Here is a 115,343-nt window from a genome sequence, read left to right on the forward strand (position 1 = left end):
TATTCTGGTATCCTCATTCAGCATTCTTTATGAGCAAATTGCTTTCAATAACTACAAAGATAAAAAAGACCTCAACAGGTTGATATGGACCATTATCATCGAACCGTTTACCATCCATCCGAAGGTGGTCTGGTGGGGACTCAAAGGTCACTGGGACTTTATCAAAGGAAAAGGGGGCTGGGGTTCGATGATTCGAACAGGATTCAAAACTGCAGAAGACAAGAAAGCACTCCAATCCTCGACCACATCATGAAAATCCAAGAAGGACAGATTCCTCAAACCATGCCCTTTAGGGCACGACCAAATCCCTTGGGCTATATCCTTCAAATTTTAGAGAACGCATGATTTACATAAAAAACCGGCTCTTTCTTCTCCTACTCTTTGGCATGGTCTACCCAGCCAGAGCCCAACAGTCCCAAGATCCAGATGAACTCCTAGTCCAATCCCGGAAATTGATTCTTGAAGGCAAGTATCAAGAGGGAAGAATGATTGCTTTTCGGGCTTTGGAGATTTCTCCTAGGTATGCGGATATTTTGATTTTGGTAGGGAGAAGTTATGCATGGGAAGGAAAAAATGATTCGGCCAATATCTATCTTGAAAGGTCTATTCAAGTATCTCCCGCCTACGCAGATGGGTATTCAGCCTATCTGGACAATCTGATGTGGGCAGATCAACTGGATAATGCAGAATCAATCCTCCAAAGAGCCAAATCCAATTTCAACCCTTTACCGGATGAATTAGCCTACCGGGAATCCCGAATAGCCTATTTCCGGGAAGATTATGACCTAGCCTATGATTTGGTAGACCCGCTTTTCAAAAAAGGATATAAGCAGGAAGGAATGCTGGGATATGTACAAAATCTTCAGCGGCTCCGAAGGACCAACGCTGTGGGGGCTACCTACGACTACGATACCTTCTTTGGTGATATTTCTCCATGGCATACTTGGTCAGTCTATGGCCGCAGCCGAACCCAACTCACCGGGGCCTTGATCGCAAGAGTCACCCAATCTCATCGTTTTGACGGATTTGGCACCCTGTATGAATTGGATGCTTATCCTTCTATCGGAAAAAATGGCTATGCCTATCTCAATATCGGTGGCTCCGGAGCCACTTTTTTTCCAAAACTTAGGTTGGGGGCTTCCTACTACCACAATCTGCCCAAGGCCTGGGAAGTCGAAGGGGGCTACAGATACTTGGGATTTACCGAGGTGACACACATGATTACCGGTTCGGTAGGAAAGTATGTGGGAAATTGGTGGATCAATTTCCGATTTAATGTGATTCCGGACGAAGCGGGTACAGGTACTTCGGGACAGTTGCAAGCTCGATATTACTTCAAGACCGCAGAGGACTTCTTCAGCCTTCAGCTGGGTACAGGTGTGTCTCCTGATGAAGAAACCCGCGATCAAAGCCAATTGCTCAATTCTTACCGAATTCGTCTGGGGTATCAGCAGCTGATTTCACCCAGATGGATGATCTTTGGATTTACGGGCTGGAGTAGAGATGAATTGGGAGAAAATAATGTCCGGAATAACTTCAACCTTTCCCTTGGTACAGAATACAGGTTTTAGGATTTGCCCACGCCCATGAGAGAAGAAGTAAAAGTATACTTTCGCAGACTGACTCCCTTGCTTATTCTGTTTGTGGGCTTTCCGTTGCTCAGTTTATTGATCTGGAGATTTTCTCCTGAAAAAAACCTACAGGTAATCTTGGTAGATAAAACGGTTCCCAATCGGGAATTTAGAGAACATACCGGAGTGGTTTGGGCGCTAAATCACGGTAAATTCAAGAAGGCTAACGGAGAAGAGTACTTGGTGGACCAGGATTACTTTGGTTTTTTTCCCGATGAAAACAAGGAAAAAAAAGGGCAGATACTAGATCTTGAAGGCAAATCAACAGATGAAATCAGAGAGAAGGTTTCCGAATCTGATTTGGTTTTTATAGCTGACACCTATGGTGTCTACGAAAGTGATTTTTCCCCCGTTCAGCAGGAAAGAAAAATCTATGGAGGGATGGGCAAACCGGAGATTGAACTCATTCGTCAAGCCAAGGATCAGGGAAAATACCTGATAGCCGAATTTAACTCGATGGCATCTCCCACCCCTAAATCCATCCGGTCTGAGTTTGAAAATCTGATGGGGGTAAAATGGACAGGGTGGATTGCAAGGTATTTTGATGAGCTCAACCCAGAAGTCAATCCGGAGATCCCTCTGTGGCTGGTGGAAATGTATTCATTTCAGGAAAAAAAATGGACTTTTTCTGGTTCAGGTATGGTATTTATCCGGGATTCCGGAGAGGTGGAAGTCTTTGTCCATGGGCTTGATTATCAAAATAAAGTGCCCTTAGTCCGCACGCAAAAAATCAACAAACACGGGTATAAATTGCCTCAGGTGATTCCCTATCCCGATTGGATGGATATCGTGCTGGTAGAGCGGGATTATCAGGTTATTTCCTATTTTGATATCGACCCCAGTACGCTGGGATACGAGCGTCTTAAAAAAATGGGTTTGCCCCGGTTTTTTCCCTCGGCAGTTTTCAGGGAAATCAGCGGGGGAAGGCAATACTATTTTGCAGGTGATTTTTCGGATATGGATCCCGACTTGGGCTATCACACCTTTGCCGGGCTGCCTACACTTTGGAGAGGTTTCTACGTGACGGCTGACCATACCAACAGGCATAGTTTCTACTGGAACTATTTCCAACCCCTGTTGGATCAGATTTTTGATGAAGCTGCAAAGAAAAAGAAGCCCTGATTCGTTTACAGCTGAGGAGGAAGTAGTTTTCTGGTTTGCACGGTGTAGGCATTTTTATTTTTGAAATCCTCAAACTCTCCATTCAGCTGATTGAGCATGTTGCTGTCTTCAATCTGATCAATATTGAGTCGGTCACTGATTAAAAAAAGCTGTCCGTCGGAAAGGAAAAACTCCCCGCTAAGATAGTCCACCAGTTGATTCTTGTTTCTCATCAAAGGCATGGCAATCTGAGAGCGGAAAACTCGCGAAGTATCCAGCACCTGTCCCTGCCAGATGAATTCCTGAGGGAGATCGATACCCGCATTTTTTTCCAAAAAAGAAAGAATGCTCGGAGTGACTTCGAAATGACTGCTGATCCCTTTAAAAACCTCCGCAGATTTAATCAAAGGAGAATAGATCAACAAAGGGACATGAAACCGGTCAAGCCTTGAAGACATGGGGATTTCCGGGAGGCGATGATCACCGGTGATGATGAAAATGGTATTGGAAAATTCAGGTCTTTTCTTGTATTCCTCAAAAAACATCCGAATGGCATCATCAGCATAAAGTACAGTCATGTAGATGTTTTTGTAGGCCTCATATTCAGGGATTCTGTCAGGGCTGATCTGAAGGTAATTTCTCAAATGGGAAGAGAATTTCTGCTCATAAAAGGCCCTTTCGGGCACAATATAGGGGTCATGGGAAGTCTGGGTTTGGAAAATTCGGATTTCAGGACCTGATTTTTCAGCAGGTAATTTTTGTAATCCGTTTTTAAACAACTCCTTGTCAGAAAAACCCCAAGAGAAACCATTGGTAGAAGGGGCTTTTTCAAATCCGGGAAGAAAAGTCGATTCATCTTCGAGCTGATCCACTTGCTGGTATTCCAAAAAATCACCCTCATGGTCAAACTTCCGGTCCGCCCCGATGAAAAACCGGGCTTTATAGCCATTGTCTCTCAATATACTGATCAAAGTCTGATGGTAGGGGAATTCGTCGTAGAGCTCAAGAAAACCCTTTTCCCCAAAGGGCAGTCCAGCAAATATTCCGGGTAGGATACCGAAGGTTCTTCCCGTGGAAGAAATGGCATTGGTCCAGGTCAAGCTGTGATTTTCGAGGGAATCCAGAAAAGGAGTAAAACTGCCCAGATAGGCACCTTTTCCGGAATAGGCCTTTCCAAAGCTTTCTGCCAAAATAAAGACCAAGTCGGGAGGAGAGGAAAGCGAGTCGAAAAAAGGACTCAACACATCAGGATAGGCTGCCTGATGCGCAAATGGAAACTCATCCCTATTGAAGGTTTTCTTTACTGCAAGGTCCTCATTTCCGCTTCTCAGATAAAAATCAAAGTAGTACTCTCCGCCATAAACCAAGTAGTCAAAGGTCTCTTCTGCCAAAAACTTGGATTTATTCAGTTGGATGTTCTTTCGGATTTCATTTCCCTCATCCAACTCAAACCCGGGAGAAAATCGAAACAAAAGGATAAAGATTAGTAATCCCCCAGTGATGAGAAAATAGGTCTTTAGGGACAATCGAGTCAATATCACTCCCAAATGAAGCAAACTCAAGACAAACCCAAAAAACACCACTCCCAGTCCCAGATTCAATGCATTGAGCTGACCTGAGGCTTTGACAGTCAATAGCATGTCATTTAGATTGTAGGCAAAAAGATCTTTTCCAAGGGGTAGGAGGGTCTTGGAAAAATAAAATACCAAACCAATATGGATAAGGAGTACCAGCGTCAAGATAGTTTGGACCAGGATCTTGGATAGGGTCACCGAGAAAAGACTCCACAGGAGATGGATAATCAACAAAAGTCCAAGAAAATAAAAGACCCAACCCAAGTCTTGAAAGAAGCTGACCACCAACAGGGAGGTAGGGTCAAATTCCAGGACATGAGATTGGAACACTACCTTGAGTTCGGCAACCCGGAGAATGAGCATCAACAAGAGATAAACCCAAGCCATTCCCCAAAAAGTCCTCATGATTTTTTCTAGCTTCGCAGGGAGTACAGAGTGAATTTGAGCCTTTTGGGCCATGATATTTTTTGGGTGAGTGAATCTATGTCGGAAAAGTAAAACAAATTCAGGTATCTTCGAAGGTCATTAGTCCATTATGAGTAAAAGAGATTTATTGTTGGAATTGTATTCCAATTTGGGAACAACGGGAGCGGTAACTTTTAGCTCCAAATCCCTTGTAAAAAAAATGCTTTCTTTCACCGATCTCAGCGAGGCAGAGGTGATAGTAGAATTGGGAGGAGGGGATGGAAGCATCACCGAAGGCATCGTCAGCCGAATGCCATCTTCCGCTCATTTGTTGGTCTTTGAGATCAATGAATCCTTTTGCAAAGCGATGAGAAAGCAATTTCCGGGAGAAAACATTCAGATTATCAATGATTCAGCCGAAAACATCCATCTCTATCTGATGGGCAGGAAGGCAGATGCGATTTTCTCCAGTCTTCCATTCAGCCTGATTAGCAAAGAGGCAACTGACGCCATTCTGACCCATTCCAAAAATTCCCTGACTCCAAAAGGTAAATTTGTCCAGATTTGTTATTCTTATCTGCTGAAAAACCTTTTTTCCAAGTATTTCACGGAGGTTCAGGCCCGTTTTACCTTAAAAAACTTTCCTCCGGCCTTCGTGATGACCTGTCACTGATGTCTGCCCATGGATATTTTAAAATCGGCTATTTTGGATTTTTGCAGGAGGAGAAAGACCTCCTCATTTTGTCCTTCTGAGGTAGTCCGATCCATGTACCCGGAGGATTGGCGGCTGTTTATGCCGGATATCCGACAGGCTATGCTCGAACTATACCGGGAGGGACATATAGTGGTGACCCAAAGGGGAATTCCGGTTTCCCTTCATGAACCTCCCCAAGGACCTGTCAGAATTTCAAAAGTTCAAAAACCTAAGTGAGGAATTAGGTGTTTGTTTTTAAAGAAAAGGTCCCTATGGAAAATGATAAACAAATTCCCACAACTCCGGCCGCTACAATTCCCGGATTGGAAAGTATTATTTTGGGAGGTGGCTGTTTTTGGTGCACCGAGGCTGTTTTTCAGCGCCTCGAAGGAGTAGAAAAAGTCCTCTCAGGCTATGCAGGCGGAATCACCGAAAACCCAACCTACAGACAGATTTGTACCGGCACTACGGGGCATGCTGAAGTGATTCAGGTCTTTTTTAATCTGCAGAAAATCAGTCTGGAACAACTACTGGAAGTGTTTTGGGCCACCCATGACCCTACCACACTCAACCGGCAGGGAGCCGATGTAGGACCTCAGTATCGATCTGCCGTTTTTTACCTGAATGAAAAGCAAAAGGAAACCGCAGAACGGATAAAAAAAGAGCTCAATGAAGCTCAGGTCTTTGACTCTTCGATCGTGACTGAAATTAGCGCCTTTACCAATTTTTACCCTGCTGAAAACTATCATCAGGATTATTACAATCTGAATGGGATGCAGCCGTATTGCCAATTTGTGGTAAGACCCAAAGTGGAAAAGCTGAAGAAGTACTTTGCCGATCGGATGAAAAAAGCTTGAGGAATCTGCCTTTATCAAAATCTTAATCTTGCGTGAATTTTGGGTTTTCGGCACCCAAATTGGCTGAAAATGCCTAAATTCGCCGAATTTTAAGTGTTTTATTCCAAGGTTGAATAAGCTCAACCGTCCTGTTTTTCAAAACCTCCTGATCGATCCAGAAAGAGAATCTGATATGAAAAGAACGAGAGCACAAGAATCCAGAGCCGCCATCGAGCGATTGTACATCACCATGAGACACCTTTTCAACCGGGGCAGCTATAAACCCATGGGCGTATCCGGAGAGGGATTGGTGCAAGCCTTGATGGTTTTGAGCCCGGAGATCTATGGTTCTCTTTCCGATCAGGAAAAGGTGGAGCTGGATGGCTTGCTTTACGTGATGGAGCGATTGCCCAAAGGAATCGAGGAGTGTCGCTACGTTCGACTGATCAGCAGGGAAGGCTACGAGACTTCCCATTTGACTCCTTTGGTACCTCCCAAGCGTAAGCGGAATTGCTATCGTCTCGATGAGGAAATCATGTATGTGGAAATGACCCGGGGTAGGTCGGATATTTACGACATTCTGACCCATTTGACTTTTCTCTACATCGAATCAAGAAAAATCGCCCGCAACAGTACGGATCCAAAAGGAAGAATCTCTCCCAACTGGAAAATGCTGGAGGATTTTGTGAAAAAAGAAAAAGCTGGAGAAGAATTGGATGCGGAATGTGCTTCATCCTACCTAAGCCATATTATCGGGAGAACCTTTGAGGAGACCCTGCTTGCGGTGCGCAAGTTTTCCAAAAGCTCCAATTCCAATAGCCTATTTTCCATCGTCTATCACTTGGGCAAGCTCGCGATGGAGGAGACCACCCATGGGATGGATCGGGAGATCAGCTTCTCAGCGACTTTGAGAGAGCGCATCGGACACCATGTCTATGGGGAAATGTGGGCTAATCGAATCAAGGCTACTCTGTTGGGTAAAGGACTGATTCAGCGGCCTATTCATATCATCTCAGCGAATCTCCACAGTGTACTCAACACCGTTTATTCCCATCAACTATTGGGTTCGGATAGCTTTGAAGCAATCGAGGAGGTGGCTACTTCAATTTCAATCGGAGCAAAAAACCATCCCGGGAAGAAAATCCAAGATTACGCAGAGAAGCATGGATTCATAGACCTGCCTGATGAGTCCGGAACCAACATCGGAGTTCAGATTATCGATACCGCACATCTGGAAAAAGACACGCTTCTCCCGGGAGTAAAATTACCTTCAGAACCCAGCAAAAGGCCTGTTTTTGTGGTGATGGACTATGCCTTTGGTGAGCAGGCCTATGAATGCTTTGATGAGCTCTTGAAACCCTATTCAGAAGGGAAGAAGAAATATCCGCTCAATGTGGTTTCGACCTCCATCATGGGGAAAGCCGGAATTCTCCACGGGGGAAAGGGCGATTTGATGGTGCCGGATTCCCATGTTTTTGAGGGGACAGCGGACAATTATCCTTTCAGAAATGAACTGAAAAAGGGGGATTTTGAAGGGTATGGGCTGGGAGTTTATTCTGGAAGTATGATCACTGTTTTGGGGACCTCCCTTCAGAACCGGGATATCCTGACCTATTTTATGGAGTCTTCCTGGAAGGCGGTTGGGCTGGAAATGGAAGGAGCCCATTACCAAAAAGCCATTCAATCCGCCTCCAAAATCAGAGGTAGCATCAAGTCCAACGTGAAGGTACTCTATGCCTACTATGCTTCGGATAATCCTCTGGAAACCGGAAGCACCTTGGCCTCAGGCGCTTTGGGCATGGATGGGGTGAAGCCGACGTATCTGATTACGTATAAGATTTTGGAAAAACTTTTTCAATGATCAATGATCAATGATCAATGATCAATGATCAATGGCCAATGATCAATTTTCCAATTTTCGAATCTTTCAATTTGGTTTTATAGAAGTTCGTCAGTATTCTATTCAGAAGTTTAATTGAACAAGGAAAGCCGATTCTTGGACTTCTTCTGTCTTCCGTCTCCGGTCTCCCAGCCCAAAAACAGAGGAATATTCGTCTATTGGAATAATTGTGTACAATCAGATTTATCAATCTTAAATCTCAACCCGGGTGGAATGCAGCATATCCAGTCTCCAGCCTTCCGGAGTACGTACTGCAGTGGCGCTTTCCAGCCAATATAATTCCCGGATGACCTCTCCGTCTCTTGAGATGGTCGCATAGTTGTGGTAGGCAATCCAGGCACGGTCTCCTTCGATCACGGTTTTGATATAGTCAAACCGATTGGTGCGGACGGAGGGATTGGGGTTGCTTTTTGCCCGGCTGAGGTAGCTGCGGACCATGTCCATATCCCAGACTTCTCCCTGCTCGAGTAGTAAAAAGTCTTCGGTATAGAAGGATGTCAGTTTTCCTTCGTCGAATTCGGAGAAAATAGCATCGAAAGAGTTTTGGATCAAAGCCTCAAGCTGGGCTTGGTCTTCAGGCTGAGTTTGGGCTAAAACCGATAGAGAGAAAAGGAGGGAAAAGGAGAGGAGTAGGGATTTGAGCATATTTTGAAAGGAGTAGGATTTGATACGCCTCAAGTCACCGGAATTGAATTGATCTTGGAAATTAAATTCAAGTCCACCGTAAATTCCGGTTTTTTTGGGTTCTTCCATTTATAATCTGCCGTAAAAAGCTTTCTCAGCGGTTTGAATTCCTCATCCTGCTTAATTTTTGTTTCGAAAATTCTTAACAGAAGAAGTTCAATGATATATTCGACCCGCTGCACAGGCGTGCCTGCCGGCCGCAATTTATTGTGCAGCTTCTTGAGCGCGTTATTCGTTTTATTATCTGCGTAATGTACTGTTGACCTTCCCATTAATTCTGTTTTCCTCGGTTTAATTCAGATATTTTATACCAGTAGAAAAATGCCTCTGGATTTGATTTTTTAAGCCTATTAAGCCTTAGCCAAAAAGGTTCCCCAATGACCCAATCTTTCATGATTTTGGGATCACCGTATTTTTCAATAGCTCCTTCTTTCGCTTTTATTACTGTTGCTATGTATGCGGCTTTTGATGCAGCAATTATTGCTTTGTCGATGTGAAAAGTTTCTGAGAAAATAAACCTTGAAACTCGTTGGATTCCCGTTTGCAATTGTTCAAAATCACCATTGCCGGCAGCACCTCTGCTTACAATGCATAATGATGTCTGGTAGATATCTTCTAGAACATCTTCTACTGTTTTTCCTGATTGATCTCTGTAGACAAGTTCCGTTGATGCGAATGACTCAAAAGTACTTTTGACCAAATCAACGTCCTCTGAAATATCAATCAAGTTTCCCACGTCATAGAGTTGTTTAAGTATTTCCATACTAATGCTAGTTTTACCTTTGAAGTATGGAATACCCATGGTATTTGGTGCGAAGGCGGTTAGCTTATCTCCAAGAATATCCTCTTTTGAAGGTACTTTGACAGAGATTGGCTCACCTTCTGATATGATGAATTTTGAATCGACTGGGATTTGATTGATTTTTTGATATCCAATTTTTTCAAAAAGTATATCTAATAAAATACTTTCCTCTTCGGCTTGTGTTTGATGAATGGGTTTGTAAAAGAATTTATAATGAGCTTTCTGGATATTGGTTGCAGCTTTTCTTTCCTGAAGTTCAAACCTTGTAAATCCTTGTGATTCTAGTAAGTCATTAAAGATTTTCTCCAAATCAGTCGGTTCTTTTTCTATAATTATATCAATGTCTATGGATAGTCTTTTTGAAGAATCCAGTATCAGCATCAAAGCTGTTCCTCCTTTGAAAACAAAATCCAATTTCTGCTTTGCTAATCCTTCAAGGAGAAGTAGTGCTCGAATTACCTTTTCAATCAATATCTTATCAGCCTTTCTGTTGGCTGTAGACACTTTAGTTATCCAATCTATGTGTAGCGAATCTTTGCTTATCATTACCTCAAATTATTGGCAGCAAATTCTTTTTGCTGCCGATATTTAGAAATTTCATTTAAATAGTTATCCAGTTCTGGTTTCTTTCTTCTTCTACTGGCATATCTGAGCATCTTACTTTCACTGATTGCGTATTTCTCGAATGATTCTTTAAAAATTTGATCCATTTCAGACCCTTGTTGTGCACTAAATATTATTGGGTCACAAAAAATGTCAACCAGCATTTTTTCAATTGTTATAGTTGAGATCCCATTGAGTTCTTGTGTTGGTGCTTCAGAAACAAGAGGTTTTACAATCCAAGGTTCCTTTTCATCAATTAGGTATCTTCTGATTAATTCAGGTGAGGGATCCAAATAAACAGACATATTTCTGTCTTTTAGGAAATAGAATAAACTTTCCATTCCATCCTTTTCCACTTCTATAAGTTGGTAGAATCTACCGGGTTGATGAAGCATGAACTCGTTTATTACTGAAGTGCTCCAAATGCAGATTGAAATAAAAGGGAACTCTGCGTTGAGTTTTTTGAATAGTGAAACTTGCTTGGTTGTTAATTCCGGATAGTAAGTCCTTCCAGTGCCAAGACTGAATTTTCCACGTCCAATTCTGGTAAGAATTCCATCTTGAACAAGATGATAGATTCTCCAATTAATAGTAGTTTTCTTTACATCTGGTTCTTTTGAACGGTAGAACTCAGTTAATTCACTGGTAGAGAACCTTGTATGCTCACGGAATTGATTCCTCAGATCGTCAATATGTAGTTTATCCTGTGCGATTTCTAAGAGTTTTAGTCCAAATATATAAAACTATATTTCGGCATCAAAGTTTATTTGCTGCCGATAATTAGATTTTGTATGTGGAAGGGAAATTTTAGCTCTTTTGGGTTTTTAGGGTTGGGGTGGCGGTGGTAAAAACTAAATGTGCTAAAATTTGCGGTGGCTTCTTCAGCATGACATACAACCTTTGTGTTTGCGAAACTAGTTTCGCAAGGCACGCTTATTTGGATGCCTTACGCAGTAAGTTGCGGGTATTTCCGAATTAACCTCAGTATCCTGCATTCAAAGGCGGAGGACCGTCAGGGATAATTCCCTTGTACACATAGTCCCCTTTTTTCTCTTTGAATTCCGCTTTGATTTCGGTCCTTAGGCTTTCATTCTGATACAAATCCACCATAGTCATGGCCAAAGCTTTGGCTGCATAGGCCATCCCTTTGTGCCCGATGGACATTCCCCCTGAGGCCACTACCGCCCAGGAATGCCAAGGAGTACCATTGGGAGCGGTGGTCGCACTCATGCGGATAGTCGGTACCACCCAGCTGACATCGCCCACATCCGTACTTCCTCCCATACTGTGCTCCAAGGTTTCTTTCATGGGTTTGATTTCTGAGACCAGCCCGATTTGGGGTTTGCCGGTGGCTTCTTGGATCTTTTTGGCAAAGTCCTGTTCCTCTTCCGAGTAGGAGATAGGACCCAAAGCCTCCAGGTTGGCCTGCATTACTGCAGAACCGGTTCGGTTGACCAGGATCTCATGTACTCCGGAGACCAGCGTGACTTTATGGGTTACGTTGGCCATAATGGCCGCTCCTTCGGACATTTTTTCCACTTGCTTCCATACCGGCATCAGTCCTTCCCGAGAAGTGTCCCGAACCCTAACCCATAGTCTGCTGTAATCAGGAACCACATTGACGACTTGGCCGCCATCCTGAATATGGTAGTGGATCCGTACCGTTGGCTTGATATGCTCCCGATAGTAATTGATTCCTGCGGTGTAGAGCTCCAAGGCATCTGAGGCAGAGCGACCGTTCCAAGGATCTCCGGAAGCATGGGCTGCCTGCCCATTAAACTCCACGATGAAATCCACCAAGGCCAAGCCTTTTTGAACATCCGTTTCCGTCTCATCACCGGGATGCCAATCCATCATGATATCTACATCATCCATGATTCCGGATCGGATCATCCAGAGTTTGCCGAAGTATTTTTCTTCGGCCGGTGTCCCGTAAAAGCGAATCGTGCCCTTAAGCTTACCTTCGGCAATCATATCCTTGATCACCCCCGCAGCGCTGAGAGAGGCGACACCAAACAAATTATGCCCACATCCATGACCCGGAGCCCCTTCGTTGAGCGGACTTTTGAAAGGAACCTTGTTTTGGGACAATCCGGGAAGGGCATCAAATTCTCCCATGATGCCGATGATCGGTGAGCCCGAACCGTATTCTGCCATAAAAGCCGTGGGAATTTCTCCTACTCCCCGGGTGACTTTGAAGCCCAACTCCTCTGCATAGGCCGAAAGGGCCGCTGCGGATTGGGTTTCATGGAAAGCAGTCTCCTCGAAAGCCCAGATTTTGTCACTGAGTTCGGTCATTTCAGCAAATCTCGATTCGATGGTTTGCTGGACTTCCTGTTTGAGCGGATTGGGTTTGGGGTTTGCTTTTTGGGCAAAAGAGGGAGAAATTAAAAGACAAAGCGCGGTGGCAATTCCAAGGCTAATGGTTTTCATGTATATGTCGGTGGTTTTTTCACCGAAAAGATAAGGAATGATTTTAAATTTTATGACTCGGGATGAAGTCTTGAAGCTATTTTTGAAGATGAGGTTGGCCTTTTAGAAAAAGCATAGAAAATATTTCCTTTACTTGCTACAAAAAGTACCCCGATGAATTTTCACTATTTCCCGGATTTTAAATCCATGAGCCAGAAAGGCTTTGAACTGGTCAAAAAAGAAATCGATCAGAAGCCTAATCTTCTTTTTTGCGTAGCGAGTGGGGGCTCACCCTCGGGACTTTATGCCGAAATGGTGGCTGAAAGGGCTATAAACCCTGGTTTTTGCAAAGAACTTCGCGTGATCAAGTTGGATGAATGGGGTGGCTTGGAAGAGGGCTCTACCTTCACTTCCGAGCTCGATGTGCAGACCAAGTTTGTCCAACCCATGGGTATAGCTCCTGATCGATATTGGACTGTAAATCCCTTTACTTTGGATCCTCATGGGGATTGTGAGCAAATGGAAAATGTCCTCCAAAATGAAGGTCCTTTGGATATCTGTATTTTGGGAATTGGGGTCAATGGTCATATCGCGCTCAATGAACCGGGAGATCAGTTGACACCTCACTTTCACGTATGCCGATTGGCAGAAAGTACACTGAACAATGGCATGATTAAGACACTCAAGCAGCCTCCGACTTTTGGGATGACTATGGGACTGGGCAATATTCTTCAGTCCAAAAAGATTATTTTGTTTATCTCCGGTTCAGGAAAAAAGGAGGCATTTGAGCACTTGAAGGTTCCGGAGATCAGTACACAATTTCCTGCTTCATTCCTTTGGATGCACGGGAATGTAGAGGTTTTGGTGGATAGTAGTGTGGTCTAGGGTGGCGGAACCAAAGAAATTATTTCTTTGAAAAAGAATGAGATAATCGAATCGGAATAAAAAAATCGAATTTGGTTCTTGCTGTTCATTTTCATTTTTCTACCTTTGCACCACTTCAAAAGCGAAGGGAAAACGGAGTGGTAGTTCAGCTGGTTAGAATGCCTGCCTGTCACGCAGGAGGTCGCGGGTTCGAGTCCCGTCCATTCCGCAAGAAATTAAAAAAAGTTAAACCATTAGGAGTGGTAGTTCAGCTGGTTAGAATGCCTGCCTGTCACGCAGGAGGTCGCGGGTTCGAGTCCCGTCCATTCCGCACAAAGCCTTAGAGAGATCTAAGGCTTTTTTGTTTTTTGAAGGATTTGAATTCAATTTCAAGCCCAATTCCAAGGCTGCGTTTTGCAGTCGATAAACAGATTCCCTTATCTTTGCTTTTCTCAAAAACCAATCAAATGGTATTAGAATTCGAAAAACCCATTGCTGATTTAGAGCAAAAACTACAGGAGATGAAAGAGTTGGCCAAGGGCCGAAATATCGATTTGAGTTCCGATATTGAGTCTTTGGAAGAAAAAATCCTTGCATTGAAAAAAGAGACTTTTGACAATTTGACCCGATGGCAGCGTGTTCAGCTATCCCGTCATGCAGACAGGCCCTATGCCCTCGACTATATCTACGAGATCACGAATGACTTTATCGAGCTGCACGGTGACCGTACCGTAAAAGATGACAAAGCGATGATCGGTGGACTTGGAGATATCGATGGCCGTACGGTCATGTTTATCGGACAGCAAAAAGGCCGCAATACCAAGCAGCGTCAGGAGCGGAACTTTGGGATGGCCAATCCGGAAGGATACAGAAAGGCCCTCAGACTGATGAAAATGGCTGAGAAATTCGGAAAGCCCATCGTGACTCTGATTGATACTCCGGGTGCTTTTCCGGGATTGGAAGCGGAGGAAAGAGGACAGGGAGAAGCCATTGCTAGAAACCTCAAAGAGATGTTTATGCTGAAGGTTCCCGTCATCTGTATCATTATCGGAGAGGGTGCTTCCGGTGGTGCTTTGGGTATCGCAGTGGGAGATCGCGTATTTATGTTGGAAAATACCTGGTATTCCGTCATCTCTCCTGAATCCTGTTCGTCCATTCTTTGGAGATCCTGGGATTACAAAGAGCAGGCAGCCGAAGCTTTGAAGCTTACCGCTAAGGATATGAAAGCCAACGGTTTGGTGGATGATATTATCCCGGAGCCACTTGGAGGAGCGCACAAAGACCTGAAATGGATGGCCAAAACCATTAAAGAGGCCATAATTCAGTCCCTTAAAGAGCTGGATAAAATCAAACCTGAGAAGCGAATTGAGCAAAGAATCGAGAAGTTTTGCTCCATGGGCGTGGTCGAGGAGTAAGGTCTTACACCGTAGATTGAAAGCTTAAAATCGCTAAGCTGTTAAGAAAAAGATAAAACCAAAAAGCAATCTGTCCTCCCTGGAAAAGGTTGCTTTTTGGCTTTTTAGCCCGTTCACTAACCAAGAATAACCCAAATGGAATTATATACAATCAATACCGGATTTTTCAAGTTGGATGGAGGAGCGATGTTTGGGGTCGTTCCCAAGACACTCTGGTCCCGGACCAACGCTGCCGACGAAAAAAATCTTTGCACTTGGGCCATGCGCTGTCTGCTGGCAGTAGAAGGCAACCGGGTCGTTTTAATCGACAATGGAATCGGGGACAAGCAGGATGCCAAGTTTTTTTCTCATTACTACCTGCATGGGGAAGATTCCCTGGACAAAAGCCTAAAGCAACTGGGAGTTCTCCCAACCGATATAACGGATATGTTTCTGACCCACCTGCATTTCGATCATTGTGGGGGAGGGGTTCGCTATGGCTCTCATGGGCAAGACGAATTGACCTTTCCTAGGGCTACCTATTGGTCCAATTCGGATCATTGGCATTGGGCGACCCAACCCAATCCCAGGGAAAAAGCCTCTTTCTTAGCTGAAAACATCCTTCCAATGCAGGATCATGGGGTGTTGAAGTTTATCGATTTGGAGAAAAAGTCACTTTTCGAGGGATTTGATGTGATCACAGCAGACGGACACACCGATAAGCAAATGCTTCCAAAAATGAAGTACAAAGGTCACACGGTAGTATTTATGGCGGATTTGCTTCCTTCTGTGGGACATATTCCTCTGTCCTACGTGATGGGATACGATACCCGGCCGCTTCTTACACTTTCTGAAAAGCAGGTATTTTTGGAGGAAGCAGCAAGGGAAAAGTATGTGCTGTTTTTGGAGCATGATCCGGTAAATGAATGCTGCACCGTGAAAATGACTGAAAAAGGAGTACGTTTGGATCAAACTTTCCGACTTGATGAGCTCTAATCTACGCATAGGTCTTGCCCTTTCCGGAGGCGGTGTCCGGGGTATTTCTCATTTGGGTGTACTTAAAGCACTCAATGAGGTAGGGATTTTTCCCACAAAAATCACCGGAAGCTCGGCCGGGGCGATAGCCGGAGCGATGTACTGTCAGGGCTATCGGCCTGAGGAAGTTTTGAAGATCATTGTGGAGACCAATTACTTCAAGTTTATGCGTCCTGCCATTTCTTGGAAAGGAATCCTGAAAATGGAGTCCGTGGGTAATCTTTTCAAGATTTATTTGCCTCATGACGATTTTTCTCAGCTAAAAACCCCTTTGGCAGTAGCAGCTACTGATATCCGAAAAGGAAAAGTGGTCTATTTCGATGAAGGGGAATTGATCAAGCCAATCATGGCTTCTGCCTGCATCCCGGGCATGTTTGAACCGATCCAGATTGGGAACAAATACCTCGTGGATGGGGGAGTACTGAACAATCTTCCTGTTGAGCCTTTGGACGGAACCTGTGATTTTGTAATCGGGGTCAACTGCAATCATCTTCCTGAGGAGAGCAATATCAAAAACATGAAAAATCTCATCGAACGCTCTGTGATCATGACGATGAACTACAATGTCTACAGCCGAAAGGCCAAATGTGACTATTTTATAGAAGCTCCCGGCTTGGGAAAATATGGGGTGTTTGATATCAAAAAAGCTCCTGAACTCTTTCAGGCGGGTTACGACATTGCCATGAAACTGGTTGAGGAAAACCCGGGTATTTTGGAATTGGCCAATTTTCCGAAATCTCAAAAAGAAAAAGCGCTATGATGAAGTTATTTTCCAGATTTATCTTTTGGATATCAGGCTGGAGTCTGAATGCCAATTGGCCAAAAGGTTTGAAAAAAGCGGTTTTGATTGCTATACCCCATACTTCCAACTGGGATATCCTCTACGCCAGAGCTGCTTTTTATTTGATGGATATTCCGGTCCGATTTACCATCAAGAAGGAAGTCATGGTGGGGCCTTTAGGTTGGATTCTTTCCGGTTTGGGAGCTATTCCCATAGACCGAAAAAGAATACCCGGAGGAAGAAAGCAAACCTACACAGAGGCGATGACTCAAATGCTTAAGGAGGGAGATGAGCTGGTAATCATGGTCACTCCTGAAGGCACGAGAAAAGCGGTAAAGAAATGGAAAACAGGGTTTTACCATACCGCTCTTGGAGCAAATGTTCCCATTGTCGTAGGTTATTTGGATTACAAAAAAAAGGAGGCAGGCATCGGTCCTGTGATCTACCCCAACGGAGAAATGGATGCCCAAATCGAGGAAATGAAAGATTTTGGTAGGACGGTGACCGGCAAGCATCCCGAGAAAGGGATTATTTAAAAAGCGAAGAGGCTGTCGCATAAATTGTATCGTTGTCAGCCTGAGCGGAGTCGAAGGCAATTTCAAGCTTTCCGGACGACCTTTCGATTTCGGGACTCTCGTCTCTCAAATACTCAATTTGACAAACTTCACTTTTTAGACAACCTTTTGATTTTCAATGAAACTTTTTCACCTCAGGTGCCGCCGCTGAGGTTGAAAATTCCCGGGCAAAACGGTCTGCATAGCTATCTAAGAGCTGCATGACTCTATCTTGTTTGGGAGATTTGACGATGAGTCCAGCATGGTAATCCAGGGGTACTCGGAAGCATACCTCAGGATCATCAAATCCGCTCAAATCAGGGTGTTCAAAAGGGGATAAAGTAAGGATGATTCCCGCATATCCTTTTTTGACTTTGGGAAGCTGGTATTTCTGCCCTTTGGCTACTGCATCTTCAATTTTGGCCCACTCTGCCCAAAGATTGACATCCGTGGCTGCTTCTACCATTTCGGCCAAGTGCGCACCTCCCACTCGTGAGGCTGTTTCAAGAAAATAGATCTCCCCATCTTCGCGACATTTGATGAATTCGGTATGGGAAGCTCCATTTTTCAAGCCAAAGGCTTTCATGATTTGATCATTTACTTTGCGGATAGCCTTATCGTCCTCAGAACCATACTTAATATTGGCTGAGCGGAAAATACCTCCTCCCTGAGAGATTTCCATAGGAGTGGCCAGGTATCTTGAAACTGTGAGAAATAAGTTTTTGCCGTCCACTTGCAGTCCATCCGCATGATAGACATCTCCAGGCTTGAACTGCTCCACGAGGTAATAAACCCGGTTTTCGCCCAATTCATCGATTTTTTGCCAAAGGGTATCCTTGTCGTGAACTTTGATAATCCCATGAGCGGAAGCCTCAGATCGGGGTTTCAGAACCCAAGGAGCAGGCACCGTGTCGGCAAAATGGTTGATGTCTTCATTGTTGAAAAGGGAGGAAAAGGCAGGGACCCGGATTCCCGCATCTTTGGCACGCATCCGCATGGCCAACTTGTCCCGGAAATACCTTCCTGTGGTCTGACCCATGCCGGGAATTCTCAGATTTTCTCTCAGGAAGGCGGCTTTTTCCACATCGTAGTCATCCAAGGCAATGATCGCTTCGATCTTGTGATCTTTCATCAATCCGCCCACTCCTTTGAGCAAAAGATCCATATCCCAGTCCAAATCCTGTCCGGGCATGTAAAATACCTCATCAATGTATTCAAAAGCCCAAGGTTTGTCCCTGAGTTGTTCTGTAGTGACCAAAAAGACACGATTGCCTTGTTTTTTGAGGGCTGTCAGAAATGCATTTCCCTTGAAGTAATTGGAAATGCAGAGAAAAGTCTTGGAAGTATCCATGTTCTTAAAGCTGCTTTTGGATAAACTTAAGCAATAAATTCACACCAAATGCAGACCCCGTTTTGGTTTTTGCAAATTCAGTATCGGTAAAGGAAACGCCCGCAATATCCAAATGAGCCCATGAGGGATGCTCATGAGTGAAGGCCTGGAGGAATTTGGCGGCGGTAATGGCTCCGGCAAAGGGTTTTCCATGGTAATTTCGAATATCCGCAATTTCCGAATCCATTTCCCTTGCATAGACCTCCCAAAGCGGTAGAGGCCAGGACTTTTCTCCGATTTCTTCTCCTGCCTCTTGAAGTCCATGGGAAAGTCCTCCATCATTGGAGAATAGAGCGGCACTTTCGTAGCCAAAGGTACCGATACTGCTCCCTGTCAGTGTGGCCAAATCGATCAGATGGTCAGGTTTGTAATTTTTGACCAGATAGGAAAGTCCGTCTGCCAAAATCAAACGACCCTCTGCATCGGTATCCACCACCTCTATGCTTAATCCTGCATGGCTCCCAATCACTTCGGAAGGCAAGTAGGCATCCTTATCAATGGCGTTTTCCACCGCAGGTACTATGGTTGTAAGCTGGATAGGTAGTCGAAGCTCTGCGACAAGCTGTGTAGTGGCTAGCACAGCTGCTGCACCACCCATGTCGGATTTCATGTGGTGCATTCCCTGGGTCTTGATATTCAGACCGCCGGTATCAAAAGTGACTCCCTTGCCCACCAGTCCGAGGTGAAACTTAGCCTTGGGGTGCCGGTATTCCAATATGATGAATTTGGGCTCTTTGGCTGATCCTCTGCCTACTGCCAGGAAAGCTTCCAATCCCTCGGATTTAGCTCTTTTCGGATCAAAAATCTTTACTCCCAAGTTGAGTCTTTTCGCTAGGTTTTTTGCCCAATCCGCAAGATTGGGAGGAGTAATTTTGTTGGGAGGAAGATCGACGAGGCGAAATGCTTCCATTTTGGCTTCGGCTATTTTTTGGGCTGAGAAAGCAAGGTCTTTTGCAGAAGTAGAGGAGGTCCGGATTCCAACTTTATGCTTTTTGAAGTCCTTGGGCTCCTCTTTTTTAAAAAAACCAAGGGAATAAGTGCCCAATTGTAACCCTACCAAAGCGGCTTCTATAAGGTCTTCTGAAATACCATTTGGAAAGTCGACGTAGGTTTCTTTAGTTATCAGAGAAGCATGTTTGGAAAATACTCTTCGAAAGGTGTTTTCAGCCTGTTTGTAATCTGGAGTTTTACCCAACCCAAGAAGAAGAACAAGCTGATTTTCTTGGTTTAAAGTGAAATGCGTGTCTTTTTTGCCGGAGAAAAGAGCGCTGGGAATGACTACACCCGGAAGTTTTTCTTCTAAGGTTTGCTCAAGTTCATTTTCTAAAAAAGGAATCACCCTCAGGCCGGATTCGGTGAAGGTTTTGGGGTTGAGTTTGAATTGCATGCGAAAATTAGTTTGGAGCTTACTCCGGTTTATCACTGTAAAATAGCCATTCGATGGCTTTGGGAAACTCATCACTCCAGTAGGATTCGTTGTGTTTTCCCTGTTCATTGATCGAAAGGCGGACTTTCATCTTGCCTTTGAGACTTTCCCTTTTGAGAAGACGCTTGCGGAACTTTAAGACATGGTCTACCATGGTTTCGCTTTCGTCCCCTCCTGCATAGAGATAGATTCGGGTATCCTGGGGTTCGAAAATATCTAAAAAACCCAGTTTGATTTTAGGAATTACCCAAAGGGAAGGAGAGAAAATCATCAGCTTTCCGAAAACCTCCGGATACATCAATCCGGAAAAGATACTGACCAAGCCTCCCATAGAACTCCCTCCGATTCCGGTGAATTCGCGTTCGGGTTGGGTTCTGTAGGTTTTGTCCACAAAAGGCTTGAGCGTGTCCACTACAAAGCGAATATATTGCTTGCCGCTGCCGTGCCCCAGAAGGGTTTTGCCTACATTGTATTCTTGAACCCGCTCAGATTCTCCATGCTCCACAGCTATGATGATGATCTTTCCAATGCCATAATCGGACATGACGGCGAGTTTTTTGTCTATCTGCCAGTTACCGAATTCTGCATTTTCATTGAAGAGGTTTTGAGCATCCTGAAGGTAAAGTACAGGATAATGCTCATCACTGCTGTCGTAATCATGCGGCAAAAGGGCCCAAACTTTCCTTTTGGTGTTGAGTTGGGGGATTTCAAATTCCTCGGACATGAGATGAATCTGAGGAAGCTGTGAAGGGCGATAGGGAAGCCAGTTTTTTCTCCATTTGGCCACTTTTTCCACTTTCACTTTGGATTGGTCTTTCCAATGCCGATTTGGGGTCCGGTTGCCATATCGGTCGATTTCTACCTCCGACCAATCCCCCTTGGTAAACTTGTAAATCAACTCCTCCGGAAGGTCCAAATGATCGGGAAAGGAAAACTCATATTTACCTTTTTCCACCTTATGCATTTTGAACCGGAAGTCCTGCGTTGCCCAATTGTTAAAATTACCGGAAAGGTAGACAGGCCTATCGTCATCCTCCGGTGTATGGAGAATTATTTTTTTGGTGGTGAGGGTAGAAGAGGGTGAAGAAGTTTCGGTAAGCATGGGTCGTGGTGATTCTTTGAAGAACCCGTAATCCCAAAAGTAAGTTTTGCCGAGGTAAGAATGAAATAAACTTGAGTTATTGCCCTTTTCCTGCAATTATTTTTCCACCAAGGAGATCTAATCCCGCTCTTGTGGCCGAAAACGGATTTCTTCAGGATAGGGAAAGGCATGAATCAGCTCACCCTGTGCGATCCTTTCTTTGAGTGAATTCCAGTATGCAGGGTCAAAAAGTTGGGGATGATAGTCTAGAAAATGAGGACGAAGATCTTCTCTTCCAATCATCCATCGCTTAAAATCCTCAGGGAAAACGTCGTTTTTATGGATTTCATACCAAGGTTCTGCCGCATAGATTTGCTCGTAGGTTTCTGCTTTGGGCTTTTCCCTGAAATTCATGTCTTCCAGAAATTCAATCTCATCGTAATCGTAGAAAATCACCCTTTTCTGCCGGGTGAGGCCAAAGTTTTTGGTCATCATGTCCCCTGGGAAAATATTGGCTTGAGCCAACTGCAAAATCGCTCTTCCATAATCTTCTACTGCTTTTTTCCCAGCCTCTGTGCTGCAGGCCTCCAGATAAATATTGAGAGGAATCAATCTCCTTTCCGTATACAGGTGTTTGATAATCAGGTAGTCATCTGAAATCTTTAAAAGAGAATTGGTCGTATTTCTCAATTCCTGCATCAATTCTTTGCTGACTCGGGAAAGAGGAATTTTGAAATGCTCAAATTCGTGGGTATCGGCCATTCGGCCCACTCGATCATGAAGAGAGACGAGCTTGTATTTTTCCCGGACTTCCTGCCGGGTCATGTTTTTTGGCGGCTCAAAATGGTCCTTGATTAGTTTGAAAACGATGTTTAATGAGGGTAAGGTGAAAACTGTCATTACCATTCCTTTGATTCCTGGAGCGATTTCAAACTGATCTTCTGTTTTTCCAAGATGATTCAAAAAGTCCCTGTAAAAGAGGGTTTTCCCATGCTTGTTGAACCCGATTGCATTATATAATTCATGGATGTGTTTGTGAGGAATCACTGAAATCAAAAATCCGATCACCTGAGAAGGAATCTCCACATTGACCATGAAATAGGACCGGGTAAAGCTGAACAAGTGGCTCATTAAATGCGGGTCAAAAATCAGGGTATCTACAAAAATTCCCTTTGGCCCATGTAGAAAAGGAATGATAAAGGGCATCCATTTGCCTCCGACATAAGTTCTGCCAATCAGGTAGGCAGCTTTGTTGCGATAAAAGACTGACTTGAGAATTTGTGTCTTTGCGTCAGCAGCTACCTGATATCGACTGAGGATGACATCTTTGACCGCCTGAATCAAAAACTGAATGTCTTGCTCTTTGTCCAAAAAAGGAGCTCCCAAATGGTAATCCTCCAAAATCTGCCGAATAATGGGCTCTAATCCCATTTTGGCGGGGTAGGTATTGAGCAGTGGCGAGTTTTCTTGGAAATCATAGGAGATTTCCGGCGCCTGCACATACATCAACTCCTCGTCCAAAAAATTGTCAGGGAAGGTTTTTCGAAAAACAGAATTGAAGAAGGTCTCCGCCAGTTCAGAATCGGGTCTGTCTTGAATCATGAGTTGATATTCTGCTCGAATCAAAGACCAGATTTCTCGATTGGTACTGTCCGGACCAAGCATCTCCTGAAATATTGTGATCAGATGGGAAAGGAGGTCTTTGTATAAGCGCAGTCGCTGTCGGTGATTGAGCTGCATAGCCGTCCAGTTTCTTTGAGCGAAGTAAAGTGGAGCCAGTCGGGTGTAGGTATTGAAAGTTTCTATGTAGGTGCAGTAACCTTCATGGATTTTTTTGGCAAGGGGTAGGGCGCGTTGGGGCATAGAAAATTTGGCAATCCTGTGGAATTTGAGATTTTTTAGGGGAAAGGAAAATTTTTTTTCAGGAAAAAAACTTGATTATCTGTGATTTAGGTTGAAAAATACAACACCGAATAAAATTTTGAATATTTTTCGCAATCGATTGTTTGGACAGAATAAAAACATTTTATACTTTTCGCAGGTATTCATGAATTGAATATCTACAATAGGTTTAATAGGTTTGAGAGCAGGAAAAGGCCGAAGTCATATTTCGGCCTTTTTTATTTGTCTGTCTGAATTTTTTGTGGAAAATCCAATTCTGTTCAGACAGCGGTCCCGGATACTGAAGGAAATTTTCATTTCAAATCACAAAGATCTTTTTTCACTTAATCTGAATAAAAGGAGAATTTTTGGTCCTTGATGCCATCTAGGCTTATTTTTGAAAAAGAAAAATGGCTTTATTTTCAACAAATGGCCTTGTGAGTGAGGTTTTTAGGAGTTGATCATTTTCTGAAGTTTGTTTTTTCCCAATCCTAGCTTAGTTTCATATTTCAACTGGAACCCATGAAAGGATCTTTCAAGTATTTTGGAGCGCTACTAATCGGTATTTTTTCGATGGCCTGTGAACGGGGGGAGACCACTGCTGAAGGTTCAGTAGTAGGAGAAAATAGGGAAGAAGACTTGAGCAGCCTGCTGGACAAAATTGATACGGTATTGATGGCCAAAACCGCTTGGACTTCACATTGGGCGGGTATCCTTGGACAGATGAGTGGGGAGGACTTTGATCTGATTTTGTCCGACTCTATTGATCCGATGGAAATGCCCGAAGCCAACCCGATCAAGCAGGGAGATCCCCTGTTTCCTTATCAGTTTATTCATCCCGACGGAAAGGGTACCATCGATATCTATCAATACAAGGTAGAGGCGCAGGAGATTTTGGACCAACCCTTTCTCAATCCTGACTCCGAAGTGATTTGGTATCGGGCGGATGGCATGAAGGAAAGGTTGCTATTTATGGGACCTTCGGGAATGTTTGAGGACGGATATTGGCTCAATGACGATGAATTTGTGGTGTTGGGGTATTTTGAGGAGGAACAGGGCTTCCGTCCGATGGTATGGTTACTGGATGTGAAAGATCATCGATTGAGGCAGTTTAGGCTCAATAAAGGGACAGCTGACTACCTTCCGGAATCGTATCTGGACCAGAAGTTAAAAGCCGTGGATTTGACTTCAAATGGAATTTGAGAAACTGATTTTACTCCTGGAGAATCGGCTCAGATTACCTCTACCCGGAAAAGAAGCCCATCTTCAGATGGCACCTCATCCGATAAATTTGAAAAGGTTTGACCCTAACCTTCCTTCCAATCACCGGAAAAGCGGCGTGTTGCTTTTATTCTATCCTATTGAGGGATTGGCTTATTTCCCCCTGATTAAAAGACCTCAATATCCGGGAGTCCACGGAGGGCAAGTGGCCCTGCCCGGGGGAAAGATGGATCCGGAAGATTTGAATGTCATTCAAACAGCCCTTCGCGAAGCTGAGGAGGAGATTGGTGTTTCTAGAAGTACCATCGAGGTGCTGGGACAAATGAGTGATTTGTATATCCCGGCCAGTAATTTTCTGGTCAGTCCTACGGTCGGATTTGTTTCTTCAGTTCCGGATTTTGTCCCTGAGGTGAAAGAAGTCGACAGGATCATTTCTTTTTCTTTATCGGGCTTTATGGATGAGAATATCCGAAAACAGACCCTGCTCGACCTTGGTTCGGGAATTCGTTTGGATACCCCATACTTTGCTATCGACGGAGAAATAGTTTGGGGGGCTACGGCCATGATATTGAATGAGCTCAGCCGAATTTTGGAAGATCATCCGCTTTGATTTGGGGAAATCAGGGTTTTTTGGGTATTGTTGCAAACCGCGAAGCAATTAAATTATGGAGGAATCAGAGCCTTTATTCAGCAATGATGCAGTCGTTTTTGGACTGTTGGCAGTGACATTGGCATTTGTCTTTGCCACTTCAGCAAGCAAGCATCCATTCTGGCAAAAATTTTATAAATACGTTCCCACCGTTCTGCTTTGCTACTTTATTCCGGCTGTATTCAATTCTTTAGGGATAATTTCAGGCGAAAAGTCTCAGCTTTACTTTGTGGCCTCCCGGTATTTGCTTCCTGCATCTTTGGTCTTATTTACCATCAGTATTGACTTGAAGGGCATTTTGAAGTTGGGACCCAAGGCTTTGACCATGTTTTTGGCTGGTTCTTTGGGAATCATGCTGGGAGGACCCTTAGCTTTACTGACGGTAGGGGTGATGTTTCCGGATATTTATGCCGGCAGCGGTCCGGATGAGTTATGGAGAGGGTTATCCACCATCGCGGGGAGTTGGATTGGTGGGGGTGCCAATCAGACCGCGATGCTGGAAGTTTTCGGAGCTAGTCCTGCTTTGTTTGGTCAGATGATTGCCGTGGATGTCTTGGTTGCCAATTTTTGGATGGCATTTTTGTTGTATTGGGCAGCCAAGCCTGAAAAATTGGACAGGCTCCTGAAATCAGACAATTCTGCCATTTACGAGCTAAGGGATCGGATTACCAAATTCCGGGAAGGAATCATGCGGATCCCAAGTTTGGGCGATACCATGAAAATTATAGGAGTGGGTTTTGGAGTCACAGGGATTTCCCACTTGTGTGCGGATTTTCTGGGGCCTTGGTTTGGAGAAAATTACCCTGAATTGGATCAGTATTCCTTGAATTCCACCTTTTTCTGGATTGTTGTCGTGGCCACCACGCTTGGATTGATTCTTTCGTTTACTCGGGCGAGAAATTTGGAAGGGGCAGGAGCTTCCCGAATGGGCTCGGTGCTTTTGTATGTTTTGGTAGCAACGATAGGAGCTCAGATGGACCTGGGAGCTGTTTTGGACAATCCCGTGTTCTTTTTGGTGGGGATATTTTGGATGATTTTTCATATCCTGATTATGGGGTTTGTGGCTTGGCTGATCAGGGCCCCTTTCTTCTATGTGGCGGTGGGGTCTCAGGCCAATGTGGGAGGAGCAGCTTCCGCACCGATAGTAGCAGGAGCATTTGATGCCTCTCTGGCACCGGTCGGAGTTCTCTTGGCTGTTTTGGGCTATGCTGTGGGTACTTATGGCGCCTACCTGAGTGGATTGATGATGCAAGCCGTATCGAGTTGGTAATGAAATACAATCGAAAACTTGTGTTGGTCTGCACCGGGAAAGACTGCAAAAGTGAAGGTGCAAAAAGACTCCAAAAGGAGCTATCTCATGACCCAGCTTTGAAAGGCAAATGCAAATGGATAAAAACCAAATGCTTGGATCACTGCAAGTCAGCCCCGGTAGTGGTGGTAGGTGACTTTTTTTGCAAAAAAGCAACCGTCCAGAAAGTGTCAGAGTTAATTAAAAAGTCCTGATCTACAGGACTTTTTGTTTATTTCTTTAGAACCTTGACTGCAGTGCCACTGACAGTCACCATGAGCATTCCCTCCCGGATGGTCTCATAGTCCAAGTCAATGCCCACTACGGCATTGGCGCCAAAAGCTCTCGCTTGCATTTCCATTTCCGCCATGGCCGTTCCTTTGGCCTCCCGGAGTACTTTTTCGTAAGCGGATGATCGGCCGCCGACGATGTCGGTAATACTGGCAAAAAAATCCTTGAAGATGTTGGCACCGATGATGGTCTCTCCGGTGACTACCCCCAAGTATTGCTCGATTTGATATCCTTCTAGATTTGGTGTGGTTGAAATAATCATAAAACTGGATTTTAAGAGTGAATTAGTGCATTAGCTGGTTCAATTCTCTAAAAATAGGGCTTATGGTCCGGAAATTCATGAAATAAATCATTCTTTATCTTTGGAAATTATTGACAAAAACGTGTTAGTTTTCAATCTTTTCTCTTTAGACTAGGAGTTGAAAAAATGAAAATAATTCAGGAAAGGTGCCGATATAAACTATGATTTCATTCCAGCAATTTGATATTTCTCATTTTCTCAATGAACTGGACGAGCCCATCCTTCTTTTGGATGCTGAGGAAATTTTATATTTCAACGCTTATTATCTAAATCATTTTCAGCCGTTAGATGAAAACTGGAGGGAATATTTTGATTCTCCAGCAACGATTGAGGCCTTATCGACCTTTTTTGCCACCGGGAAAAGCTCCTTAGTCAAGCAAATCTCCATGATCAAGAATAAAGCGGGAGAGAGTCAGCCTGTGGAATGGTCATTTTATCCCTTGCCTTCTTCCTACACCTCCCACTTTCTAATTGCCAAAGGCATTCCTCTCCGGAAGGATTCCGAAAGGCTGCATGAAATCAATCGCAAATCTTCCCAAAGGGAAGAATTTATGCAAAGTATCCTGAATAACAGCTATGATTTGATAGCTATTTTGGATGAAGAAGGGCGATACAAATTCATCAGTGATTCGGTTTCTGAGAAATTGGGCTTTCCTCCGGAAAGTATTCTTGGCAAAAGCTACTTGGACTGGATAGCCAAAGGGTCTATTGAAATGGTCAAGGGCAACTTTGAGGACGTTTTGAAATCCAAGGATAAAGAAGTACCCATCGACTTTTGGGTAAAATTGCCCAGCGGAAAACGGGTATATCTGGAAAGTTTTGCAAAAAACTTATTGGACCACCCGGATATTCAGGGGATCATGTTTAGCTCAAGAGACATCACCGAGTTTATCGAAACGGAGCGGTCTTTGACCCGAAGATTTGATATCGAAAACCTGATCAATCAAGTGTCCTCCCAAATGATCAGCTCTAATTTGGCAGATCTTGAAGAACAACTTGATATAGCCTTGGAGAAGTTTGGGCAGTTTTTCAACGCACAGGAGGCTGAAGTAGTCATAATCAATAAAGAAACCAAAGAGCTGGAAATCATCAGTTCATGGACAGCCGGTGAAGAAACGACACCCATAGCTGAAGGTCCCCGATATTTTTCCCTGCTCAATTCGGTGAAAAATGATTTGGAAAAAGGAAAGGTGAAGCTTTCTTCTTTTCCCTCAAAATCACCAACACGAGAGGGTGATAATCAATTTGAAATCATATTTATTCCTCTGCTATCAGAAGAAAAGTTATTGGGTCTTGTCCAGTTTGAAATTGAGCAATTCTCTTTTCCTATTATTGAAAAGGAAATCCAGGTACTCCGTCAGTTGGGTGATATTATTGCCGGGGCTTACCTGGGCAATTTGATTTTGAGGAAGCTGGAGCGAAATGAAAATCTCCTTGCATCCACAGAAGTATTGTCCAAATCGGGTTCTTGGCGGTACAGTGCATTTAAAGACAAGTTTTATTTTTCGGCTGGGTTTTCTCAGCTTTTGGAGATTGGGGACAAGTCCCAATACGTGGATGCTGCATTTCTCCTTTATAAAATTGACAAACCCTTTCGGGAGGGGTTTATTCAGGACCTTAAAAAAGCCTCCACCGAACTCACTCAATGCTCCGGAGAATTTACCATTACCAAAGAAGGAAGTCCACCGAGATATTTTCATTATGAAATAGTCGGGAAAAAAGAGTACCTCTCTCAAGGGTTGGAGGTATATGGGTTTTGTAGTGATATCACCCAAAAGAGAATTTCAGACACTAATCTCAGGCTCCAATCCCAAATTCTGGCACAGGTAGTCGACCCGATTTTGGTAGTCAATGAAGACATGGAGGTCATTTACCTCAATGAAGCCGCTGTCCAACTCTGCTGCCCGGATACGGCCAGAGGATTTAAAGGAAAAATTGAGGATTTGATTGATTTTGGATGGAAATCCGGGGAGAAACTGATCCACTTTATCCAGAATTTGAACGTTGGAGAGGTCTGGAAAACAGAACGCCATTTGGCCACGGTGCATACTTCCTCCTCTCCCTTTGAAGTTTCGGCAAGAGCCATTCATGCGGAGAGCGAAGAAAAAATCGGGTATTCTCTTATTCTCAGAAACCTAGAAGAAAAGTTTAAATCTGAGCAGATCGCACAAAGAGCACGCTTGATCGTGGAGAATAGTCCGGCGGTATTGTTCCGGGTGAATCCGTCAAAAAATTATAAAATCAAGTATATCTCCCAGAATATCAGTCGATTTGGGTATGATGCGGAAGAGTTGGTGGAAAATGGAGTTTCCTTTCTGGACCTGATTTACCCCCAGGATTTGGATCAATTACTGAAGAAGGCCAAAGTATCCCAAGATGAGATGGGGGGACTTGCTTTTTCCGGTGAATACCGAATCGTCAAACCAGACGGTACCCTGGTGTGGGTTGAAGACCGCACCTCCGAGGTATATGATGAATTGGGGGAAGTCTACCTTCATGAGGGGCTATTCCAGGATATTTCAGACAGGAAGAATTTTGAAATGATCCAGGAAAGAAGGGATAGACAGTATCGAATATTGGCTTCCAACATTCCCGATACCAATATTTTTCTTTTGGACAAGGACAGAAGATACATCCTTGCCGAAGGAACAAATTTTGAAAAATGGGGACTAAAAAAGGAAGATTTTGAAGGAAAATATCTCAAAGATTTCCAACTGACTCAATACGAGCAGGTCAATGAAATATTGAACAGAGTCTACGAAAATCAGGAAATCGTTGAGTCTGAATTCTTCTTGAAGGACAGGTATTATCAGCGGATTATCAGACCTATTGTGGAGAACGGAAAAGTGGAGTTTGCCCTTTCCATCGTCCGGGATATTCATTCGGAATACCAAGCCAAAATCAATCTCAAACAATCAGAGGAAAAATACAGAAGACTGGTGGAGGAATCTACGGAAATCATATTTTCCCTTTCTGAAGCATATCTCCTTCATTATGTTTCTCCAAACGTAAACCAGTTTTTGGGCTACGATTCGGAGGAAGTGATAGGAAGAAGCATTTTCGAATTCATTCATTTGGATGACTTGGATGTGTTTCAGAAAATGATTAGTGAGACTAAGGATTTTCTGGCGAAAAATCAGTTTTTGGAATTCAGACTCCGGCACAAAAACGGTGAGTACCGGGTGTTTAATTCCAACGGCAAACTCATTGAAGACAAGCAGGGAATTCATCGATACTATACCGGGGTGGCTCGGGACATTTCCAAACTGAAAGAAGCGCAGAAAGAACTCTTCATCGCCAAAGAAAAAGCAGAACTTGCCTCTCAGGCAAAATCCCAATTCCTTTCGGTCATGAGTCATGAAATCCGGACTCCGATGAATGCAGTAATCGGTTTGGCCCATTTTCTAATGGAGGAAGACCCCCGTCCGGATCAATTGGAGAATCTGAAAACACTCCAATTCTCCGCAGAGAACCTGATGGCACTGATCAACGATATTCTGGATTACAATAAGATTGATTCCGGTAAAGTCGAATTGGAAAAGGCTCCTTTTGAAATCCGAAACATGGTACACCGGATCGTCCATTCTCATAGCTTTTTAGCTAATGAAAAGGGGCTGAAAATTTCCTGTGAAGTGGATGAATCTATTCCTCAGGTGATTTACGGAGATGCGCTCCGCTTGGGTCAGGTGATGAACAATCTAGTTTCTAATGCAATCAAGTTTACTGAAAAAGGGTTTGTCAGAATCCAAATTTCAAGAGAGTTTGTCCAAGACAACATCACAGAGATCAAATTCTCATTTGAGGACACGGGAATTGGAATACCCAAAGACAAAGTCAAAACGATCTTTGAGGCATTTACTCAAGCCTCATCGAGTACCAGCCGAAAATATGGAGGTACAGGGCTGGGTTTAGCCATTGTAAAGCGCCTGGTTGAACTGTTTGGAGGCGAGATTAAAGTCCATTCCCGGTCGGGTGGAGGAAGTGTCTTTGAATTTACCATTCCGTTTGAATTTGACGACGAAAGGGCCAAGGCTTTGGAGAAGACCTTGATTCAGAATCAACGATCGCTTCAACATGCCTCTATTTTGGTCGCTGAGGACAATTCGGTCAATCAGATTTTGATTCGGAAATTCTTGACCAAATGGAATACGGGAAGCTGGATCATTGCGGCAGATGGAAAAGAAGCGCTTCAAGCCTTCGAAAACGGGGATTTTGATTTGGTTTTGTTGGATTTGCAGATGCCTGAATTGGACGGGTTTGAAGTCGCTAGAATAATTAGGGGCCTTGCCCACGAAAGAAAATCCAAAGTTCCCATTTTGGCATTGACGGCAGCATCCATCAATGAAATCAAAGATGAGTTGGCTGTAGCCGGATTCAACGACTATATTCCCAAACCTTTTTCACCTGAAGGGCTCTATGAAAAAATTTTCAAGTATCTCAATACAAAAGAAAACCTCGAATGAAGGGTTTAGCATAAATTTTGCCATCCTGCTGGCTGATTTAAATCTTGACCTTTCTGTTTCATGTCTACCTTAGTTAGGATTTTTCTTACTACCCTGTTTGTTGGTTGTCTTGGAAGTTCTTTCTCCCAAGAATTGATCAATAAGCGACCCACATTTTATGCTTACTCGGGCTTTTCGGGAGCTAATCTTACCCAGTTTAATCAAATGCTGAATGAAAGAGGTCTGTCCTCTTTGAGAAATAGGTATTCCAGTATCGGATTGGGGTACCAGACCAGAATCAATGATTTTGTGCTGGGGTTTGATCTGGGACAGCATACAGGGAAAGCAAGTCAGCTGGACGATATGCGGATTAGGTACCGGACTACCCGGGCTCTTCTGAATATAGGCTATTCGATGACGGAAGAGGGCAGGTTTCAATTGATCCACTACTTGGGCTTGGGTTTTGGTTTCATGAACTTTCAGATGCTCCCAGAGGAGCAGGATCGAAATCTTGAGCTATTTCTTCTTGATTCCCAGCAGGGATTTATCCTTCGGAAAAACGATATCCATCAGGGAACTTCTCAATTTGGCAACTTCCTGACCGAAATCGGCTTTCAGCTGAGTTATGACTTTCCTATTCCGGGAAGAAAAGAAGCACTTCAGGTTATGGCGAGGGGAGGTTATTCTTTCAGCCCGATCGAAAACTCCTGGAATATGAATGGGATAGCTTTTGACAATGCCCAGTCAGGTGCTTTTATCCGGGTCGGGGCCGGGATTTCACTTCCTGAACGCAATTTCTTTTATAAAGATGCTACTATAGGAATTTCTTTGGTGCGGGGGGTTCACAATACCAAGCCTGACGCACTGAACGGCTACCTTGAATCCTTTGGCTATCAGCCCTTGGAAGGAAAACCCTCCAATTGGGGGTTGAGAATCCTGGGTGATACCGAAGGATTGCTCTACGGAGTGGACGTATTTAATCTTGCGATGAGTGGACAAGCGAGCAATTTTCAAGAACATAGCCTGAATAGTGTTCGGGTCTACGCCAATGGAGGCTTTAAACTGATTCAATTTGAGAATTTTGCATTGGGGGCATTGGGAGGTCTGGGTTACGGCAATCTTCGATATACACTAAGCGATGTAAACAAACCGGATTTTCCAGAACTTTTGGAAGATCGATATTTTGACGGATATCTCCGAAGCTCAGGAGTCATGATCAAGCCCGAAGTTTTTTTGGAGTATGGATTGCCTCTTACCAAAAGAAAGCTTTTTGACTTGGTGTTTTCAGCTTCCGCCGGATATGAGTTGGCTTTTCCGGGATATAGTCTTGGAGAGATCTCTATGAATCAATACATGTCAGGAAGCTACCTGCTTTTTGGAATAGGGGTTCGGCCTTAGTTGAGATAAAGTTGAATTCTGTTTTTATCCAAGTTTTACTTCCTTCAGTTGATTGGAATTCCCTTTTTGCTGTTATTTTTGTCCAGCTTATCGAGAAAGACCGAGGGAAGGGCCCTACGACGTCTTAGCAACCTGATAACAAGGTGCTAACTCCCATTCCGGATATGCCGGAAGAAGATGAGCGGAAAAGAATACCTCTCCGTACTTTTCTCCGTGTTTTGCTCGATTTGCTTTTTGATTTGAAGAAACTATTACCATGCAAAACCGAACCGAAGTCCTACTCCAAGCGATTGAAAAGCGAATCCTAATATTGGATGGTGCGATGGGCACAATGATTCAGCGCTATACCCTGGATGAAAATGATTTCAGAACTTCTCAACTGGCCGATCATCCCAAACCTTTGAAAGGGAACAATGATCTCCTTTCATTAAGCAGACCTGATATCATCAAAGCCATCCATAGGGAATACCTGGAAGCTGGTGCTGATATCATTGAAACCAATACTTTTTCCGGTACTACCATCGCTCAGGAAGACTATGCGCTTCCGCATTTGGCCTATGCGATCAACTTTGAATCAGCCAAAATCGCAAGGGAAGTAGCTGATGAATTTACAGCACTGGATTCCTCCAAACCCCGATTTGTAGCCGGAGCCATGGGGCCTACCAATAGGACAGCTTCCATTTCTCCAGATGTCAACGACCCCGGGTATCGGGCGATTACTTTTGACCAACTTGCGGAAGCTTATTCAGAGCAGGTCCGAGGACTGTTGGATGGTGGGGCAGATATCATTTTGATCGAGACTATATTTGATACGCTCAATGCAAAAGCAGCGCTTTATGCCGTGCAGGAAGTGTATGAAGAAAGGAACATCCCGCTAGACCCTAGAGAAGGGGGGATTCCGATTATGATTTCAGGGACCATCACGGATGCTTCCGGAAGAACGCTCTCTGGACAGACCACAGAGGCCTTTTTGATTTCTGTTTCCCATGTTCCCTTGCTTTCGGTAGGCTTAAATTGCGCGCTGGGAGCAAAGGAATTAAGACCTTATTTGAAAGTGCTTTCGCAAAAAGCACCTTTCTATGTTTCTGCCTATCCGAATGCTGGCTTGCCAAATGAATTTGGCGCATACGATCAGGGAGCGAATGAAATGGCCGATCAAGTCAGGGATTTTTTGAAAGAAGGAATGCTGAATATTTTGGGAGGATGCTGTGGAACCACCCCGGATCATATTCGTGCTTTGGCAAAAATGGCAGCCGAATTTCAGCCTAGAAAAAAAGAATTAGAATTGGAAGAGGAGGAAAGCAATGCCTAAGCAAGACTACATGAAATTATCGGGACTGGAGCCTCTGGTTTTCACCCCAAACATCAATTTTGTCAATATCGGCGAGCGGACCAATATCACCGGCTCGAAGAAGTTTGCCCGGCTCATTCTGAATGGTAAATACGATGAAGCCCTGGATATCGCTTTGGATCAAGTCAGAGGCGGAGCTCAGGTCTTGGACGTATGCATGGATGAGGGCATGCTGGACGGAGAATATGCCATGACCCGCTTCCTCAACCTGATCGCTTCGGAGCCGGAAATCAGCCGAATTCCCATCATGATCGATAGCTCCAAGTGGAGTATCATCTTAGCAGGACTGAAGTGTGTGCAGGGAAAAGGGATTGTCAATTCGATTTCCCTCAAAAACGGGGAGGAAGAATTTATCCTACAAGCCAAGACCATCAAGAAGTTTGGAGCTGCGGTGGTAGTCATGGCTTTTGACGAAAAAGGACAGGCAGATACATACAATCGCCGAATTGAGATATGCCAGCGTAGTTATCGGGTTTTGGTGGATCAGGTCAAATTCAATCCTCAGGATATCATTTTCGACCCGAATATTTTCCCGGTTGCCACAGGAATGGAAGAGCATCGACGCAATGCACTGGACTTCTTTTTGGCTACAAAATGGATCAAGGAAAATCTTCCCGGTGCCAAAGTGAGTGGGGGTGTGTCCAATGTTTCTTTTTCCTTCAGAGGAAATGATCGGGTTCGTGAAGCTATGCATGCCGCTTTTCTCTACCATGCTATACATCATGGTATGGATATGGGAATCGTCAATCCAACCATGCTTGAAGTCTACGATGACATTCCAAAGGATTTGCTCGAAAGGGTAGAGGATGTTCTATTTGACCGAAGGTCAGACGCGACAGAGCGTTTGCTGGATTTTGCCGAAACGGTCAAAGCAGCAGATAAAAAGGAAGTTGTCAACGAAGCATGGAGATCTGATCCTGTAGCCAAAAGGATTGAGCATGCCTTGGTCAAAGGAATTCTGGACTTCATCGTCGAGGACACCGAGGCCGCCAGGCAGGAATTGGTCAATCCTCTAAAAGTAATCGAAGGCCCGCTCATGGATGGGATGAATGTTGTGGGAGATTTGTTTGGAGAGGGGAAAATGTTTCTTCCTCAGGTGGTCAAATCCGCCCGGGTGATGAAAAAAGCAGTAGCATATCTGGAGCCATTTATGCCATTGCCCGAAGAAGGGCAGGAAGCATCTTCGTTGAAGAAGATTCTCCTAGCTACAGTGAAGGGCGATGTCCACGATATAGGGAAAAACATCGTTGGGGTCGTCTTGGCATGTAACAGCTACCAAATTATTGATTTGGGGGTGATGGTAGATGCTCAGAAAATAATCGATGAAGCAGTCAAAAACAAAGTAGACATCATCGGACTGAGTGGATTGATCACACCATCCTTGGATGAGATGGTCAATGTGGCCTCCGAAATGGAGCGTCAGGGTTTACAGATTCCGCTTTTGATCGGTGGAGCCACTACCTCCCGAATTCACACGGCTGTCAAAATTGATCCAGTGTATTCGGGGACTGTGGTTCATGTGACTGATGCCAGCAAATCTGTGCCTATTGCTGGAGAGGCTATTTCCGAGGAAACCCGAGAAGCTTACCGATTCCAGATCAAAGAGACCTATCGGCAGCTGAGAGAAGATCACGAAGCCAAACAGTCCGTCAAACAAATGGTTAGCTACGAACAGGCGAAGGCTAATCCGGTGGAGCTAGACTGGAGTACCTACGAGCCGGTAAGGCCAAAAGTCATGGGAAAAATGATATTGGAGGAGTTGGATTTGGATGTGCTGAGAAAATATATCGACTGGACGCCCTTTTTCAGTACTTGGATGCTGAGTGGGAAATTCCCAAAAATCTTGGAAGACCCCATTGTGGGTGGAGAAGCCAAAAAACTTTATGAGGATGCTCAAGCCATGCTGGATAGGATCATTTCTGAAAAGTGGTTGCATGCCAAAGCAGTTTTCGGTCTTTTCCCGGTAAAGCGTCAGGACGATGATGCAATTGTATTCGAACCAAACGATGAAAATTTGAAGCTGGGTCAATTCCACTTTTTGCGACAGCAGGGCAAAAAAGGAAAAGGAGTTCCCAACCGATCGCTCGCAGACTATCTCCATCCCGAAAAAACAGATTATCTGGGATGCTTCGCAGTTACTGCTGGCTTGGGTATGGAGGCCAAATTAACTGAATTCCAAGCTGCAGGGGACGATTACAATGATATCCTTTTTAAGGCTTTGGCGGACCGATTAGCAGAAGCTTCTGCTGAATATGTTCACGAACTGGTTAGAAAAGAATACTGGGGGTATTCCAAGGAAGAGGTCTTGGACAACGATTCCCTGATTCGGGAAGAATATCCGGGAATTCGTCCTGCGCCTGGATATCCTGCCTGTCCGGAGCATTCTGAGAAGGAAACGATTGCCCGTCTTTTGGATTTGGAAAAATCAATCGGTATCACCTTGACTTCCAGCTATGCCATGTATCCTACCAGCTCGGTCTCAGGATTTTATTTTGGCCATCCCGAGTCAAAGTATTTTGGCTTGGGAAAAATCGCCGAAGACCAAGTCGCCAGCTATGCAATGCGAAAAGGAATTTCCCTGGAACAAGCCGAGCGCCTTCTTTCACCCAATTTGGCCTATACGCCATCCACTATACTTGCGAATCAAACCTTATGAAGATCACTGAGCATCTAAAAAACGCAAAAAGCACTTTATTTTCCTTCGAAATTCTTCCTCCTCTCAAAGGACAAAGCCTTAAAGAACTTCTGGAGGGGATCGAACCCTTGATGGAGTTCAAGCCTCCCTTTGTGGATGTAACATATCATCGGGAAGAATTTATATACAAAAAGCATCCCAATGGACTATTGGAAAAAGTCAGCACAAAAAAGCGTCCCGGTACTGTGGGGATTTGTGCAGCAATCATGAGCCGTTTTCAAGTGGATGCGGTTCCGCATTTACTTTGTGGAGGCTTTACCAAGGAGGAAACAGAAAATGCCCTGATTGACCTGAATTTTATCGGGGTGGAAAATGTATTGGCGCTGAGAGGAGATGCGCCCAAAGGGGAAAAGTTTGCACCCGAAGCTGAAGGGCATACCTATGCCAGTGAGTTGGTGGAGCAGATTATGAGGATGAACCAGGGGAGATACCTGCACGAGGAGACCGAAAACAACTTTCACACGGATTTTTGTGTGGGCGTGGCTGGCTATCCCGAAAAGCATTTTGAAGCTCCAAGTCTCAGATTTGATCTTAAGCAATTGAAGGAAAAAGTGGATAAGGGAGCCGAGTATATCGTCACTCAGATGTTTTTTGACAATAAGAAATACTTTGATTTTGTGGACAAAGTAAGGGAAGCAGGAATTGTGGTTCCTATCATCCCTGGGATAAAACCGATCACTACATTGGGTCAGATTACCATGCTGCCGAGAACTTTTTTCCTGGATCTACCTGATGCTCTGATGGACGAATTGGAAAAATGCAAAACCAACGGAGAGGTGAAAGAAGTGGGCATCGAGTGGGCGATTCAGCAATCCCGGGAGTTGATCAATGCAGGTGTGCCCAGTCTTCATTTCTACACGATGAGTAAGGCGGATGCCACTTACAAGATTGCCAAGGAGGTATTTTAAATCCTTTGAGGTTTTTTTTAGGCCTCAAAGGATTTTCTTTTTAAATGACATTCGAAATTTTTGACATCTTTAGTTCTTCGACCATTCCTCCAATTTTTGTCTTCAATTCCTTAGTACTGGCTATCTTTAGGCATGATTAAACTCGTCGAATGTCCCCGGGATGCCATGCAGGGAATCCCTGATTTTATAGACACAGCTATCAAAGCTGCCTATATCAATCAGCTTCTTGAAGTAGGTTTTGATACGATTGATTTCGGGAGTTTTGTCAGTCCCAAAGCCATTCCTCAGATGCGCGACACGGCTGAAGTCTTGGAAATGCTGGATTTGCACAAAGCCCAATCCAAGCTTTTGGCTATTGTGGCCAATGTCAGAGGTGCTGAGGATGCGCTCTATTTTCAGGAAATAGACTTTTTGGGATTTCCCTTATCCGTTTCAGAAACCTTCCAGCAGCGAAATACCAATGCAAGTATTGCTGATGCATTACGGACAGTCGAAGCAATTCAAAACCTTTGCGAAGTCAAAGGGAAAAAACAGGTGGTTTATCTGAGTATGGGATTTGGGAATCCTTACGGGGATCCCTATTCCCCTGAATTGATTGCTGAGTTCGTGGAAAAACTGTCTCAGCTTCAAATAGAAACTGTTTCCCTTTCGGATACTATCGGAGTAGCGACTCCTGAATTGATCACCCAGCTTTTTGAGGTGCAAACTCAGGCTTTTCCTCAGATCGAATTTGGGGCCCACCTCCACAGTAGGCCAGAGTCGGTAGGAGAAAAAGTATGGGCTGGAATTAAAGGAGGTTGTAGACGATTTGACGGAGCTTTGATGGGTTTTGGAGGATGTCCCATGGCCAAAGATGATTTGGTGGGTAATATGGCTACCGAACTGATGATTCCTGCCCTAGAGCAAGAAGGATATGATTTGGGATTGAATAAATCCGAACTTCAAGAGGCCATGAAATTGGCCAAGTTTGTATTCAATTCTTGATCTATGAGTGATGCTACTATCCAATCCAAAGTCAAAGCACTCCGTTGGTATCGCCGAGTTCACAAATGGATCGGGATACCCTTGCTGCTGTTTTTTCTGCTCATTGGGATTACTTCTATTCTTTTGGCTTGGAAAAAGAAAGCCGAACTACTTCCTCCCACTTTAAGTACCAAAGTGGAGCAGGGAACCTGGATTTTGCCTTCGGAAATGGTGAAAATCGGAGAGGAGGAAATGAAAAAGCTGGGAAGAGACTCTGAGGTAGACCGAATCGATATCCGACCCGATAAAGGGACGGCCAAAGTCACCTTCAAAACTCATTTTACTGAGGTTCAGGTAGATGGATTTTCAGGGGAGGTTTTATCCATTGGAACCCGCCACTCGGATTGGATTGAAAAAGTGCATGATGGAAGTATCATCGACTATTATACTACTGGAGATGAGGGTGCGAAGCTGACCTATTCTACTTTGATATCCATTGGCTTGATTTTTTTAGCAATCAGCGGATTTTATATGTGGTATTATCCTAAAGCTGTTAGAAAACTGAAGACAAAATCTTAGATCAATAGCTTAAACTTTTTTCCTGGAAGAGACTTCACAATTCCCTCAAATTCAAGAGAAAGCAGCTTTGAGGAAAGAATTCCCAAAGGGATTTCTGTAGTAAAGGAAATCAGATCTATCTCGGATTCTCCCTTTTCTTGGAGCAGAGTTAGGATCTTCTTTTCTTCTTCATCACGTTCACTCAAATCAAGAGTCGGTTTTTTCACTTGTTCCTCACCGGGTTTACTCCAAAACAACGCCTCGGCTATATCTCCAGGCCCGGTATAAATGCTTGCTTTCATTTTTTTGATCAAGTGATTGCAGCCTTCGGAAAAAGTAGACTGAAGGTTCCCCGGCACAGCAAAAACTTCTTTATCATAGCTATAGGCAATCTCTGCTGTAATGAGTGCTCCGCCTTTTTCAGCCGCTTCGACTACAATCAGTGCATCAGAAAGTCCGGCAATGATCCGGTTTCGTGCAGGAAAATTCCCAGGCATCATTTTGCTTCCGGGAGCATATTCACTGAGCAAATTGCCGGTTTCCTGCAGTTGAAGGGCTGTGTTTTTATGGGCAGCGGGATAGATTTGATTGAGTGGACTTCCCATGATTGCAATAGTCGGAAGGCCAATCTGCAGTGCTGCACGGTGGGCTTCTATGTCAATTCCATAAGCTAACCCGGAAATGATAACAGGCTGATAGGGAAGTAGATCCTCTACGATCTTTCGAGTGATGGATTTGCCATAGGTAGTAGCACTTCGGGTTCCTACTATACCTACACTTCTTTCAAAATTCAGACTTCCTTTTCCTTGGGAAAAAAGAATTACCGGACTATCCTCGATGGATTTTAACCGATGCGGGAATTTCGCTGAGGTGGAAATGAAAATGTCGTATCCTTTTTTGGTGCAGGAAGCAATGACCTCATCGGCATTTCGGAGTAAGTGGTCGGATTGTTTTTGCAGTTCCAGCAATTTTTCTCCTACTCGTGGGATTTTTGAAGCCTTTCCTTTGGCTAGTTGGAAAAAGTCCTTTGCTGATCCACTGTAGGCCAATATGGCTTTAAACACACTAGGCCCCACTTTTGGAGCCAATGCCAAAGCCAAGTGATACCTCAGCTTCTCATGATCCTTTTCTGGATTGGAGTTCATGCTTCAGATTGATTAAAAAGTCCCGTATTTCCTGAAGTTTCTGAACAGCCGAGACCTTATCAAACCCCTGATCTCTTCCGGAGGCGATGACTTCCTGTGCTCCCTGAAGTGTAAAGCCCTTCTCTTTGACCAGATGATAGACATATCTAATTTTTTGAATATCGTCCTTGGTATACCTGCGATTGCCTTTTTTATCCTTTTTGGGGCGGATGATATCAAATTCTCCTTCCCAATAGCGAATCAGGGAGGGAGCTACTTTGAATTGGTCTGCCACCTCTCCAATGGAATAGTATTTTTTCTCGATTTCTCGCTCTTTGTACGGCACAGTGTTGAAAATTTTTGACTTAAACTATCAGAAAAGTTCTTGAATACTCTAAAGTAAGAAAATCTGGGTTTACTTCAAGTTAGACTTCAAGTAAGCATGGGAAAAAACGTTTGTGTTTAGCGGTTTAGTATTTGAAGCATTTGTACGGCAGCCAACCCAGCGGTCTCAGTTCTTAAGCGGCTTTTGCCCAAAGAAACGGGCTGAAATCCTAGCTTAATGGCCTCATGGATTTCTGTGGGATCAAAATCACCTTCAGGGCCAATCAATATCAGGTACTTTCCTCCTGATTTGGCCAGGTCCAATAAATGGTGCTGATGCTCTTGGTCCACAAAGGCAATGAATTTTTGATACCCTGAGAAAGAGGAACTGGAGATCAATTCGCCAAACTTGGTGATGGAGTGCAGCGAGGGGGTGTGAAATTTTATGCTTTGCTTGCAGGCGGAAATTACCTTTTTGTGTAGCCGATCAGTTTTGAGATAGCTTCTTTCCGTATTCATCGTTTCCAAAAGTGTCAATTCATGAAATCCAATTTCCGTGATTTTTTCTATCATCCATTCCATCCGGTCCGGACTTTTGGTCGGGGCAATCCCCAAATGAATGTAGAACGGATCGGGAGCTATTGTTTTGGAATTCAATATTCTAAGGTTGGTTTTCTTCGGGTTGGCCTGATTGATTACCGCTTCGAATATTTTCCCGTTTCCGTCTGTGAGCATGATGGAATCTCCCTGTTTTTTGCGGAGAACTTTGATCAAATGCTTGGACTCATCCTCCGACAGGTAGGTGATGGGTTCGGTAATGATTTCCTGAAAAAACAATTGCATGGTCTTCTGAATAAGCTTACAAAAAAAGCACATTCTCTCAGAGAATGTGCTTTAAACCAAATTAACCTATAACCTTATTAACCTTTTGAGATTTCCATGTTTACTGTTTTTCCTTTGATGGTGTTGTTCTTCATCACTCGGATTACGTGATCTGCATCTTTTTGAGGGACATCCACAAAGGAGAAATTATCGAAGATGTCGATTCCGCCAATGCTTTTGCCCGGAACTCCAGTTTCACCTGCAATAGCACCTACGATATCGTTTGGACGGATTCTGTCTTTTTTTCCTAGGTTCAAGAAAAGACGGGCCATATTGGCATCACGAGTTCTTTCTGTTCTGGGAGCAAAGTCTCTTCCTCCTTCTTTTCGGTCACTGAATCTGTTTCCTCTTTCAAATCTCTCGCCTCGCTCACCTCTTCCGCCTCTTTCAAATCGGTCCCCGCTTCGGCCGAATCGCTCAGACCCACGCTCACCACGGGAAAATCTGCCTTCTCTGCCTCCTTCGCGACGGTCATCGCGTCTGCGGTCATTGTAGGCCGTTTCGATACCGAAATCCTGATCTTTCAATTCTTTAACAGCATCTCCCATGACCATTTTCAATAGTCCTAAAGCAATTTGTTCGGCTGTAAGTCCTTCGGTCAACATTTGTCCGATGGTAGCTTCAAAGATTTGATTGTCTTCTTCTTTGCTCAGGATTCTGTATACATCCTTCACCAATTGTGCTTTTTTCAACTCAACCAGCTCTGTTACGGAAGGAGGAGTCATTTTGGTGATGGTCGCTTTGGTATAGCGCTCCAAGTCCCTGAGCTTCATGAATTCTCGACGACCGGTGATGAATGTGATGGCAGTTCCTGACTTACCCGCACGACCTGTACGTCCGATTCGGTGTACATAGTATTCTTCATCCAAAGGAATGTCAAAGTTGAAAACGGCTTCTACGTTATCCACGTCGATTCCCCTAGCAGCGACATCAGTAGCTACCAAAACGGTACAAAGCCCTTTTCTGAATTTGTTCATCACTTTGTCACGTTGTGCCTGAGATAGGTCACCGTGCAGCGCTTCTGCCAAAATACCTCTGCTTCCTAAAGCTTCGGTTACTTCATCTGTCATTCGCTTGGTATTGCAAAAGACTACGCTGAGTGCATAATTGTTAATGGTCATCAATCGGGCCATCAGTTCCATTTTCAAAGAAGGCTTTACTTCGTAGTAAACCTGCTCGATTTTGGAAACGGTCAGCTCGTTTTTGGCGACTTTGATGATTTCCGGCTCGGTTTGATATTTTCTGGTCAAGTCCATGATCGGCTTGGCCATGGTAGCAGAGAAAAAGACGGTCTGTCTTTCTTCCGGCATTTCCTGAAGGATGGCTTCGATATCGTCTCTGAAGCCCATATCCAACATTTCATCTGCCTCATCCAAAACGATGATTCCTGCATCTTCCAGTTTCAAAGTTCCTCTGTTGATGTGGTCCTGAACCCGGCCCGGAGTACCCACTACGATTTGAACCCCTTTTTTAAGTGTTCGAATCTGCTTGTCTATGGATTCTCCTCCGTAAATCGCCACTGAGGAAATTTTCTTGTGGTATTTGGCAAGCTTGTGAATTTCTCCTTCTACCTGCACCGCTAATTCACGGGTAGGACAGAGAATGATAGCTTGAGGTTTGTTGAATTCCGGATCGACCAAGTCAATAATCGGAATAGCAAAAGCTGCAGTTTTCCCTGTTCCGGTCTGTGCCTGTCCGATGACATCGCGACCTTCCAAAACGAATGGAATAGCTTGTGATTGAATGGGGGAAGGTTGGGTATAACCCATTTCTTCCACTGCCCGCAAGATTTCTTCTGAAATCCCCAGGTCTGAGAATTTGATTGTGTTTTCCATGAATGTTGTCCTTACTTTTCTTGCCATGTTTCCTAAATCCCAGACAAGCGACAGTAAGGATTCACGGCTCAGAAAAATGCTCTGTCAAAATTGACGATGCAAAAGTAAACAAAGATTTTTTGGAAACCAAGTCGGTTTCCAAAGTTTTTAGAATATTCTTTAAAAATTTGGAAGAAAAAGAGAAAATAATTTGGAGAGTTGATTCAAAACCACCCTTTTTTCCTAATTCCTCTTTATTGAAATCCCGAATAAAATTTTACAACAGCCCATTCTTTACTAATCAATTTTTGTAGCTGAGGGAATGAACTGGGAGGGAATTATCCTTACTCCAGACCAAAATCTCTCCCCAATCAGGACTCGATCTCGGGAATTTTGGTAAAGAACATTGAACTTCTCACACACCGGATATCGGTCATCCGGTATCGGAATCCATTCATTTTTGCAAGCTTTCCAAAATCAATCGAATCAGTTCTGCTTTGTCTCCGTTTGGAATCCATCTTGCCACAACGACCAAGTCATTTTCTTGGTCCACATAGATCATATTGGTGCCAGCCCCGATGTGTAGGAAGGCGGATTTGGGAGCGGCAGGAACCTGCTTTTGATCATAATTCAGGAAATAATTCATAAATCCGTAGTCTGGCTGGGCTGGAGTAGGGGTACGGGATTTTTCAATCCAGGAAGTAGAAATCAGCTGCTTCCCATTCCAGTTTCCATTTCTTAAAGTCAAATACCCAAATCGGGCCTGGTCCCAAGCAGAGAGCATCATTCCGCCTCCCCAGTGGGAACCCCCACTGACGGATTGAATGATCTGCCCATCCAGGATGACAAAGGAATTTTCGTATCCGGTCCATCTCCAGGTATCACTTGCCCCGATTGGATCCATGATTTTTTCCTTTAAAACGGCAGGCAAAGGTTTTCTCCAAATATTTAAAAGTGCCAAAGCAAGGACATTGACCCGAGTGTCATTGTATTCATATTGGCTTCCCGGTTCGTTTTGGGCTCTGGCTCTTTTCTGTGCGACTCCTTCTGCCGGTCGGTCTGCCCAGTCTGGCTTCCCCCAAAGAGTTCCTTCCCAATCGGAAGTTTGTCTCAGCAGGTCATCCCAGCGGATTTTCCGGTTATGTTCGGTATCAAAAAGTTCAAAAACATCCTCTTCCTCCAAATGGTCGGCTTTGTTCATCATTGCTTTGACTGGGTCAAAGGGATAGATAGGAGCCATATAGGGATAGACCAAATCCATTTCGCTTTGAATCAACCCTTCTTCCACAGCCAATCCGGCCGTGGTGGACAGAAAACTTTTTGCCACACTAAAGGTCAAATCCACCCGGGATGGATCGCCCCATTGCCCTACTACATATCCTTTGTAAATGATTAATCCTGTCGCAGAACCTCGGGTTTTCATCGGTCCGACAGGATAACCGAAGGGCTCTCTTCCGAATGCACTTTCGTAATGAGCGATTTTCAGGTTGGGATTTGCCGTGCTTTCATGTGCTTCTGCAAAAGCAATGGCTTCTTTGATTTTGGCCCCATCCAATCCCAATTCTTCCGGGGATTTGGTTTCCCATTGATTTTTATCAGGGAAATATACCTGAGAAAAGAGGGGAGAAAGTAATCCGATGAGGGTTAAGGTTAGAGTAAGTTTTTTCATGGGTGGTGGACTAGCTTGCGATTTTACTGATTCCAAAATTGAATTCAGCACCACTGATCAATTTGTGCAGGATTTCCTGGATTTAAAAACCCTTTTGAATCAGGGAAGTTAATGGATCAACCACTATTTATTTTTCTATAGAAAAGAAGCTTTTATATTTTAGCCATCAGAAACTTGACCCATGGAAGATCAGAAAATATATATAGTAGGAGCGGGAATTGCGGGCCTTATAGCAGCGCTTGAACTGGAAAAGGCCGGATTTTGTCCTATCATTCTTGAAGCAACGGAAAAAGAAGGAGGCAGAATGAAAACGGATGCGCAAGAAGGATTTTTGATGGACCATGGTTTTCAGGTTTTGAATACGGCCTATCCTGAGGCAAAAAAATACCTTGATTTTCAGGCTTTGAACCTTAAGACCTTTGATCCTGGAGCGGTGATATTTGACGGGAAAGACTCTTTTATAATCACTGATCCCATGAGAAATCCCCTGAAAGTGGTCAGCATGGCCTTCTCCAAGGTGGGAACTTTTTTGGATAAGGTAAAAATGTTTACGCTGACTCAAGAACTGAAAAAGAAGAGCAATGAGGAGATTTTTAATTCTCCTTCTATTCCCACACATCAGTATTTGAAGAATTTTGGTTTTTCAGACCTGATTATTGATAATTTCTTCAAGCCTTTTTTCAGAGGAATTTTCCTCGAAAAACACCTGAATACTTCCTCAAGGATGTTTGAGTTTGTATTTAAGATGTTTGCCTTGGGCCATGCGGCGATACCCGAAAAGGGGATGGGAGAAATCCCAAAAATGATCCGTAGGCAACTAAGCAAAACGCAGATTTACTTCAATTCTCCAGTCAGGGAAATTCAGGGAAATGTCATCGAATTGGAGAATGGGGACAAACTCGAAGCGGATCGGATAATTATTGCAGTCCAGCCCGATCGAGTAATGAAACAACTTCAAGGGCAATTTGCTTCACCAAGACAGGTCATCAATCTGTATTTTTCTCTTCAGAAATCCTTATTGGCCCGCCCAATGATCGGATTATTAACCGGGGATCGTTTGGTGAATAATATTGTTTTTATGGATGATGTGTCCAAAGCTTACGCTGAGAATGGACGATCCCTTCTTTCAGTGACTGTTTTGGAAAGCAAACTTGGGGAAAAAGAGCTAATTAAGGCTGTTCAGGACGAGTTGGAAGAAATCTCAGGGGTAAAATCTGAGTATTTTAAATTCGTCAAAGCTTTCCCAATCGCCTATGCTTTGCCTCATGTGGATGATTTGAAATATGCTATTCCATTTACGGAATGTAAAATCACCGATCAGGTCTATCTGGCTGGAGATTACTTGCTCAATGCTTCCATCAATGCGGGGATGACTTCAGGAAGAATTGCAGCTGAGGCGGTAATTCATAGCTATATGCCAACCCACTAATTCTTTTTCCAATAAGGAAATAAAAGAAATGCCATAATCGGAGCGCTAAAGGCAAAACTTATTTCTTTCCTAATTTAATTTAGTAGCGTTGAGCAGTAGGTTTTCGTTTTTGAAATATGGTAGGTAAAAAAGAATTCCTCAATACACTTGGTAAGGTTTTCATCCTTTTTGCAATTCTCATTTCGGGATGTCAATCCGAAATTGAACCTGCTGATTGCTACAAGATTGAGGTAATTGGACCCGATCGATGTGGGGGTGGTTTGTTAGTTTCTGTCAAAAATTCTAGAACTCTTGGGGAATCTATTACCTATTATGACGGAAATTCATACCCAAACGTGATTCGGCTCTTTACACTGGTCTCAGTTCCAGAATCAAGAATTGGATTTGTTAGAATCAGAGACTTTGATCCAACTGAGGATGAAAACTTTTCAGTAATCTGTCAAGGGCTTTATGCTCCTTATCCTGTCCCCACCAAAGTAGCAACATTTTGGAGTGAGGATCCTTGTTAAAATAAACAGCTCACAGATTTCTCAGATTGGCACAGATTATTTTAATAGCTATGCTCGTCTTACTCATCAATGAGCCAAAGATCATCAGATTATGGGAATAAATTCAATTCTCCCATTGTACGTTCTCCGTTTTCCTCTGCGGACTCTTTGGTTAATTATTTTTTAAGGGAGTTTCATCACATGTCACATCTCCTGCCACATATTGCATTCCATCAAGGATGAATTGAAGCAATTGGGGATTATCGTAACTCTGCGCATTGTGGGAGGGAGAGGCATACATGACTTTTCCTTTGCCTTCTGGTCTGATCCAAGCTACATAGGTTTTGCCTTCGGTTTTTTCTGATCCTTTTCTCTGATTTTTTATTTCTGAATTATTGAAATAAAGCAGGGGCGTGAAGTCTCCCTCTTCATAGGCATTTTTGTAAAAATAGGGTTCGTCTACGTGATTGAATCCTTCAGGTGAAAAAGCCTGAACCAAAGGGTGATTGGGATTCTCCAATCGCACCTGAAAAGCCTGCTGAGGAGGATGATAATCAAAACTGCCTCCGAGGAGCCGACTGAAATCCAAGGAGTTATTCAGGATTGTATTTCCCCCGTGAAGAACCAGTAATCCTCCGCCTCCAGCTACGTACTTTCGGATATTTTCCTCCAGTTCCAGCGCTTTTTTCATGGTGGCAGCAGAGTCACCATAAGATTGTATTTTCAACTCATCCCAAAAAAGATTGCGCTTATCGGGTTTGGAATTGGTATTGTTCAACACAAGTACATCAAACTTTTTAAGATTTTTCAATTCCATATAGTTGATATCCCTGCTGCCGATGACTTCAAATGCTCCGCTTTTTTCTCCGAGGATTTTAACCACTTCTTCAGTGTGAGGTCTTACCCAATGATTGAAGCCAGTATGCAGAGAAAAGACCAAAACCTTCTTCTTCTTTGAAGTTGGAAATGTTGATTTTTCTGGAGCCAAATCCTTGATTTTCTGCTTCCAAGACTCATCCAAAGTTACCTCAGGTAGGCTTTGTGCACTGACAAACTGAAACGAAAACAGGAAAACGATTCCGTAGATAATGGCTCTGATCATGGGTTTATTGGTTTGAAAGTTGGATGGTTTTTAGGGGATTTTAATAACTTCAAAATCACAAGTCCAATAACCTTAAATTTCCATGTCTTTCAAAAGAATTTTGACCTCTTCGTTCTTTTTTGCCCTTTTTTCTACGGGATCGTTTGCGCAAGATGTCGAGCTCAGAGACTCCGAAAAGGGAGTTGATTTCTACTTCGGCGGAAAGAAAGTTTTGACCTATCAGACAGTCAAAGAACCTGTGCCTCGGGGAGTCAAAGAGGCATTCAGCAAATCGGGATTTATACATCCGATCAGTTCTCCAAGCGGTCAAGTGCTCAGTAGGATACAGCCAAAGGATCATTACCATCACTACGGTGTTTGGGGACCCTGGACCCGGGCTACAATAAATGGCCGGGAAGTGGATTTTTGGAATTTGGGTGACGAAAAGGGCAGAGTGGATTTTTCCCACATCCTATCAAAAAAGGTAGCTGGAGGTGCTGCAGAACTGAACGTGCGGCAGAATCATATGGATCTAAAGGCCCCAGAGTCAGAAAAGTTGGCTATCGAGGAGGATTTGAGAATCAAGTTGAAGCCGGCAGACAATGGCCGATATATGGTAGATTATACGACTACCATTTCAACCAAAATTCCCGGAGGAATCCTTTTGGATGATTACCGATATGGAGGAGGGATTGGTTTCCGTGCCACCGAGGTTTGGGGAGATGACAATAGTACCATTTTGACTTCAGAGGGCCACGATCGCAAAACTGCAGATGGAACGGAAGCCAAATGGATCATTGTCAAAGGAAAAACTGATTCTCCCGAAGGTCAAAGCGGGATTCTTTTTCTCAGCCATAATACCAACAAAGCCCATCCGGAACCTTTGCGGGTTTGGCCTGTCGGTCAATACAATGGAAAGGGGAATGTGTTCATTGAGTTTTGCCCCATCCGTCACGAATCCTGGGAACTACAACCAGAAAAGCGCTACTCCCTCAAGTACCGGATGATCGTATTTGACGGTGACCTCAGTTCCGAGGAAGCTGAGGCTTATTGGAGAGCTTTTGTGAAATAAATAGCAAGCAACAAACCATTAACGATATGCAAAGAAGAGATTTTATGAAAAAAACGGCCCTTGCAGGAGCTGCTTTTGGCTTCCCTACCATTGTTCCAGCTTCTGTTTTTGGAAAAAACGCACCGAGTAACAAAATCAATATCGGGCAAATCGGTTGTGGAAGAATTGCCCGTGATCATGATCTACCAGGCACTTGGAGACATGATGTTGCTCGAATTGTAGCGGTATCCGATGTGGATAGCAAGCGAATGGCAGATGGGAAAAAACTGGTCGAAGACTACTACACCAAAAAGCTGGGCGAAAAATACATGGATGTGAAGCAGTATGGGGACTATCGGGAAATGTTGCTCAACAAGGATATCGATGCGGTGATCATTTCCACTCCGGACCATTGGCATTCGCAGCCTGCCATGGAGGCAGCCTTGGCTGGAAAGCATATTTATGTGCAGAAACCCACCTCTCTGACCATCAAGGAAGGGCGGCAATTAGTCGAAGTGGTCAATAAAACCGGTGTTGTTCTTCAGTTGGGAACGCAGCAGCGCTCGAGTGAGCAATTTAGAATTGCTGCTGAATTGGTTCGAAATGGCCGAATAGGAAAACTTCATACGGTCCGAATTGGTCTTCCGGGAGATCCTGCCGGACCGGATGCCCCGCCCATGCCTGTTCCCTCCAATTTGAATTTTGACATGTGGCTCGGTTCGACTCCAGAAATCCCTTATTCAGAAATTGGCGTGCATCCACAAAACGATTACAGCCGTCCGGGCTGGTTGAGACACGAAAATTATGGAGCTGGTATGATTACCGGCTGGGGTCAGCATCATTTTGACTCAGCGGCATGGGGAATGGATACCGAATTGACCGGACCCAGATATATTGAAGCCGTAGCTGAATTCCCTCGGGCTGGTTTTTGGAACGTTCACGGTGACTTTATGGTCAAAGCCGAATACGACAATGGAATCGTCATGCTGACTTCCGGTGGCTATCCCAACGGGATTCGATACGAAGGTACTGAAGGATGGATTTGGGTTTCCCGAGGAAATTATCAGGCCTCTTCCTCGGATCCGGTAGCGCAAAACAACAATGCCAAAGCTCTGGACGCTTCAAATCCCAAAATCCTGACTTCTCAGATAGGAGAAAATGAAATCCGATTGACCCGAAGTGATGAGCATCACGGCAATTGGCTGGATGCGATACAGGGCAAAACTGAGTTGCTTTCTCCTGTAGAAATCGGACATAGGGCCTGTTCAGTGTGTTTGATTAGCCATATCGCCATGAAAATGGGCAGAAAACTGGCTTGGGATCCAGTGAAAGAAGAGTTTATCAATGACCCGGAAGCTAATTCGCATCTCAGTAGGCCTCAGCGAAGACCCTGGGGAACGGATTATGTGAAGGTCTGAAGCAAAAAGTCTGAAGTCTGAATTTAGAAAGCTGAAGAAGTAAGTCATCAAACCTTTGTTAAAACTTCAAAAGCATGTAATGAGAAGGTTTTCCCAACTCACAGAAAAATGGAAATGAATCTGAGAAATTATACATTAGGGGCCTTTGCGGCCCTTTTGTTCGGGGCTTGTAGCTCGACAGAACCTGAAAGCAATATGAGTGAATCCACCATCCAAAATGTAACCATTATGACTTTGGATCCCGGTCATTTTCATGCCGGCTTGATCCATAAGACCATGTATCCGCAAGTGGATTCAACTGTTTACATTTTTGCACCTCCAGGAGATGAATTGAAGGATCATCTGAAACGATTGGAGTCTTACAATACCCGTTCAGAAAATCCAACCGCTTGGAATTTGGAGATCTACTCAGGAAATGATTACCTGAAGAAGATGATTTCCCAAAAACCCGGCAATGTGATGATGGTGGCCGGAAAGAATGACAAAAAAATAGATTATATCCTTGAGGCTGTCCAAAATGGGATTCATGTATACGCAGATAAGCCCTTGGTTATCAATCGCGGAGGATTTCAAAAGCTGAAGAAGGCCTTTGAGATAGCTAAAGAGAAAAATTTGCTGGTCTATGATATCATGACGGAGCGGTTCGAGATTACCACTTTACTTCAAAAAGAGCTCTCCAGAATTTCTTCTGTTTTTGGTGAATTGGAAAAAGGAAGCCCGGATAATCCCGCAATTACCAAAGAATCCGTGCATCACTTTTTCAAATATGTTTCTGGAGTTCCTTTGGTAAGACCAGATTGGTTCTTTGATGTAGATATCGAAGGAGAGGGAATTGTGGATGTGACCACCCACTTGGTGGACTTGATTCAATGGGAAGCCTTTCCGGATCAAATCTTGGATACCACTGACGTGACCATGCTCTCTGCCAGAAGATGGGCTACACCGTTAAGTTTGGAACAATTCCAGCAGGTGACCGGAAAGTCTGATTTTTCAGATTTTCTCCAAAAAGATGTTAAAAAAGGTTCATTGGAAGTCTATTCCAATGGTGAGATGAATTACACCCTGAAAGGTATTCATGCCAAAGTCAGTGTAATCTGGAATTTTCAGGCACCAGAGGGGGCAGGGGATACTCACTACAGCTTGATGAGAGGGACCAAAGCCAATCTGGTAATTCGTCAGGGAAAAGAACAAAACTACCGCCCGGAGCTATACGTGGAGCTTTTGGGAGACCAGGATGAAGCTTTGGAAGAGGCTGTAAAAGAGACCCTTCAAAGTACCTATCCCGGAATCGATTTGGAAAAAACCACCACTGGCGAATATCGGGTGGTTATTCCTGACCGATACCACAATGGGCATGAAGCACATTTTGCCCAAGTGACGGAGCGTTTTTTGGACTATTTCCAGAATGGAAATCTTCCGCTTTGGGAGGTACCCAATATGATTACCAAATATCACACAACCACTCTGGGGAGGGAATTTGCCCGAAAATAAAATACCAAGCCTGCTGAACAGACTGGAATTGAATTAGTTTATCTTTCAGTTCCAGTTTTTTTATGTCTATATCCAGCTCTTCCACATCCAGGCCTTTGACTGTTGCCATAGCAGGGGCTGGAGGCTATATCGGAAGTTGGTTTATTGAAAAGTTCAAGTCTAAGTATAACCTCATCGGCCTCAGCCGGAGAAAAGTCAAATCCAACCCTTATCCGGAATTGGAATGGAGGCAGGTGGAACTCTATTCGATTTCCTCTACCATCGAGGCTTTAAAAGGGGTAGATGTAGCCATCTATTTGGTCCATTCCATGAATGCATCCACCCGGTTGAATCAGGGAAGTTTCGAAGATACTGATTTGCTTTTGGCAGATAATTTCAGCCGGGCAGCCGAAATGAACGGAATCAGACAGATAATTTATCTGGGTGGATTGATTCCCGATGAGCCGGAAGAAAAACTATCTCGGCATCTGAAAAGCCGCTTAGAAGTGGAAAAAACACTGGGATCAAGGGGCTCCAAATTGACTGCGTTACGGGCTTCGATCATCGTAGGTCCAGGAGGTTCAAGTTTTGACATGATCAAAAATTTGGTCAGAAAACTTCCTGTTTTGATGTGTCCACAATGGACCGAATCTTTGACACAGCCCATTTCTTTACGGGATACCCTGGATATAATTGATACCTGCATTGGCAATTGCTCAGTCTATGGTCAAGTCATAGAAATAGGCAGCAACGAGGTGATGTCCTACCGTCGCATGCTGGAAAAAACAGCAGCATCCATGGGTAAAAAACGCCTGGTTTTTTCTATTCCGGTATTTTCTCTGGGGCTAAGCAAATTCTGGGTTGGCCTTTTTGGAGAAAGTCCCCCTCAGCTGGTATCTCCTTTGGTGGAAAGTCTCAAACATACCTTGATCATTTCTGACCGATTGGCATTTAAGGAGAAGCAAATCAGGTACCTCACTTACGAGGAATCTGTTCAGGTTGCTCTCACGACTAAGGAGTTACCCAATTTGCCTGACTTTTATAGAAACAAGGGAGTCAAAAATACGGTTCGCTCCATTCAGCGAATTCCCAACAAAGGCAGGAACTCTGCACTTTGGGTAGCGAATCGCTATTATTTGTGGTTGCCCAAGTTCTTTCGGTTTTTGGTCAATGGTAAAGTATCCAATCAGGGAGAAATCGGATTTCATCTCCTTTGGGGGAAAAAGCCGATGCTTCAATTGACGTTGATTCCTGACCGCAGTGATGAACAGAGACAGCTTTTCTACATCACCGGAGGCTGGCTGGTCAAGCGGTTTGATTACGGATGGATGGAGTTTAGAGAAGTGCTGGACAGCCGATATATCGTTTCTGCCATTCATGAATTTGTTCCCCGCCTTCCATGGATTATTTACATCAATACGCAGGCTAAGTTGCATCTTTGGGTGATGAACCGCTTCAAGCGATACTTGGAAAAAAAGTCGGAATGAAAACCCAAATCCACCATCTTTAATGCTCTAGAGATCGTAAATACTTTATAAATCAATCCAGTCGAAGTCTTTCGATAGATCCATAAAATCAACAAAACAGATGAAAACCCTTTCTTTTAAAAACGGAGATACCCTGCCAGCCCTAGGCTTAGGTACATGGAAAAGTAAACCTGGGGAAGTAAGAAAAGCAGTCTATTGGGCGATACAGGCAGGATATAGGCATATCGATTGCGCAGCTATCTATCAAAACGAAAAAGAGGTAGGACAAGGGATTTCCGATGCTTTTTCGGATGGATTGGTCAAGCGGAGTGATCTTTTTGTGACCTCCAAGCTTTGGAATGATTGCCACCGACATGAAGATGTGAAGCCGGCTTTGGAAAAGTCTTTGGAAAATCTTCGCTTGGATTATCTGGATTTATATCTCGTTCACTGGCCAATCTCTTTCAAACATGGGGTGACGTTCGCATCTCATCGGGAAGAATTTTACACCTATCAGGATGTGCCCCTAACTCAAACCTGGGAGGCCATGCAGGAACAAAAAGCATCTGGAATGGCAAAACATATCGGGGTATCCAATTTCAACCAAACCAAACTGAGGGAAATCCTCGCCATGAAAGGAGAATCCCCTGAAATGAATCAGGTGGAGATGCATCCCTTTTTGCCTCAGCTTCCTCTGGTCAATTTTTGTAAGGAAAATGGCATCTTAATGACTGCTTATTCACCTTTGGGCTCTCCAGATTCCAGGGCTGAGAAGCATAAAAATGACCCTGTTCTACTCACTAATCCTATGGTGGAAGAAATAGCCAAAAAGTATGGAGTAAACCCGGGTGTGATTTTGATCGCTTGGTCCTTGCACAGAGATATAGCTGTCATCCCCAAGTCTGTCAACCATGACCGGATCTTCTCCAATTTTGAAGCCTCAAAAATCCAGCTCAGAGATGAAGACATGTTGGAGCTTAGGGATTTGGGAATCGCTCATCGATTCATTGATGGCAGCTTCTTTACAGGAGCACATAGCCCGTACAAGCAGAGTGACCTTTGGGATTGATACTACAAAGCCCGGACTGAACGTAAAAAGGTCCGGGTTTTTTGTTGCTAGTCTTCGATTTCCAAAGCTTCGAGGATATCCGCCATTTGGTCAAAATCCCTCAGCCCGGCTTTGATCTCTGTTCCTCCCTTAAGGGAGATTCCATACACCGGTAGGGTTCCTATTACTTCCAAAACATCATTCGGATGAAATCCATCGGCCAAAATCACTGGAAACTTATCCGAAAGCACTTGGATTTCTTTTTGTTTCTGAAATGCTGATTCAATATTTGTCAAGTGAAGGTAAAGGGATCGCTGACCTAGTTTTTCCTCCAATTCCAAGTCCAAGTGATTGATTTCGTCCAGATCGCATTGGTAGATCAATGGAAGCCCCAAATCATTTAAAGACAAAAGTGTGTCCAGACGATCATGCTCCACCCAAGAAAGTCCCGGATATTTGTCTAGCAGAATCCGGATTTCCTCTTCCGGAATCCCTGCTGTCTCCCCTACAAATTCTACTCCAGAGAGCCAACCCGTAATCTCTTGGAATTCTTCGGGACTCACAAAATTGGGATCTTCTGAGTTGAGACAAAAACCCAAGAGATTGACCGTCATCCCCGCACAATACCGAGCATCGGTGAGGTTGTTGATGTGATTGATTTTTACAAAAGTTTTTAAAGCCATTTTTGGATCATGTAATTGGACAAAATTACTCCACAATATTTGCCCATAAAAGAAAACAGGGCAGAAGTAAAACGGCTACTTCTGAAAATCTAGAAACAAAATCTGCTATTTTTACTTCTCTGATTAGTTATGCGGAAGATTTATCTGATTTTTTTTATTTCCCTGACAGGCTTGATTTTCTCTTGCGAGGAGGAAACAGAGCCCGCTTTTTTTGATCCACAATTTGATTTTCAGCCTTTGGAGATAGGCAGGTTTTGGATTTACGAAGTGGAGCAGACTATATATTTTGGAGAAAATGATGCTGAAGATTTCTCTTTTTTCATTCGGGACAGGGTAAGGACATCCTACCTCAATGCAGAGAGAAGTTTAGTTTTTGTGGTGGAAAGAAGTCGCTCTGCGGATGGGATATTTTGGTCTAAAGAACTGGAATATACCCTTCAACTTCGAGATTTATCCTTGCTGAGAACAATCAATAATCAAACTTTGGTTGTACTCAATTTTCCTCCTGAGTTAGGCAAGGTCTGGAATGGATTGGCCTATCAGGCCGAAGGTTTGGACGAATTTGAGATAGAGGCAATCGATGTCGAACAGGTCAGAGTAAAGCAAGAGGAAGTGGACGATGAAGTGACAGTGAGGGATGTTCGGTATGAGGTGTTTCAAAAAGGAGTAGGATTGGTGGAAAAATATTCAGAAGTGCTAACTTATTGCTCGAGAAATGACTGTTTGGGACAGCAATTGATTAATGGAGGAGAGAAAATTCACCTGAGACTGAGCGACTATGGGAAAAATTAAATCGGTTTTGTTTGCCTTGGCTTTTTTGGCTTTTATCTCTTTTTCAGAAGCCCAAAATCGCTTTGCAGTTTATTACAAATACAAACCTCAATCTGGATTTACTCTATCCAACCCTGGGGAGTATCTCAGTGCCAAAGCCCTCCAAAGGAGACAGCGAGAAGGGCTTTCTGCAGATAGTTTGGATCTGCCCGTTGCAAAAAAATACGAAGAGGTGGTTAGCAGTCAGGCTACCTATTTGCTCTACAGCAGCAAGTGGTTGAATGCCTCGGTGGTCATTGCCGAGGAATCCCAAGCCAAAGTTCTGGAAGCCTTACCCTTTGTGGACCGGGTTGAGTTGGTGGCAAGAGGATCTATTCCTCCGCCTTCCGGAAGGGTAAAAAATTACCTCAGAGTGAGCGCGAGCAGTTCGGTAAATTGTGAGGATCCCAAATTAAACTCAAGGATTACAGAAGTGGGAGCTAATCAGTCCTACCAGTTTCAAAATGAAATTCTCGGAATCGATGTGATGCATGAAGAGGGATTTACGGGCAAGGGGATTACTATCGCGGTATTTGATGCCGGATTTCCGGGTGTGAATCAAGCCAAAGGTTTTCAAAATCTGATGGCAAATGGACAGATTATTGGGCAAAAAGACCTTATTCGTCCTTGGAATCCTTCCGTATTTACAGACCATCCTCATGGAACCAATGTGCTTTCTTTGATCGGTGCCAATGATCCCGGAGTTTTGGTGGCAGGGGCTTATGAATCGGAGTTTGTTTTGGTCATCACTGAAGAAGTCGCCACCGAATACAGAATCGAAGAATTGAATTGGGTGAGAGGTGCCGAATATGCTGATAGTCTAGGGGTAGATATCATCAGCAGTTCGGTAGGCTATTGGGATTTTGACGATCCCTCAATGGATTACACAGTTTCAGATTTGGATGGGAATACTGCCACGATTACAAAAGGTGCCTCTATCGCTGCAAACAAAGGAATTTTGGTCGTAAACAGTGTGGGAAATTATGGGGCCAGGGGCACTTCCTCCTTGGTGGCACCGGCAGATGCCATAGGTATTTTGGCAATCGGTTCGGTCAATTCCTCGCTCGATGTCTCTGGATTTAGTTCGCGGGGTCCAACAGGAGATGGAAGACTCAAACCGGATTTGGTAGCCTACGGAGAGAGTCCGATTTTATTGAGGGCCAATGGGACTTCCGGTGCTGCAAGTGGTACTTCCTTTTCCGCTCCACAGGTGACCGCATTAGCTGCCGGACTTTGGCAGGCAAGGCCTGAGTGGAAAAAAGCTGAATTGATCCAAAGGCTTTTGGAGAGTGCGAGTAAATTTGAAAACCCCGACAATAACTTTGGATACGGTATTCCCAACTTTTATCAGGCCTATTTTGGTGAGATTCTTTCGGCTGAAACAGAGGAAGAAGTAGAATGGAAAGTCTTTCCTAATCCTTTGGTTGGAGAAGAGTTGAAGATCTATTTTGGCACGGGTTTAGAAAGTCAATTTGAATTGATTGATCTTACCGGCAAAGTTTTGATTCAAACCAAGCTGATTCGGTCAGAAGCCAAATCCCCATATGTTGTTCAGCTTTCGGGAGTAAAGCCCGGTTTGTATTTGGTGCAAATGACCGATGGTCTTCTCGTCAATCAAGCCAAGCTCCTTAAGCAGTAGCAATGAACCACTTTCTAAATAAGCATTCAATCAGCCTATGAACCCTCTCATCGCTCCTTCCATTCTTGCTTCTGATTTCGCCAATTTGCAGCAGGAGGTGGAGATGCTGAACCAATCAGAAGCAGATTTTATCCATGTAGATATTATGGATGGGGTCTTTGTACCCAATATTTCTTTTGGGATTCCGGTCACAGAATCTATACACAAGCATGCAAAAAAACCTTTGGACGTTCATCTGATGATTGTTCATCCGGAAAACTATCTGGAAGCTTTCCGAAATGCTGGGGCAGAAATCCTTTCTGTTCATATTGAAGCTTGTCCCCACCTACACCGAACGCTTCAGGCGATCAAGCAGCTTGGAGCCAAAGCCGGTGTGGCAGTCAATCCGCATACTTCAATAAGCATGTTGTCCGAAATAATCGAAGAGGTGGATTTAGTTTGTATAATGTCGGTTAATCCTGGATTTGGAGGCCAAAAATTCATTGAAAATACCTATTCCAAAGTTTCCAGATTAAAGGATTTGATTCTTTCAAAGGGGTCAAAAACGTTGATAGAGGTAGACGGGGGGGTCAATTTAGACAATACACCCCGTCTTTTGGACGCTGGGGCCGATATCTTGGTTGCAGGGAGTTTTGTGTTCAATTCTCCGGATCCGACTCAGCTTATTTCCCGAATGAAAGAGTCGGTTTGAGACCCCAACCGCTTATCATAAAAATTCTTAAATCGTCAAATTTGAACTTGTAATTCCTTTCCAAGGTTGGTTTATTGTAAGTTGTATTCATTTAAACCAAGATAGTTATGAGAAAAATTTGGATGTTTTTGGCTCTTTTTATGGGGTATAGTTTGTTTAGTGTAGCTCAGGAGGCAGATGAAAAAGTGACAGACGAGGATTTGGCAAAGTTTGCTAAAGTAGAGGTAATGACGTCACAATATGTAGAAGACAAAACCGAGGAGTTGAAAAACATGATCATCAATAACGAGGTGATCGATGGAGGAGCGAGATACAACGAAATCAAGGCCGCTTGGGGTGATCCTGAAAAGGAAACAGAAATTGAATTGACAGATGAGGAAAGGGCAGCCTATCAAGCCATCAAAGAATTTCAGGACTCCTTGCAGCAATCCGTGGTGGACTACAAGACCGAATTGATTAAAGACGACGAGATTCTTGGTGTATCCATTTACAACAAAGTAAATGGTGCAATTAAAGAAGATCCTGCTCTTAAGGAAAAGTTGGATCAAATGATTGAGGAAATGAAGACAAATGGGGGTTCCTAATCGGAGTTAGGCGAGATAATGGCAATAAATTTGAAGAAGTCTCTAAAAAAGAGGCTTCTTTTTTTATAGGTTTATGCTATTGAGCGTTTTCCATACCCATGCAGACATTGAAATCAATTTTACTACTTATTCCCACCCTGTTTTTGGGGAGTTTGGCCCTAGCGCAGGATGAAGATATTTTCGGAATTAGTACCAAAGCAAAAAACCCGAAGAGTGAATCAGGGGTTGGTAATGCGTTTAGAAACGTGATCGAGCAGTTTGCTTTTGAGCTTTCTACCGGAGCAGCCTATCATCAGATGGGAATGAGTTTTTATTCCGAAAACCCGAGCCTGTATCCCTTGACTCAATACCGGAATTTTGAAACACCATTGGATATCAGTCCGGAGAATCCACTGGAAATGAGTTCAGGAGATTGGACTTTTCCTTTGTTCAACGGGGGGGTGAGAATTAACCTTTTTAATCTCCTGACCATTGGAGGTGGGTATGGGATGGAGTGGGGAAATCTCTCACCCATGCAGGGAGGAGATTTTGAATTTCCCTTTGAAGGGGCTTCCTATCAAATTTCAAAAACCTATGGTACAGTTGGCTTGGTGCTTTATGACGCCAAGAGGAGGCAGGGATTTTTGAAAATGAGGTATAGAAAGTTCAGCTCCAATAATTTATACATGCAGTCTGAACTCAGGCAAAGAGCTCGGCAGATTTATCCCTGGAGATTTATCCTGGAAGGAGAGTTTGGGCAGCTCAAATTGAAAAATGCCTATGACCCAGCATTGGATCAACCCAATCAGCCCTATGAACCCCGATTAGCCGTTTCAGAGGACCCTTATTTTGGATTGGGATTGAGGATAGAACGTGATTTTTCTGAATATACCAAACTATTCATCAAAGGGGGAGGGGAGTTTCGCTCATTTACTTACGCCTCCTCGGATTTTTCTGAATTTCAGGAAATCAATCAGTCCCTCTACTCCATGCAAGTAGGACTTGCCATCCGAATACCCGGTACCAAACGTTGCAAAGTGCAGGGATGCGGTGTAGTGATGAAGCATATGCACAATGGAATTGAATACAGGGGAAGTTCTGTCTTCAATCTACAAAACCGAAAAGTCGGTCAGTGGTATTGATGGAATAATATCGGGCTTACTTTGAATGTGAGGTTTTAAAAGCCTTCTCTTTTTGCTATCTTGCGGCTTAATTTGACCCGCGAAAAAGCATTTTATGGCCCAAGGAGAAAACGAGAACATCATACCGATTAATATTGAAGAGGAAATGCGTGGTGCCTACATCGATTATTCGATGTCGGTCATTGTTTCTAGAGCACTTCCTGATGTCCGTGACGGACTCAAACCAGTTCATCGAAGAATTCTTTTCGGAATGCAGGAGCTGGGAGTTTTACACAACAAGCCGTATAAAAAATCAGCCAGAATAGTAGGGGAAGTACTGGGTAAATACCACCCGCACGGAGACTCTGCCGTCTACGACACCATGGTCCGAATGGCCCAAGAATGGTCCCTCAGGTATCCCATGGTAGATGGTCAGGGTAATTTTGGTTCCATTGATGGAGACAATCCCGCAGCCATGCGATATACCGAGGCAAGACTGAGAAGAATAGCTGAGGAAATGCTTGTGGACATCAACAAAGACACGGTTGATTTTCAGTTTAATTTTGACGATTCCCTAAAAGAACCCACCGTATTGCCTGCTAAAGTCCCTGCTTTGCTGCTTAATGGAGCATCGGGAATAGCAGTAGGTATGGCTACCAATATGGCTCCCCATAATTTGGGTGAGGTTATAGACGGGATTGTAGCCTATATAGACAACCGGGATATCACCGTATCGGAACTGATGCAGCATGTAATAGCTCCGGATTTCCCTACCGGGGGGATTATCTATGGTTATAATGGCGTCAAGGCTGCCTTTGAAACCGGTCGTGGCAGAATTGTAGTAAGGGGCAAGGCCAATGTAGAGACAAAAGAGGGTGGAAATCGGGAGATGATAGTCATTACCGAAATTCCATACATGGTCAATAAGGCCAATATGGTCGAAAAAACCGCCCAGCTAATCAATGAAAAGAAGATTGACGGGATTTCTGCCATCCGTGATGAATCCGATCGATCCGGAATGCGGATTGTATATGAGCTCAAAAGAGATGCGGTGCCGAGTGTGGTACTGAACAATCTTTATAAGCAGACTCAGCTTCAAACTTCATTCTCTGTCAATAATGTTGCCTTGGTTAAAGGCAGACCTCTGACCTTGAATTTGAAGGACCTGATTACCCACTATGTGAGCCATAGACATGAAGTGGTAGTCAGAAGGACAGAATATGAATTAAAGGAAGCCGAGAAACGCGCGCATATTCTGGAAGGTTACCTGATTGCTTTGGATCATTTGGACGAGGTGATTTCCCTCATCCGAAACTCAGCAGACCCGGAGACCGCCAGAAATGGATTGATGGAGCGCTTCGAGCTGAGTGAGATCCAAGCAAGAGCCATTTTGGATATGCGCTTGCAGCGGCTTACAGGAATGGAGCGGGACAAAATCGTTCAGGAGTATAAAGAAATCATGGCCTTGATCGAAGAATTGAAAGAAATCCTGGCTAATGAAGATAAGCGGATGGAAATCATCAAGGGAGAACTCCAAGAGATGAAAAGCCGCTATGCAGATGATCGAAGAACTGAAATCGAACATAATGCCGAAGATTTCAGCTATGAGGATATGATTCCCAACGAGGAGGTGATCATTACGGTCTCTCATCAGGGCTATGTGAAGCGAACTGCCCTCACCGAATACCGTACCCAAGGCCGGGGAGGAGTAGGATCAAGAGGGGTAAGCACCAAAGACGATGACTGGACGGAATATCTCTTCACTGCCTCTACCCACAATTACCTTCTGATATTTACTGATAAAGGAAAATTGTTCTGGCTCAAAACCTATGCGATTCCGGAAGGATCCAAAACGTCAAAAGGACGGCCGATACAAAACCTGATCAACATTGAGTCGGGAGACAAAATCAGATCCATTATTCAGGTGGATGACCTGAATGATCAGGATTACATCAACAATCATTTTTTGATCATGGTGACCAAGCAGGGAATCATCAAAAAAACCACCTTGGAGCAATATTCCAGACCAAGATCCAATGGAATTATTGCGCTCAATATTCGTGAGGATGACCAATTGGTCAATGTGGACATGACCAATGGTGCTCAGCACATTGTCATCGCAGCCAAGTCCGGCAGAGCAATTCATTTCCACGAATCGGCTGTAAGACCCATGGGCAGAACGGCCACGGGAGTCAAAGCCATCACGTTAAATGATGCCAATGACTTTGTCATTGGCATGGTTTGTGCCTCCGAAGAACACGCCACCTTGCTCGTAGTCTCCGAAAAGGGATATGGAAAAAGATCCATGCTCGAAGAATACAGAATCACCAACCGGGGAGGTAAAGGAGTGAAAGCAATGAACGTGACCGAAAAAACAGGCGCACTTGTTGCAATCAAAGAGGTGGTGGATTCGGACGATCTCATGATCATCAATAAATCGGGAATTATCATCCGCATCTCGATGGAACAATTGAGAATCATGGGAAGAGCAACACAAGGTGTACGGCTGATCAAAGTAGGCGAAGGGGACGAAATCTCCTCCGTAGAAAAAATTTCCAAAGTGGAAGACGAAAATGAAGAATCTTCCGATCTTGCAAACGAATCTTCCGAATCCAAAGAAGATATAACCGAATAATCAAACAAAAGAAAACAATACGAATGAAAAAGCTAATTTTATCTTTAGCACTTGTAGCTTCTACCACTTTTGTATTTGGACAAAAGAAAATGGTAAGAGAAGCTGAAAAAGGTTTCAAATCAGGCAACTTCACCGAGGCACTTACTGCTATTGATGCTGCTATTGCCAATCCTGAGACAGGAGGAGATCCAACTACCTATCTGGTAAAAGCCCAAATTCAAACTAAAATGTTTGGTTCTGATTCTTCCAATACCATGAGTACACTGGAAGTTGGAAATGCTGCCCTGAATACCTTCATGGAGGCTTTTGAAAAAGCCGGAAGTGATAAAAACTCCGATGCAGGCAAGGCTATCTACAAGGAAGATCTTGCTGGAGTTCCGGACAACCTACGTCCTTATTCTATCAATACCCTGAAGAACGTTTCTTTTGACAAAGCTTTGGAGCGATTTGAAAGTGAGGACGTCGAAATGGCTTACGAATTCTTCAATTTGGCGGGTAAAGTAGATGAAAAGGATTCCACGATCCACTATAACGCAGGCTTTATTGCCAATGATCTAGGTCGTTTTGAAGATGCAAAAAGACACTTCGGCTACCTTCTTGAAATCCCTGAATACAATAAAATCAATGCCTATTATTTCATGGTTCAGATTTTGAGCTCTGAAGACAAAGACCCGGAAGCTGCTTTTGCTTTGGTAGAAAAGGCGAGAGAGGAATATCCTGACGACAAAGTCTTGGCAGAATATGAAATCCAGCTTTTGCTTCAGTTGAATAAAATGGATCAGGCCATGGCTCAGATCAAGGATGCTTTGGCGAATGACCCTAACAACGCTGGACTTTGGTTGAGATCTGGCTATTTGAAAGAGCAGGCAGGTGATTTGGAAGGTGGATTGGCCGACTACAAGAAAGCAACTGAGGTAGATCCTGAGTTTTATCAAGGCAACTACTACACGGGAGCTTTGTTGCTGGAGATGTCAACCAAGATGCTCAACGAGTTGAATAACCTTTCTGACGAAGAGTGGGAAAAACAATCTCCTATCGTAGGCGCTAAAGCTGACGAAAACTACAAAGAAGCTGCGAAATACTTCGAAAAAGCTTCTCAAATCCAGCCGGATAACAATGATGTATTGATCATCCTTTATCAAGTACATACCCGATTGAAAAACACGGCAGAAGCAGAAAAAATCAATCAGAAATTGACTGAAAGATTGGGTGCAAACTGGATGGATAATTAATTTTCTTTCACTTTAGAAAACCCAAAAGAGGCTGTTTCATTTCCTGAGACAGCCTCTTTTCTGTTATTTTTTCTGATTCCAAGTCCTGAGGAAAAAAATGCATGGAATTGAACATCAGTATTTTCTTTAGATTTAGTTTATTTGAACCGGATTTGATCCGCTGAAAATGAGAAAAGCTATTCTTCTTCCTTTAGTCTGCCTGCTTTTTACCATTTCCATACTTGCACAGACCAAAAGTCAAAAATTTCTTAATATTTCCTATGAGTCTGGCCCCATGCTTAGCAATGGTACAGAATGGGGGGACAATATCAAAGACCTTGTCAATTACAAGGCATTGGATCTTCAGATGGGATGGAGAAGTCAGTCCAATACGCATTTTGACTATTTGTATCGATACCCGGTATTTGGGATAGGATTCAATTCTACCTTGACTTATACATCTGAGGTAGGTAGGCCCATGGCTGTCTATGGATGGATGGATATTCCTTTTTCTCTCCCTCGGGTGGACAGAAAATTGAGCTTCGGTTACTACACTCAAATGGGAATAGGATTCAATCTCACCCCCTACGATCCGGATATCAACCCTGAAAATCAATACATAGGCTCAAATATCAATGCTTATGTCAATCTTGGTTTTTATTCCAAATACCAAATCAATGAACGCATAGGTTTGAGGGCGGGATTGGGTTTGAAGCATTATTCCAACGGGGCCACAAAAAAGCCCAATGCAGGGATCAATCTTTTCCCTTTGAATGTGGCAGTCAATGTCGGTTTGGGTGGATTGAGTTCCTTTGATTATACCAAGCCTGATATTTCTGAAAAAAAGCTTCGCTCCTTTGTAAATTTCGCTTTGTACACCGGGATGAGAAATTATGAGATCGGAGATCCATCCTATTTTAGAGGAGGATTGGGAATCAATTACCTGATTGAGCCGTCTTACAAATATCGATTGGGATTGGGATTGGATTTCTTTTGGGCTCAAGGAATGGAATTGAGATTTCCGGGTGAAAGTTTTTCGTTTAGGGACCAAACTTCCATTGCCGTAGTCGGATCTTGGGAATGGCAGTTGACCTCTAGATTGTTTGTTCCGATCGGTTTGGGAGTCTATTTGTATAGAAATGAACTCAATCAGGAATTCACCTGGTTTTATGAGCGAATCGGAGTACGATATCGGTTTGGCAGTGACTTTTCAGCAGGTATGTCCATCAAAGCTCACAAAGCAAAAGCAGACTTTTTTGAATTCACTCTTGGCTATACAATCCCAAGAAAGTAATCGGATGTCTGCATCCAATCTTTTCCATTAATAAAAAAAAGATTTCTTTTCGCGGATAGTTGGGATAGCTTTCGGAGTATATTCAGCCAACTATGCTCAAACCCAAAAATTGCCTACTATCCACGGTTGTGATTCTGTTTGCATGGATTTGTAACGGTTTTGCTCAATCACTTCCGTCCTCACAAATCTATCATCAGCTACTTCAGCTCAATGAAACCAAGCGTGTTCTGTATGTGGCAGCCCACCCAGATGATGAAAATACCCGCCTCATTGCCTATTTGGCTAACGGAGAACATGCAGAGGTGGCCTATTTGAGTCTGACCCGGGGAGATGGAGGACAGAACCTGATAGGAAAGGAGCTTGGAGTGGAATTGGGTCAAATCCGCACCCAGGAACTTCTAAAAGCCCGGGCTACAGATGGAGGAAGGCAATATTTCACCCGCGCTATGGATTTTGGGTTTAGCAAAAATCCTACTGAAACGCTCCAGAATTGGGATAAGGAAAAAGTCTTGGCAGATGTAGTCTGGGCAATTCGAAAGTTTCAGCCCGATATTATTATCACAAGATTTAATACCATTCCTGGTGTTACTCACGGGCATCATACGACTTCAGCGATTTTGGCAGGAGAGGCCTTTGAGCTTGCTGGTAAAGAAGATGCTTTTCCAGAACAATTAAAGTATGTTTCTGTATGGTCTCCCAAGCGGATATTCTTCAATGCCTATAATTTCCGCGGGGAATTTGAGCCGGAAGAAGGGAAAAAGTACCATGCTTTCGAAGTAGGAGGTTTTGATCCGCTTCTTGGAAAAACCTATCATCAAATTGCCGCAGACAGCAGAACGATGCATAAATCCCAGGGTTTTGGATCCACAGCAGGTAGCGGAAGAGCCAGAGATTTTATCGAGCAAGTAGGAGGGGAGACCTATGTTGATTCACCTTTTGAAGGTGTATTGGATAGATGGGTAAGTATATCCGGTGGTAAAGAGGTGAAAAACAAAATTGAAGAACTGATTGAAAATTTCAATTTTATCCAGCCGGATCAAAATGTACCTGCCATGCTGGACTTGAGAAAATCCATGCTAGAGTTGAACTCAGAGGAAACCTGGCTAAAAGAGAAGATTGAAAAATTGGATCAAACCATCTTTAAAGCATTAGGATTTGAATACGAGTACATTACCCGAAAGGAAATTGGTTTCCCTAGAGAAAGTATATCTACCGAGCTGATTTTGAACAACCCTTCTTTTTTGGAAATTGAGGATGTTACCTTTCAAGTATCTGAAACCTATTATGTTGGCAAAAACACCAAAGAAAATGAAACAGTCCAGCTTCCTATTGAATTAAAAATTCCTGAGGAAATTTCTTATTCTCAGCCGTACTGGTTGAAGGAGCCATTAGATGGAGCCATATTTTCAGTTTCCAATCAAAAAAATATCGGAGTTCCCTTTTCCACCCAAATTATCGGAGGCGACCTTTCATTTACGATCAGTGATCAAAAGTTTGAGTTACCTGTTCAACTTTTTTATAAATACAATGATCAGGTGGATGGAGAAATCAAGCAGCCGTTTATTATAGTCCCCGAAGTTGATTTGACCGTATCTAAAGACAATGTTTTCTTGATATCTGGTGCTGAGCCAACCGTTACAGTCACGGTTAATTTCAGAGATCAATTCTTGGAAGGGAACCTGGATTTTGAAGGAATAGACCCATCCCAATTTCGGATTTTGAGTATTGAGGATGTTGCTTTTCAAAAAAAGCGAATCTATCAAGTAGCTTTTTTACCCAATGGAATCGGAAAAAAGGTAGTCACTGCGCGATTCACCACAGCAGAGGGAAAGACATACAATCAGACCACCAAGACGATCTCTTATAAACATATCCCTAATTTGACTTACTTTATCCCTGCATCCATTAATTTGATACAAGCCGATTGGAAAGTCTCTTCAGCGAAAATCGGGTATATTCCCGGAGCAGGGGATGATGTGCCAGGTGTTCTTTCTGCCTTAGGGTACCAAGTGACCATGATCGGTCCAGGAGATTATTCTGTGGATTACCTTAGCCAGTTCAAGGCAGTGATTGTCGGTATCCGAGCATATAATACCAATTCAGAGTTGGCGGCTAATCAGCAGGCACTCATGGGGTATGTAAGATCCGGAGGGAATTTGATTGTTCAGTACAATACCAGCTCTCCACTGCTAATCAATCAGTTGGGCCCTTATCCGTTTACCATCGGAAGAGATCGGGTCACCGTGCAGGAGTCTCCTGTGGTTGCCGATTGGAGTCATCCTGTAATGGCGGGACCTAATCCGATCAAGGAATCCGATTTCTCTGGATGGGTACAAGAAAGGGGCCTCTATTTTGCCTCCAATCCGGATGAGAATTACAGCAGTCCTTTGACCATGCAGGATCCTGAAGAAAAAGCTTCTCAAGGCGCATTAATCTACACGAAGTTTGGGAATGGAACCTTCGTATACACGGGGATATCTTTCTTCCGACAGCTACCGGCAGGGGTTCCGGGTGCGATTAAATTATTTATCAACCTAATCGAGCAATAAAGTGGGCGAAACTCAAATTCGTTGGCGTAAAGTCTACCTTCTTTTGATGGCAAGTCTTGTGCTGATGATTGCGCTTTTTTATTGGTTAACCCTAGCCTACCAATGAGCACTCTGGATTGGGTAGTTTTATTCTGGACTTTGATTTCCATTGTGGCTTTTGGCGTCTACAAGACCCGAGGCAAGAAGAATTTGGATGCCTACCTCCGAGGCAAGAATTCGATGAACTGGTGGACGATCGGCCTATCGATTATGGCAACTCAGGCCTCAGCGATCACCTTCCTTAGTACTCCCGGGCAGGCTTACGAGGATGGGATGCGTTTTATCCAATTCTATTTTGGTCTGCCCTTGGCCATGATTATCATTTCGGTCAGCTTCATCCCGATTTACTACAAGCTCAAAGTGTACACAGCCTATGAGTATTTGGAGGGGAGATTTGACCTCAAGACCCGTACGCTTACTGCTCTGCTCTTTATAGTTCAGCGGGGATTGGGGGCAGGAATTACGATCTATGCTCCGGCCATTATTCTTTCCACCCTCCTCGGCTGGAATCTAACCTTCACCAATGTCCTAATCGGGGTATTGGTCATCGTCTACACCGTTTCTGGAGGGACAGAAGCCGTTTCCATAACCCAAAAGCAGCAAATGGCTGTGATGATGGGAGGGATGATTTTAGCCGGAATCATCGTTATTCAGCTCTTGCCTATTTCCTTTCAGGAAGCTCTCCATGTGGCTGGAAAGATGGATAAACTGAACGTGGTTAGTTTTGAATTTGACCTTTCTGACCGATATAACATCTGGTCGGGAATGACAGCGGCCGTTTTCCTATTCCTAAGCTATTTCGGTACGGATCAGAGCCAGGTGCAACGCTACCTTTCCGGACAGACTCTGACACAAAGTAGAATGGGGCTGATCATGAATGGCTTTTTGAAAATTCCTATGCAGTTTTTAATCCTCTTTATCGGGGTCATGGTCTTTGTGTTTTACCAATTCACCCAGCCTCCTGTGGTTTTCAATAAAGTGCAGACCGAAAAGCTCCAACAAAGCCCTTATGCTTCCGACTATAGTAAGCTGGAAGAAGATTATTCCAGAAGCTTTCAGGAAGGAAAAATGGCCTATCAGGCTATGCTGGAGGCGGTAGAAGGGGAGGATGATCTCAAAATTGCAGCGTTTAGGGAGCGGATCAAAGAAATCAAGTCGGAACAAAGCGAAATCCGGGATGAAGTCAAATCCTTAATCCTCCAAAATGATCCAACTGCTGAAACCAGAGATACCGACTATGTTTTCATGCGCTTTGTGATGGATTATCTGCCTCAAGGCTTGGTTGGGCTTTTGTTTGCGGTAATTTTCTCTGCGGCGATGTCTTCCTCCGCCTCCGAACTGAATGCTTTGGGTTCGACCAGTACCATTGATTTGTATAAGCGCTCCCTGAAAAAAGAAGCTTCTGACCAACACTATCTGTTCTCCTCAAAGATTTTTACTGCTTTTTGGGGACTGGGAGCCATTTTGTTTGCCACCTATGCATCTCTTTTTGAAAATCTTATCCAAGCGGTCAATCTTTTGGGGTCCCTGTTTTATGGAACGATTTTGGGGATTTTCCTGGTTGGATTTTTCATGAAATGGATCAAAGGAAAAGCAGTTTTCTTGGCGGCTCTTTTCTCCCAGGCCTTGATTTTGGTCATTCATTTTTGGAATGGAATAGGCCTTTTTGGGATGTATTGGGATATCGGTTTTCTTTGGTACAATGCCATCGGGTGTTTGGCTGTCATGGGGGTAGGTGCTTTTCTTCAACTGATCCTTAAGAAATAAAAAATGCCTTTGGAGAACTTCCAAAAGCATTTTTCTTGGTTTTAAGATAAGACTCAGATTATTTGACACTTTTGATCAGGCGTTCATTTAGACCTACATAGTCTGGATTTTTTGCCTCAACAGCCATGTTCTTGGATTTGGTGGCAGATTCTACAGCTTCCGATTTTAAGCCTATTGCCAATTCAATTTTTGCTCTCAGATGCATGGTCCAATATTTCGGATCCTGATCGGTAGACTGTTTGATCCAGGAATAGGCCTGATCCATGTCCTTTTTATTGGTAAAGTAGTAGTTCGCTGCTTGGTAAAGCAGGGCTGAATCAGTCGTCTTGGCATCGATTACCTGTTTTTGGATTTCTCCCATGACGATTGGGTCTACTTCAGTGGTGATTTTGAAGTCCACTCGGGTTTGTTCCCATTTTAGTGACAAGTCAGCACTGTTATCCGTGAGGTTATTGAAAGTGATTTCGAAGGTTTCGTATTTTTTGCTGGTTTTACCAGGGGTGGCCGAAAATCTCAGCAAGTCGTCATCTGCATTGTATCCTATTGAACCCCAAAGATTGGTGTTTTTGCTAAGGATAAGAGTCCAAGTACTCTTTCCCGGAATGGAATACAAGGCATACGAGCCGGCGGGTACTTTTTTTCCTGCAATACTTACTTCAGTAGAAAAAGTTAGTACGGTGGCACCATTGGCACCTGTTCTCCAGACTTCACCATATGGAACAAGCTCTCCAAAAATTTTTCTTCCTTTGGTGCTGGGCCGACTGTAATCTACGGTCACGTCTGTAAGTCCCACTTTTTGGGAAATTCTAGCACTTGGACTTGCTTGTGGCATGGGGATTTGCTGAGCAAAAGTCATCGATGCCAGCAGAAGAAAGGCTACTAAAGAAATTCTAAATTTGGTTTGCATGATTTTTTTATGAGGTTAAGTTTATTCTCTAATTCAGATTGGAAAGTCGAGGTTCCAAAACTCTGCAATTTGGGGCAATTCTTTCTTTTTATGCTTAGCCTTTCTGCTTAAATTTCACTTGTATTTTTTTCGGGGAGAGGATTCCGTTAATTTTACTACTCAACCTTTTTGATCAATGAGTATTGCCATAATCAGTCCAGGAAGAGATCCTAAAATTTGGATAAATGTTTTAAAAAAGTACCAAACAGACCTGGATATTCAGGTTTATCCTGAAATAGAAAGACCTGAAGAGGTGGAAATGGCCTTACTTTGGCAGCATCCGCCCGGCTATCTTTCCAATTTTCCCAACTTAAAACTGATCAGTTCACTAGGCGCAGGGGTAGACCATATTCTCAGTGATCCAGCCGTCCCTGAGTCCATGCCGATCGTAAGGATCGTCGATGAAAAGCTGACCTGGTCTATGACGAACTATGTGGTGACCGGAGTACTTAATTTTCATCGTCAGATCACCCGCTATCAGGCAGATCAAAAGCGTAGCGTTTGGGATATGTCCAATCCTGAGATTCCCGTTAAAGTAGGAGTGATGGGCGTTGGGGCTTTGGGAGGGGATGTGATGGATAAGCTTCATTACTTGGGGTTCCCCGTTTATGGTTTGGGATTTACGCTAAAAAAGGATTTCCCCTATCCCTATTTTTCCCGTGATCAAATGGATGATTTCCTTTCAGAAATCAATGTCCTCATCTGCCTTCTTCCTTTAACTCCAGAGACAGAAGGAATTTTAAATATTGAGCTATTCAAAAAATGTAATTCGGGCACTTATCTCATCAACGTGGCTCGGGGCAAGCATCTGATCGAAGAAGATTTGATTCCTGCATTGGACGAAGGTTACCTGTCTGGTGCGATGCTGGATGTCTACCGAAAAGAGCCTTTGCCTGAAGATCATCCATTTTGGGAGGAAAGCAGAATCCTCTGTACTCCTCATATTGCCAGTGTGACCAATCCTGAGGCAGCAGGTCCTCAAATAATTGAAAATTTCAGAAGAATGAAATCCAACCTCGATCTGCTGAATATCGTTGACCGCGATAAAGGTTATTGATTTTCTTATGGAAAAACGGTTCACTATTTTATGTCCAACAGATTTTTCGGAATGTTCATTAAATGCCATTGAGTATGCCGCTCGATTGGGAGAGAAGTACCAGGGACGACTATTTCTTTTTCATGTGCTCAATCGGGAGGATTACCAGAAAATGTCTCCCGAAGATACCCATGGCCGGTATCAGGAAGAATTTGTTCAGGAAAAGCTAAACAATCTGCAAGACGCCGTGTGGAAAGAAAGTGAGTCCAAGGGACTTTACAGTTGTGAAACGGCCATTCGTGAAGGCGGAATCGTGCAAGGTGTCTTGGAGTTTTCCAAATCCGTTCAGGCGGATTTAATCGTGGCGGGTACGGAAGGAATCAATGAATTGAGAGAAAACATCATTGGAAGTCGGGCTTCCCGATTGGTTGAAAATTCCGATCGGGATATTTTGATCGTACCCCGTAGAGTTTTTTTTAAAACCCCAAGAAAACTTGTTTTTGCCTCCGATTACCTGGAGGAGGACAAACTAGCAATTCAAAAAGTAGTGGAAATGGCTGGTTTTTTTAAAGCAGAGGTTGATTTTGTCCATGTCTCCACTTCTTTAAAGATCATGGACAAAACTTTGCACGAAACTATGGTAGAAGAAATCAGGCCCTTTGTCCGATACGATAAAGTGAACTATGTGCTGAAATCCTACAGAGACGATTTGGCTTTGGCGCTGGAAAATTACCTTCAAGTAGCCAAAGGAGATATGCTTGTCACCTTGAGTAAAAAGAAGAGTTTTTTTCAAAAGGTGTTTACTAAAAATATCTCAAAGAAAATGTCCTATTTTCTCAGCAAGCCTCTTTGGGTAATCAAGAGTTTTTAGGCTTATTTCCAGAAAACAGACCTTTTACAAAACTCATGAATTCCTTTCTGGACCCCTTGTCTGTAAATACGGACAGGAAAGTTTTCCAAAAATGATCTACGTTTAATTTTCGATCTTCAGTTGCTTTGAGCAATTGTACCGGGGTTTCTGCTTTCTTTGAGGAAGTCCCAATAGGTGGAAGTTCCGGGCGTTTGGACTCGGGCTTGTAGCCCACCAAGTCATCCGCTTTGCTGAAGCTCTTTTTCGCCATTTCGCGATAGCCCATTTTCTCTTCAACCAGCCCCTTGTTATTGTGTGCCACCGCATCTTCAGGATCCAGCTCGATGGCCTTGTCATAGTCCTCAATCGCACCGGCCAAATCTCCGATTCGATCCTTGAAAAAAGCCCTGCTGCTGTATCGGTAGGGATTGTTGGGGTCCAAATTGGCTGCCCGATCAAACTCCGCCAAAGCTTCTTGATTTCTTCCCAGAAGATGCAAGACCACCCCTCGGTCACTGATGTAGTCTGTATTGTATGGCTCTATCTGAACTAATAGATCAAAATCCTCCAAGGCTGCGTCCCCTTTTCCGAGCCGGGATAGAATTCTTCCTCGGTAAAGGTGAAGCTCGGTTTTTCCACTTTCTTTTTCGATCAACTGATTAAAACATTCCAAAGCTTCCTCAAATTTTCCCTCTTTGTACAGATTAAAGCCTTTCTCAAAATTCATGTTATCAACTTTTGGGTCTCACAAAGGTAAACCCCGAAAAGGAAATCAAAGTTTATTTCAGGTGATTTTGTACCCAAATGAAGTGGGCTATTATCTTTAAGGTCCGGAGATTTCAAAGAATATGGCCCATACCCCAGAAGCTGTTCTCAAAGACCTGAAAGCGAATAAGTTTGCCCCGATATACTTTTTGCAGGGCGAAGAACCTTATTTTATTGACTTGATTTCCGACTTCATTGAAAAGCATGCGATCCCGGAATTTGAGCGAGGATTCAATCAGCTGGTGATTTATGGCAAAGATTCCCCGATGAACGTTGTGCTGAGTAATGCACGGAAATTTCCCATGATGGCCGAGCGGCAGCTGGTCCTGGTCAAGGAGGCGCAAAGTATTCCCGATTGGGGAAAAGAAGACGCTCAAAAGCTGTTGATGGGCTATTTGGCTAATCCCTTGCCCAGTACCATATTGGTTTTTGCGCATAAGCATAAAAAGCTGGACGGAAGGTCAGCCCTGAAAAAGGAACTGGATAAAAAAGCTGTATTCGTAGAATCCGAAAAAGTCAAAGACTGGAAACTGATTGAGTGGGTTGAGGGCTATTTCAGAAGTTTGGGCCATCAGATTGATGCTAAGGCTGCTCAGCTGCTGTCCAATTCTATTGGCAACAACCTGGAAGTGATGACCAATGAAGTGGGTAAAATGCTGATTAACTTCACAGAATCCACGACTTTCAACTCGGATCATATTTCCAAGTACATCGGGATCAACAAAGACTACAACAATTTTGAACTCACCAAGGCCATTGGGTTTAAAGACATTGCCAAAGCCAATCAAATCATTCATTATTTTTTACAAAATCCAAAAGCCCATCCTGTTATTCCCATTTTTTCCCTCTTCTACTCCTATTTTTCCAAAATCGCCCTGATTCACAAATCCGGTATCTCCTCGGAGTCCCAAGTAGCCAGTACTATTGGGGTTCACCCGGTCGCTTCGAAAGAATATTGGGTAGCAGCCCGAAACTACAATTTGGGCAAGGTAATTGATGTATTCGGCTATATCAGGGAAGCGGATGTTCGCTTCAAAGGAGTAGACTCCGGCAGCATGACTGAAGGGGAAATCCTCCGAGAACTGGTGTACAAGATTTTGCATTGATCCAGCCAATTGTCATCCTGGCAATCAAGCCAAATTTCACTCCCCATTCCCTGTTTTGCTTAGGTGGTTTTGGAATGAATTCGAAATCATTGCAGCTCCCAGTCGAATTTATGTGACTTTATTAAACCAACTGTAAACGCATGAAAAACTGCCTTTTCGCCTTGTTGGGCCTAAGTGTGAGCCTTAGTGTCTCTGCCCAATCGACCTTGTATCAGTCCGGCAGCCAAGTCTATTTGGATCAGAATCTGGAATTTTTTGACAAACAGCTTTTTTCCGCTTCTTCCTTCGAAAACTCCAGACTTCTCCGGCACGCCACGCTATCAGGCGAGCAGCAAAAGTCAGCCGAACTCTACCTGGCCATGAGTGCCTTGGAGCTGGAAAGCCCAGCAGGACCCGGATTGATGAAAGCCTATATCCTCGAACATGGAAAGCACCCTTCAGTGGCCATGGCGGGCTTGTATCTGGGAGATCATTTTTTCTACAAAAGAAACTACAAGGAGTCAATTGAAGCATTTGAATGGATACAGCCTGAGAGTCTTAGCCCTTCAGAGCGGGCGGATGTTTTGTTCAAACAGGGCTATTCCCATTTTCAGCTGAAGGACTACAATAAAGCGGCTCCATTCTTTGATCAGGCAAAAGGTCTGAATCAACCCATCAGTGCGGATGCTTATTACTACAGTGGGTTTATCGCCCTAGAGCAAGGAAACAACACCAAAGCCATAGCTGACCTTCAGGCCGCATCCAAATCTTCAGAATACGCCACCAAAGTTCCTTATCTCTTAACTGCGCTGTACTATCAGCAGGGAGCATACGATCAGGCGATCAGCTACGCAGAACCGCTATTGGCTTCCGGTCAAAATCTGGATAGGAGAGAGACTATTCATTTGTTTCTGGCTGAGTCCTACTATGCCAAGAAAGATTTTGCCAACGCTTCCAAAAACTACGACGCTTTTATCAATGCAAAAAAAGGGACGCTTTCCCGCGAAGAAGTGTACAAGGCGGGTATTTCTTTCTTCGAAACCGGAAATTACCAAAGAGCCACAGACTACCTCAAAGTATCCGCATCCGCAACGGATGAAATCGGTCAGGCATCCAGTTTTTACCTAGGTCATGCCTATTTGAAATTGGATAATTATCCTTTTGCATCAACCAGTTTTCAAGCTGCATCCAAGGCTAGTTTCAACCGACAAATCCAGGAAGAATCCCTGTTCAATTATGCCAAAACCAATCTTCAGAGAGGGAGTTTCCAAACGGCTATTTCGACCCTTGACGAGTACCTGGATACCTATCCCTCTGGAAAATTCAAGGGGGAGGCTGAGACCTTGCTTTCTGAGGCCCTGATCAATACCAATGATTACCTGCGTGCGATCGAGCAGATGGATAAAATCCGCACCAAATCCCCCCGTATCCAAAGTGCCTATCAGAAGGTGGCTTTTTATCAAGCCATGGTTTATTACAGAGACCAAAAGTTCAAGCCAGCCCTTACTTACTTGGATAAGTCACAGGCTTTTCCGGTAGATCGGGATTTGTTTTTGGAAACGCATTTTTGGAAAGGAGAGATATTGACTGCAGATGGTAACCTGCCTCAGGCCATACGCGCCTATGAGGCGGTGAGAGCACTCAATCCGGCAAGCAATCATCCCTTTTTGATCAAGACCCACTATGGTTTGGGCTATGCTTATTTCAACTCCAAGCAGTATCCTAAAGCTGAGGAACAGTTTAGAGCTTACACTCAAAAACTCCAATCTGCTTCGGAAAAGCAATATTACGACGATGCTCTGCTCCGGCTTGGGGATTGTCAGTACGTGCAAAAGAAGTTTTCCGAATCAGAAGCGACCTTTTACAGGGCAATCAGTGAGCAAAATTCAGGTATCGATTATGCCTATTTCCGACTGGCGGTAGTACAAAACTTTCAAACCAAAAATATGGAGGCACTTTCCAATCTGGATCGGCTGATTTCTGGATTTCCATCCAGTTTGTACAGGGAAGATGCGATGTTTCAGAAAGGGCAGATTAATCTGGAGGAACTGAGGTATCAAGAAGCTTCACGAGCGTTTACCGATCTGATCAGTAGCAGGCCTAATTCTCCATTTGTGCCATTTGCTCTGGAGGGCAGGGCAGTGGCCAATTTCTCCCTAAGAAATTACGAGCAGACCATAGCCGACTACAAATCCATCATCGATCAGCACCCCAATTCCCAAAACTCAGAGACAGCACTAAAAGGGCTTCAGGAAACTTTGGCTTTGCAGGGTAGGTCTGCCGAATTTGGCGATTACCTGTCTCGCTATAAGAATTCCAATCCCGGTGCTGGGAATGTCCAATCTCTGGAGTACGAAGCAGCTAAAAGCTTGTATTTGGATAAAAACTATGCTCAGGCAGCCCGAGAATTTGAAAGTTACCTTCGTTCGTATCCCCAATCTGCACAAAAGGCCGATGCACTCTACTTTGCAGGGGATGCTTTCCTTCAGGCAGGAGATACGGAACGTGCTTTAGGTTTCTTTAAGCAGCTTGAACGGGAACCTGCCTCTCCTCAGCGGGTAAGGGCCATGCAAAAAATGGGAGTTTTGGCCTTGGAAAAAGGGGACTATGCAGCTGCAATTCCTTATCTGGAAACCGCTGCACAGAATGCCAGAAACAAAGTCGAAGAAGCTGAAGCGGTCCAAGGTTTGATGATTGCGAATTTTGCTGTTGGGAAATATCCGGCTGCTATTACCTATGCTGACCAATTGGCGACTCTGGACGGAATTCTGCCAGAAACTACCCCTACAGCCCTTTTGACCAAGGCAAAAGCCCAAAAACAGCTCAGACAACTACCTGCTTCCGAGGCCACGTTGAAAACTTTGATTGCTGATTTTAAGACAGTGCAAGGTGCAGAAGGATTATATCTTTTGGCACTTTCCCTTCAGGAGAAGCAGGAATATCAGCAATCCAATGATGCCATCTTTGAAAATTCAGGTCCTTTTGTGGATTATGGGTATTGGTATGGAAAGATGTTCCTACTGCTGGCTGATAACTTCCTCAAAACCGGAGAGCAATTCCAAGCTAAGGCTACTCTGGAATCCATCGTGGAGAATTCCAACGATCCAGAAATCAAAGCAGAAGCTGAGTCCAAACTTAAAACGCTGAACCAACTATGAAAATGAGGCTCTTGATTTTCCTCCTGACAGGAACGACCCTCTTGGGCATTTCTTCACTTCAGGCTCAAACCCAGCAAAGAGGAGAGGTGCAGGATCAGGAATTTGTGATCCGAAAAGACCGGGTTTTGACCGTGCCTACACAGCCTAGATCTTTTGAACGCTTGCCAGTCCTGCCTCAGTCGCAAGGCATGCAGGATTTTGTGTACAACATGACTCCTTATTTTCTGACCATTCCTGCACTACAGGTACAGCCTACAGCGGTGCAAAAGAATTACAGAAAACCGAATTTGGATCTCTATCCGGGTTTTGTCAGAGCTGGATATGGGAATTTTGCTTCTCCTTTGCTGGAAGCAAGGTACATGTCTACCAGCTCGGACCCGATCAATTTTGCGGTTGGTTTCAAGCATCAGAGTTTTGGAAAAGGGCCCGTGACAATTCAGGAGGAAGAAAGTCCGGAGTCTCATACTGTCCTTAGTGGAGATATCAGCTATTTTCTGGAAAGTGCAGAAGTTTTCGGAAGCATGAAATGGGCTCAGGATAAATATTCCTTCTATGGAGTTGATCCCAACTTCGTTTCAGAGGATCCGATAGAAATCATCCAGGGCAACGTTCAAAATCACTTTCAGATAGCTGCAGGAATACGGGATATCCAAAAAGTGGGTCCATTGGGCTACGAGGCACAGGTTAGCTTCAGAAATTTCAAAGACAGTTATTTAGCCAGGGAAAATGAAATAGGCATTTCCGGCCTGGTCAAATTCAACCCTGCAGCCGATTGGTCTGGCAGTTTAGGCTTGGAGTACTTCTCCACCAATCCTGAAGATTCCACCTATCAAGTGACCAGAAATTATTTTGCGATTCGACCTCGGGTCAATTATACCTATGGAGATTTCAGGTTTTCAGCAGGATTGAATGTGGTTTCAGAAAATGACTCCATTCCTGATAAATCCAGTGATTTTCGGATTTTCCCTGTTTTGAAAGCCAGTTACCAATTCGCAGAAGAGTTTGGCTTTTATGGAGAGTTTTCAGGGGACGTTCAGCGAAACACTTACTTTTCCTTTGTTCAGGAAAATCCTTTTTTGGGCCCAAGCGATCAATTGCTGAATACTGTCAATAATTATAAAATAGCTGCCGGTATTGAGGGGCAATTTCAGGGAGTATTTCACTATCGAGCAGGGATAGATGTGAGCAGATACAATCAGCTCCACCTTTTTGCCAATTCCGAATCGGATACGGCAAGATTTGAATTGGTCTATGATAATCGGTCCACAGTGGCCAATCTAAATGCAGAATTAGGTTTTAAGTTTTCAGATACGTATACGTTGGGTACTCGTCTCGACCTGTATCAATACGACTTGTCTGTTCAGCAAGAGGCTTGGCATCGACCGATTTGGACTTTTTCGGTCAACAATCAAATCAAGCCTGTTGAAAAATTACTTATTCAGGCCAATCTGAACTTTATGGGAGGAATCAAGGCGAGAGGAGATGCAAGTATACGGGCTATTTCTCCTCCGGAAATTGAACTGGTATACGAGACAATTAATCTGAAAACGATAGCTGATCTACAACTCAAGGCTGATTTCAAAATCACCGACCGAATTTCTGTATTTGCAGAAGGAAACAACCTGACCAATGGAAAGAACATGAGATGGCTTAATTATCCTGTGCGAGGTGTACAGCTGATCGGTGGAGCCAGCCTTAAATTCTGAATATCCTGAACAAAGGGTTGGGCTTTCCATTCCTTTGGGTTAGTTTCGTAGCTTTTCCAGACTGAAGATGAATACAAAAGGATCCGATAAAAAGCAGTGGACTGATCCCAAAGATTTTGGATTGCCATGGGTGGAGATTAAACCTTTGCAAGCCAATCCAAAGAAGAATAGAAAACCGGTTGAATCTTTTAGTGCAGAGGCAATTCAAAATCCTGTTCAGGCAGAAATAGAAAAGCCAATTAGTTCGGTTTCCACTGAAAAAAAAGAAAGCAAAAAAGTAGCTGAGTCTTTTTCAAAAGCTTCGCCGTCTACACCAGTTCAGGACAAAAAGAAAGGTACTCCGACATGGGCTTGGCTCGTTTTTGTCCTTTTCGCAGCCATCTTCGCAGTGTTGGTGTGGCAAATATTATTACAGACAAGACAGACTGATTCACCAGTCACCACGAATTCATCCTCAGTCCAGGAGGTCAAGGATACTCCATCTACAGAACAGATGCAACCTGAAATCACTTCTAATGAATCTATTCAACCTGCTGATAATGAAGTAGCTAAAGTAGAAGAGGTTCAAGTTTCAGAGAATAATCCACCAGCCGCTCAATCTGGTACAACAATTGCCCAGAATATCAGTGGAAATTTGATCCGTATAGAATCTCAGGCAGAAAGGCCGCAGTACTTTATTATCGTGGGCAGTGTGCCATCAGAAGCTGACGCATTAAAGCTGATTCCTGACTTTCAGGGCAAGTCTTCGGAGGTGTATCTGATATCACCTTACACTGAAAGTAAAAATTACAGGGTGGCCATAGGAAAGTTTACCAGCTTCCGAGCTGCTGCTGAGAAACTCGACGAGATCAAATCCCAATATTCCGAGGAATTGTGGATTTTGAAATATTAATATGACCCTTCTCCAAACCCTATCCGTGGACAGCTTGTCCACAGCAGACAGCCTGGCACTAGAGGCTACCAAAGAAAACATCGGATTGCTCGACCTGCTCATCAAGGGCGGTTACATGATGATTCCCCTTTACCTGTTGTTTGTCTTGGCTATTTTCATTTTTGTGCAAAAACTGCTCACGCTGAAAAAGGCTGCCAAAACTCCAGCCCACTTGTTGGACCAGGTAAAAGTACTGGTACAAAGTGGGCAGATTGAAAAAGCCAAGGCACTGTGCATGGGAGAAAATACCCCTGTGGCCAACATGATTTCCAAAGGAATTGAGCGAATAGGCTCTCCATTGAAAAACATCGAAGTCTCTATCGAAAACGTAGGGAAAATTGAAATCTATAAACTCGAAAAGAATCTCGGTCTTCTGGCCACCGTTGCCGGGGCTGCGCCGATGATCGGCTTCCTTGGGACGGTGACGGGTATGATTCAGGCATTCATTTCCATCGCGCAGGAGGAGGGGATGGTCTCTCCCAAATTACTTTCCATGGGTATTTATGAAGCCATGATCACGACGGCTACAGGTCTTGTGGTGGGTATTATCGCTTATTTGGGTTACAATTATCTGGTTACCCAGGTTTCCAAATTGGTTCACAACATGGAGTATACTTCTATTGAATTCATAGACCTTTTGCAGGATAAATAAGATGGGACTTCAGCAGAAAAACAAAGTAGAAGCAGCATTTAGTATGTCCTCCATGACGGACATTATCTTTCTGTTATTGATCTTCTTCATGTTGACCTCTTCCTTCATTACTCCATCAGGGCTACCGGTCAATCTGCCATCGAGCGAGACTTCAGACATTGTGATGCAGGAAGTTACCGTATCAGTGACCAAGGATCTCCGCTATGCGGTCAATGACCGGGTCGTATCGAGAGATCAGTTGAAGTCGGAATTGACTACCTTACTGGAAGGAAAAAAAGGACAGGTAGTTTTGCACATCGACAAGGAAGTTCCCGTAGAACACTTAGTGGAAATAGGCGGAATCGCTGCAGGATTGGAAGCGAATGTGTCTATAGCCACTCAACCCTATAAATAAGATGCAAGCCTGGAATACCGATCAGATAGAAAAAGACAGTAAAAGAAAATCCACGGTAATCACCATCGTGATCAATGTTCTTTTGCTTTTGGCTTTCTATTTTATCGTGGTTTGGAAACAGCCCATTCCTCCTTTGCCCACCTATGGTTTGGAGTTGAATTTGGGTTTTTCTGATACAGGATCCGGTAATCGAAACAGTCCCAATCCTCCCTCCGAGACTCCCTCTCAAAGCACTGAACAGGCCGCAGCCGGAGAAATAGCCCAGGCGGTGACTCAACCTGCTACTCCTGCACCCAGTCCTCAGACCCAAACTGCAAAACCAAAGACTAGCTCCAAACCTGCTGCAAATCAGGCAGTGACTACCAAGCCTTCTCCTATCAAAGGAGAGGAAAAAGCCGCTGAGCGGACCAAAAAACCAGAACCGACCAAAACCGAACCTGCAAAAACGGTAACCACTCCGGCCAAATCAGACGCTGAAACCACTACCCAAAAAGCACCTGAACAACCCAAAATTGACCAAAGAGCGATCTTTGGAGCGGGGGGTACATCAGGCAAAAGCTCAACTCCCGCCTCCGGTGGGGCTCAGGGTAGTAGTAATGCCAAAGGGGACGAAGGAAAACCAACCGGAACCGTGGATGGTAGAGCCATTATGGGCGAGGGCAGTGGCAAAGGAACCAATTCGGGTTCGGGCTATAGTTTGGATTTGGCGGGTTGGGATTTTGCTTCCAGACCGAATATCAATGACCAAGTTTCTACCCGAAACGGACGGATTGTTTTTAAAATCACCGTGGATGATGCTGGGCGAGTGGTACAGGCGGTTCCATTGGAATACAATGTCTCCAACGAAGTGCTGGCCTATTACCGTCAGGTGGTCAATCAGATTTCGTTCAAGAAGTCGGGAGGAACAGCTGCAGCCGATTTTTCTACAGGAAAAATCACCTTTTTGATCAAGGTAGATTAATTCATGAACTACCAAGAAACGCTGGATTACCTTTACCAATCCCTTCCCATGTTTCAGCGCGTGGGAGATTCCGCTTTCAAAAAAGATCTGGGGAATACGCTCGCTCTTTGTTCTCACCTTGGGAATCCGGAACAGAAATTCAAATCCATTCATGTCGCAGGAACCAATGGAAAGGGGAGCACATCTCATACTTTGGCGGCAATTTTGCAAGCTGCGGGATATAAAACAGGCCTTTACACTTCCCCTCATCTTAAGTCCTTTACCGAGCGGATCAAAATCAACGGACAGGAAATTGAAGAAAGTGCCGTCGTTGATTTTGTAGCGGAAAATCGACAGTTTTTGGAGAATCTTAGGCCTAGTTTTTTTGAAATGACGGTGGGAATGGCCTTTTGGTATTTTGCCAAAAACGAGGTGGACATCGCCATCATTGAAGTAGGGATGGGGGGTAGGTTGGATAGTACCAATGTGATTTTGCCCGAATTGTCCCTAATTACAAACATTGGCTATGACCATCAGCAGTACTTGGGGGAGACTCTTCCATTGATAGCCGGTGAAAAGGCAGGAATCATCAAATCAGGTGTGCCTGTGGTCATCAGTCAAACTCAGGATGAGACCACTCCTGTATTTCTACAAAAGGCCAAAGAAATGGGGGCTACCCTCATTTTCGCCGATCAGATAATCAATGTAGAAAGGGTAACTTCTGAAGTTAAGGGAATAGCGAAATACTTGATTTTGGACAATGGAAGGCAATTTCACCTCGAATTTGGCCTTCTGGGAAATTACCAGAAATACAACCTACCGGGAATAGTGGAAGCTGTGAATCAGTTGAAGCTCATGGGATGGGAGATTTCAGATGAGGCCTTTATCCAAGGTTTGAGGGAGGTGTCTTTCATGACTGGATTAAAGGGACGTTGGCAAATACTTGGGGAGAATCCTACCATCATTGCTGATACCGGGCATAACGAACCTGGAATTCGTGAAATTTTGGCTCAACTTAAGACTTATTCTTTCCATCAGTTGTGGATGGTAATCGGGATGGTTCAGGATAAGGATGTGAGAAAAATCCTCGAAATTCTCCCCAAAGACGCTCAATATGTGTTTTGCCAGGCGACGATTCCCCGTGCTATGCCAGCCGATATTTTAGCTCAGAAGGCACAAGAAGCAGGATTGAAAGGATCAGTGATTCCTTCTGTCAATGAAGCTTTGGTTTTTGCCCAAAAAAATGCCCAAAGTCATGACCTGATATTTGTGGGAGGGAGTACTTTTGTGGTCGCAGAAATCGACGACCTCTAGATGAGCAGAAAAAAACTGGTTCGTTTTGCTGAAAACGAGAAAAACCCTAATGTAATCCAAGCCGGAAAACCGCTTTTTGAAACTATTAAGGGCAACTGGCACGAAGTCCAATTTCAAAATCAAAATCCTATCGTAGTGGAATTGGCCTGTGGAAGGGGAGAGTTTACCGTGGGATTGGGAAGAGAGTATCCCCATCAGAACTTTATCGGAGTGGATATCAAAGGAAGCCGAATTTGGAAAGGAAGTTCCACGGCTGCTGCGGAGGGACTAAACAATGTGGCTTTCCTGAGAACCCAAATCCAAAATCTGGATCAGTTTTTTGCTGAAGGAGAGATAGCTGAACTTTGGATTACTTTTCCCGATCCATTTCCAAGGGATGGTGATGAAAAGCGCAGACTTACTTCACCCAAGTTTCTGGAGATGTATAAGCCCATGATCAAAAAAGAAGGCCTGGTTCATTTCAAGACTGACAACACCGGACTTTTTGACTATACCTTGGAGCTGGTTCAGGGCCGAGAAGATATTGAGGTGATCGCCTTTACCCATGACTTTTATCAAAGCGAGATGAAAGATGACCACCATGGAATCAAAACGCGCTACGAGAAGATTTTTTCAGATAAGGGTGAGAAGATCAAGTACCTCAAATTTCGATTTAAAGTATAAAGTCTTTCGACTTGTACGCTGGATGAGGGTACTGGTAAAAACCTTCTCCGGATTTTTCTCCCAGTTTTCCGTGGTCCAGATATTTCTCTTTCAAGAGCTTCGCAAATGCCTGAGAGGCTGCATCAGGAAGCTTGTGAGTCACATGCCAGGCTGTATCGAGACCAATGGAGTCCAATATGCCAAAAGGTCCCATTGGCATGTGAAAATTGACCATCCAGGATCGGTCCACGTCTTCGATGGAGGCTACTTCCTTGGTCAGGAGTTTCCCAGCCGCACCAATGAGGGCCATGAGCATGGTGTTGAAAATGTATCCTGGATTCTCTTTTTTCACCAATACAGGCACCTGATTGAGTTTTCGACCCAGTTCCTCAAGCATAAGAATCATTTGAGGATCAGTACCCGGATGGGGCATGATGTCTACTACTCTGGAATAGAACACATCATGAAAGTGAAAGGCGCAAAAACGGGCTGGGCGACCTGAAACTTCAGCAAACATGGAGGGGAGCAGATAAGAGGTATTGGTCGTGAACCAGGTCTTTTCAGGGGCCAATGTTCCAAACTGCTTCCAGACTTTCTTTTTGACCTCAATTTCTTCGGTGACGCTTTCGTTGATGAAATCGGCATCTTCCAAGGCTTTTTTTGGATCTAGGGTAAATTCAATTTTCCCCAGAACTTCAGGAATTGCTTTTTCCTCCAACTGTCCCGCTTTGACTAGTTGATGGAGGATTTTTTTCATGGTATGAAGGGAAAAATCCAGAGCCTTTTGGGTGAGATCATAGACCTTCACCTCAAAGCCGGAAAGGGCTGATTGCAAAGCTACTCGAGAGCCCAAGGTTCCTGCTCCGAGAATACAGATTGTTTTGATATTCATGGGTTTATATTTTTTCAGTGAGAATGGATTGTTCTGCTTTTTTTCCTGCAGCATTGACTACATGGATAAGGGCCGCAAACCTGGGGTCATTGGCAAATCCCTGCTTGTGTCGCTTGTATATTTGCTGGGCAATTACACCCACCTTGAACAATCCAAAGACATAAAAGAAAAGCATGTTGCTCAGATCCAAAGGGCTTTTAATATCATAATAGTGGATTACCTCGGCACGGGTCATGTTTCCCGGAAGATGGGTAAGGTTAAACATTTTCAGGATATCCGGATCATCTTCCTGAGCCCAATAGGCTAAAGAAGTCCCCAAATCCATCAAAGGATCTCCGACTGTGGCCATTTCCCAATCTAACACAGCCTTGATTTCGGTCAATCTATCCCGATTGACTACCACATTGTCGTATTTGAAGTCATTGTGGATAAATCCCACATTTTCCTTTTCCGGTCTGTTGGATTTCATCCAATCCGCCACTTTTTCCATTTCTGGTAGATTATTCGTTTTTGCCCGGAAATATCGGTCAATCCAGCCCTCTACTTGCCTTTGGATATAGCCCTCAGGCTTCCCTAAATGGATCAGTCCTGAATTTTTTAGCTCTAAAAGGTGAAGTTCCAAGAGACAATCCACAGTGTTTTTGGATAAAAGTTCAAACTCTTCTGCAGAGGGAAGCATACCAGTGGGGTTTCTATTTCTTAAGACCAATCCATCAACAAACTCCATGATGAAAAAAGGGGCCCCGATGATGTCTTCATCCTCGAAAAGAAGAATAGGCTTGGGTGCTTTTGGGTACCCAGCTTTCTCCAATGCCACCAGGATATTGCATTCCCTGGCCATGTCATGAGCTTTGCTGATTTTTTCTCCGTAGGGAGGTCTTCTCATCGCAAATTTTCCTAAAGGGGTTTCGATCTGAAAAGTCAGATTGGAAAAGCCCCCTGCAATTTGGGTTATTCCGATTTCTTCCGGTTTCCAATAGAGCCGTTCCTGAAGATGCTTTTTCAGCTTGGAAAAATCTCTTGGGTTATCCATCGGCTTTTTTTTGATAAGACTTCAAAATACTCTTTGCCAAAGAGGATTTATGTACCTCGTCCGGACCATCGTAGATCCTCGCTCCTCGCTCGTGCCGATACCAAAACGATAACAGGGTGTCGTCGGTGATTCCCAAAGCTCCATGAACCTGTATGGATCGATCGATCACCTTCATCAAGACATCAGCAACAAAGAATTTGATGGTTGAAATATCTTCCCGAACCGCTTTTGCACCTAGCTCCTGCATTTTCTCGGCCGTGTCTAGTACCATCAACCGGCTTGCCTTGATCTCAGCCCGGCTTTCAGCGATCCAATTTTGGATGGTTTGTTTTTCTGAAAGTGGCTTTCCCATGTCCAATTCCCTAGTCATTGCCCTTCTGCACATCATATCAAAAGCACGCTCGGCAATTCCGATCCAACGCATGCAATGATGAATTCTTCCCGGACCGAGTCTTTCCTGTGCCAAGGCAAATCCTTGACCTTCCTCGCCGATCAAATTTGAAGCGGGAACCCGGCAATTTTCAAATTTCACCTCAGCATGGGAAAGGTAATCTTCGCCTGCCTCACCCATGATGGGGATATTCCTTATCAGTTTGAATCCGGGATTATTGAGAGGAACGATAATCATACTTGCCCGCTGATAGGGGGAAGGGGCCTCAGGATTGGTGACTGCCATCACAATGGTGAATCTGGCTCCATCTGCTGCTGTGGTAAACCATTTGTGTCCATTGATCAAATAATTATCTCCATCTCTTACAGCTGTAGTAGCCAAATGCACAGGATTACTTCCTGCCAATTGAGGCTCTGTCATGGCAAAACAGCTTCTGATTTGACCTTTTTGAAGTGGGACTAACCAGGTCTTTTTTTGTTCAGCTGAACCAAACATTTGAAGCAATTCCATATTGCCGATGTCTGGTGCTGCACAATTGAAGACATAATGCCCGATGGGACTTTGCCCCAAGATTTCAGACACCCTGGCAAACTGAACCAAATTCAAACCTACTCCTCCTTCTTCTTGAGAAAGGTGTGGAGCAAAAAGGCCCAAGGCTTTGGCTTCTTCCCGGAGAGTCTGAAGTTGGGGAAGGAAGGAGGTGAACGGACCTTTGACCGCTTCAAGGTCAATTGGAAATAGCTTTTTCTCCACAAAATCGCGATACTTTTCCAAAAGGCCGGAGAGTGCTGATGGAGCAATAGGGGAAAGACTAGATAGGCTCATTGCTTAAATCGTAAATCCTCCATCTGCTGTAAATACGCCTCCTGTGGTGTAGGAAGAGGCAGAAGAAGCCAAAAACAAAGCCATCGCTCCGATCTCTTCGCTGGTGCCTGCCCGCTTGATGGCAAGCTGCTTGATGATCATTTCCATGATTTTTTCATTGGACCAGAGGGCTTCTGAGAATTTGGTCTGAATCAGGCCAGGGCAGATGGCATTGACCCGGATTTTGGCATCACCCCATTCCTTGGCAAATACCTTGGTCAGGGAGATCAAGGCTGCTTTGGACACGGAATAGATGCCCAAGCCCTGCTCGGGAGAGATTCCTCCAATCGAGGAGATATTGATCACAGAGGCATGGGAGGATTTCCGAAGGTGCGGAAAGCAAAGTCTGCAGAGTTCAAAGGCTGCTTTGACATTGACATTCATGATCTTGTCGAAGGCCTCAAGACTGGTCTCATGAACCGGGCCAAAGACAGGATTGGAAGCGGCATTATTGACTAAGATGTCCAAGCCTCCGTAGATTTCAACCGTTTTTTCCACAAGTCCCGGGAGCTCGTTCATATTTCCGACGTTACAGGCCACTCCGGTAGCCTCATAGCCCTTGGCCCGGAGCTGGTTGGCAACTTCATCGAGTGCATCCTGCTTTCTGCTGCTGATAACGACTCTTGCTCCGGCCGCTGCGAATATTTCAGCGATGCCTAATCCTATACCTTTACTAGCTCCGGTAATGAGAGCGACTTTTCCGTTTAGAGAAAAAACAGATGATAAATCCATGCGTTTTGGGTTATATTACTCGCTTAAGATAAAAAAAATAAAAGTTTAAAAACTAAAACTAAGGGTTTCCAAATTCAAATCATCTCAAAATCAAAGACTATTTTAACTTATGAAAGAAATTATTTTCGATCAGCCCGGATTGCCTTTGGAGGTTCTCCAAATGAAAGAAAGTCCTATTCCAACTCCAAAAGCAGATGAAGTTTTGATCCGGGTCACTGCCCGAAACATCAATCCTTCCGATCTCATGTTTATTCAGGGGATGTATGGGATTACCCCCCGACTCCCGAGTAGTGCAGGATTTGAGGCCAGTGGAATAATAGAGATGGGAGATCAGGAAGGAAAAGTAAAGAAAGGCACCCGGGTGATGTTTACGGCCATTGGGACTTGGAGAGAATACCTTTGTCTTCCTGCTTCCCTTGTGATTCCTGTTCCGGAAGGGATGCCCGATGAAGTCGCCTGTCAAGCTTTTGTCAATCCGATGACGGCATTTGGGATGTTGGAAGAATCCGGGCTTCAGGAGGGGCAATGGTTGTTGATTACGGCTGGCGCATCGGCCTTTGGTAAATTTGCCATCCAAATGGCTAAGCAGAAAAAGATCAAAGTGGCAGCTACGGTACGAAATGATGCCCAGAAAGCAGTGCTGGAACAGCTGGGAGCTGATCTGGTAATCAATTCTGAAACAGAAAAAATCCAAAAAGTAATCCCGGAAAAAACGGATGGAGGAGTTCATGTCATATTTGATGCAGTAGGAGGGATGCTCGGAGCTAAAGCCCTAGCCGGTCTAAGGTCCAATGGAAAAATGATGGTTTTTGGAGCTTTAGCCCTGGAAAATATGCCGGTCAATAGTGGCTTGCTTATTTTCAAAAATCTCAGTATCAGTGGTTTTTGGCTGTCTACCTGGATAGAAGAAATGAGCGCAGAGCAGAGAATGAAGGCCTTTGGAAAAGTCTTTGGCTTCCTGATGCAAAATTCTTCCCAAATAGATGTAGCAGGGAAGTTTGACTTGAGTGAATTCAAAGCGGCAATAGAAGCCTATGGGACACCAGGCAGGAATGGCAAAATTCTTTTGGTAAGTGAATAATCTCCGATTCCTTCGGGTAAAAAACCAAGATTTCCGATCTTTGCCTTTCAATCATAACAAAGAATCTAAAAACGAAGCTTCATGAATTGGGAACAGCTGGATAAGCAACTTACCGAACTGGTCAAAAAAAGAAATCTACTCCATCAGATGGATTATAGCGATGAAAGCTATGATGATCTGGAGGAAGAACTGCACGATTTGGAGGATGATTTCAATGAAGCCTATGAAAGTGTATTAGAGCCTGAGCTGGAGAAGATTTACGCCAAATTGAAGTCCGATACGGATATTTTGCTGCCAACTGCCTATTTGGCCAATCATTATAAAGAAATGCTTCCAGATGCATCTGGGGTGGTTACCTACGAAGTAAGTGGATCAGAAGGTGTCCCGATCGAATCCGATCAATTGGGAAAAGTAGACATGAGAATCGTCTTGGTGCCCAATCCGGCCCGATTTGTACTATTGGTCAATGGACATCAACTGAAAGAGCTCTGGAAAAGCAGGTAGAAAGAAAAAGTCTGTCTCGGAATTACGGGACAGACTTTCTTTTAAAATAAGCTGGCTTGAACTACTTGGGGCTTGGAGGCTTGAATCGTTCCCCTTAGCATATCCTGCATCAATCGGATGCAGCCTGGCTTCCAGGCATCCGGACTGACCTTGGTTTCTTTTCCTTCGTATTCGATCGGCCCCACCATTTTTTCATAGCCGATCAGCATACCCCATATCATGTAGAAGGTGATCTCCGGCTGCAACTCTGGACGAATACTGCCATCTTTGATTCCTTGCGAAATCATCTGTATTCCCATTCTTACCGGCTCATGATGCACCTCCAAAAGCTTGTGAAAGTGGATGGAATCCAAGATCAGAGGATCAATTTCTTTCCTCAGACTGGCATGGTTGTATTTTCTAAGCACATCCAGAAAATTGAGGATTGCTTGATAATAAACGGGGTGATTTTTTGAGAATAGGATGACTTTTTCAGCCAAATCAGTGATCATTTCCAAACCATTCTTGCCTTTGGTTCTCAGCACTTCCCGGAATTCTTCCCGGAATTGGTCAAAAGCTTTTTTGGTCAGAGCCATGAAGAGATCTTCTTTGTTTTTGTAATAAAAGTAGGTCAGCCCCTTAGAGATGCCCGCTTTTTTGGCTACATCTTCCATTCGGGTTGCTGAATATCCTTTGGTGGTAAAAAGGGCAACCGCTGAGTCGAGGATGAGTTTTTCTTTGTTTTTTTCTCCGGCCATGAGTTAAAAATATTGAGTCAAAAAGGAGTTCAAAGATATTAAATTCGGGTCAATAATTGTAGGCGATCGTTGAAGCAAAGGAATAAAAAAAGGCCTAAGAGCATTCATTTAGGCCCTTTCTCTTGAATTCCAAGGGCTTACTTTACTTCCAGGATGAAGTAGTTCTTTTTTCCTTTTTGAATCAACAAATATTTTCCTTGTAGCAAATCAAAGTTCAAGGCCCCATTAGGATCATTGACTTTTTCTTTATTTATACTCAGTCCACCTCCCTGAATCATTTTTCTTGCTTCTCCTTTGGATGGGAAAATCTGACCTTGAGTTTTTTCACCGAAAAGCTCCAACACTTGGTCAATTTCAGCGTAGTCTGAAGACGAAAGTTGAACTTGGGGAACTCCTTCGAAAACGGCCAAAAAGGTTCGCTCATCCAGAGAGGCCAAGTCCTTGGTAGAGGATTTCCCAAAGAGTATTTCTGACGCCTTCACTGCCATTTCGTAGTCCTCAGGACTGTGCACCATTGTGGTGACCTGCTTGGCTATTTCTTTTTGAAGCAAGCGCAGGTGAGGTGCTTGGGCATGCTGGGTCTCGAGCGCTTCTATTTCCTCTTTGGACAAAGTGGTAAATATCCGGATGTACTTGGAAGCATCTTCGTCAGATACATTCAGCCAAAACTGGTAGAAAGCATATGGAGAGGTTTTTTCCGGATCCAGCCAAACAGACCCACTTTCAGTTTTTCCAAACTTGGATCCATCGGCCTTGGTGATCAAAGGGACTGTCAAGGCATAGGCACTTCCACCGCCCATTCTGCGGATAAGTTCGGTACCCGTCACAATATTTCCCCATTGGTCCGAACCTCCGAGTTGCACGGTGCAATTCTTGTTTTTCCAGAGATGATAGAAGTCGTAGCCTTGGATCAATTGATAGCTGAATTCGGTAAAGGAAAGCCCGCTCCCGTCTTCCAGTCGTCTTTTGACACTATCTTTGGACATCATGTAGTTGACTGTGATGTGCTTTCCGACATCCCGGATAAATTCCAAAAAGGAAAATTGAGATATCCAGTCGTAATTATTGACCAGTTCGGCCTTGTTGGCTGAGTCTCCTGAAAAGTCCAAGAACTTGGAAAGTTGGTTTTGGATGCAGGCTACGTTTTGATCCAAGGTAGCTTTGTCCAATAAGTTTCTTTCGGCTGATTTGAAAGAGGGGTCACCGATCATCCCCGTAGCACCCCCCACTAGGGCAAATGGCTTGTGTCCGGATCTTTGAAAGTGAAGCAGCGTCATTACCCCTACCAAATGACCGATATGAAGGGAATCTGCGGTGGGGTCAAATCCCAGATAGGCAGAGGCCATGCCTTTGTCCAAATGCTCTGCCAGTTCAGGAGTCATATCCTGTACCATTCCTCTCCATTTCAGTTCTTCAATAAATGAATTCATTCTTTTGGGGTCTTTTTTACAATGGCGCAAATATAGGGTCTCTTAAGGAATATGGAAGGCTGCCCATTAAATTCGCTCTGCAAATCCCATCAGTATTCTATGCAACAGGATTGAAAAAAACTTGAATTAGATCCAAGAGAAAAGTGCTTATTTTGAAGAATTCGAAATGATTTAACTATGAGAAAACTCTTCAAAGTCCTTGTTTTTGGCTTGTTTTTGATTTTATCCGATGCAGCCTTCGCTCAGACTTCTCCACTATGGCTTCGATATCCTTCTATTTCACCCGACGGAGAGCAGATAGCATTTACTTACAAAGGCGATCTTTATTTGGTGCCGAGTTCTGGCGGAAAAGCAACACAGCTTACTTTTCACGAAGCGCATGATTTCAAGCCAGTATGGTCTAAGGATGGAAAACAGATTGCCTTTGCTTCCGATCGGTATGGCAATTTTGATGTTTTTGTGATGGCTGCTGATGGTGGGGAAGCCACCAGACTGACTTATCATTCCCATGATGAGCAACCTTTTGACTTCAGTGCGGACAATGAAAAGGTAATTTTTGGTGCATCCAGATTGGACATTGCCTCGCATAGACAGTATCCTACCGGTTCTCAGCCTGAACTATATCAAGTAAGTAAAAAGGGAGGCCGTGTAGACCAGATTTGGACTTTGCCTGCCGAATATGTTCAGGCCTCCAAAGATGGATCCAAGATGATCTATCAGGATAAGAAGGGTGGAGAAAATGAATGGAGAAAGCATCACCAGTCCGGAATCGCAAGGGATATATGGATGTATGATGGAGCTACCAATACCCATCAAATGCTGACTTCTTTCTATGGAGAAGACCGTAATCCGGTATTTTCTCCAGATGAAAATGAGATATTTTATCTCAGTGAAGCCTCTGGCAGTTTCAATGTATTCAGTATGGCTCTTGACAATCCCAGTCAAAGTTCAGCGCTTACCAACTTTTCCAATTTTCCAGTTCGCTTCCTTTCGATAGCCCAAAATGGTTTGATGAGTTTCAGCTTTGATGGTGAGCTCTACACCCTGAGAAAAGGTGAACAGCCTAAGAAACTTGAAATTTCCCTGGCTACTCAGGCGATTTCTAATTTGGATCAATACATTTCTATCAACGGGGGAGTTCAGGAAATGGTGGTCTCGCCCGATGGTAAGGAAATCGCCTTTATTGCCCGAGGTGAAGTGTTTGTGACGGCAGTAGATGGCTCCATGACCAAAAGAATCACACAAACTCCTGAGCAGGAGCGGTTTCTGGAGTTTGCCCCAGATGGGAAGTCTTTAGTCTATGCATCAGAAAGAGAAGGGAAGTGGCAGATTTTTAAGAGCTCCAAAGTACGGGCTGAAGAACCTTTCTTTTTTGCTTCAACCCTGATCAAGGAAGAGCCTTTGATTAGTTTGGATACTGATGTCTATTTGCCAAAATTCTCTCCAGATGGAAAGAAATTGGCTTATGTTGAGGGAAGAAGAAGCTTGAAAGTGATGGATTTGACCACCAAATCCACTGTGACTTTGATGGGACCAGATTTGCTTTTCCACATGCGAGATGGAGACCAATATTTTACCTGGAGTCCGGATAGTCGATGGCTTTTGGCGAGCTATCGTCCTACCATGACCAATTCTGAAGTGGTTCTGCTTGATGCTTCCGGAAAAGAAAAGATGCGAAATCTGACCTTGAGTGGCTATTCGGATGACAATGCCAAGTGGATAGGGGACGGAAAGCAGGTCATTTGGTTTTCCAATAAAGATGGTCTGAGGAGTTATGCTACGAGCGGTAGAATGGAAGAAGATGTATATACGCTATTCTTTGATCAGGCATCTTGGGACAAATTCCGATTGAGCAAAGAAGAATTTGACTTGCTCAAGGAAATGGAAAAATCAAAGAAATCTGAAAATGGAGAAGAGAAAAAAGAGGATAAGTCAAAGGCAAAAGAAGCAGAACCTATTTCTTTCAATTGGGATGGATTTGAGGATCGAAAGGCCCGTTTGACTATTCATTCCTCCTCTATGGGAGATGCAGTGCTTTCTAAGGATGGAGAAAAGCTTTTTTACCTAGCTCGATTTGAAAAAGGCATGGATCTCTGGTCCACCAATCTGAGGACCAAAGAAACCAAATTGGAGATAAAACTCGATGCCAATTCCGGTAGGCTGGAATGGGATAAAGACCAAAAAAACCTCTTTTTGCTGGCAGGCGGATCAATCTCAAAAATTAATCCGGAAGGGATGAAAAGAGAATCCATCAAAATCTCCGGGGAAATGACTTTTGATAAAAATGCGGAAACGGCTCATTTGTTTGAGCATGTTTGGCTGAGAACAAAGGGGATGTTTTACACTCCGGATATGCATGGTGTAGATTGGGATGCTATTCTTCCAGAATACAGAAAATACCTTCCGCACATTGGAAATGGATATGAAATGGCTGAAATGCTTTCTGAAATGCTGGGTGAGTTAAATGTCTCCCATGCTGGAGCGAGATATTCCAGGACCGTACCCATGGAGGATGCTACCGCATCTTTAGGGATATTCTTTGATTATGGGTTTGAGGGAAATGGCTTAAAAATTACTGAGGTCATTAAAGGAGGTCCTTTGGATAAGGCAGACATTCCAATCAGTGCAGGGATGATTATCGAAAGAGTAGATGGTGAGTTGATCAGTCGGGATTTGGACTATGCCAAAATGCTCAACCGAAAGTCGGACAAGTTTACTTTGATTGAGGTGTTGGATCCGGCCAATGGGACGAGAAGTCAATATACAGTGAAGCCGATTTCCCTAGGAGCTGAAGGACAGTTGTTATATAAAAGATGGGTAAGAAAAAATCAGGAAGAGGTGGAGAAGTTGAGTGGTGGCAAGCTGGGATACGTGCATATTCCAGGGATGAGTGATGGGCCTTATCGAAATGTATTTGATGAGATGATGGGTAAGTATTATGAAAAAGAGGCAGTCATCGTGGACACCCGATTTAATGGAGGAGGAGATTTGGTGGCAGATTTGGCGATGTTTTTTACTGGAGAAAGCTTCTTAACTTATGCTACTGAAGATAAGCTGGTGGGAGGAGAGCCGACTTCTCGATGGACCAAGCCTACTTTGGCTATGTTTAATGAAGCCAATTATTCGGATGGTCACTGTTTTGCCTGTGGATATACGGATTTGAAGATCGGAAAAACGGTGGGTATGCCTACTCCGGGGACTTGCAGTTTTGCGGGATGGGAAATGCTACCCAACGGAGTGCGATGGGGAGCGGTTCCGATTTCTACCAAGGACAAGTCCGGAGACTGGCTGGAAAATAAGGAGACCAAGCCCCAGTTTGAAGTGAAGAATATGCCCGGCAAAATCGATCGGGGAATCGATCAACAGTTGGAAAAAGCAGTGGAAGAGCTGTTAAAAGAAGTCAATTGAACAGAAAAAGACCCGGTCAGAATTCTGATCGGGTCTTTTTAATGCTTATCCACAAGAAGTATTTACTGGTATTGCTTGGAGTTCAGTGATTCGTCATTCTTGAAAAACTGAGTCAATTTTGCAAAAGAGCTATCGAAGTATCCTTCTAGCATTCTTTTGATGATGAATGTTCGGTACTCATCTTTTGATACAATAGGAAAATACTCATGGCTTTTGCCATAGGATTTGTGACTGACAAAGCCTTTTCTTTCCAGAATCCTAACGATCGTAGAAACTGTGTTGTAAGCTGGCTTAGGCTCAGTCATGGGTGAAAGGATATCTTTAACGAAGCCTCGCTCAATATCCCAGAGGATCTGCATAATTTCCTCTTCTGCTCTGGTTAATGGTTTCATATATGTTAAGTTTTAATGTGATAGAAAATTAGAGCTTTAGTTTCTCAAATGCAAAAAAAAATTCTTAATAGTATTAGTATTTAGTTGAAATTTTTATAAAATACTGATATTCAGCAGAATAAATTTTTAAAAAAAATAGCCTTTTTTTTAAAAGGCTACTTAATCAAGGGCTTTACACAGTCTTTAACTTGATGATGCCCGTACTGTGGAGCAGCTTTACGATGGGGTAAGTAGGATCAAATTCGTACCACTTCACCGCAAAATTGGGTCTGTTGGGTAGTTTGTGGTGGTTGTTTTGGAAAAGCTCACCCAGCATCAATACATCCAGAAGAAGGCTGTTTTTCGATTTGTCGTTGTTGTCAAAGTTCGCATACCCATATTTGTGCCCGCTCCAGTTTACAATGGCTCCATGTACCGGTCCCATCAAAAAATGGATAGGCAATAAGAAATACATCCACCAGTGTGTCCCGGGCAATTCAAAGACAGAAATACATAAGACATAGATCAAAACGTATAGTAAGCCCCAACCTACTCTTACAGCCATACTGTCGGCAAATCTATCAAAGGCATTCCAGTCTGGAATATCTTTGGAGAACCGTTCTTCAGGCTTCAGTCTGAAGCTGAAGTAATCGTTGTAAATATTTTTTGTTTTCCACATCATGGTAAACAGGTTTTCTGTATGATGAGGGCTGTGGGGATCCTTGGGGGTATCCGAATAGGCATGATGCATGCGGTGAAGGATGGCATAGGCTCTGGGAGAAAGGTAAGAGCTGCCTTGCCAAATCCACGTAAAGAAGTAAAAGAACTTTTCCCAATACTTATTCATCACAAACATTTGATGAGCAGCATAGCGATGGAGGAAGAAACTCTGGCAAAACAAAGAGAAATACCAGTGAAGTAGGAAGAAGATAATAATAATCACTCGGGTTACTTTTAGATTTAGATGACAAATATAACAGGCAGGATTTTATTTATCCCGAACAAGTTTAACTTGTCACTCGATGAAATGATCTGATTTTAATCAGTTTTTTTTCGATAAATTTTCTGAACCTATCTTCAAGCTTATGGAACAAACCAATAAACCAACCTCTATCCTTACCAAAATACTGGTAGGTGGGATTTCCGTATTGATTGCCGATCTATTGCTTAGTGGAACTCAACTTGACTCTTGGGTGACTGGATTTATCCTTGCAGGTGTGATCATATTAATCAATTTCACCATCAAGCCCATCCTGATTATCCTGACCCTTCCTGTTACTCTATTGACTTTCGGGCTGTTTCTTTTGGTCATCAATGCCGCTGTCGTCTTGATTGCTGCATATTTTATTCCCGGATTTACAGTGGATGGATTTTGGTGGGCTTTGGGATTTGCGATTGTCCTGAGCATTATTAACGGTATTTTTGGAATAAGTTTTAATTTCTGAGTGCTACCGTTCGGTCACCTTGGCGGATGTAGGTGATTTCCTCTCCAAGGGTGGTTTTATATTTAACTGGGGCTTGGGGATGGGGATCGACCCACACCAGGAGCAAAGTGATTTCCTCTTCTTCAGCGTTTTCGGGAAAATCGGGGTTAGTCATCTTGATTTCATGATGGCTAATTTTGACCTGTGGCAGGCAGTGGATTTGGTTGGCGGCATCGATCATGTATTTCTCTTCTTCAGGATCAATGCCCCGGATTTGTCTTTTATCAGTCACACCGATTACTAGAAATCCCCCAATGGTATTTGCAAAAGCAACTAGAGTTTTGGCTATTTTTTCTTTGGACGTGATTTTGTTTTTGAAATCCAGGGACTTACCTTCTTTTTGTTTGATTAAATTTTTAACAAAATCTTCATCAAATTTTGTTGGATTCATTTTATTCCTTTATTTTCTTTTTGATTAGATAACAAGACCAATTCGATTAAGTCAAGGCTCACCCAAAGAAAAACTAAAATTTTTACTTTATGCATTTTGAAAACCCTGGGTTTGATCCCCAAAACATTGAAAAGTTAGAAAAAGAACTTTCGCGAGCAGGAAAAAATCACAAGATCATTCCTGATGATGGAAACTCTGAAGAGTTTGTTAATTTTTGGTTCATTGGAATGTTTGAAGGGAAAAAAGTGATCTATGATGCTGCTTTATATACCTTAAGGCTTCATCATTCCAGTGAGGTATATGAATTGGCTGAGCACGAAGCAGCTAAAAAATTTCCCAACTTCAAAGGCATCAACTACGAAGAAGACGAAGAAGGAAATCTTAAGCCTTTATCCAGTGAAGAAGAAGAAATCGGGTGGTTTATAACCGAAATCATCATGGAACTGGAGGAGGAAGAATCAGTCAAAGTTCAGGAGTTTATCGATTTGGACACAAATCATGACTATGGAATCGGATTGGATGCAGCCTTAAACGTAGATGAGATCAATGAAAAAGTGATATCTAAATTCGTGACAGAATTCAATGAGGACACCTTGGTCTTGGATGACACGATGTACTCATTCCAGACTGAAGAAGATGAGATTTAGAAGAATGGATTTTGAACAACCTCTTGAGACGCTGGTTACTAAATCAGCGTTTTTTTCATGCTCAAAATAGCTTGGTCACCCCTTTATTCCCATCCTCTACCTGAGGATCATCGATTTCCGATGGAAAAATATTCACTGCTTCCCGAGCAATTGCTCTATGAGGGGACAGTAAGTGAAGACAATTTTTTTGTTCCGGAGATGCTGGATGAAAAATGGATTCTCAATACTCATGATGAAGCTTATTTTACCAAACTCAAAAAACAAAACCTGAGTAAGGCCGAAATCAGAGCAACGGGGTTCCCTCTCAGTCCGCAACTTGTCGAGCGGGAGATTCAGATAGCAGGCGGTTCAGTCCAAGCGGCTTTGTTTGCCATGGAGTTTGGTATTGGGATGAATATAGCCGGAGGTACTCATCACGCCTTCACCGACAGAGGTGAAGGATTTTGTCTGCTAAACGACCTGGCAATCACAGCAAATTACCTGTTGGACCATGGGTATGCCCGCAAGATCCTGATCGTAGACTTGGATGTCCATCAAGGCAACGGGACTGCTGAGATTTTCAGAGCCAAATCCGAGGTATTCACCTTCAGTATGCACGGGGAGAAAAACTATCCCCATCGCAAAGAAAAATCGGATTTGGACGTGGGGCTCCCCGATGGAATCAAGGATACGGAATACCTCAGGATTTTAGAGAAAAATCTCGACCATATCCTGAGGAGATTTGTCCCGGATTTTATCCTGTATCAATCTGGGGTAGATGTATTGGAGACGGATAAATTGGGCAGACTTGGGCTTTCCCATGCAGGGATTCTACAGAGAGACAAGCTTGTCCTTTCTCTTGCCCAATCCATCCAAGTGCCGGTGATGTGCTGCATGGGTGGAGGCTACTCTGCTAGAATCAAAGATATCATCGACGCCCATGCACAGGTCTTTAGATTAGCCCAAGATTTGTTTTTCTGAGTCTTAACTCAATTTAACCTTCCTATTTTGACATGGTCCTTGATAAATCAATACTTTCTCTATATTTGCCGCCTGTTAACCATACCCTTAATCAAGTGAAAAGAGCGTTATTTATTGTCGGACTACTGAGTTTAACCTCGGTTTTCTTCTACTCCTGCAACCCAAATCCATCCACTGAAAGTGCTTCCGGTTCTTCTGAATCCACCTCAGCGTCAGGGGATTTGAAGGTGGCATTTGTTTACACTGACTCTGTAATTAACAAGTATGATTTTTTCAAAAAGAAGTCAGAAGAGATTACTGAAAAAGGCAAAAAGTTTGAAGGAGATCTGCAGTCCAGAGCGAGAGGTTTTGAGCAGGAAGTTGCTACTTTTCAGCAGACCGGTGGCAACATGACTCCTAATCAGCAGAGAGCCAAGCAGGAGGAATTAATGCAGAAAGAGCAAAACCTCATGACTTACAGAAATAATCTCATGCAAGAGCTTTCATCTGACGAATCTACGCTTTACAATGAAGTTTACGATCAGGTTCAGACTTATTTGAATGAGTATGCCAAAGAGCAAGGCTATGACGTGATTCTCAGCTATACCCGAGGTGGTGCGATGTGGTATGCATCCGAGGCCATGGACATCACGACTGCCGTGGTCGAAGGCTTGAATAAAAAATACAATCAAGGAGTCACCCCAGCACCCGCTGCCAAAAGCGACTCCTCGGCTACTAAGTAATCCTCAGCGAACAGCAATCAGGAACCCAGAAATTTTCTGGGTTTTTTTATGGGCAAAAATTGAATAATTTTGCAACACAATTGATCATTCCATCTTACTTGTAGACTGGGATGAAACAGCTCATTGCTTATTGGATTTACGCGGGCAGCAGTCTTGCCCAATTCCATACCTAATAATTAAAACATGAAAATTACTGAATTTTTAAAGCACAATTACAGACACTTCAATGCTGCAGCTTTGATTGATGCTGCAGAAGGCTATAAAACCCACCTGGATAAGGGAGGGAAAATGATGGTGACCCTTGCGGGGGCAATGTCCACGGCAGAGCTGGGCATTTCCCTGGCAGAAATGATCCGTCAGGATAAAGTGCAGATTATCTCCTGTACCGGAGCCAATTTGGAAGAAGATGTCTTCAATCTCGTGGCTCATGACTACTACGAAAGGGTCCCAAATTATAGAGAACTTTCTCCAGATCAGGAGCAAGAGCTATTGGAGCGGCACATGAACCGGGTGACAGATACCTGTATCCCTGAAATGGAAGCCATGAGAAGGATTGAAAACGTTATTCTGGAAGAATGGATGAGAGCTGATCAGGCCGGTGAGCGTTATTTCCCGCATGAATTTTTCTACAAAATCCTTCTATCCGGCAAGTTGGACGCCTCCTTCCAGATTGATCCTAAGGATTCCTGGTTGCTTGAAGCTGCAAAAAAGAACCTGCCTATCATCGTGCCGGGCTGGGAAGATTCTACCTTGGGGAACATGTATGCTGGCCATGTGATTTCAGGTGACGTGAAGAATGTTCACACGGTAAGGAGTGGAATCGAATACATGACTTTCTTGGCAGAATGGTACACCGTCAATGCCACTGAAGAAAGTACTGTTGGTTTTTTCCAAATTGGCGGGGGAATTGCAGGTGATTTCCCTATCTGTGTAGTGCCGATGTTGCATCAGGATTTGCAGCGAGGCAATGTGCCACTTTGGGGCTATTTCTGCCAAATCTCCGACTCGACCACTTCCTACGGATCTTACTCCGGAGCAGTGCCCAACGAAAAGATTACTTGGGGGAAACTGGGAATGAATACACCTAAGTACATTATTGAATCTGATGCAACGATCGTAGCTCCATTGGTATTTGCCATTGTGCTGGATCAATAATCATGAAAAAATCCTATATCAATCTCCTTAAAGCAAGCAGCCTGGTCTGTCTTGCTTTTTGCTTTTATTTTCCCATCCAGGCTCAGGACATCCGGTCGCTTTCAGGTGCCAATTCACCCAACGATGACTCAAACCCGGTTTGGATAGGCGATAACACCTTGCTTTTCACCCGGGCTTTTCATCCTCAGAATGTGGGTGGCGTCCAAGACCCCGGAGATATCTGGATGACGATCAAAAAGGCCACCGGAGAATGGGATGAGGCGGTTCATAGACCTGATTTAAGTACGGCAGGCTATGACTTGGCTTTGGGCTTGGAAGATTATCTGACTCTGTTGGTCTTGCGGACGGAATCCGGTCGAAACTCCATTCATCAATACACTAAATTTGGAAAAGATTGGAATTACCTTCGGGAGGTAAATTTTCCCTTTTTGGCCCAACTGAGCGGGCCAATCACGGGAAGGGTAGCATCTGGGGGGAATTTACTTTTTCTTTCAGGAAATACCTCCTCAGGGTTTGGTAACGAAGATCTATACCTAAGCCGGAAAACTGGTCCTGTCCAATGGTCTGATTTCGTTTCCTTGGGTCCTCAGGTCAATGGAAAAGGACAGGAGGTAAGCCCGTACTTTGATCCGGTCACTGGGAGACTTTATTTTTCCTCCAATTCTCATCCCGGGGCTTCGGGAAAAGACATCCTTATCAGTAAAAAAATGGGTGATTCCTGGGACAGCTGGTCAATTCCTGTGAAGTGGGAACAGATCAGTTCCAAAGGTTCTGATATTTCAGTTACCTTTTTGGAAGGAGAAGAGGTGGTGTGGTCCAGTACCTTAAGCAGTGATGGATATGCGGATTTGCTTACTTTTTCTGTTCCTGTTCCTTTGCTTATTCCGGAGGAATTTCCTGCCCCGGTTGAAGCAGCCACTATCAGAAATGAGGAAAGAAAAGATGCAGTAGGGAAGGTTTCTGATTCTTCCTTGGTAGCTATCACTTCTTCCGAAACTCCGAAGAAAACCGAAGCTGAGGACGGGGAGAATACCACCAATGAAGTGAAAAAGGCGGAAGTTCCTCTGGAATGGACCGTCTTGGACAATAAAACCAAGTTCCCTTTGGAGTTTCAATTAGAAGGACAAAAAGGAACTAACCTGGAAATTCTGGATCCAACCCTTTTGCTTTCCGAATTGGTAAATGATAAAATTACTGGTCTGAAAATCAGTGCCAAAGGTTATTTTCCAAAGTATTTGGGAATCAATGAGCTGCCTGAAAATGGACGAATTTTGGTCACGCTTATCAAAGCCGAAGCGGGTAGCATCGTCCTGCTGGACAAAGTGAATTTTAAACGTGGTACCTCAGAATTGGAAGAAGGGGAAACCGAGATCATCCTAGCTGACCTTGCTGTATTTTTGGTTGAAAATCCTGAAATCGTGCTCAGGATCAATGGACATACGGACAATGTAGGAGATCCGGGATTGAATAAGCAACTTTCTTTGGAAAGGGCAGGAAGTGTACGGGATTTCTTGGTTTCCAAAGGGGTAGAATTTGAAAACTTAAGAATTTCCGGATGGGGTGGGACAAGACCTATTGCCTCGAATGTGACTGAAGCAGGCCGGGCAAAAAACCGAAGAGTAGAATTGGTAGTCGAAAAATAAAAAAAAGGCGGTCTCATAAATCGTTTTGTTGTCAGAATGAGTACCTGAGAGACGGAATCTCGAAGTCGAAGCCTATTTCCAGTTATCTGGAACACATTTCGACTTCGCTCTATGTGACAAACTTTATTTTTGAGACAGCCTTTTTTTTCAAAGAGAATAACCCTCCCGATATGTTCTCCTGACAAATTGATTGGCTGGTTCAAAATTGGTAATCTTCATAGTGGGGCCATCCCATACTAGTTTGATTCCCCTTCCAGGGTAGTCAAACTGGGTGGTTGAGCCATCTCTTGGAATCCGATAATCGTAGCTTCTGATTGCCAGATTTCCCATCAATACGGATTCGGTAAGCGGACCAGCTACTGAAAATGGAGAACTCAGCTTTTTGTATTCCTCTGATCCATATCCTCCAATGCAAGCCTCTACCCAATTGTTGTAATGGCCACGATCACCTTCAGGAACCCGATATTCCGTTTGTGGTACGTTGACTTCCTGAGTTCTGCTGGTTGGGAGTAGTTTGGGATTGGCCCCATAAGTCGCGCACATCATTTTTCCTTCAGTGCCTTCGATAATTACTCCGTTTCCTCCGTCACCCATGATTTCATTGGGTTCCAACTCTTCGGGACGGGTAGGCTGAATTCCTCCGTCCATCCAATGAAATTCCAAATCAGGCTGTCCAGGCCGGTCAAATCTCAAGGTGATATGAGAAGAAGGAGGGCAGCTCTCCGGGAAATATCCTCTTTGGAATTCGCCTACATAGACAGAGCCAACGGAGCATTCAGCAGATTTGGGGTATCCCAATCCCAAAACTCTGAAGGGGGGCTCCATGATGTGACAGGCCATATCTCCCAAAGCCCCTGTGCCATAATCCCACCAACCTCTCCAATTGAATGGAACTAGATTACCCACGTAATCTTTATAAGGTGCAGTACCCAGCCAAAGATCCCAATCCAAATCCTCAGGAGGAGTGACCGGGGTCTCAGGCCATTGAATTCCCTGAGGCCATACAGGTCTGTTGGTCCAAGACCAGACTTTGGTAGCCTCTCCAATCAGCCCTGCCTTGTACCATTCCACCATTTGTCTGACTCCATCCCCTGAAGATCCCTGATTGCCCATTTGGGTTACAACCTTATAGTTCTCGGCAGCCTCAGTAAGCATCCGGGCTTCGTAGATATCATGGGTCATAGGCTTTTGTACGTAGACATGTTTGCCCATTTTCATAGCCATCATGGCCTGAACTGCATGCATATGGTCGGGAGTACTGATGGTCACCGCATCAATATTTTTCTCCTCTTTTTCGAGCATAATGCGATAATCTTTATAGTAAGGAGCCTTTGGATGAGCTTCCCTGGAGCGGGCAGCTCGGGTGTCATCCACGTCGCAAAGCGCAACCATATCCACTTTGCCACTTCTGAAAACTCCGCTCACATCATTGAATCCCATTCCACCGATTCCTATCCCTGCCACTCTCAGGCGATCACTGGGAGCCACATATCCAGGGCCACCCAAAACATGTCGTGGTACAATATAAAATCCGGCTAGAGCCAAGGATGAACTTTTGATAAAGTTTCTTCTTGAACTCTGTTCAGGTTTGTGGTTTTTATCTTTCATGGTCAAATGGTTAATAGGTTGTACTATTTTGGATTTCAGGTTTCAAGAAAAGGAATTTTTCTTAGAAATACCCGAGAATATCTTTCATTGGAGTGGGATTTTTATCAGAGTTTTCATCAAGTGCAAAAGAAGTCCAACAGAAAGTTCTCTTCCTCAATTCCTTCAATAATTTCATGAGCCCGACAGAGATTTATAAAAAAATAGACTAAGTTTCGGAAAATAACCATCTCATGAAAAAAATATTTACCTATTGTTCAATGGGGGTCTGCTTACTTTTCCTGGCCTGCAAGCCGGCGCCCAAACTCAGTGAATCCTCTTTGGTTCCGTATCCTCAAGAAATGAAGGACGGCAATGGGGTTTTTGAATTAAATGCGGAATCCGGGATTCATTTGATCGGCAGCAGTGAGCAGCTGACCGGGATTGGGGAGTATCTCGCCGAGCAACTCCGTCCTGCTACGGGTTTCGAAATCCCTGTGTCCTATGATGGTGGTGATATTCGTTTGGAACTCACGGAAGGAGAAAATCCTGAAGCTTATTCCCTAGTTATTGAAGAGAATCAAGTCTTGATTAATGCTGCAGGAGAGGCAGGTTTGTTTTATGGAGTTCAGTCCTTATTGCAGTTGTTTCCTCAAGAAATAGCCCATAAAAGTAAGCAAGTTCAATCTTGGGAAATCCCAACCGGGTCAATTAGTGACCAGCCCGCCTTTGGGTACAGAGGAGCCATGCTCGATGTAGCTAGGCATTTCATTTCCGTAGAAGATGTCAAGCATTATATTGATCAAATGGCTGTGTACAAGTTGAACTTTCTGCATTTGCACCTGACCGATGATCAGGGATGGAGAATCGAAATTAAATCCTGGCCTAAACTCACCGAGATTGGTGGCAGCACAGAAGTAGGAGGGGGAAAAGGAGGCTTTTACACGCAAGAAGAATATAAAGAGCTGGTATCCTATGCTGCTGATCGATTCATTACCATTGTCCCTGAGGTAGACATGCCCGGACATACTAATTCTGCCTTGGCCTCCTATGCCGAACTGAATCCGGGAGTAAACCTGCCAAACGGGAAACTGGATTCGGTAAATAAGCAGCCCTTGGACTATCAGATGCCGCTCAGAAATCCGCAAGCTTCCGAATTATATACCGGAATTGAAGTCGGCTGGAGTACGTTCGCTCCAAAACTTGAAATCACCTATGCTTTTGTCGACAGTGTAGTGCGGGAAATTGCCGAACTAACTCCCGGACCTTATTTTCACATAGGCGGTGATGAGTCTCACGTGACCGAAAAAGAAGATTATGTCTACTTTGTGGAACGAGTCCAGGATATTGTTTCCAAGTATGGGAAGACGAGCATTGGTTGGGATGAGATAGCCACTGCCAAACTCCTCCCGGGAAATGTAGCCCAGTTTTGGGCAAAGGAAGAAAATGCCAAGTTGGCGATCAATCAAGGCAATCAAATCCTGATGTCTCCTGCGACCAGAGCCTATCTTGACATGCAATACGACAGTACTTCCCGAATAGGACTACATTGGGCAGCTTACATTGAGCTCGAAGATGCTTACAGTTGGGATCCTTCCTCTTTTTCGGACAGTATTTCTAGCCAACATATCCTTGGCGTAGAAGCGCCCTTATGGACTGAAACGGTCACTAACAGAGGAGATATGGAATACCTTTCTTTTCCCCGACTTCCTGCTTTGGCAGAAGTGGCTTGGACCTCCAGCGACAGGCGTTCCTGGGAAGGATTCAAATCAAGAATTCAAAAGCATGGGGCCAGGTGGACGATTCAGGGAATCGGGTACTATCCTTCTCCCCAAGTGAATTGGGAAGGCAAATGAATTAACGCCTGATGAATATTTCATCGGGCTTTTTTATTCAATCCCTCCAAAGGCTTTGTTTTTGTACAAATTGGACCTATTATCGAGATCATTTTCGATTTGAAAGCAACTAGCACTAATTCATGGGAAATATAATTGTCGAATTCAGCAACTGGATTTGGGGAACGCCGATTTTGATCTTGCTATTGGGCGGAGGTACCTATTTTTTCATTCACTCTGGATTTGTTCCCTTCAGAAAAATGGGGCATGCCATTGGTCTGCTTAAAGGTAAGTATGACCATGAGCTTGCACCGGGTCAAATTACCTCCCGACAGGCACTTTCTGCAGCGATTGCTTCCACTGTTGGTCTGGGCAATATTTCCGGAGTGGCTATTGCGCTGAATATGGGAGGACCTGGAGCTATTTTTTGGATGTGGGTAGCTGCATTTGTAGGGATGGCTACCAAATTCTATACCTGTAGCTTGGCTATTATGTACAGAGGAAAAGATTCCCGGGGAAATATTCAAGGTGGGCCAATGTATGTGATAGAGGAGGGGATGGGAAAAAAATGGAAGTTTCTTTCCTATATCTTCAGTATCGCCGGTGTGATCGGTCTTTTGGCCATATTTCAAGCCAATCAATTAACGGCTGTCACTCAAGCTGTGCTTTTGGAGCCTGATACCCTGGAGGAAACAGTTAGAAATCGATGGGTTATTGGGATTATCATGATGTTGCTGACGGCAATGGTCATTTTGGGAGGCCTTAAGCGGATTGCAGCCGTTGCTTCCAAAATGGTGCCTTTCATGGTTGGTGTCTATTTTGCAACCGTATTGATCATTGTTGTTCAATATTTGGGTGATATTCCTTCAATTTTCAAATTGATTCTGGTCGATGCATTTACCGGAAATGCAGTGATGGGAGGTGCTGTTGGTTCTGTGATTATTGTTGGGGCTAGAAGGGCCGCTTTTTCCAATGAAGCGGGAATCGGAACGGCTCCCATGGTCCATGGCCAATCCCAAAATGACGAACCTATTCGAGAGGGCTTGATTGCCATGCTTGGTCCCTTTATCGATACAGTAGTGGTTTGTACCTTGACAGCCTTGGCGATTTTGCTGACCGGAGTATGGCAATCCACCGAAAATGACGGCGTAAAACTTACCTTGGCTGCATTTGAAATTGGTATTCCAGTCGTTGGCAAATATCTCCTTATGCTATCCGTTTTGGTTTTTGCCTTATCCACCATGTTTACTTATTCTTATTACGGACATAAGTGCACCAATTATTTGTTTGGAGCGGATAAAGCGGATTATTATAACTATTTCTACTTGATTACTATCGTCATCGGTGCTGTTGCTTCTTTGGAAGTGGTAGTCAGTTTGGTGGATGGGATGTATGCCGTCATGGCTTTTCCCAATATGATAGCGGCGATTTACTTGGCACCAAAGGTCAAAGTAGCCATGAAGGACTATTTTAAGAGGATGAATGCCAGGTCATGAGATTTCTCATTGCTCCCAATGCCTTCAAAGGAACTATCACAGCCCAGAGAGCGGCCCAATTGATTCAAAAAGCCATTGAAGAAGTATTTCCTGCATCCCAACTTGTGATCCAGCCAATCGCTGATGGAGGGGATGGTACCTGCCAGCTATTATTGGAATCCTTACACCTGGAGAAAGTATCCTTACCCGCCCTCAATGCGATTGGCCAACCATGTTTGGGTTTTTTTGGCTGGGATGAAAAAGAAAAAAAGGCCTTCTTGGACGTCTCCACCTGTTCGGGGCTGGGGGTTTTGGCAGATGAACAGAAAGACCCTTGGCTAGCTTCCACTTTTGGAACAGGTCTGATGATTCATGCTGCACAGGAAATGGGAGCAGAGAAGATCGTATTGGGACTGGGAGGCAGTGCCACTATGGATTTGGGAACCGGGATATTAGCTGCTTTGGGTTTTGAATTTCTGGATGAAAAAGGAAGAAATATTCCAATGTATTCCCCAGGATGGATGACTCAGGTCAAGCATATTCAGAGTTCTATACCCAAACCCAAACTTACTTTCACCTGCCTTTGTGATGTCCAAAACATGTTTTATGGACCGGAAGGAGCTATTTCTGTGTTTGGACCACAAAAAGGACTAAAACCAAAGGATAGGACGGAGTTTGAAAAAGCCGCCTCAGATTTTCATCAATTATTGGTATCAAAGGCAAGGAAAGAAAAGAGAGATAACCCGGGGTTTGGAGCCGCTGGTGGTATCGCCATGGGGCTTTCTTCCTTTTTTGATGTAATTATTGACTATGGAGCGGCTTATTTTTTTGAGCAAGTAAGGATGGAGGAAAAAATCCAATCCTCCGACTGGATTGTCACCGGTGAAGGGAAATATGATCAGCAAAGTACCCAAGGAAAAGGGTCCTTTGAACTGCTTCAGTTGGCCAAGAAGTACGGAAAACGAAGCGCATTGATTACTTCAGGAGGTTTGGGAGAGTCATCAGGTTTTGATTTGGTATTGAATCTTCCAGATCTGGATTTTAAAGCCGAAAACTTGGAGAAGGTGGCTGAATCAAGCTTGTTGAACGTGGTGAAAAGCGCTCTCCAATCCGGTGGCTTTGACTGATTACACTCTTCTATAATCCCCCTTCCAATTCTTTATGCTCTTTTTAATCTCTTTGGGAGAGAGGGACAGGTTGATCGCTTTTTCCAGTAAAGGAAGTAGCTCTTCGTCACTTGCAAACCTCAGCGCTATGATTTGTCCCAGTTTCAATTTCTTTTCTTTGGCGTAAAAAGGTTCTCCGGCAAGATGGAAATATCTCAGGCTCATTTCATTCAAAATAAGTCTGTTCTGAAGTTTGAGTGCATAAATTCTAGCTAAAAGCGGAAGGAGAACCAGCAATAAAGCTCCAGTCAGAAAATAGAAACTGGTAATGATTTCACCTTTAGAAGAGAATTCCACTCTTAAAATTGTCCATAAAAAGAACAGCAAGGAGAGAGGAGTAACGATAAAATGGTGAAAAGGAAAATATCGTGTATGATTTTTATAATTCTGAGTTTCCATAGAAGGGGAATAAAAAAAGGAGGTAGAAACCTCCTTTAACGTATCTTTTAATGATCAGCTTTCTTTTTCTTATCGAGAGTGCTTCTTGCATCCATCGCGGAAAGTCCGGCGCCCAAGCCAATAAGAATACACACAATGAGGAGGAACAACTGAGCCCCTGACATGAGTGGAGAGCTGAAAATATCCAATAGAATCATGATTTTATGTTTGAGTTGCTAAAGACAGGGCGAAGATAAAGCCGGGGTCTCAAAATACCAAAGGCACTTGGGGTACTGGACTGTTTTTTAATCCAAGTCGTCCAGATCTTCTTCAAAATCTTCATCTTCGAAGTCATCTTCATCTTCATCGAAGTCAACGAAATTGTCATCTACAAATTCGTTTTCTTCCTCAAGATCATACTCGTCTTCAAATTCGTCATCAAACTCGTCTTCTTCTTCGAAGTCATCAAACTCATCGAATTCTTCTTCAAAATCCTCCATAGCTTATTTTTTAAAGGGTTTTATTGATTCAACGGTACGAAATAAGAGAAAAAATCAATTAGACCAATACAGCTGACTTTAATTTTTTTTCAGGAGATAAATTCACCTCTGAACCTTGCTGAATCAGCCATTTTTCCCTAAGTAAGGAGGCCCAAACCTTCATGTAGAGCACCACATCTTCTCTTGAATTTTTATTCAGCTGATCTCTTTTCTCCTTCGGAATTGATTTTAATATTTCCGGATCTGAAAGTCGCTCCAAATGGGCAAGATCATCCAAAGTCAAGCCGTAATTCAACATTTTGGAAATCATCATGTCCATGGGATATCCGCTTGTGGGGCAATAGTCGAGGATCTGCTCATTCCAATCCCCATAGCGCTGCATGGCAAATTGGTGGATTTCCGCTTTGCTCAATTGAGTCAGTTCCTGAGCTAAATTTCCACAATTGCAGGCGCCCATATGTCCCCACTGATAGGCGGCACCATTGGAAAGTTTGGTGATCGTCTTTTCTAATGCAGCTATTAATTCAGGGTTTGCTTTTGCCATATCCTTTTTTCTTTGATAACTCGTATTTGCTATTGTGGTTTTCTAAAGATAAAAAAGATCAAAAAAAAACTGACCATAAAGTCAGTTTTATCAGTTGAAGATGTTTTTAATGTATTTTTTTATTAGAGGTTTGGAAAGGTAATCCCTTACGATCTGGTATTGACTGGCTTTGTTGATGTCCCTTTCGTCCACAGAACTGCTCAGTATGTAGATTTGAGCATCTGTGTCCCTAGGCTGGAAATGATCCAAAAAGTCCCATCCCGTCATTTCCGGCATGTTCAGATCCAAGAAGAGGTAATTCGGATTGATCGTGTCAATTTCCTCCAAGGCTCTTCTGGCACTCTGATACTTAAAAAACTGACAAGGCTCCTTAACATTTTTGGAGATCAGCTTTTCAGTAACAAAAGTACTGATAGGATCATCATCTATGAGAACTATCGTTAGCATCAAAATGCGTTATATGGGGTTTGAAATACAATAATATTTATACAAAAATGCCAATTAAATATTTATTTGCAAATACTTTGCCAAAAAAGATTGTAAGGATTAATTCAATTATTACTCAGGGTTGAATTTTTGTTTTCCTAAAAGAAGGTCAAAAAACAGTTTGAAATCAGAGGCCAGGCTGAAGAGAGGATATTGAAAGGTAGCTGGCTTGTTTTTTTCGAAAAAGAAATGACCAATCCAAGCAAATCCATAGCCGACAAAAGGGATAGAAACAAGCCAAGTGTAATTTCCTGTCACCAGGGCTGCAATCAAAATGACGAACAATAAGCCTGTTCCTACAAAGTGCAGCATTCGGCAGGTGGCATTTTGATGCTCCTGCAAGTAGTAGGGGTAAAACTCTTCGAGGGTTTTGTATTGCTTTTCCATGGTTATTTTGCAATGATGGGGTTAGTTTTGAGGAAAACTTGTGTAGCTGAACTTAAGGATTTCAGCACCTTTTTTGGTTTGGTTTTGGGGTTGCTAACTTCGGTTACTGCTGTCAGCGTCATCAGGTATTTGTCCTGTACTGGGTCAATAAAATCCAGAATTACCTGCAAAAGCTCATAGTTGGATACACTGACCCGATTCATATTTTGCATGTTGTAGGGATTAAATAACCAAGGATCATAGACCCGATATCCCCAAAATGGATAGGGGTTGACATTATTGATCGTTTCTTTTTTTCGGGGATCTTCATTGGAATGGTACCGAATGACCAAGTCAGGCCGCTTGGCATCGTAGACCATTCCTGCCTGTTCCAGTTGTTTTTGCAATTCAATTTTCACCATCTCATCTATAAAGTTCTCTTCAAATCCTCTGATATTAAGTTCTTTATTGACAATAACAAAGCTTTGATAGGGTTTAGAAACCGGGATCTCGGTATTTTCTTTAAATACCTCTATCGAACTGCAAGAGAACAGAAGCAGCAAAGAAAAAAGGGCTAAAGGAAAGAAATATTTGGGTACAAACATGGGGGAGGTTGAATTGAGATTACTTCTTGGGAAATTTAATTTTTCTTCTGTAACGGAAAAAAGATTCTCTTTATTCATTTCATTCCCCTCAAAGAGTTAAGGATTATTATTTTTGGCAAATAAATTTTATGAGTAGACCTGATTTCGACGATATTTTCATGGAATTGGCCATCAATCTGGCCAGAAGATCCCATTGCATCAAAAAACATGTGGGGGCAGTATTGACCAAGGATACCAGGATCATTTCCATCGGATACAATGGCCCCCCTGCGGGAACACACAACTGTGACGTGGAATTTCCGGAGCACGGCTGTGCCAGAGATAGCAAAGGGAGTTGTTCTCTGGCCCTCCACGCAGAGCAGAATGCCATCCTTTATGCAGTAAAAAACAATACTTCTGTGGAAGGGTCAACGCTATATGTCACTCTGGCCCCCTGTCTTGCCTGTGCAAGAATTATTTTCTCAATGGGGATTTCTAAGGTAGTCTATCTCTTCTCTTACGCTGAATATAAAGGAATCGGAAGGGATGAGGGGGTGGACTTTTTAATAAAGTTCGGTGTGGATGTGGATCGATACGCCAAGGAGCTGGAAGTTCAGGACCCTTTGATTTAAACGAAATTAACCTCTGGGCTCAGGAAAATTCCAAATTTTTCATTTACCGAATTCTGGATATCCTGCGCCAAACTTTGAATGGCCTTCCCGTCTCCATGGCCAAAATTTACCAAAACCAGGGCCTGCTTGGCATGTACACCTACCTCTCCGATCTTTTTCCCCTTCCATCCAGCCTGTTCGATCAGCCATCCTGCGGGCACTTTCACGCCATTTTCTACTGAGTATCCGGGGATAGAGGGAAATTGAGCTTTCAGATTTTCGAATGCCTCAAAGGCAATCGTTGGATTTTTGAAAAATGAACCCGCATTTCCGATTTCTTTAGGATCAGGCAATTTGGACCTACGTATTTCCACCACCGCGTCACTGACAGCCTGTATGGAAATGTCCTTTACTCCGTTTTGCTTTAAAGTGTCTTGAATTGCACCATAGCTTATGTTGAACCGGGGTACCTTCTGAAGCCGAAACACCACAGAAGTAATCACGTACCTATCCTTCAATTCATGCTTAAACACGCTCTCTCTATAGCCGAATTGACAGGCTTCGCCATCAAAGGTCTCCATGTTCAGGGTATCTCTGTTTAGGGCTTTTAGACTTTCGAAGACTTCTTTGATCTCGACTCCGTAGGCACCGATATTCTGCATGGGAGAGGCCCCAACCGTACCGGGAATCAAAGACAGATTCTCAATTCCAGCCCAATTTTGTTTTATGGCAAAAAGAACCCATTCGTGCCAGTTTTCTCCTGCACCCACTTCTACCCAGATTTCTTCTTCAGTTTCCTGGATCACCTCTATACCTTTGAGTTCTATTTTGATCACCAAGCCCGGAAAATCCCGAGTCAACAATACATTGCTTCCTCCTCCCAGTATCAAAACCGGCAATTGCCTTTCTTTAGCCCACATCAATGATCCTTTGAGAGCATCCAAATCTTCGGCTTGGGTAAAAAATCTGCTTTTTTTATCTATTGCAAAAGTATTGAAGGGCTTGAGGGAAAGGTTTTCTATTATCTTCATGGTTTGGGCTTGTCCTGCGAAATAAGCAAGAATTTTAGCTCAAATCTAGAAAGTTGGTCGGTAACTGAAGACAGTTTATGCGAGAAATACAAATCAATGGCACCCGGGTAAGGTGGGGGCAGCAGGTCAATCTGGAAATTCCCATTGCCAAACTTCCCACACACACCTTGATTGATTTGCCGATTTTTATCCGCTCCTCCAGCAAAGCAGGTCCTATAGTCTTGATCAGTGGGGGGATTCATGGAGATGAAATCAATGGAGTGGTCACTGCCAAAAAGTTTCTTGAAGAAGTAGATCAGGGGTTGGATTTAAAAAAAGGAGCTTTGGTCATTATTCCCTTGGTGAATATCTACGGTTTCTTATCCAACAGCAGGACCTTTCCCGATGGAAGAGATCTGAATCGGAGTTTTCCAGGAAGCAAAAAAGGCTCCCTAGCTTCCAGAATCGCATTTATCCTCAGTGAAGAAATCATTCCCCAAATCGATTATGGGATAGATTTTCACACCGGAGGTAGGATGCTTTCCAATTATCCTCAGATAAGGGTGGACTTTTCTGATAAAAAGGGATTGGAACTTGCCAAGGCTTTTGGTACGCGGTTTATGGTGAATTCCAAGCATATTGAAAAGTCATTCCGAAAGACGGCCTATAAGGCGCAAAAACACATTCTTGTGTTTGAAGGGGGAGAGTCCATGCGATTGGACCCGCTCTCGATTGAGGAAGGGATATCCGGTACCAAGAGAATTCTGCAACATCTGGGTATGATCGAAGATGCCCCCGAGCCTCTCGAAACTCTGATTCTGAAAAACAGCGATTGGGTACGTGCTAAGGCTTCGGGTATTTTTTACTCCTCAGTCAACCTTGGAGACAATGTAAAAAAAGGGCAAATCCTGGCCAGAATTTCGGATCCTTACGGTCAGGTGGTCGTTCCAGTCAAGTCCCCTTCCAATGGATATGTCATCGGAGTCAATAATAACCCGGTCATCAACGTAGGCGATGCGCTGATTCATGTAGGCGATACCTAAAAAAGGCCGATCCCATCACAGAATCAGCCATTTCTTAACAAATTTAAAGTAGGGATCAACTGAAATAGGCCCGTAGTCCTTCCAGTTTTTCGGTCAGTTCTTTTTCTACTTTTCGATAGTCTTCTTCTTTAACCAAAGGAGAATTGACTGAGAAGTAGTATTTGATTTTGGGTTCGGTGCCGGAAGGCCTTGCCGAAATCTTGCTTCCGTCCTCCAAATAAAACTGCATCACATTGGATTTGTCCATATTCAGTTTTTCTACTTTTCCTGATTTTACCTCCGTGACTGTAGCGTTCTTTACATCCACTATTCGCTCCACAGGACTTCCGTTCATTTCAGAGGGTGGATTGGTACGGAAGTCAGCCATGAGTTTCTGAATCTGTTCTGCCCCGTCTTTACCCTTTTTGGTTACTGAAATAAGAGATTCTTTGTAGAAACCGAATTTTTGATAAACCTCAGCGAGCACTTGGAAGACGTTTTTGTCTTGAGTCTTGTAATAGGCGATAGCCTCTGCCACCATGGCACAGGCACTGACTCCATCCTTGTCCCGCACAAAATCTCCAACCAAATAGCCATAGGACTCTTCCCCTCCACCAATAAAAGTCTCTTTTCCTTCCAATTCCCGGATAATGGCTGCGATATTTTTGAAACCAGTCAACACATTGAAGCATTTCACTCCAAAGCCCTCGGCGAGCCGGTTGATCAATTCCGTAGTCACAATGGTGTTGACCATAAACTGTTTTCCGTCAAGCTTGCCGGATTCCTTCCAACGGGAAAGCAGGTAATAAGTGAGGAGCGTACCGGTCTGATTGCCATTGAGCAATTCATAGTCCCCCCCTTCATTGGGAACAACCGCCGCATACCGATCCCCATCGGGGTCACAGGCCAATACCAAGTCTGCCTGGACTTTTTTGCCCAATTCCACAGCAAGTGTGAGGGCTTCGGCCTCTTCCGGATTGGGGTAAATGACGGTTGGGAAAGTTCCGTCCGGCTTGATCTGCTCCTGGACTACATGGATATTGTCAAAACCAAACACCCGAAGTGCATCTGGAACCATTTTGCCAGATGCTCCATGAATTGGGGAAAAGACAATAGGCATGGATCGATGAGCCTGAATTGCCTTGGGTGAGAGACTTAGTTCTTTGACCTTGTGCAGATAAATCTGATCAAATTCCTCCTCGATGAAATGCAAAAGCTCATCCTTTTTGTCCCAATTGACTTGATCAAAGGAAATGATCTTTTTGACCTCGTTGATGATGTTTGTGTCATGTGGAGCGACTACTTGAGCACCATCGTCCCAGTAGGCCTTGTACCCATTGTATTCTTTCGGATTGTGTGAGGCCGTGATCATCACTCCGGATTTGCATCCAAAGTGGCGGACTGCAAAGGAAAGCATCGGGGTAGGGCGCATCTCTCTGAAATAAAGGACTGAGATCCCATTTGCAGTCAGGACATCCGCTGTGGTGCGGGCAAAAAGCGTATTGTTGATTCGGCTGTCATGAGTTATGGCCACTTTTA

103 protein-coding genes, 2 tRNA genes and 1 riboswitch (2 of these 106 only partly in view) are annotated in these 115,343 nt (G+C 43.8%); of the genes, 67 read left to right on the forward strand and 38 right to left on the reverse strand.

The genetic code is table 11. The features are described 5' to 3' along the window. The 3 genes from AAA943_RS05215 to AAA943_RS05225 form a co-directional block, all read left to right on the forward strand. Positions 1-253, forward strand: partial view of a glycosyltransferase gene (locus tag AAA943_RS05215; protein WP_338223174.1) — the 3' end only. It extends 1,208 nt beyond the left edge of the window; only the last 253 of its 1,461 coding nucleotides appear in the window; its start codon lies off the left edge, out of view; the stop codon is at positions 251-253. A gap of 88 nt (positions 254-341) precedes the next feature. Continuing rightward, on the forward strand, positions 342-1,571 hold the full coding sequence (locus tag AAA943_RS05220; RefSeq protein WP_338223175.1) for a YaiO family outer membrane beta-barrel protein: 1,230 nt from the start codon (positions 342-344) through the stop codon (positions 1,569-1,571). Between the two features lie 15 nt (positions 1,572-1,586). Further along, positions 1,587-2,753: a hypothetical protein gene (locus AAA943_RS05225; RefSeq protein ID WP_338223176.1), complete on the forward strand. Its 1,167-nt coding sequence runs from the start codon at positions 1,587-1,589 to the stop codon at positions 2,751-2,753. Between the two features lie 5 nt (positions 2,754-2,758). Here AAA943_RS05225 and AAA943_RS05230 read toward each other — a convergent pair whose 3' ends face one another. Beyond that, entirely contained in the window at positions 2,759-4,711 is a 1,953-nt protein-coding gene (locus AAA943_RS05230) for an LTA synthase family protein (RefSeq protein ID WP_338223177.1), read from the reverse strand. A 130-nt stretch (positions 4,712-4,841) separates the two neighbouring features. Between AAA943_RS05230 and AAA943_RS05235 the strand changes: the two genes are divergently transcribed. The 4 genes from AAA943_RS05235 to AAA943_RS05250 all read left to right on the forward strand — a co-directional run bounded on the left by AAA943_RS05235 (position 4,842) and on the right by AAA943_RS05250 (position 8,102). Further along, positions 4,842-5,384, forward strand: coding sequence for a class I SAM-dependent methyltransferase (locus AAA943_RS05235; RefSeq protein WP_338223178.1), 543 nt, complete (start codon positions 4,842-4,844; stop codon positions 5,382-5,384). A gap of 9 nt (positions 5,385-5,393) precedes the next feature. Then, complete coding sequence (locus AAA943_RS05240; protein WP_338223179.1) at positions 5,394-5,642, forward strand: DUF3253 domain-containing protein; 249 nt, start codon at positions 5,394-5,396, stop codon at positions 5,640-5,642. A gap of 35 nt (positions 5,643-5,677) precedes the next feature. Next, positions 5,678-6,262: a peptide-methionine (S)-S-oxide reductase MsrA gene (msrA, locus tag AAA943_RS05245; RefSeq protein WP_338223180.1), complete on the forward strand. Its 585-nt coding sequence runs from the start codon at positions 5,678-5,680 to the stop codon at positions 6,260-6,262. Positions 6,263-6,434: 172 nt separating this feature from the next. Beyond that, a complete protein-coding gene (locus AAA943_RS05250) occupies positions 6,435-8,102 on the forward strand; it encodes a DUF6909 family protein (protein WP_338223181.1) in 1,668 nt (555 codons plus the stop codon). A gap of 231 nt (positions 8,103-8,333) precedes the next feature. Here the strand turns inward: AAA943_RS05250 and AAA943_RS05255 are convergent, their stop codons facing one another. The 5 genes from AAA943_RS05255 to AAA943_RS05275 all read right to left on the reverse strand — a co-directional run bounded on the left by AAA943_RS05255 (position 8,334) and on the right by AAA943_RS05275 (position 12,663). Then, on the reverse strand, positions 8,334-8,786 hold the full coding sequence (locus AAA943_RS05255) for a nuclear transport factor 2 family protein (RefSeq protein ID WP_338223182.1): 453 nt from the start codon (positions 8,784-8,786) through the stop codon (positions 8,334-8,336). Positions 8,787-8,815: 29 nt separating this feature from the next. After that, entirely contained in the window at positions 8,816-9,097 is a 282-nt protein-coding gene (locus AAA943_RS05260; protein WP_338223183.1) for a hypothetical protein, read from the reverse strand. Next, positions 9,097-10,173: a nucleotidyl transferase AbiEii/AbiGii toxin family protein gene (locus AAA943_RS05265; protein WP_338223184.1), complete on the reverse strand. Its 1,077-nt coding sequence runs from the start codon at positions 10,171-10,173 to the stop codon at positions 9,097-9,099. Before AAA943_RS05265 ends, AAA943_RS05260 begins: the two co-directional genes overlap by 1 nt. Continuing rightward, the gene (locus AAA943_RS05270) at positions 10,173-10,967 is read right to left on the reverse strand and encodes a DUF6577 family protein (protein WP_338223417.1); all 795 of its coding nucleotides are present in this window, start codon (positions 10,965-10,967) and stop codon (positions 10,173-10,175) included. The genes AAA943_RS05265 and AAA943_RS05270 overlap by 1 nt, the downstream gene beginning before the upstream one ends. 244 nt (positions 10,968-11,211) lie before the next feature. Further along, entirely contained in the window at positions 11,212-12,663 is a 1,452-nt protein-coding gene (locus AAA943_RS05275) for an amidohydrolase (RefSeq protein ID WP_338223185.1), read from the reverse strand. A 186-nt stretch (positions 12,664-12,849) separates the two neighbouring features. On the opposite strand from AAA943_RS05275, the gene AAA943_RS05280 reads away from it, so the two are divergent. The 7 genes from AAA943_RS05280 (at position 12,850) to AAA943_RS05310 (ending at position 17,252) form a co-directional block, all read left to right on the forward strand. Beyond that, the gene (locus AAA943_RS05280; protein WP_338223186.1) at positions 12,850-13,527 is read left to right on the forward strand and encodes a 6-phosphogluconolactonase; all 678 of its coding nucleotides are present in this window, start codon (positions 12,850-12,852) and stop codon (positions 13,525-13,527) included. Positions 13,528-13,661: 134 nt separating this feature from the next. Continuing rightward, positions 13,662-13,735: transfer RNA gene (locus tag AAA943_RS05285), tRNA-Asp, on the forward strand. A gap of 28 nt (positions 13,736-13,763) precedes the next feature. After that, a tRNA-Asp gene (locus AAA943_RS05290) sits at positions 13,764-13,837 on the forward strand. A gap of 136 nt (positions 13,838-13,973) precedes the next feature. Beyond that, entirely contained in the window at positions 13,974-14,921 is a 948-nt protein-coding gene (locus AAA943_RS05295; protein WP_338218852.1) for an acetyl-CoA carboxylase carboxyltransferase subunit alpha, read from the forward strand. 135 nt (positions 14,922-15,056) lie between these two features. Further along, a complete protein-coding gene (locus AAA943_RS05300; protein ID WP_338223187.1) occupies positions 15,057-15,896 on the forward strand; it encodes an MBL fold metallo-hydrolase in 840 nt (279 codons plus the stop codon). Next, entirely contained in the window at positions 15,886-16,695 is an 810-nt protein-coding gene (locus AAA943_RS05305) for a patatin-like phospholipase family protein (protein ID WP_338223188.1), read from the forward strand. Before AAA943_RS05300 ends, AAA943_RS05305 begins: the two co-directional genes overlap by 11 nt. Beyond that, a complete protein-coding gene (locus AAA943_RS05310) occupies positions 16,692-17,252 on the forward strand; it encodes a 1-acyl-sn-glycerol-3-phosphate acyltransferase (RefSeq protein ID WP_338223189.1) in 561 nt (186 codons plus the stop codon). The genes AAA943_RS05305 and AAA943_RS05310 overlap by 4 nt, the downstream gene beginning before the upstream one ends. 154 nt (positions 17,253-17,406) lie before the next feature. Here the strand turns inward: AAA943_RS05310 and AAA943_RS05315 are convergent, their stop codons facing one another. From AAA943_RS05315 to aceK, 4 genes are all read right to left on the reverse strand, one after another. Next, on the reverse strand, positions 17,407-18,621 hold the full coding sequence (locus AAA943_RS05315) for an ATP-grasp domain-containing protein (RefSeq protein WP_338223190.1): 1,215 nt from the start codon (positions 18,619-18,621) through the stop codon (positions 17,407-17,409). A 4-nt stretch (positions 18,622-18,625) separates the two neighbouring features. Next, positions 18,626-20,047: a leucyl aminopeptidase family protein gene (locus tag AAA943_RS05320; RefSeq protein ID WP_338223191.1), complete on the reverse strand. Its 1,422-nt coding sequence runs from the start codon at positions 20,045-20,047 to the stop codon at positions 18,626-18,628. Positions 20,048-20,066: 19 nt separating this feature from the next. Further along, positions 20,067-21,188 carry an alpha/beta hydrolase gene (locus tag AAA943_RS05325; protein ID WP_338223192.1) on the reverse strand — a complete coding sequence of 374 codons (1,122 nt, stop codon included), beginning with the start codon at positions 21,186-21,188 and terminating at the stop codon, positions 20,067-20,069. Positions 21,189-21,305: 117 nt separating this feature from the next. Then, the gene (gene aceK / locus AAA943_RS05330; RefSeq protein ID WP_338223193.1) at positions 21,306-23,030 is read right to left on the reverse strand and encodes a bifunctional isocitrate dehydrogenase kinase/phosphatase; all 1,725 of its coding nucleotides are present in this window, start codon (positions 23,028-23,030) and stop codon (positions 21,306-21,308) included. A 540-nt stretch (positions 23,031-23,570) separates the two neighbouring features. On the opposite strand from aceK, the gene AAA943_RS05335 reads away from it, so the two are divergent. Genes AAA943_RS05335 through AAA943_RS05350 form a run of 4 tightly spaced genes read left to right on the forward strand, consistent with a single transcriptional unit; the run spans position 23,571 to position 26,421 of the window. Beyond that, positions 23,571-24,251: a hypothetical protein gene (locus tag AAA943_RS05335; RefSeq protein WP_338223194.1), complete on the forward strand. Its 681-nt coding sequence runs from the start codon at positions 23,571-23,573 to the stop codon at positions 24,249-24,251. Continuing rightward, positions 24,241-24,879, forward strand: coding sequence for an NUDIX hydrolase (locus AAA943_RS05340; RefSeq protein WP_338223195.1), 639 nt, complete (start codon positions 24,241-24,243; stop codon positions 24,877-24,879). The genes AAA943_RS05335 and AAA943_RS05340 overlap by 11 nt, the downstream gene beginning before the upstream one ends. Positions 24,880-24,934: 55 nt before the next feature. Next, positions 24,935-26,188 (forward strand): DUF819 family protein, encoded by a 1,254-nt coding sequence (locus tag AAA943_RS05345; RefSeq protein ID WP_338223196.1) that lies wholly within the window; start codon positions 24,935-24,937, stop codon positions 26,186-26,188. Beyond that, positions 26,188-26,421, forward strand: coding sequence for a (2Fe-2S) ferredoxin domain-containing protein (locus AAA943_RS05350; RefSeq protein ID WP_338223197.1), 234 nt, complete (start codon positions 26,188-26,190; stop codon positions 26,419-26,421). The genes AAA943_RS05345 and AAA943_RS05350 overlap by 1 nt, the downstream gene beginning before the upstream one ends. Positions 26,422-26,438: 17 nt before the next feature. Here the strand turns inward: AAA943_RS05350 and AAA943_RS05355 are convergent, their stop codons facing one another. Then, positions 26,439-26,759: a YbjQ family protein gene (locus AAA943_RS05355; RefSeq protein ID WP_338223198.1), complete on the reverse strand. Its 321-nt coding sequence runs from the start codon at positions 26,757-26,759 to the stop codon at positions 26,439-26,441. A gap of 200 nt (positions 26,760-26,959) precedes the next feature. Between AAA943_RS05355 and AAA943_RS05360 the strand changes: the two genes are divergently transcribed. From AAA943_RS05360 to AAA943_RS05390, 7 genes are all read left to right on the forward strand, one after another. Then, the gene (locus AAA943_RS05360; protein WP_338223199.1) at positions 26,960-31,261 is read left to right on the forward strand and encodes a PAS domain S-box protein; all 4,302 of its coding nucleotides are present in this window, start codon (positions 26,960-26,962) and stop codon (positions 31,259-31,261) included. Between the two features lie 60 nt (positions 31,262-31,321). Then, entirely contained in the window at positions 31,322-32,638 is a 1,317-nt protein-coding gene (locus AAA943_RS05365) for a hypothetical protein (RefSeq protein WP_338223200.1), read from the forward strand. 84 nt (positions 32,639-32,722) lie between these two features. Further along, a riboswitch (SAM riboswitch) is annotated at positions 32,723-32,822 on the forward strand. A gap of 72 nt (positions 32,823-32,894) precedes the next feature. Then, positions 32,895-33,950 carry a homocysteine S-methyltransferase family protein gene (locus tag AAA943_RS05370; protein WP_338223201.1) on the forward strand — a complete coding sequence of 352 codons (1,056 nt, stop codon included), beginning with the start codon at positions 32,895-32,897 and terminating at the stop codon, positions 33,948-33,950. Beyond that, complete coding sequence (gene metH / locus AAA943_RS05375) at positions 33,943-36,645, forward strand: methionine synthase (RefSeq protein WP_338223202.1); 2,703 nt, start codon at positions 33,943-33,945, stop codon at positions 36,643-36,645. The genes AAA943_RS05370 and metH overlap by 8 nt, the downstream gene beginning before the upstream one ends. Further along, on the forward strand, positions 36,642-37,592 hold the full coding sequence (gene metF, locus AAA943_RS05380; RefSeq protein WP_338223203.1) for a methylenetetrahydrofolate reductase [NAD(P)H]: 951 nt from the start codon (positions 36,642-36,644) through the stop codon (positions 37,590-37,592). The genes metH and metF overlap by 4 nt, the downstream gene beginning before the upstream one ends. Before the next feature lie 132 nt (positions 37,593-37,724). Continuing rightward, positions 37,725-38,576 (forward strand): hydroxymethylglutaryl-CoA lyase, encoded by an 852-nt coding sequence (locus AAA943_RS05385; protein WP_338223204.1) that lies wholly within the window; start codon positions 37,725-37,727, stop codon positions 38,574-38,576. Between the two features lie 3 nt (positions 38,577-38,579). Beyond that, positions 38,580-39,134: a PepSY domain-containing protein gene (locus AAA943_RS05390; protein WP_338223205.1), complete on the forward strand. Its 555-nt coding sequence runs from the start codon at positions 38,580-38,582 to the stop codon at positions 39,132-39,134. On the opposite strand, the gene dprA is transcribed toward AAA943_RS05390, so the two are convergent. From dprA to AAA943_RS05415, 5 genes are all read right to left on the reverse strand, one after another. Beyond that, positions 39,131-40,258 (reverse strand): DNA-processing protein DprA, encoded by a 1,128-nt coding sequence (gene dprA / locus AAA943_RS05395; RefSeq protein WP_338223206.1) that lies wholly within the window; start codon positions 40,256-40,258, stop codon positions 39,131-39,133. The two genes, AAA943_RS05390 and dprA, sit on opposite strands and share 4 nt — an antisense overlap. Further along, positions 40,230-40,583 (reverse strand): MerR family transcriptional regulator, encoded by a 354-nt coding sequence (locus AAA943_RS05400; protein ID WP_338223207.1) that lies wholly within the window; start codon positions 40,581-40,583, stop codon positions 40,230-40,232. The genes dprA and AAA943_RS05400 overlap by 29 nt, the downstream gene beginning before the upstream one ends. 116 nt (positions 40,584-40,699) lie before the next feature. Next, positions 40,700-41,404: an RsmE family RNA methyltransferase gene (locus AAA943_RS05405; RefSeq protein ID WP_338223208.1), complete on the reverse strand. Its 705-nt coding sequence runs from the start codon at positions 41,402-41,404 to the stop codon at positions 40,700-40,702. A gap of 77 nt (positions 41,405-41,481) precedes the next feature. Next, the gene (locus AAA943_RS05410) at positions 41,482-43,278 is read right to left on the reverse strand and encodes a DEAD/DEAH box helicase (RefSeq protein ID WP_338223209.1); all 1,797 of its coding nucleotides are present in this window, start codon (positions 43,276-43,278) and stop codon (positions 41,482-41,484) included. A 433-nt stretch (positions 43,279-43,711) separates the two neighbouring features. Then, entirely contained in the window at positions 43,712-44,926 is a 1,215-nt protein-coding gene (locus AAA943_RS05415; RefSeq protein WP_338223210.1) for a serine hydrolase domain-containing protein, read from the reverse strand. A 181-nt stretch (positions 44,927-45,107) separates the two neighbouring features. Between AAA943_RS05415 and AAA943_RS05420 the strand changes: the two genes are divergently transcribed. Both AAA943_RS05420 and AAA943_RS05425 read left to right on the forward strand, forming a co-directional pair. Beyond that, positions 45,108-46,355, forward strand: a complete 1,248-nt coding sequence (locus tag AAA943_RS05420; RefSeq protein WP_338223211.1) for an NAD(P)/FAD-dependent oxidoreductase — start codon at positions 45,108-45,110, stop codon at positions 46,353-46,355. Positions 46,356-46,471: 116 nt separating this feature from the next. Next, positions 46,472-46,864, forward strand: a complete 393-nt coding sequence (locus tag AAA943_RS05425; RefSeq protein WP_338223212.1) for a hypothetical protein — start codon at positions 46,472-46,474, stop codon at positions 46,862-46,864. A gap of 151 nt (positions 46,865-47,015) precedes the next feature. On the opposite strand, the gene AAA943_RS05430 is transcribed toward AAA943_RS05425, so the two are convergent. Continuing rightward, positions 47,016-47,945, reverse strand: coding sequence for a ThuA domain-containing protein (locus tag AAA943_RS05430; RefSeq protein ID WP_338223213.1), 930 nt, complete (start codon positions 47,943-47,945; stop codon positions 47,016-47,018). Positions 47,946-48,027: 82 nt separating this feature from the next. Between AAA943_RS05430 and AAA943_RS05435 the strand changes: the two genes are divergently transcribed. From AAA943_RS05435 to AAA943_RS05455, 5 genes are all read left to right on the forward strand, one after another. Continuing rightward, positions 48,028-48,996, forward strand: coding sequence for a DUF6807 domain-containing protein (locus AAA943_RS05435; protein ID WP_338223214.1), 969 nt, complete (start codon positions 48,028-48,030; stop codon positions 48,994-48,996). Between the two features lie 26 nt (positions 48,997-49,022). Beyond that, positions 49,023-50,393, forward strand: a complete 1,371-nt coding sequence (locus tag AAA943_RS05440; RefSeq protein WP_338218823.1) for a Gfo/Idh/MocA family protein — start codon at positions 49,023-49,025, stop codon at positions 50,391-50,393. Positions 50,394-50,588: 195 nt separating this feature from the next. Continuing rightward, positions 50,589-51,884: a putative oxidoreductase C-terminal domain-containing protein gene (locus tag AAA943_RS05445; protein ID WP_338223215.1), complete on the forward strand. Its 1,296-nt coding sequence runs from the start codon at positions 50,589-50,591 to the stop codon at positions 51,882-51,884. Positions 51,885-51,946: 62 nt separating this feature from the next. Next, positions 51,947-53,350, forward strand: a complete 1,404-nt coding sequence (locus AAA943_RS05450) for an NAD-dependent epimerase/dehydratase family protein (protein WP_338223216.1) — start codon at positions 51,947-51,949, stop codon at positions 53,348-53,350. Positions 53,351-53,450: 100 nt separating this feature from the next. Further along, on the forward strand, positions 53,451-54,398 hold the full coding sequence (locus tag AAA943_RS05455) for an aldo/keto reductase (RefSeq protein WP_338223217.1): 948 nt from the start codon (positions 53,451-53,453) through the stop codon (positions 54,396-54,398). Between the two features lie 47 nt (positions 54,399-54,445). On the opposite strand, the gene AAA943_RS05460 is transcribed toward AAA943_RS05455, so the two are convergent. Further along, positions 54,446-55,060 carry a beta/alpha barrel domain-containing protein gene (locus tag AAA943_RS05460; RefSeq protein WP_338223218.1) on the reverse strand — a complete coding sequence of 205 codons (615 nt, stop codon included), beginning with the start codon at positions 55,058-55,060 and terminating at the stop codon, positions 54,446-54,448. Positions 55,061-55,189: 129 nt separating this feature from the next. Between AAA943_RS05460 and AAA943_RS05465 the strand changes: the two genes are divergently transcribed. The 10 genes from AAA943_RS05465 to AAA943_RS05510 all read left to right on the forward strand — a co-directional run bounded on the left by AAA943_RS05465 (position 55,190) and on the right by AAA943_RS05510 (position 69,379). Next, a complete protein-coding gene (locus AAA943_RS05465; RefSeq protein ID WP_338223219.1) occupies positions 55,190-55,852 on the forward strand; it encodes a hypothetical protein in 663 nt (220 codons plus the stop codon). After that, a complete protein-coding gene (locus tag AAA943_RS05470; RefSeq protein WP_338223220.1) occupies positions 55,839-57,509 on the forward strand; it encodes a S8 family peptidase in 1,671 nt (556 codons plus the stop codon). The genes AAA943_RS05465 and AAA943_RS05470 overlap by 14 nt, the downstream gene beginning before the upstream one ends. Positions 57,510-57,546: 37 nt before the next feature. Then, positions 57,547-58,200 (forward strand): ribulose-phosphate 3-epimerase, encoded by a 654-nt coding sequence (gene rpe / locus AAA943_RS05475; RefSeq protein WP_338223221.1) that lies wholly within the window; start codon positions 57,547-57,549, stop codon positions 58,198-58,200. Between the two features lie 107 nt (positions 58,201-58,307). After that, entirely contained in the window at positions 58,308-58,784 is a 477-nt protein-coding gene (locus AAA943_RS05480; protein ID WP_338223222.1) for a hypothetical protein, read from the forward strand. Positions 58,785-58,882: 98 nt separating this feature from the next. Continuing rightward, positions 58,883-59,905: a hypothetical protein gene (locus AAA943_RS05485; protein WP_338223223.1), complete on the forward strand. Its 1,023-nt coding sequence runs from the start codon at positions 58,883-58,885 to the stop codon at positions 59,903-59,905. 94 nt (positions 59,906-59,999) lie between these two features. Continuing rightward, positions 60,000-62,519, forward strand: coding sequence for a DNA gyrase subunit A (gyrA, locus tag AAA943_RS05490; protein WP_338223225.1), 2,520 nt, complete (start codon positions 60,000-60,002; stop codon positions 62,517-62,519). A gap of 23 nt (positions 62,520-62,542) precedes the next feature. Continuing rightward, complete coding sequence (locus tag AAA943_RS05495; RefSeq protein ID WP_338223226.1) at positions 62,543-63,751, forward strand: tetratricopeptide repeat protein; 1,209 nt, start codon at positions 62,543-62,545, stop codon at positions 63,749-63,751. 166 nt (positions 63,752-63,917) lie between these two features. After that, the gene (locus AAA943_RS05500) at positions 63,918-65,024 is read left to right on the forward strand and encodes an acyloxyacyl hydrolase (RefSeq protein WP_338223227.1); all 1,107 of its coding nucleotides are present in this window, start codon (positions 63,918-63,920) and stop codon (positions 65,022-65,024) included. A 92-nt stretch (positions 65,025-65,116) separates the two neighbouring features. Continuing rightward, positions 65,117-67,573, forward strand: coding sequence for a PIG-L family deacetylase (locus AAA943_RS05505; protein ID WP_338223228.1), 2,457 nt, complete (start codon positions 65,117-65,119; stop codon positions 67,571-67,573). Positions 67,574-67,675: 102 nt separating this feature from the next. Further along, positions 67,676-69,379 carry a sodium:solute symporter family protein gene (locus AAA943_RS05510; RefSeq protein WP_338223229.1) on the forward strand — a complete coding sequence of 568 codons (1,704 nt, stop codon included), beginning with the start codon at positions 67,676-67,678 and terminating at the stop codon, positions 69,377-69,379. Positions 69,380-69,437: 58 nt separating this feature from the next. Here AAA943_RS05510 and AAA943_RS05515 read toward each other — a convergent pair whose 3' ends face one another. Further along, positions 69,438-70,286 carry a DUF2911 domain-containing protein gene (locus tag AAA943_RS05515; protein WP_338223230.1) on the reverse strand — a complete coding sequence of 283 codons (849 nt, stop codon included), beginning with the start codon at positions 70,284-70,286 and terminating at the stop codon, positions 69,438-69,440. Positions 70,287-70,461: 175 nt separating this feature from the next. On the opposite strand from AAA943_RS05515, the gene AAA943_RS05520 reads away from it, so the two are divergent. Both AAA943_RS05520 and AAA943_RS05525 read left to right on the forward strand, forming a co-directional pair. Further along, positions 70,462-71,382, forward strand: coding sequence for a 2-hydroxyacid dehydrogenase (locus tag AAA943_RS05520; RefSeq protein WP_338223231.1), 921 nt, complete (start codon positions 70,462-70,464; stop codon positions 71,380-71,382). Between the two features lie 7 nt (positions 71,383-71,389). Further along, positions 71,390-72,232: a universal stress protein gene (locus AAA943_RS05525; RefSeq protein WP_338223232.1), complete on the forward strand. Its 843-nt coding sequence runs from the start codon at positions 71,390-71,392 to the stop codon at positions 72,230-72,232. Here the strand turns inward: AAA943_RS05525 and AAA943_RS05530 are convergent. Beyond that, on the reverse strand, positions 72,219-72,938 hold the full coding sequence (locus AAA943_RS05530) for a tetratricopeptide repeat protein (RefSeq protein WP_338223233.1): 720 nt from the start codon (positions 72,936-72,938) through the stop codon (positions 72,219-72,221). The two genes, AAA943_RS05525 and AAA943_RS05530, sit on opposite strands and share 14 nt — an antisense overlap. A 121-nt stretch (positions 72,939-73,059) precedes the next feature. On the opposite strand from AAA943_RS05530, the gene holA reads away from it, so the two are divergent. The 9 genes from holA (at position 73,060) to trmB (ending at position 83,819) form a co-directional block, all read left to right on the forward strand. Beyond that, the gene (gene holA, locus AAA943_RS05535) at positions 73,060-74,082 is read left to right on the forward strand and encodes a DNA polymerase III subunit delta (protein ID WP_338223234.1); all 1,023 of its coding nucleotides are present in this window, start codon (positions 73,060-73,062) and stop codon (positions 74,080-74,082) included. 140 nt (positions 74,083-74,222) lie between these two features. Continuing rightward, a complete protein-coding gene (locus AAA943_RS05540; RefSeq protein WP_338223235.1) occupies positions 74,223-77,219 on the forward strand; it encodes a tetratricopeptide repeat protein in 2,997 nt (998 codons plus the stop codon). Further along, positions 77,216-78,925 (forward strand): TonB-dependent receptor, encoded by a 1,710-nt coding sequence (locus AAA943_RS05545; RefSeq protein ID WP_338223236.1) that lies wholly within the window; start codon positions 77,216-77,218, stop codon positions 78,923-78,925. Before AAA943_RS05540 ends, AAA943_RS05545 begins: the two co-directional genes overlap by 4 nt. A 67-nt stretch (positions 78,926-78,992) precedes the next feature. After that, entirely contained in the window at positions 78,993-79,817 is an 825-nt protein-coding gene (locus AAA943_RS05550; protein WP_338223237.1) for an SPOR domain-containing protein, read from the forward strand. 1 nt (position 79,818) lies between these two features. Continuing rightward, a complete protein-coding gene (locus AAA943_RS05555; protein ID WP_338218799.1) occupies positions 79,819-80,508 on the forward strand; it encodes a MotA/TolQ/ExbB proton channel family protein in 690 nt (229 codons plus the stop codon). Position 80,509: 1 nt separating this feature from the next. Further along, positions 80,510-80,902, forward strand: a complete 393-nt coding sequence (locus AAA943_RS05560; protein WP_338218798.1) for an ExbD/TolR family protein — start codon at positions 80,510-80,512, stop codon at positions 80,900-80,902. A 1-nt stretch (position 80,903) separates the two neighbouring features. After that, positions 80,904-81,863, forward strand: coding sequence for an energy transducer TonB (locus AAA943_RS05565; RefSeq protein WP_338223238.1), 960 nt, complete (start codon positions 80,904-80,906; stop codon positions 81,861-81,863). A 3-nt stretch (positions 81,864-81,866) separates the two neighbouring features. After that, positions 81,867-83,156, forward strand: a complete 1,290-nt coding sequence (locus AAA943_RS05570) for a bifunctional folylpolyglutamate synthase/dihydrofolate synthase (protein ID WP_338223239.1) — start codon at positions 81,867-81,869, stop codon at positions 83,154-83,156. Continuing rightward, positions 83,157-83,819 (forward strand): tRNA (guanosine(46)-N7)-methyltransferase TrmB, encoded by a 663-nt coding sequence (trmB, locus tag AAA943_RS05575; RefSeq protein ID WP_338223240.1) that lies wholly within the window; start codon positions 83,157-83,159, stop codon positions 83,817-83,819. On the opposite strand, the gene AAA943_RS05580 is transcribed toward trmB, so the two are convergent. Genes AAA943_RS05580 through AAA943_RS05595 form a run of 4 tightly spaced genes read right to left on the reverse strand, consistent with a single transcriptional unit; the run spans position 83,809 to position 87,710 of the window. Next, positions 83,809-84,690 carry a 3-hydroxyacyl-CoA dehydrogenase gene (locus tag AAA943_RS05580; RefSeq protein ID WP_338223241.1) on the reverse strand — a complete coding sequence of 294 codons (882 nt, stop codon included), beginning with the start codon at positions 84,688-84,690 and terminating at the stop codon, positions 83,809-83,811. The genes trmB and AAA943_RS05580 overlap by 11 nt on opposite strands. A gap of 4 nt (positions 84,691-84,694) precedes the next feature. Beyond that, on the reverse strand, positions 84,695-85,723 hold the full coding sequence (locus tag AAA943_RS05585) for a phosphotransferase family protein (protein ID WP_338223242.1): 1,029 nt from the start codon (positions 85,721-85,723) through the stop codon (positions 84,695-84,697). After that, a complete protein-coding gene (locus AAA943_RS05590; protein WP_338223243.1) occupies positions 85,716-86,939 on the reverse strand; it encodes an acyl-CoA dehydrogenase family protein in 1,224 nt (407 codons plus the stop codon). The genes AAA943_RS05585 and AAA943_RS05590 overlap by 8 nt, the downstream gene beginning before the upstream one ends. Before the next feature lie 3 nt (positions 86,940-86,942). Next, positions 86,943-87,710: an SDR family NAD(P)-dependent oxidoreductase gene (locus tag AAA943_RS05595; RefSeq protein WP_338223244.1), complete on the reverse strand. Its 768-nt coding sequence runs from the start codon at positions 87,708-87,710 to the stop codon at positions 86,943-86,945. Positions 87,711-87,819: 109 nt separating this feature from the next. Here AAA943_RS05595 and AAA943_RS05600 point away from each other — a divergent pair, with 109 nt between their 5' ends. Both AAA943_RS05600 and AAA943_RS05605 read left to right on the forward strand, forming a co-directional pair. Further along, on the forward strand, positions 87,820-88,791 hold the full coding sequence (locus AAA943_RS05600; protein WP_338223245.1) for a zinc-dependent alcohol dehydrogenase family protein: 972 nt from the start codon (positions 87,820-87,822) through the stop codon (positions 88,789-88,791). An 81-nt stretch (positions 88,792-88,872) separates the two neighbouring features. Further along, positions 88,873-89,295 (forward strand): hypothetical protein, encoded by a 423-nt coding sequence (locus AAA943_RS05605; protein ID WP_338223246.1) that lies wholly within the window; start codon positions 88,873-88,875, stop codon positions 89,293-89,295. A gap of 41 nt (positions 89,296-89,336) precedes the next feature. On the opposite strand, the gene AAA943_RS05610 is transcribed toward AAA943_RS05605, so the two are convergent. Both AAA943_RS05610 and tyrS read right to left on the reverse strand, forming a co-directional pair. After that, complete coding sequence (locus tag AAA943_RS05610; RefSeq protein ID WP_338223247.1) at positions 89,337-90,032, reverse strand: TetR/AcrR family transcriptional regulator; 696 nt, start codon at positions 90,030-90,032, stop codon at positions 89,337-89,339. A gap of 137 nt (positions 90,033-90,169) precedes the next feature. Continuing rightward, complete coding sequence (tyrS, locus tag AAA943_RS05615) at positions 90,170-91,462, reverse strand: tyrosine--tRNA ligase (RefSeq protein ID WP_338223248.1); 1,293 nt, start codon at positions 91,460-91,462, stop codon at positions 90,170-90,172. A 177-nt stretch (positions 91,463-91,639) separates the two neighbouring features. On the opposite strand from tyrS, the gene AAA943_RS05620 reads away from it, so the two are divergent. Further along, on the forward strand, positions 91,640-94,870 hold the full coding sequence (locus tag AAA943_RS05620) for a S41 family peptidase (RefSeq protein WP_338223249.1): 3,231 nt from the start codon (positions 91,640-91,642) through the stop codon (positions 94,868-94,870). A gap of 62 nt (positions 94,871-94,932) precedes the next feature. On the opposite strand, the gene AAA943_RS05625 is transcribed toward AAA943_RS05620, so the two are convergent. Next, a complete protein-coding gene (locus tag AAA943_RS05625) occupies positions 94,933-95,262 on the reverse strand; it encodes a BlaI/MecI/CopY family transcriptional regulator (RefSeq protein WP_338223250.1) in 330 nt (109 codons plus the stop codon). A gap of 172 nt (positions 95,263-95,434) precedes the next feature. Beyond that, positions 95,435-96,184: an acyl-CoA desaturase gene (locus AAA943_RS05630; protein ID WP_338223251.1), complete on the reverse strand. Its 750-nt coding sequence runs from the start codon at positions 96,182-96,184 to the stop codon at positions 95,435-95,437. Between the two features lie 142 nt (positions 96,185-96,326). Here AAA943_RS05630 and AAA943_RS05635 point away from each other — a divergent pair, with 142 nt between their 5' ends. Next, positions 96,327-96,686, forward strand: coding sequence for a phage holin family protein (locus tag AAA943_RS05635; protein ID WP_338223252.1), 360 nt, complete (start codon positions 96,327-96,329; stop codon positions 96,684-96,686). On the opposite strand, the gene AAA943_RS05640 is transcribed toward AAA943_RS05635, so the two are convergent. Then, on the reverse strand, positions 96,676-97,116 hold the full coding sequence (locus tag AAA943_RS05640) for an AlbA family DNA-binding domain-containing protein (protein ID WP_338223253.1): 441 nt from the start codon (positions 97,114-97,116) through the stop codon (positions 96,676-96,678). The genes AAA943_RS05635 and AAA943_RS05640 overlap by 11 nt on opposite strands. Before the next feature lie 89 nt (positions 97,117-97,205). On the opposite strand from AAA943_RS05640, the gene AAA943_RS05645 reads away from it, so the two are divergent. The 5 genes from AAA943_RS05645 to AAA943_RS05665 all read left to right on the forward strand — a co-directional run bounded on the left by AAA943_RS05645 (position 97,206) and on the right by AAA943_RS05665 (position 102,243). Then, positions 97,206-97,763, forward strand: coding sequence for a uroporphyrinogen-III synthase (locus AAA943_RS05645; RefSeq protein WP_338223254.1), 558 nt, complete (start codon positions 97,206-97,208; stop codon positions 97,761-97,763). Positions 97,764-97,820: 57 nt separating this feature from the next. Continuing rightward, a complete protein-coding gene (locus AAA943_RS05650) occupies positions 97,821-98,723 on the forward strand; it encodes a histone deacetylase family protein (RefSeq protein WP_338223255.1) in 903 nt (300 codons plus the stop codon). Positions 98,724-98,818: 95 nt separating this feature from the next. Continuing rightward, on the forward strand, positions 98,819-99,445 hold the full coding sequence (locus AAA943_RS05655; protein WP_338223256.1) for an OmpH/Skp family outer membrane protein: 627 nt from the start codon (positions 98,819-98,821) through the stop codon (positions 99,443-99,445). Positions 99,446-99,628: 183 nt separating this feature from the next. After that, positions 99,629-100,600, forward strand: a complete 972-nt coding sequence (locus AAA943_RS05660) for a deoxyhypusine synthase family protein (protein WP_338223257.1) — start codon at positions 99,629-99,631, stop codon at positions 100,598-100,600. Between the two features lie 2 nt (positions 100,601-100,602). After that, positions 100,603-102,243 carry an OmpA family protein gene (locus tag AAA943_RS05665; RefSeq protein WP_338223258.1) on the forward strand — a complete coding sequence of 547 codons (1,641 nt, stop codon included), beginning with the start codon at positions 100,603-100,605 and terminating at the stop codon, positions 102,241-102,243. Between the two features lie 147 nt (positions 102,244-102,390). On the opposite strand, the gene AAA943_RS05670 is transcribed toward AAA943_RS05665, so the two are convergent. Further along, the gene (locus AAA943_RS05670) at positions 102,391-103,851 is read right to left on the reverse strand and encodes a Gfo/Idh/MocA family protein (RefSeq protein ID WP_338223259.1); all 1,461 of its coding nucleotides are present in this window, start codon (positions 103,849-103,851) and stop codon (positions 102,391-102,393) included. 230 nt (positions 103,852-104,081) lie between these two features. Between AAA943_RS05670 and AAA943_RS05675 the strand changes: the two genes are divergently transcribed. The 3 genes from AAA943_RS05675 to AAA943_RS05685 all read left to right on the forward strand — a co-directional run bounded on the left by AAA943_RS05675 (position 104,082) and on the right by AAA943_RS05685 (position 108,264). Then, positions 104,082-105,683 carry a beta-N-acetylhexosaminidase gene (locus AAA943_RS05675; protein ID WP_338223260.1) on the forward strand — a complete coding sequence of 534 codons (1,602 nt, stop codon included), beginning with the start codon at positions 104,082-104,084 and terminating at the stop codon, positions 105,681-105,683. Positions 105,684-105,805: 122 nt separating this feature from the next. Beyond that, positions 105,806-107,158, forward strand: a complete 1,353-nt coding sequence (locus tag AAA943_RS05680; RefSeq protein ID WP_338223261.1) for an alanine/glycine:cation symporter family protein — start codon at positions 105,806-105,808, stop codon at positions 107,156-107,158. Next, complete coding sequence (locus AAA943_RS05685; RefSeq protein ID WP_338223262.1) at positions 107,155-108,264, forward strand: glycerate kinase; 1,110 nt, start codon at positions 107,155-107,157, stop codon at positions 108,262-108,264. The genes AAA943_RS05680 and AAA943_RS05685 overlap by 4 nt, the downstream gene beginning before the upstream one ends. On the opposite strand, the gene AAA943_RS05690 is transcribed toward AAA943_RS05685, so the two are convergent. The 6 genes from AAA943_RS05690 to AAA943_RS05715 form a co-directional block, all read right to left on the reverse strand. Then, positions 108,265-108,702: a DUF6526 family protein gene (locus tag AAA943_RS05690; RefSeq protein ID WP_338223263.1), complete on the reverse strand. Its 438-nt coding sequence runs from the start codon at positions 108,700-108,702 to the stop codon at positions 108,265-108,267. It lies immediately after the preceding gene. Between the two features lie 284 nt (positions 108,703-108,986). Next, positions 108,987-109,181, reverse strand: coding sequence for a hypothetical protein (locus AAA943_RS05695; protein ID WP_338223264.1), 195 nt, complete (start codon positions 109,179-109,181; stop codon positions 108,987-108,989). A 58-nt stretch (positions 109,182-109,239) separates the two neighbouring features. Further along, complete coding sequence (locus AAA943_RS05700) at positions 109,240-109,725, reverse strand: hypothetical protein (protein ID WP_338223265.1); 486 nt, start codon at positions 109,723-109,725, stop codon at positions 109,240-109,242. A gap of 90 nt (positions 109,726-109,815) precedes the next feature. After that, positions 109,816-110,172: a response regulator gene (locus AAA943_RS05705; protein ID WP_338223266.1), complete on the reverse strand. Its 357-nt coding sequence runs from the start codon at positions 110,170-110,172 to the stop codon at positions 109,816-109,818. Between the two features lie 111 nt (positions 110,173-110,283). Further along, positions 110,284-110,598 (reverse strand): Mpo1-like protein, encoded by a 315-nt coding sequence (locus AAA943_RS05710; RefSeq protein WP_338223267.1) that lies wholly within the window; start codon positions 110,596-110,598, stop codon positions 110,284-110,286. Between the two features lie 2 nt (positions 110,599-110,600). Further along, the gene (locus AAA943_RS05715) at positions 110,601-111,182 is read right to left on the reverse strand and encodes a DUF4136 domain-containing protein (protein WP_338223268.1); all 582 of its coding nucleotides are present in this window, start codon (positions 111,180-111,182) and stop codon (positions 110,601-110,603) included. Positions 111,183-111,310: 128 nt separating this feature from the next. On the opposite strand from AAA943_RS05715, the gene AAA943_RS05720 reads away from it, so the two are divergent. Beyond that, complete coding sequence (locus AAA943_RS05720) at positions 111,311-111,793, forward strand: deoxycytidylate deaminase (protein WP_338223269.1); 483 nt, start codon at positions 111,311-111,313, stop codon at positions 111,791-111,793. Here the strand turns inward: AAA943_RS05720 and murB are convergent. Further along, on the reverse strand, positions 111,790-112,803 hold the full coding sequence (murB, locus tag AAA943_RS05725; protein ID WP_338223270.1) for a UDP-N-acetylmuramate dehydrogenase: 1,014 nt from the start codon (positions 112,801-112,803) through the stop codon (positions 111,790-111,792). The genes AAA943_RS05720 and murB overlap by 4 nt on opposite strands. A 77-nt stretch (positions 112,804-112,880) precedes the next feature. On the opposite strand from murB, the gene AAA943_RS05730 reads away from it, so the two are divergent. Next, on the forward strand, positions 112,881-113,825 hold the full coding sequence (locus tag AAA943_RS05730) for a succinylglutamate desuccinylase/aspartoacylase family protein (protein ID WP_338223271.1): 945 nt from the start codon (positions 112,881-112,883) through the stop codon (positions 113,823-113,825). 55 nt (positions 113,826-113,880) lie between these two features. Here the strand turns inward: AAA943_RS05730 and AAA943_RS05735 are convergent, their stop codons facing one another. Continuing rightward, positions 113,881-115,343, reverse strand: partial view of a phospho-sugar mutase gene (locus AAA943_RS05735; protein ID WP_338223272.1) — the 3' portion only. 268 nt of this gene lie beyond the right edge of the window; only the last 1,463 of its 1,731 coding nucleotides appear in the window; its start codon lies off the right edge, out of view; its stop codon occupies positions 113,881-113,883.

The sequence above is a fragment of the Algoriphagus confluentis genome, assembly GCF_036245625.1.
Lineage (GTDB): Bacteria > Bacteroidota > Bacteroidia > Cytophagales > Cyclobacteriaceae > Algoriphagus > Algoriphagus confluentis.

What these genes read in the sequence shown, in the direction of transcription:
- AAA943_RS05505 (WP_338223228.1), top strand. Translation starts at nt 65,117, where the DNA reads ATGCTCAAACCCAAAAATTGCCTACTATCCACGGTTGTGATTCTGTTT.
- AAA943_RS05525 (WP_338223232.1), top strand. Translation starts at nt 71,390, where the DNA reads ATGGAAAAACGGTTCACTATTTTATGTCCAACAGATTTTTCGGAATGT.
- AAA943_RS05255 (WP_338223182.1), bottom strand. Translation starts at nt 8,786, where the DNA reads ATGCTCAAATCCCTACTCCTCTCCTTTTCCCTCCTTTTCTCTCTATCG.
- AAA943_RS05660 (WP_338223257.1), top strand. Translation starts at nt 99,629, where the DNA reads ATGAAAATTACTGAATTTTTAAAGCACAATTACAGACACTTCAATGCT.
- dprA (WP_338223206.1), bottom strand. Translation starts at nt 40,258, where the DNA reads ATGAACTCCAATCCAGAAAAGGATCATGAGAAGCTGAGGTATCACTTG.
- AAA943_RS05640 (WP_338223253.1), bottom strand. Translation starts at nt 97,116, where the DNA reads ATGAATCCAACAAAATTTGATGAAGATTTTGTTAAAAATTTAATCAAA.
- AAA943_RS05530 (WP_338223233.1), bottom strand. Translation starts at nt 72,938, where the DNA reads ATGAATTTTGAGAAAGGCTTTAATCTGTACAAAGAGGGAAAATTTGAG.
- AAA943_RS05365 (WP_338223200.1), top strand. Translation starts at nt 31,322, where the DNA reads ATGTCTACCTTAGTTAGGATTTTTCTTACTACCCTGTTTGTTGGTTGT.
- AAA943_RS05625 (WP_338223250.1), bottom strand. Translation starts at nt 95,262, where the DNA reads ATGAAACCATTAACCAGAGCAGAAGAGGAAATTATGCAGATCCTCTGG.
- AAA943_RS05715 (WP_338223268.1), bottom strand. Translation starts at nt 111,182, where the DNA reads ATGTTTGTACCCAAATATTTCTTTCCTTTAGCCCTTTTTTCTTTGCTG.
- holA (WP_338223234.1), top strand. Translation starts at nt 73,060, where the DNA reads ATGGCCCATACCCCAGAAGCTGTTCTCAAAGACCTGAAAGCGAATAAG.
- AAA943_RS05695 (WP_338223264.1), bottom strand. Translation starts at nt 109,181, where the DNA reads ATGGAGGATTTTGAAGAAGAATTCGATGAGTTTGATGACTTCGAAGAA.
- AAA943_RS05350 (WP_338223197.1), top strand. Translation starts at nt 26,188, where the DNA reads ATGAAATACAATCGAAAACTTGTGTTGGTCTGCACCGGGAAAGACTGC.
- AAA943_RS05355 (WP_338223198.1), bottom strand. Translation starts at nt 26,759, where the DNA reads ATGATTATTTCAACCACACCAAATCTAGAAGGATATCAAATCGAGCAA.
- AAA943_RS05580 (WP_338223241.1), bottom strand. Translation starts at nt 84,690, where the DNA reads ATGAATATCAAAACAATCTGTATTCTCGGAGCAGGAACCTTGGGCTCT.
- AAA943_RS05250 (WP_338223181.1), top strand. Translation starts at nt 6,435, where the DNA reads ATGAAAAGAACGAGAGCACAAGAATCCAGAGCCGCCATCGAGCGATTG.
- AAA943_RS05335 (WP_338223194.1), top strand. Translation starts at nt 23,571, where the DNA reads ATGAAAGGATCTTTCAAGTATTTTGGAGCGCTACTAATCGGTATTTTT.
- AAA943_RS05325 (WP_338223192.1), bottom strand. Translation starts at nt 21,188, where the DNA reads ATGCTTACCGAAACTTCTTCACCCTCTTCTACCCTCACCACCAAAAAA.
- murB (WP_338223270.1), bottom strand. Translation starts at nt 112,803, where the DNA reads ATGAAGATAATAGAAAACCTTTCCCTCAAGCCCTTCAATACTTTTGCA.
- AAA943_RS05425 (WP_338223212.1), top strand. Translation starts at nt 46,472, where the DNA reads ATGGTAGGTAAAAAAGAATTCCTCAATACACTTGGTAAGGTTTTCATC.
- AAA943_RS05295 (WP_338218852.1), top strand. Translation starts at nt 13,974, where the DNA reads ATGGTATTAGAATTCGAAAAACCCATTGCTGATTTAGAGCAAAAACTA.
- AAA943_RS05305 (WP_338223188.1), top strand. Translation starts at nt 15,886, where the DNA reads ATGAGCTCTAATCTACGCATAGGTCTTGCCCTTTCCGGAGGCGGTGTC.
- AAA943_RS05370 (WP_338223201.1), top strand. Translation starts at nt 32,895, where the DNA reads ATGCAAAACCGAACCGAAGTCCTACTCCAAGCGATTGAAAAGCGAATC.
- AAA943_RS05560 (WP_338218798.1), top strand. Translation starts at nt 80,510, where the DNA reads ATGGGACTTCAGCAGAAAAACAAAGTAGAAGCAGCATTTAGTATGTCC.
- AAA943_RS05275 (WP_338223185.1), bottom strand. Translation starts at nt 12,663, where the DNA reads ATGAAAACCATTAGCCTTGGAATTGCCACCGCGCTTTGTCTTTTAATT.
- AAA943_RS05600 (WP_338223245.1), top strand. Translation starts at nt 87,820, where the DNA reads ATGAAAGAAATTATTTTCGATCAGCCCGGATTGCCTTTGGAGGTTCTC.
- metH (WP_338223202.1), top strand. Translation starts at nt 33,943, where the DNA reads ATGCCTAAGCAAGACTACATGAAATTATCGGGACTGGAGCCTCTGGTT.
- AAA943_RS05670 (WP_338223259.1), bottom strand. Translation starts at nt 103,851, where the DNA reads ATGAAAGATAAAAACCACAAACCTGAACAGAGTTCAAGAAGAAACTTT.
- AAA943_RS05220 (WP_338223175.1), top strand. Translation starts at nt 342, where the DNA reads ATGATTTACATAAAAAACCGGCTCTTTCTTCTCCTACTCTTTGGCATG.
- AAA943_RS05720 (WP_338223269.1), top strand. Translation starts at nt 111,311, where the DNA reads ATGAGTAGACCTGATTTCGACGATATTTTCATGGAATTGGCCATCAAT.
- AAA943_RS05685 (WP_338223262.1), top strand. Translation starts at nt 107,155, where the DNA reads ATGAGATTTCTCATTGCTCCCAATGCCTTCAAAGGAACTATCACAGCC.
- AAA943_RS05520 (WP_338223231.1), top strand. Translation starts at nt 70,462, where the DNA reads ATGAGTATTGCCATAATCAGTCCAGGAAGAGATCCTAAAATTTGGATA.
- AAA943_RS05340 (WP_338223195.1), top strand. Translation starts at nt 24,241, where the DNA reads ATGGAATTTGAGAAACTGATTTTACTCCTGGAGAATCGGCTCAGATTA.
- AAA943_RS05690 (WP_338223263.1), bottom strand. Translation starts at nt 108,702, where the DNA reads ATGGAAACTCAGAATTATAAAAATCATACACGATATTTTCCTTTTCAC.
- AAA943_RS05480 (WP_338223222.1), top strand. Translation starts at nt 58,308, where the DNA reads ATGAGAAAAATTTGGATGTTTTTGGCTCTTTTTATGGGGTATAGTTTG.
- AAA943_RS05455 (WP_338223217.1), top strand. Translation starts at nt 53,451, where the DNA reads ATGAAAACCCTTTCTTTTAAAAACGGAGATACCCTGCCAGCCCTAGGC.
- AAA943_RS05460 (WP_338223218.1), bottom strand. Translation starts at nt 55,060, where the DNA reads ATGGCTTTAAAAACTTTTGTAAAAATCAATCACATCAACAACCTCACC.
- AAA943_RS05585 (WP_338223242.1), bottom strand. Translation starts at nt 85,723, where the DNA reads ATGGATAACCCAAGAGATTTTTCCAAGCTGAAAAAGCATCTTCAGGAA.
- AAA943_RS05230 (WP_338223177.1), bottom strand. Translation starts at nt 4,711, where the DNA reads ATGAGGACTTTTTGGGGAATGGCTTGGGTTTATCTCTTGTTGATGCTC.
- AAA943_RS05635 (WP_338223252.1), top strand. Translation starts at nt 96,327, where the DNA reads ATGGAACAAACCAATAAACCAACCTCTATCCTTACCAAAATACTGGTA.
- rpe (WP_338223221.1), top strand. Translation starts at nt 57,547, where the DNA reads ATGAACCCTCTCATCGCTCCTTCCATTCTTGCTTCTGATTTCGCCAAT.
- AAA943_RS05240 (WP_338223179.1), top strand. Translation starts at nt 5,394, where the DNA reads ATGGATATTTTAAAATCGGCTATTTTGGATTTTTGCAGGAGGAGAAAG.
- AAA943_RS05470 (WP_338223220.1), top strand. Translation starts at nt 55,839, where the DNA reads ATGGGAAAAATTAAATCGGTTTTGTTTGCCTTGGCTTTTTTGGCTTTT.
- AAA943_RS05385 (WP_338223204.1), top strand. Translation starts at nt 37,725, where the DNA reads ATGATTAAACTCGTCGAATGTCCCCGGGATGCCATGCAGGGAATCCCT.
- AAA943_RS05430 (WP_338223213.1), bottom strand. Translation starts at nt 47,945, where the DNA reads ATGATCAGAGCCATTATCTACGGAATCGTTTTCCTGTTTTCGTTTCAG.
- AAA943_RS05405 (WP_338223208.1), bottom strand. Translation starts at nt 41,404, where the DNA reads ATGCAATTGTTTTTTCAGGAAATCATTACCGAACCCATCACCTACCTG.
- AAA943_RS05300 (WP_338223187.1), top strand. Translation starts at nt 15,057, where the DNA reads ATGGAATTATATACAATCAATACCGGATTTTTCAAGTTGGATGGAGGA.
- AAA943_RS05605 (WP_338223246.1), top strand. Translation starts at nt 88,873, where the DNA reads ATGAATTGGGAACAGCTGGATAAGCAACTTACCGAACTGGTCAAAAAA.
- AAA943_RS05550 (WP_338223237.1), top strand. Translation starts at nt 78,993, where the DNA reads ATGAATACAAAAGGATCCGATAAAAAGCAGTGGACTGATCCCAAAGAT.
- aceK (WP_338223193.1), bottom strand. Translation starts at nt 23,030, where the DNA reads ATGCCCCAACGCGCCCTACCCCTTGCCAAAAAAATCCATGAAGGTTAC.
- gyrA (WP_338223225.1), top strand. Translation starts at nt 60,000, where the DNA reads ATGGCCCAAGGAGAAAACGAGAACATCATACCGATTAATATTGAAGAG.
- AAA943_RS05415 (WP_338223210.1), bottom strand. Translation starts at nt 44,926, where the DNA reads ATGAAAAAACTTACTCTAACCTTAACCCTCATCGGATTACTTTCTCCC.
- AAA943_RS05500 (WP_338223227.1), top strand. Translation starts at nt 63,918, where the DNA reads ATGAGAAAAGCTATTCTTCTTCCTTTAGTCTGCCTGCTTTTTACCATT.
- AAA943_RS05590 (WP_338223243.1), bottom strand. Translation starts at nt 86,939, where the DNA reads ATGAGCCTATCTAGTCTTTCCCCTATTGCTCCATCAGCACTCTCCGGC.
- AAA943_RS05650 (WP_338223255.1), top strand. Translation starts at nt 97,821, where the DNA reads ATGCTCAAAATAGCTTGGTCACCCCTTTATTCCCATCCTCTACCTGAG.
- msrA (WP_338223180.1), top strand. Translation starts at nt 5,678, where the DNA reads ATGGAAAATGATAAACAAATTCCCACAACTCCGGCCGCTACAATTCCC.
- AAA943_RS05675 (WP_338223260.1), top strand. Translation starts at nt 104,082, where the DNA reads ATGAAAAAAATATTTACCTATTGTTCAATGGGGGTCTGCTTACTTTTC.
- AAA943_RS05315 (WP_338223190.1), bottom strand. Translation starts at nt 18,621, where the DNA reads ATGGATACTTCCAAGACTTTTCTCTGCATTTCCAATTACTTCAAGGGA.
- AAA943_RS05280 (WP_338223186.1), top strand. Translation starts at nt 12,850, where the DNA reads ATGAGCCAGAAAGGCTTTGAACTGGTCAAAAAAGAAATCGATCAGAAG.
- AAA943_RS05445 (WP_338223215.1), top strand. Translation starts at nt 50,589, where the DNA reads ATGAGTGAATCCACCATCCAAAATGTAACCATTATGACTTTGGATCCC.
- AAA943_RS05565 (WP_338223238.1), top strand. Translation starts at nt 80,904, where the DNA reads ATGCAAGCCTGGAATACCGATCAGATAGAAAAAGACAGTAAAAGAAAA.
- trmB (WP_338223240.1), top strand. Translation starts at nt 83,157, where the DNA reads ATGAGCAGAAAAAAACTGGTTCGTTTTGCTGAAAACGAGAAAAACCCT.
- AAA943_RS05730 (WP_338223271.1), top strand. Translation starts at nt 112,881, where the DNA reads ATGCGAGAAATACAAATCAATGGCACCCGGGTAAGGTGGGGGCAGCAG.
- AAA943_RS05495 (WP_338223226.1), top strand. Translation starts at nt 62,543, where the DNA reads ATGAAAAAGCTAATTTTATCTTTAGCACTTGTAGCTTCTACCACTTTT.
- tyrS (WP_338223248.1), bottom strand. Translation starts at nt 91,462, where the DNA reads ATGAATTCATTTATTGAAGAACTGAAATGGAGAGGAATGGTACAGGAT.
- AAA943_RS05620 (WP_338223249.1), top strand. Translation starts at nt 91,640, where the DNA reads ATGAGAAAACTCTTCAAAGTCCTTGTTTTTGGCTTGTTTTTGATTTTA.
- AAA943_RS05435 (WP_338223214.1), top strand. Translation starts at nt 48,028, where the DNA reads ATGTCTTTCAAAAGAATTTTGACCTCTTCGTTCTTTTTTGCCCTTTTT.
- AAA943_RS05390 (WP_338223205.1), top strand. Translation starts at nt 38,580, where the DNA reads ATGAGTGATGCTACTATCCAATCCAAAGTCAAAGCACTCCGTTGGTAT.
- AAA943_RS05610 (WP_338223247.1), bottom strand. Translation starts at nt 90,032, where the DNA reads ATGGCCGGAGAAAAAAACAAAGAAAAACTCATCCTCGACTCAGCGGTT.
- AAA943_RS05450 (WP_338223216.1), top strand. Translation starts at nt 51,947, where the DNA reads ATGTCTATATCCAGCTCTTCCACATCCAGGCCTTTGACTGTTGCCATA.
- AAA943_RS05485 (WP_338223223.1), top strand. Translation starts at nt 58,883, where the DNA reads ATGCAGACATTGAAATCAATTTTACTACTTATTCCCACCCTGTTTTTG.
- AAA943_RS05265 (WP_338223184.1), bottom strand. Translation starts at nt 10,173, where the DNA reads ATGATAAGCAAAGATTCGCTACACATAGATTGGATAACTAAAGTGTCT.
- AAA943_RS05345 (WP_338223196.1), top strand. Translation starts at nt 24,935, where the DNA reads ATGGAGGAATCAGAGCCTTTATTCAGCAATGATGCAGTCGTTTTTGGA.
- AAA943_RS05235 (WP_338223178.1), top strand. Translation starts at nt 4,842, where the DNA reads ATGAGTAAAAGAGATTTATTGTTGGAATTGTATTCCAATTTGGGAACA.
- AAA943_RS05555 (WP_338218799.1), top strand. Translation starts at nt 79,819, where the DNA reads ATGACCCTTCTCCAAACCCTATCCGTGGACAGCTTGTCCACAGCAGAC.
- AAA943_RS05360 (WP_338223199.1), top strand. Translation starts at nt 26,960, where the DNA reads ATGATTTCATTCCAGCAATTTGATATTTCTCATTTTCTCAATGAACTG.
- AAA943_RS05310 (WP_338223189.1), top strand. Translation starts at nt 16,692, where the DNA reads ATGATGAAGTTATTTTCCAGATTTATCTTTTGGATATCAGGCTGGAGT.
- AAA943_RS05705 (WP_338223266.1), bottom strand. Translation starts at nt 110,172, where the DNA reads ATGCTAACGATAGTTCTCATAGATGATGATCCTATCAGTACTTTTGTT.
- AAA943_RS05465 (WP_338223219.1), top strand. Translation starts at nt 55,190, where the DNA reads ATGCGGAAGATTTATCTGATTTTTTTTATTTCCCTGACAGGCTTGATT.
- AAA943_RS05420 (WP_338223211.1), top strand. Translation starts at nt 45,108, where the DNA reads ATGGAAGATCAGAAAATATATATAGTAGGAGCGGGAATTGCGGGCCTT.
- AAA943_RS05320 (WP_338223191.1), bottom strand. Translation starts at nt 20,047, where the DNA reads ATGCAATTCAAACTCAACCCCAAAACCTTCACCGAATCCGGCCTGAGG.
- AAA943_RS05700 (WP_338223265.1), bottom strand. Translation starts at nt 109,725, where the DNA reads ATGGCAAAAGCAAACCCTGAATTAATAGCTGCATTAGAAAAGACGATC.
- AAA943_RS05260 (WP_338223183.1), bottom strand. Translation starts at nt 9,097, where the DNA reads ATGGGAAGGTCAACAGTACATTACGCAGATAATAAAACGAATAACGCG.
- AAA943_RS05515 (WP_338223230.1), bottom strand. Translation starts at nt 70,286, where the DNA reads ATGCAAACCAAATTTAGAATTTCTTTAGTAGCCTTTCTTCTGCTGGCA.
- AAA943_RS05570 (WP_338223239.1), top strand. Translation starts at nt 81,867, where the DNA reads ATGAACTACCAAGAAACGCTGGATTACCTTTACCAATCCCTTCCCATG.
- AAA943_RS05710 (WP_338223267.1), bottom strand. Translation starts at nt 110,598, where the DNA reads ATGGAAAAGCAATACAAAACCCTCGAAGAGTTTTACCCCTACTACTTG.
- AAA943_RS05225 (WP_338223176.1), top strand. Translation starts at nt 1,587, where the DNA reads ATGAGAGAAGAAGTAAAAGTATACTTTCGCAGACTGACTCCCTTGCTT.
- AAA943_RS05510 (WP_338223229.1), top strand. Translation starts at nt 67,676, where the DNA reads ATGAGCACTCTGGATTGGGTAGTTTTATTCTGGACTTTGATTTCCATT.
- metF (WP_338223203.1), top strand. Translation starts at nt 36,642, where the DNA reads ATGAAGATCACTGAGCATCTAAAAAACGCAAAAAGCACTTTATTTTCC.
- AAA943_RS05595 (WP_338223244.1), bottom strand. Translation starts at nt 87,710, where the DNA reads ATGGATTTATCATCTGTTTTTTCTCTAAACGGAAAAGTCGCTCTCATT.
- AAA943_RS05410 (WP_338223209.1), bottom strand. Translation starts at nt 43,278, where the DNA reads ATGGAAAACACAATCAAATTCTCAGACCTGGGGATTTCAGAAGAAATC.
- AAA943_RS05540 (WP_338223235.1), top strand. Translation starts at nt 74,223, where the DNA reads ATGAAAAACTGCCTTTTCGCCTTGTTGGGCCTAAGTGTGAGCCTTAGT.
- AAA943_RS05680 (WP_338223261.1), top strand. Translation starts at nt 105,806, where the DNA reads ATGGGAAATATAATTGTCGAATTCAGCAACTGGATTTGGGGAACGCCG.
- AAA943_RS05645 (WP_338223254.1), top strand. Translation starts at nt 97,206, where the DNA reads ATGCATTTTGAAAACCCTGGGTTTGATCCCCAAAACATTGAAAAGTTA.
- AAA943_RS05440 (WP_338218823.1), top strand. Translation starts at nt 49,023, where the DNA reads ATGCAAAGAAGAGATTTTATGAAAAAAACGGCCCTTGCAGGAGCTGCT.
- AAA943_RS05665 (WP_338223258.1), top strand. Translation starts at nt 100,603, where the DNA reads ATGAAAAAATCCTATATCAATCTCCTTAAAGCAAGCAGCCTGGTCTGT.
- AAA943_RS05545 (WP_338223236.1), top strand. Translation starts at nt 77,216, where the DNA reads ATGAAAATGAGGCTCTTGATTTTCCTCCTGACAGGAACGACCCTCTTG.